This is a genomic window from Exiguobacterium sp. LL15, assembly GCF_024436095.1.
GTDB classification, from domain to species: Bacteria; Bacillota; Bacilli; order Exiguobacteriales; family Exiguobacteriaceae; genus Exiguobacterium_A; species Exiguobacterium_A indicum.
Genome location: NZ_JANFNX010000001.1, coordinates 836,066 through 951,408, shown reverse-complemented (window position 1 = coordinate 951,408; position 115,343 = coordinate 836,066). Strand labels below are relative to the sequence as shown.

The following is a 115,343-nucleotide window of genomic DNA, read 5'->3' as shown; positions in this document are numbered from 1 at the left end:
TGTCCAATTAACTTTTCTGCATCATGGAGTGGCATCAAAAAAAGCAAGGTCGCTCGAATATCACCTGAAAACCGTAACAATGCGCCAGCCGTGTAAGCTTCTGCACCGCCCACACGATCTATGATCGTTGTAAACGATTCTAATTCGGCAGAAGGCACTTCGATTTCAATTGGTTTCCCTAAAAGTGTAGACAATGCTGTAGCAGCATGACCTGCTCCGATATTTCCAATTTCTCTGAAAATATCTTTTTGATCTGAATTAAGCATGAACGATATCCTCAAATAATCGATTTGGTTCGATTAAAGAAAACAGTTGGTCTTCTCCTTTTGCGACTGCCGTTAGGTAAGATGCATCTTCCTGTTTTTGTTCGCCCAAAGGCTCGATTCTAACTTCAGAAGATTCTACGACTTCATTCGCTCGATCAACGATGAATCCAGCGTCTCCGTGCTCAAGTGTTGCAATGATGATCCGTGTTTCTTCTGTTTCTTCGATTACGTCAAAACCTAAACGTGAACGTAAATCAATCACAGGTGTTACGACTCCACGCAAATTAATTACACCTTTAACGTAAGAAGCAGCATTTGGAATTCGTGTGATGGGAATGAGACGTTCAATTGAACGAACAGATTGTACGTCAATCCCATATGAATTCTCTTCTAGTTGAAAAACAACCCACTTTTGTTCCATCTTCAATTCCCTCACTTTCGTAATAGAGCGTTACTGTCAATGATTAATGCCACTTGCCCATCGCCAAGTATAGTTGCTCCGGAAATAGCCCGAATACCTTCGAGATAACTACCTAGCGGCTTCATGACAATTTCTTGTTGTCCAATCAATTCAGAAACGATTAAACCTGCCAGCTTTTCACCACTACGAACAACAACAACGGAGTAAGCCTCCGCCTCATGTTGCGGCAATCCATAGACTTCATTTAACGAAATCAATGGAACCAATTGTCCACGGAAATCGAATACTTTCTCGCGATGCGCCTGTAAGATCGAAGAGCTTCTTAATGATGTTGTCTCGATGATTGCCGTCAACGGAATAGCATACGTTTCTTTACCAAGTTCAACCAACATTGCTGAAATGATAGATAACGTAAGTGGTAGACTAATTCGGAAAATAGTACCTTCACCACGACGTGTTTCTACAAATACTTCCCCACCAAGAGATTCAATCTTGGATTTCACAACATCGAGTCCTACACCTCGCCCGGACAAATCTGTCACCGTTTCTGCTGTCGAAAAACCTGGAGCGAATAATAACATCGATGCTTCTTCAATTGTTAATAGTGCCGCCTCTTCTTCCGTAATTAGCCCCTTTTCAATCGCGATTCGTGTGACGCGCTCGTGGTTAATTCCAGCACCATCATCTTCGATTTCAATGAAGACTCGATTTCCCGAATGATAGGCGCGTAATGATAAATTCCCTTCAACAGGTTTTCCAGCAAGAATTCGGTCCGCTTTGTTTTCGATTCCATGATCGATTGCATTACGAATCAAGTGAACTAATGGATCTCCGATCTCATCGATGACTGTTCGATCCAACTCTGTCTCAGCACCAGTGATATGAAGTTTTATGTGTTTTCCGACATCTTTCGATACAGAACGTACCATTCGTGGGAAACGATTAAATACTTGTTCAATTGGCATCATACGTAAAGTCAATACGAGAGACTGTAATTCGTTCGTCCCACGCTTAATTCGCTCAACAGTATCCGTCAATTCAGGAGAGCCTACTTCTGCCGCAATTCGTTCTAAGCGACCTCGATCGATGATGAACTCCTCAAATAAGTTCATGAGGCGGTCAATCCGTTCAAGATTGACACGGATCGTTTTTGAAGCGACTGGTGCAGTGACATCCATTGGTTCACTCGTCGTAGAAGTCGCCTCTTTTTGAATCTCTTCAGTAACAGGTTCTTGTTGCAACGTAGAAGTGGCAACTTCTGCTTCTGACGTCGTCTCAAAAGGGACGATGGAAACATTCGCCACTTCTGATACGGCTTCAACTGCTTCTCGAATCGTCTCTTTTTCACTTTGTGTTACGAATAAAATCTCAAATGATGTATCAAAATGTTCTTGCTCTAAGTCATCTGAAGTCGGATTTGATAAAATGACGTCCCCCAGTGATTGAAGACGATCAAACACCATATAAACACGAGCAGCTTTTAAGATGACATCAGCTGATAGTTCGACTGATAACACGTATGCTTGATAGCCTGCTGCAATCGATTGTTGGACAACCGCTTTTGAATAGACATCACATTCAAAATTCTGTTGCGTAGTAGGTAGAACATTCGTTTCAACTTGTACATCATTCGGTTGAATGAATCGCTTCAATCGATTAACCGTCTCCGTTACATCTAACTTTCCTTTTCCGCCTCGACTAATATCTTCAACCATCGTTTCAAGTTGTTCTGCCGCGACGAATAATACATCAATCAGTTCGGAAGTAGCTGGTTGTTTTTTAGAGCGAACTAAATCGAGAGCACTCTCCATTTCATGCGTTAAGTCAGCGATAGCATCATACCCCATCGTTCCTGCCATTCCTTTGAGTGTGTGAGCTGACCGGAAAATTTGATCAATGACAGCTTCGTCATCCATACGTTGTTCGAAATCCAATAAGCTTGTATTGATTGCTTGAAGGTGCTCCATTGATTCATCAAGGAACAATCCTACATATTCATTTAAGTCCATGAATGATTTCCTCCTTTATTTCCAACTTAATGGACATGATCTTTCCCATGCTTTAGCCGACTTAATAATCGATCTAAAAACTTTCGTTCTTTTACGCGAACACCCGTCAATGAAGTAGTAATGTGATCCATTCGCCAACTGACATGACTTTTTCGATCCATGATATAAAATGGCATTTGGGCTTTGACCGCTTTCACTACTGTTTGATCTTCAGGTAGAAAACCAATGAAACGTAGTGATTTTCTTAAAAATTGAGAGCTGACTAATTCGAGCCGATCAAATGTTTCAAGAGCTTCTTCACCATTCGTAGCTCGATTAACAATCACGGAAACAGGCAATTCATTCGCATGATGATGGGCTAATTTTACAAACGCGTACCCATCCATGATGGAAGTAGGTTCTGGTGTAACAACTAGCCATGCTTCATCTGCACTACCAATGAAATCAAACGTTTGATGATTAGCACCGGCACCTAGATCAAGTAATACATAATCATATTCATAGAAGAATCGAAATTCACGTAATAAAAAGGTAATGTCATCACTCGTGAAATTCGTCAATTCAGCAAATCCACTTCCCCCATGAATGAACTGAAGGGTTGGTGAATATTCTACAATTGACTGTTGTAGTGATTCTCTTTTCTTCACACATTCCATCAGTGATAACTTAGAAGATTTACCGAGTAAAATACCAATGTTGGCCATACCGATATCTAAATCGATAATAAGTACCTTCTTGTTTTGAAGAGATAGAGCAACACCTAAGTTGACAGCGACGTTCGTTTTCCCAACGCCACCTTTACCACTAACAATAGCAATCGTTTTAGTTTCATTTACGGATAACTTAGAGCGTAGGACTCGAGCTTGATCTTCTTGCATCATCCCATTCCTCTCTCGACGATCATCTGGGATATCTCTTCTACAGAACTAAACAAGATATCTTCAGGTACTTCTTGACCAGTGGTTATACAATAGATGGGTACATCACTTTCTTCCGCGAGACCAACGATTGACCATAATTCACTTGTCTCGTCCGCTTTTGAGAAAATAATTCCAGATACAGGTACGGATTGAAAGCGATCATACATACGAAGTAGATCTTGATATTTCGCAGTCAGACTGAGTACGAGAAATACATCCGTCTCTTCAAAAGTATGCCGACTTTTTAATTGTTCAACATACCCGACATCAAGGAAATTCCTACCCGCTGTGTCAATCAGAACGATATCGCATGATTGTAATGCTTCTTTCGCTTGTTCAAAGTCATTCAGATCGTATGCAACATGAATCGGGATACCTAGTATATCTGCATATGTGTTTAATTGTTCAATGGCAGATATCCGATATGTATCCGTCGTAATAAGACCGACTCGTTTTTTTTCTGTTAATGTAAAATGTGCTGCTAGTTTTGCAATCGTAGTCGTCTTTCCGACACCTGTAGGACCTGTTAACATAATGAATTTCGAATGCGTCGTTTTCGTCCGAATCTTCGCTTGAACCTCTTCGAGTAATACCGTGTTCAATTCAGCTTGCTGCGTTTGATAATAAGTTGACACAAGTTTCTCGTGTAGGTGTTCTGCCAACTGATTCAACGCTGGCTCCGCAAGTAACTTAGCGTACTGTCTTAGTTCTCTTGGTAATGGTCTTTCCCCTGTCGTAATAATTGTAGGGCGTTCTACGATTGATCGCTGTTCTATTTGGTTTACATGAAGGTTCACTCTATTCGGCTGTTCTACTTTAACAGTCCTTTTATCCTCTACATGTTCATCCACCGAACCGACCAATTCTACTTTTCGTTTTGCAAAAACCCCGAAAATACCACCGACTTTTATATGCCGTGTATTCAAGATGATAGCTTCTTCGCCTAACTCCTGTTTAACTCGCTCCATTGCTTCAGCCACCGTATCTGCTACGATTTTTTTCACTATCATTGCTTATATCACCCCAATACTCTTCACTTCGATTGTCGGCATCAATTCGTTATACGATAAGACCGGAATATCCGGGAAGTATCGTTCCGTCAACTGACGAACGAACATTCGAATACTTGGAGAAGTCAGAATGATTGGATGTGCGCCATAGCGTTCAAACTCCATCGTCCGTTCTTGCAGCGTTTCGATGAAGCGACTCGCTTTTTCGGGATCAAGCGCTAAATAATTACCAAACTCTGTCTTCTGGATCGCCGACTGGATATCGAGTTCCATCTCACTTGAGACTGTTACGACGTGTAACACCTCTCCTTGCATGACTTGTTCAGTGATTTGACGTGATAAGGATTGGCGAACATACTCTGCTAGTAATTCACTATCCTTGGTTACTGCGGCATAATCAGCAAGCGTTTCAAAAATTAAAGGTAAATTTCGAATCGATATTTTCTCTTTTAGTAATTGAACGAACACTTTTTGCAAATCCCCAATCGAAAGTAGTTGCGGCGTAACTTCTTCCACTAAAATCGGATGAGATTCTTTTAAATGATCGACCAATTGTTTCGTTTCTTCTCGACCAAGTAATTCAGCAGCATGTTTCTTTAAGAGTTCTGTTAAGTGCGTAGCAACGACAGATGGTGGATCAACGACCGTATAGCCTGACATTTCTGCTCGGCTCCGTGTCTGTTCATCAATCCAGAGTGCCGGCATACCAAATGCCGGTTCAACTGTCTCGATCCCTCGAATCTCTGGATCGTCGACACCCGGACTCATCGCTAAGTAATGATCAAGTAACAGTTCGCCGGTTGCCATCTCACTTCCGCGAATCTTAATCCGGTACTGATTCGGTGATAACTGTAAGTGATCCCGAATCCGAACGGTCGGAAGAACGAATCCGAGTTCAAGAGCTAGTTGCCTACGAATCATGACGACACGATCGAGTAAATCGCCACCTTGCGCTTCATCAGCAAGCGGAATCAAACCATAACCGAATTCGAATTCAATCGTATCAACATTCAGTAAGGAAATAACTGATTCGCTTGATCGTAAATTTTCGCTTGGTGCTTCTTCGACAGCAACTTCTTCTTGCATCGTCTTCGTCGCCTGCTTCATTCGCCAAGCAAAGAATCCAAACAGTGCAGCGATCGGCATCGTGACGTAATCCGGAATCGCCGTGAACAGTCCAAGTAAGAAGATCGCTCCTGCTGCAATTCCAACGAGGAGTGGTGTCCGTGTCAATTGACCGATGACATCCTCTCCAAGATTTCCATCAGACGTTGAACGTGTGACGATAATACCGGTCGCAACCGATATCAAAAGGGCTGGAATCTGACTGACAAGACCGTCACCAACTGTTAGCAACGTATACAAATTGACGGATTCCATCATCGGTAAACCCTGCTGGACAACACCGATGATCATCCCGAAAATCAAGTTGATGATGACGATGATGATGCCTGCGATTGCATCTCCTTTAACGAACTTCGACGCCCCATCCATCGCACCATAAAAATCCGCTTCCGACTGAATTTTTTGGCGACGAGTCCGGGCTTGCAATTCGTCAATCATGCCGGAGTTCAAATCAGCATCGATCGCCATTTGTTTCCCTGGCATCGCATCGAGCGTAAAACGTGCCGAGACTTCCGAGACTCGTTCTGAACCCTTTGTGATGACAAGAAACTGGATTAAGACGAGAATCAAGAAGACGACGAAGCCGACAAGCGCGTTACCTCCGACAACAAAACTACCGAAAGCCTCGATGACTTCGCCACCGTTTCCGTTTGATAAAATCGCCCGTGTCGTTGAGACATTGAGCGCAAGACGAAACAGCGTAACGATCAGTAACAATGTCGGAAATACAGAAAACTCAAGTGCCTCTTTGGCATTCATCGCAACGAGTAGTACCATCAAGGCAATTAAAATATTGATGATGATTAAAAAATCGAGCATGATAGCGGGCAGTGGAATGACGAGCATGAAGACGATCATGATGACGCCTAGCAGAACCGTTAAATCTCGTGTTGATATACTCATGATGCTTCATCCTTTCATTTTGCTTGTTTCAGTTGATAGACAAAGGCGAGTGTTTCAGCGAGCGCCTGATAGAACGTTTCATCCACTGCCATACCAATTTCTGATTGAGCGAATAACGCCCGCGCCAGCGGACGATTTTCAACAATCGGGACATCAGCTGCTGTCGCCTTCTCCCGAATCCGGAACGCGACAGCATCTACGCCTTTAGCAACGACAATCGGTGCCATATGTTTTCCGTCATCGTATTGAATCGCTACCGCATAATGGGTTGGGTTCGTGATGACGACGTCGGCATTTGGTATTTCTTGCATCATCCGCCGCATCGCCATCTCCCGTTGTTGTTGTTTGATTTTCCCTTTGATTTGAGGGTCACCCTCTGTGTTTTTATGCTCATCTTTTAAATCCTGTTTACTCATTCGGATCGACTTCTCGAAATCAAATTTTTGATAAGCGAAGTCCAAAATGGCTAATGCAATCAAAGCGATACTAACAGATAAACCGAGTAAAAATGTTAAATGACCAATGATAGCTAATGCATCACCGATTGGTTCCGAAGTCAACCGTGAAATTTCGACCTTGTTATTCCATAAGACCGTGCCGCTCGTCACACCGATGACAAGCAGTTTAAAGACCGATTTTAAAAATTCGACGAGCGCTTTGACACTAACAATTCGTTTGACGCCTTGTAGTGGATTAATCCGATCCAGTTTCGGTTGGATCGCCTCGCCACTCAAAAGTACACCAATTTGAACAAAATTCCCGAGAACACCGATGACGACCGCTGTTAAAAAGAACGGTGCGACGAGAATTCCCATTTGAATCAGCATCTCGACTAAAATCTGTTCAATTCGTCCCTCCTCAACAGCCTGCAACACTTGACTTGCACTTAGACCATCTTGTAGAACGAGGACGAATCGTCGTCCTAGAAATGGACCAAAAAAATAGAGGACGAGGAACATCGCGAATAACATAAAACTACTTGTCAGATCCGCTGATTTTGCGACTTGCCCCTTCTTGCGGGAATCATCCCGCTTTCGAGGTGTCGCCTTCTCCGTCTTCTCACCAGCGAAGTACTGAAGGTCAAGGCGTAATCGATATGAATGCATGTCCTCAACCTCCTAGTAATCGAATGGCATCTGCAAGTACATCTTGTAGTAATGGAACGAATCGACCGATTCCTGTGATCGTCGCTCCTGCTAATAAAAACAGAATCGCGTATCCCATCAATAGTTTGACGGAAAAACCAATCGCAAAAATGTTGAATTGGGGAGCCGTTTTCGCTAGGAAACCGAGCGCGAGATCCACTAAAAAGAGTGAAACGACAAGTGGCATCGCCATTTGTAAGGCAGTCAACATCGCAAGCCCAACGACACGGATGACAAGGCTCATTCCTGCGTCGCCCGATACCTCAATCAGGCTACCTGGTGGAAAGATTTGAAAACTCGTGTAGATGCCGTCAAGTAAAATCAGGTGCATATCAGAAGCGAGCAAGACGAGTAATGTCAGCATGTAATAAAAACGACCAACGATAGGTGACTGTCCACCAAACATCGGGTCATAAGCGGAAGCCATTGCAAGCCCCATTTGCAAATCAATGATGGAACCGGCAATTTGTGGCGCATACAATAAAAAACTGGCAAGTAACCCAAGTGCTAGACCGACTAAAACTTCCGTTCCCATTCGAAAGAAAAAATCGAAATCTTCTACGCGGACATCTGTTTTGACGGCATAACTTGCAAAGTAAGCTAGGCCTGCCGCCAATGCTAATTTATGTTGTGCTGGTAGTTGCTTTGAAGAAAACAACGGAGCTGCAACGAGAAATCCGACGATCCGACCAAAGATGAGTAAAAAAACACTCAAGAAAGAAAGTAACGTCATTTGCGGGAAACCTCAGCGATTTGTTTGAATAGATCAATCGTAAAGGTCTGTAGCTCCTGCATGATCCAAGGACCAAAAAAGACGAGTGCTAAAAATACGGCAACGATCTTTGGAACGAACGATAACGTCTGTTCCTGAATTTGCGTCGTCGCCTGCAAAATACTAACGAGCAGACCTACGACGAGCGAGACGAGTAGCAAGGGAGCCGATACCTTGAGTAATGTCCAGACGGCAGAACTTGCAAGCTGTATGATCATTTCTTGAGTCATTCGGATCCCTCCCTAACGCATACTGACGAGCAACGATTCAACGATCAGGTGCCAGCCGTCAACTAAAATAAATAACAATAATTTAAACGGTAACGCAATCATGACCGGCGGCAACATCATCATTCCCATCGACATCAGGACACTTGAGACGACCATATCGATGACAAGAAAAGGTATGAAGATCATGAACCCGATTTGAAAGGCCGTTTTTAATTCACTGATCGCATAAGCTGGAACAAGTGCGACAAGTGGAATATCTTCAATTTTTTCTGGTTTTTCATAATTACCGTACTTTAAAAACAACTCTAAATCGTTTGTTCGCGTGTGTTTCGACATGAACCGTTTCATCGTATCTCCCGCTTTATCAAACGCTTCATCTTGACTGATTTTATCTGCCATATATGGTTTTAAGGCCGTCGTGTTTAATTCAGATAAGACAGGCGACATAACGAATAATGTAATGAACAAAGCGAGTCCAACGAGGAGCTGGTTTGGTGGCGTCTGTTGTGTTCCAAGAGCAGAACGGACAAAAGACAACACAACGACAACACGCGTAAAGCAGGTCATCAAAATGAGCAGTGACGGCGCAAGTGATAACAACGTCAGTAACACAAGTAGCTTAATCGATGTCGCTGTTCCTGACGGAGTATCAAGTGATATCAGATTCTCAATCGTATTCATGAGCGACCTCGATTCTTTTGCAGTTGTTCGAGTTGTTGTTTAAACGTCTCAAGAAACGGCGAAGGTGAGGATTTCGGGGAAGACTCTTCAAAATCCGTTGGTTCATATCCTTCCAGATCATCCAATGTATCTAATAATTGTACGTTTTCACCGACACCGACGACGTAAATCTTATCTTGTATCTTGACTAACTGAACCGATCGATCTTTCCCGAGTGGTACTCCACCTAAATGGGTCAATCGTCCGGAATGTCTGACACCTCGCGTTCGTTCGTGAATGAATCGTGTCACAAGGATGAATCCGCCGATCAAGACGATAAGAACGACGACTCCTTTAAAAATAGTCAACGCCATGGAAGGACTCTCATCGACTTGCTGAGTCGCCGGTGCATCGTTCTGAGTTGGATTTAATTTTTCTTCGACTGTTTCTGCACTTACGGGAACCGAAAGCAAAAACAGCAGACAAATCAGCAAAGTCACTTTTTTCATGACGAGACAGTTTTCGAAACCGCTTCTAGTACACGATCTGCTTGGAACGGTTTAACGATGAAATCTTTAGCACCTGCTTGAATAGCATCGATAACCATTGACTGTTGTCCCATTGCTGAACACATGATGACTTTAGCAGCCGGATTAATTGCTTTAATTTCCTTTAAAGCAGAGATTCCGTCCATTTCTGGCATCGTGATATCGAGTGTGACGAGATCTGGTGTTAATTCCTTATACTTTGAAACAGCCTCTAATCCATTCTCCGCTTCGCCAACGACATCGTAGCCATTCTTCGATAAAATTTCCTTGATCATCATTCGCATGAAAGCAGCGTCATCTACGATTAATACTTTTGCACTCATTTTATAGTTCCTCCTTAGAACATCCGAAGACGTTCTTTTGTATTTACGATTTCTGTAATGCGTACTCCGAAGTTTTCTTCAATGACTACAACTTCTCCGGTTGCAATCAACGTGTTGTTTACAAATACATCTACTGGTTCACCTGCTAATTTATCAAGTTCAATGATGGAACCTTGCGTCAGTTCTAGGATATCTCTAACCGATCGTCGTGTACGTCCTAGTTCAACCGTGACGTTCAACGGTACGTCATACAACATACCAATATTAGCCGGCGTACCGTCTACTTGTGCATCACTTAATTGACCGAATTGGACAGGACTGACAGCAACACTTTCTTTCACTACTTGTTCCTGAACTGGAGCAGGTTTTGCTGGCGGTGGAGAAGCTTCAACGGCTGGTGACGGTTTAGGTTGAGTTTGTGCTGCAGGTTGAGCCGGTGAAGGCTCATTTGATACTTCAGTACTCGCTAAGAACAACTTTTGAATGAGTTGTTTAGAAAACTCGAGCGGTGCCAACTGTACGATTTTCGAATCAATCAATGTCCCGATTTTCAAATCGAACTCAATGATGACCATACTGTCCCAAAGAGAGAAACTATCTACGATACTTTTCTCTTGCGAAAAATCAAAAATTTCAACAGCTGGAGGTGAGATATCAATTCTCATGGAGAATACCGTGGACATCGATGTAGCGGCAGCTCCCATCATTTGGTTCATTGCTTCTTGTACAGCTGAAAGCGCAATCGGCTCCATCTCAGCAGTTTCATCAATGACACCATCTCCGCCCATCATTAAGTTCGCAATAATGGAGGCATCCCGTTGTGTTAAGATGAGGACATTTTCACCTTTAAAACCTTCTGTATATCCAACGCGTAAGGCAACATGCGGAATGGGATAACGACTTCTTAATTCATCCATCGTAATCATTCGAACATGTGGCGTCGTAATTTCTACTTTTTGATTCAACAATGCGGATAAAGCGGTAGCTGAATTTCCTAATGAAATATTCCCTACTTCTCCAAGCGCATCGATTTCCATCTCATCTAAAACTTCTTCATCCGATTGGGTATCGCTTGCATCATCAGAATCAGATGGTGTTCCTCTTAATAAAGCATCGATCTCATCTTGCGAAAGCATATCGCTCATGTTATTCCTCCTCAATTCGTTGTATGACTTGTAAAGCGAGATGCTTCCCATTTAGACCTGGTCGCGCCTTGAACATTTTACGATCATCGACGAACAGTTCAACCGGATCAGATGTACGTGTCTTCAGGGATAGACAGTCGCCAACTTCGAGGTGTAACAACTCACCAAACGACAGATCCGTCTGGCCAAGCACTGCTTTCAAATCGACGACAGAACTCATTAATTGAGTCTGCATATGTTCAGACGCTTGATCATTGATTGACTTACGCTTATCTTGTTGCATCCAAAAATGACTGGATAGTTTAGGTAAAATCGGTTCTAATGTGACGAAAGGTAAACATACATTTAATGTGCCACTCACTTCACCGACCGTTACATAAATGGACACAAGAATAACCGTTTCGTTTGGAGAGACGAGCTGGAGAAACTGTGGATTGATCTCAAGATCATCGTATTCAGCTTCTAATTCTGTAATCGATTCCCAAGCCGCTCCATATTGCACAAATGCTCGTTTAAACAGCTGCGTCAAAATACGTGTTTCAATTTCGGTTAAGTTCTCAATTTTGTTCATTCCTTCGCCCGGTCCACCAAGCAGACGATCTAACATTGCATACGCAATATTTGGATTCACTTCGAAAATGACTTTCCCGTCCAATGGTTGAAGGTTGACCAAATTGATTAATGTCATATTTGGAATAGAATGAATGAATTCGTCATAAGGCAATTGTTCCACTGTATTCACTGTAAACTGGACATATGTTCTTAACTGAGCTGAAAAATGAGTCGTTAGCACTCGAGCAAATTGCTCATGAATGCGCGTTAAGTTTCGTAATTGGTCTTTAGAGAAACGAAGGGCACGTTTGAAATCATATACTTTAACGCGCCGCTCTTCTTCTTGACTCCTGATTTCCTCAACTTCCATATCTCCACTTGAAATAGCTGATAGCAAGGCGTCAATTTCATGTTGTGATAATACTTCGCTCATGCTGCCACCTCACTGGATGATTTTTTTCGTAGTGTAGACACGTTGGACATCACCCTCTTGGATGAGTTTTTTGAACTGGACACGTAATTTTTCTTCCAGTTTCTCCATGTCGGCTTTCGAATCCAAATCCGATTTTTTCATGGTAGATAAATCCCCAAGAATGATGTTGTTAATTTGGAATTTACGCAATTCTAAATCATCTCGTGTTTTTTGATCATCGGTTACGATCGTAAATTGTACATTCAAGAAACGTTCGTCTGAAATGTTCGTCGTCAAATCATCAGTCTGAAGACTACGTGCATCAAGCTCTTCTCCAGTCGGCTGTTCTACTTTTGCTTTCGTTTCATCTGGAGCAATCAAATATTTCATTACCATGTACCCAGCTCCAACCATCATGAGAGCAACGATGACCATGATCAATGGTAATTTAAGCTTACTTTTCTTTTTCTCTTCTTCCGCCATCATCGATCCTCCTTACACTCGTCAAACCGGTCAATCCGATTTGACGATAAAATTGAATTGCTGCCTCCGTCACTTCCTCCATCGATTCTTGTACGACATACGTTTGTCCACCAATGAGGTGAATCGTCGTATCAGGAGTCGAACGAATGGATTCAATCAAGCTGGCATTAATGACTAAAGGTGTTTTCCGTAACGTCGTTAACTGAATCATCGTTTCAGATTGACGAGTTCTTCTAACACTTGGTCACTCGTTGTAATGATTCGTGTGTTTGCCTGGAAACCGCGCTGTGCAATGATCATTTCCGTAAATTCTTCTGATAAGTCGACGTTTGACATCTCGAGTGTTCCAGATGTCAATTGACCGAGACCGTTTGTACTAGGGGTTCCGGTTGCTGCTGCACCAGAGTTTTGAGAAGAAGCAAATAAATTTACACCAGACTTTTCAAGACCACCTGGGTTAGGGAAGTTTGCTAATGTAATATACCCTACCGTAGTTAGCGCACCCGTATTATTTACATAAGTGACTAATCCATCTTTCCCAATCGATAAGTTTCGTGCATCAGTAGGGATTTTTAATTTTTGATAACCTGGAGTCGGCGCTGCAGGTGGAACAGAACCATTCGGTAAGTTATTAGGAACAGGACCTGTTGGAACAGCAGCTGTTCCAGTACCAACAACGTAGTTTCCATCACCAGTAACGATGTTACCGTCTAAATCCGTATAAAAGTTTCCTGAACGAGAATAGCGAACACCTTCCGCTGTCATGACTTGATAGAATCCTTCACCAGAAATACCAACGTCAAGCGTCCGACCGGTATTTTGAAGTGCTCCTTGGTTGTAGACGTTATCGACTGTTGACATCGATGCCCCAAGACCGACTTGTTTCGGGTTTGTTCCCCCGACTCCGCCACCCGCACCAGAAGCAGATCCGACAGATTGGTTAACTAAATCCTTGAACGTAACACGCCCTTTTTTGTAACCGAATGTATTGACGTTTGCGATGTTGTTACCGACGACATCCAATTTCGTTTGGAAGTTTTTCAACCCACTGATTCCTGAATACATTGAACGTAACATTATTTTTCCTCCTTAGATTTGATTTGCGTCAGGTCATACACACTGACCCGTTTACCGTTCGATAATTCAGCGATGACATCCACACCATCTCGTTTGACACTTAGTACAGTAGCTGACTCTTCCGTCGAAGACGTTTCATCCTCAGCGTTAGCAGACGGTGTATAACTGACTTCTTTTCCAATCAGGTTACTGTACGTCATCAACGCACCCGCATGCTGATTTAGGATCATCGTTTCCATTCCTTTTCCAATCGATTGCATCTGTTCTAACGAAGAAAACTGAGCCATTTGGGCAATGAACTCTTTATCTTCCATCGGAGCTGTTGGATCTTGGTTCGATAACTGGGCGATTAAAATCTTCATGAACATATCTTTATCCATCGAATTGTTGGATACGGTTTGCTTTTTTTCAGGTAACTGAAACGAAGAACCGTCATTTTTAATCCCTTCCGTCATCTTCTTCCTCCTCTCGCTCTTCTTCTTGCTGATGTGAAGAAGATTCCTGTTTTTCCTGTTCACGTCGTTCTGAAGAGAATCCTTGTTCAAATTCTCTTGCAGCAGTCGCAATGATACCTGTTTCGATTTTCACAACCGGACTCTGTTGATGTAGTGTCGTATGTAGTTTTCCGAGTTGTTGTTCGATCAATTGCTTCGTTTGCTCATTCGCCATGAAAAGCTTAATCGTAAGTTCATTTCCTTTTCGATCTACTTGAACGACTAGTTCACCTAACTGTTCAGGATATAAACGAATAGAGATTTTTGAAGAACCATCTTTACCGTTTATAAAAGGTGCTTGCTTTAACGCCGTTTCGATTCGATTCATGATTTGCTCATCGACCGGTAAAAATGGAACTGTGCGATTCACGCTATTGAAAAGGAGCGCATGATTCATTCGATTTACACTTACTGCCGGTGCTGCTGTATTCGCTTTAATATCTTGTTCCAGTGCTGAGGAGGGCTCTTGACTTTGTTTCTGAATAACATTCACTATTTTATTCTGACCCGTTTCCATGAACTTTTCTTTTGACGACATCAGTTCATTTTTGACGGGTAAAATCAACTTCTCCATGTTTTCTTCTACTGGAGCCGTTCCAATACTTTGCACGGAATTTACTTCTGGCTTCAATTGCTGATTCTGTTTCTGCAATACATTTCCTACCAACGTATTAATTTGAGCGGGAGTGATGGATGATTGATCGAGTAGCTGAACAGCAGATTCGATATTTCCTTCTTGAATCGCCTTTAAAATCTGAACAATCTCTCGATGCTTCACCGAATGAATTGGAAGGCTACTGACCTCAGGTTGCTCCAGCACTTCTAAAATCATTTCTGGATGATCCATAAGAGACTGGATATTTTGAAGCAATACAGCCTTTTCAGATTTTCCATCTACATCTACACGTTCCGAATCTTTTAGTGATACATCCGGTATTCCTTGATTTAAAGTCAACTCATTGTTCGTTAGAAATTGTAAAAGTGTCGCAAACTTACCTGTTGCATCTGTTGCGTTCCCCATCTCATCGGTACCTATCGCTGTTCCTTGTACCGGATTCATTTGAAGATCTGAAATATTCATGATCTCACCTCTATTCCGAAGCTAATAATTGAGTTAATGCTGCTGCTTTTTTGGCATCCATTTTGGCAATGATTGCAGCTTGCTGTTCTGCATCGATGTTTTCAATGATCGAAACCACTTCAGTTGGGCTGAGTTCATTAAAGATTAACGCCGCTTCTTTAGGTGACATTTCTGCATATACATCAGATACTGGTGTTTTCTTAGTTTTCTTCTCACTCGTAGAAGTAGTTGAAGCAGCAGGAGTTGATGCTTTTTTTAACTGATCCCGTTCTGAGATTAGTTTCGTGATTTCTTGTTCTTTCACTTGCAACGTTTGCTTTTGTTCTTCTTTTTCATTGCGTAATTTCTTAATTTCGTTGTTTGCTACTTTTAAACGTTTGACCAACTCTTGGTCATTAGAGGTAGCAGTAGATTTTGCTGTTTTTTCTGTATCGAACGGTAAAGATAATAATGGTCTTCCGTTCGCATAATTCAACACGAAGTATGCTGTCAGCAAGATGATGATAAACGGGATGATCACTAATGGTAATATCCACTGCTTTGACGTCTTTTGTTCACTCATATCGTTTGACCTCTTTTAAAATGTAGAAGAGATAGCTCATCTAGTTGATTTTGTTCTACTATTGCAAGTTCTCGTCGTACTTCAATAAAATGATTTTCTTGTAGTTTGGTGAATTTTTTCTCTTCGATCATGGCTTCTTTTAATGCCAATTGCGCTTTTTCATAAACGTTCTTAGCTTGCGTGACGAACAACTGTTGTCTCTCGATTTGTTGCTTCACTACATCCCTGGCTCTTTCACGATATTGTGAATCAACCAACTCAATCCGTCCGATTTGATCCTGTTCTTTCAAAAACGTTTCGTACCGGACCAACAGTTGATACAGCTTCTGCATTTCCTCTTCATAACGCATCTTTTTTTCAGCTGTTTCTTTTGAGACTCGATCCTTTTCCGCTTCAGCGAGCGGAATGATTCGTTCATATATCGTTCGCATGTCCGCTCCCCTTATGGAATAATCTGAAATAGTCTTTCAATTGCGGCATCTAAGTCACTCACTTCATGGACAGACTGTTTTAGAAATTCGATGAGTTGTGGATAGATTTGAATGGCCCGATCGATTTCTGGATTTGTTCCGCTTTTATACGCTCCAATGTTAATCAAATCTTCCGCATCTAAATAAGTAGAGAGAAGCTGACGAAAAACGATGGCCTTTTGTTTATGCTCTTCTGAAGTGATTTGATTCATGACACGACTGATGGAGCGTAATACATGAATCGCAGGATATTGTCCTTTGTTCGCCAAATTCCGATCCAGTACAAAGTGACCATCCAAAATTCCGCGTACAGCATCTGCAATCGGTTCATTCATATCATCCCCATCAACCAAGACGGTATAGAATGCTGTGATCGAGCCTTTTTCAGTCTTACCGCTTCGCTCCAAAAGTTGTGGGAGTAGCGCAAAGACACTTGGTGTATATCCTTTTGAAGCGGGAGGTTCACCTGTCGCTAGTCCGATTTCACGTTGTGCCATTGCAAATCGTGTAACGGAGTCCATCATCAGGACGACATTTTTCCCTTGATCCCGAAAGTACTCAGCAATCGCTGTTGCAGTGTAAGCACCTTTAAGTCGTACAAGGGGCGATTGATCACTCGTTGCTACAACGATGATCGACCGACTCATTCCTTCCTCACCTAACTCCGCTTCGATAAACTCTTTGACTTCACGTCCACGCTCTCCAATTAAAGCAATCACGTTGATATCCGCTGTTGACCGTTTCGCAATCATTCCTAAAAGTGTGGACTTTCCGACGCCTGATCCTGCAAATAACCCAACACGCTGTCCTTCACCTACTGTTAATAACGTATCAATTGCTCGTATCCCAGTTGAGAGTACTTCGCTAATACGTGGGCGACTAAGCGGACTTGGTGGCTTTCTAACAATGGATGTTGTTTTTAAATACTCTAGGTTTTCACCGTCTAATGGTCTGCCTAGTCCATCTAACACTTGACCTATCAACTCTTCGCCTACAGGAACGTGTAACGGTTTACCTGAAGCAACAACGATGGACCCTGGAGCGATTGCTGTCGTTTCACCATAAGGCATAAGTAGAACATGCCCCTCTTTAAAGCCAACGACCTCTGCTTCAATTTCGTGGTGTGCGTTCAATTGAATAAAACAGCGCTCTCCAATTGATACAGCAGTGGGTCCTCTCGATTCGATCATCAAACCAATAACTTGGACCACTTTACCTGAATGTCGAAGCAGATCATCAAATTTAATGTCTTGAATCGCTTCTTGCAAATGTTGAACTTTATACATCCGTCAACACCTCAAAAATCTTTTTCTCAAGATGTTTAAAACTGGAGTGTAACCCACCCGTAATCGCTCCATTTTCAGAATCGATTCTAAAATCACGTGGTGACAATTCTGGATCTAACCGGAGTTGGACACTGACTGTCGCTCCGAGAATAGATTGGATCTTATCTTCCATCATGACTAAGCGTTCAAAATCTTGAGGCGATGCATAGACAAATAATTTCTCGCGATCTCTAAACTGGATCAATAGTTTATGAATCATCTTATACAATGTCTCTTCATCGGAATCTAATAGATTTTCTAGAAATAAATGCGTCGTTTGAAGAGCAGCTACACATAGATCATGTTCCATCATCATAAGTTTCTCTTGAAAACGTTGCTCTAATTTCTCACTTAACGCATTTAAGTCAGACATTGCCTTATCATATGTTGCGAAGCCGCTTGATTGTCCTTCAACAAACCCTGCTTCATACCCTTGCAGCGTTGCCGCCTCGAGGGTTCTTAACTTTTCTTCTTCCAATTGCGCTAGTCTTGATTCGTGTTCTTCCATCAAACGCTTTTCTAAAAGTGTCAATTGATTCTGACGTTCTAACCATTCTTCTTCATAGGAAATCGTAACGAGATTACTGTCATGATCAACGTTTTCAGACGATGCTACTGGCTGATGAATCAAACGCTGCGATTTAGACAAGACACTCTGCCGTTTAATGACGTTAGACAACGATATCATCTCCTCCACCGCGTGCGACGACGATCTCACCCATATCTTCTAAACGACGAATGATACCGACAATTCGACTTTGTGCTTCTTCGACATCGCGTAATCGAACAGGACCCATGAACTCCATATCTTCTTTGAACGACTCGACCATCCGCTGAGACATATTTCGATACACCATGTCTTTGACGTCATCAGATGATACTTTCAATGCTAAAAGAAGATCCTCATTTGAAACTTCACGAATGATACGTTGAATTGCACGTGCATCCAATGTGACAATATCCTCAAATACGAACATCCGCTTTTTAATTTCCTCAGCGAGTTCAGGATCTTGAATTTCAAGCGTATCCAAAATCGTTCGTTCTGTCGTTCGGTCAACACCATTCAACACTTGAACCACTGCTTCAATCCCGCCTGACTGAGCATAGTCTTGCATTCCTGCTTGAGACAGGTTACGTTCTAAAATCAACTCAACTTCACTAATGATTTCCGGATTCATTCGATCCATCGTAGCAATTCGTCTCGCTACATCCGACTGTGCCTCTGCCGGAAGCTCAGAAAGGATTTGTCCTGACTTCGCTGGATCCAAATGAGCAAGGACTAGAGCAATCGTTTGCGGATGTTCATTTTGAATAAAATTCAATAATTGTTTTGAATCTGCTTTTCGTGCAAACTCGAAAGGACGTACTTGAAGTGTTGATGTGAGGCGATGAATCAATTCCATCGCCTTTTCTTCACCAACAGCTTTTTCTAATACGGATTTCGCAAAACCGATACCACCTTGCGTGATATAGTTCTGTGCCATTGCTAAATCATGAAATTCATCCAGAACACCTGCTTTATCTTCAGGGTCAATTCGTTTCATGCTTGAGATTTGTAACGTCAACCATTCCATCTCTTCTTCACTTAGATGCTTATATACGTTCGCCGCGACTTCTGGACCTAATGAAATCATTAGGACGGCAGCCTTTTCACGACTATTCATCTCTAATTTCTTCATAGGATCAATCCTCCGCTAACCAAGTTCTAAGCAGTTTTGCAAATTCGTCTGGATTTGACGCTGCTAATTTTTCTAGTTGTTTTCGTTTTTGTGCTTCATTGCTATTATCTTCAGTCGATAACTCAGGGATTTCTGTTTCGATCGGTGTCCATTCCTCTAAGCTTTCCTCTTCTTCTTTTTTACGTTTACGAACCATGAAGAAAATCATGCCTATGATGACTAAAGCTGCTGCACCTAATGCAAACCAAACCCACATCGGAATTGTTTCTGAAGTAGCGGTCTGTTTAGTTGTCGTGTTAGCAAATGGTCGAGACATGACAACTACTTTATTTGTCAGTTCCGCATCTGTTAACGTCGTTTTAGCATCTTGTTTTGTAATGGACGTACGAATGATAGAATACATCATCGTCTGTAAGTCCGTTTGTAACTGCGGATCAATTTGTGTCTGACCCTTTGGTGGTTCTACAATGATTTGAATACCTAAGTCACGAATTTCATATGGTGCCCCAGAAATCTGTTTCGTGATTCGATTTACTTCATAGTTAATAATATCGTGTGTTTTTTCACTCGTATCTCCAGCTTCACCATTTCCTGTCGGGAAATTGATTGTTTCATTTTCGCCAGTCCCAGCAGTTCCTTGATTCGCTGCACCAGTGTATGCTTCAGCTACTTTTTCAGCAGATGTGACGATTCCTTCGATTTTATCTGGATCTACTGGTTCTACTAATTTTTGTTCTTCCTGACGTTTCGTAACATCTACGTCCGCTGTGACCGATACGAGTGCTTTTTGCGGTCCAAGAACAACGGAAAGCATTTGTTGGATCTGTTTCCGTAAATCGTTCTCTGTTGCTTTTTTAAGCGCCATCGGATCTGTTCCACCTGCTGTCTGCGTCGCATTGCCCGGTTCATAGTACGTGAAGTACTGATCCATGATCGTAATGTTTTCTTCTTTAAGATTTGGAATACTTTTAGCGATCAAATGATACAGACCTTGAACCGTTTGATTATTCAAGTTACTACCTGCGCTAGAGGTCAATACGACCGATACTGTTGAAGATTCTTTCTCATCCGATAAAAAGACACTCTTTTCTGGGAGCGTAATCATGACTTTAGCTGACTCGATTCCATTGACTTGTGTAATCAAGTTTTCGAGTTCCGTCTGCATCGTGTCGCGTTCCAAGATGTTCATTTCTTTATCCGTCGTTCCGAAACCCGCGTTTTCACTAAAGAAGGAATAATCAATTTGACCAGACTTTGGAATACCAGCTGTTGCTAATTCGACTTTCAAATTCTCAACATTCGCCTCTGGAACAAGAATGGTCACGCCATTAGCTTCACTAACAACTTCAGACTGAATACCGTCCTCGTTTAGTTTTTCCGTCACTTGTCCGGCTTCTTGTGGTGATAATTTTGAATAAAGGGGTGTCATCGTTGGTTTAGATAACCAGAGAATAGCGACGATCAACGCTGCTAAAACGACGATAATACTTCCAAGAATCATCGCCTTTTTAGCGAGTGACCATGATTTCCACGTTGTATTAATGGTGTTCCATCTTGCTTTTAATCCTTCGTTCATTCAACATCTCCCACGCTTTCCTTAACATTCACAGTTGCATACGCATCATTTCTTGGTATGCTTCGATGCCCTTATTACGGACCTCAATGGCGAGTTGCATAGAGAGAGATGCTTCTTCTGTTTTAATCATAATATTATGTAGATCTGTTGACTTTCCCGTCGCCAAATCTACTCGTGCTTGAGATGAAGCGCTTTGTGTCGCATTTAATCCATTCATTGCTTGACTTAACACTTCGCTAAAGTCACTTGGTGTTGTTTTAGGAGTCATTTGATTTTGAAGAATGGGTTGTAATCCCTGAATTGCTTGAATTGCCATGGTCATTCATCATCCCTTCATTCTTACTTACCGATCTCCATCGCTTTAACAAGCATTGCTTTCGTCGCGTTAAGAGCTGTCACGTTTGCTTCATAAGATCGTGTCGCGCCCATCATATCGACCATTTCTTTTAAAATGTCGACATTCGGCATTTTGACGTATCCAAGCTCGTCTGCATCCGGATGACTTGGGTTGTATTCTAATTTAAAAGGCTCTTCATCTTTTCGAAGTTCGCTAACCGTTACACCGTTAGCCGTTTCCTTAAGTACTGCTAATTTACGAGCGTAGGGTTGCCATTGACCATCTACAAGTTCTCCCCGTGTCGTTTGAGCATTTGCAATATTTGCTGAAACCGTATCAAGCCGGAGACGTTGTGCAGTTAACCCTGATGCAGAAGTATGAAATCCACCGAACATACTCACTTTTATCTGCCTCCTCTAATTACTGATTGGATTCCTGAAAATTTCCGATTCAGCTGTTCTACTAATGCCTCATACTCGATTTGATTGCGTGATAATTCAGACATCTCAAAATCAATATCGACACCATTTCCATCGTTACGCATAGAAGTCGATTGCTCAACGATCGAACCTTGCGCATCAATTTGAGCATGACGCTTTAGACTCATTTTCATTTGAGAGTCTAGTACATCCGAAAACACTAAACGTTGTGCTTTGTATCCAGGTGTATCAACATTCGCAATATTTTTAGATATTACTTTTTGAGAATCTACAGTACGATTGACTGCTTTAGTGAGTAAAGAATAATCGGAACCTAACCAATCCATTTATCCGCCCTCCATCTATGAATAGTTTGGAATTGAAGAATATTAAAACTAGTAAGTCATTAGTAACATATCTGAAATAATTGAAACAAATAGGTCAATGTTTGAAAAGGATAAATTTTAAAAAAAGGGTAATGAGATGTTCATTTTTCACCTTTAATTACCATTTTGTTCAAAAATGATAAATATTACCTATGCATCTACGAATAGAAAAAAGTTTAATTAATAAAAATGGACTAATTTATGATTTACAGAAAATGTCTAAACTAAGATTTAAAATATTTCATTCATGAGCAACAGAATTGATTATACATCTAATACAGAATGAAAAAAACACCAAATTGTAATTTCTTTGAATAAATATAAAAATAGTTCCTTCTCTTTTAACTTTTTTATCCACCCCTTTTCTTGGTATTTTTCATTGATACTCTACGATAACCATTTAAAGAAGAGTGGATCTGCATTGCTTCTTCTATCACCTGATGGATGTTTGTAAGAAATCGTCTTTAACAAAAAAAGCGATTCTTCTCACATTGAAGAAGAATCGCTTATCTAATACAGACGTTAAAAACGATTAACGAAAAATACGCTGTATCTCATTATTTTTTTAGTTCGATTTAATACGCTCTAACTCATAAAGGAAATTGTCGTTCAAAATTTTAATGTAAGTTCCTTTCATTCCAAGTGAACGCGACTCGATGACGCCTGCACTTTCGAGTTTACGCAGTGCGTTGACAATGACAGAACGCGTGATACCGACGCGATCGGCAATCTTGGAAGCGACGAGTAGTCCTTCATTTCCTTCCAGCTCTTCGAAGATATGTTCAATCGCTTCAAGTTCTGAATAAGACAACGAATTGATCGCCATCTGAACGACCGCTTTCTTCCGTGCTTTATCTTCCGCCTCATGTGCCTTCTCACGAAGGATTTCCATCCCGACGACTGTCGCACCATACTCTGCAAGCACGAGGTCTTCTTCGTTGAAGTCTTCCACCATACGACCGAGAACCAGTGTACCAAGGCGTTCGCCACCACCGATGATCGGTACGATCGTCGTTTTCGACGTTTCGAACGTATCACGGTTGTCGACTGGGAATGCCGTATGTTCACTATCGATGGCAATGTTTGCTGTCGTTTCCGTGACGTTAAATAATTTTTTCGTGTAATCTTCCGGGAATTGACGTTCTTCTAAGAAACCACGGACTCGGTCATTTTCGATTTGTTGCTTGATTGCGATACCTAGTAACTTACCGCGCCGACTTACGATGAATGTGTTCGATTCCATGACTTCGCTGAGTCGATCAGCCATGACCTTGAAATCAACATGTGTGCTCGCTTCTTGTTGTAACATCGTATTCAGCTTCCGCGTTTTCGCCAATAAATTCATTTTTTCTTCCTCCACTTTATAAGATGAACTGACTTAAGTCTCGATCATCTGCTACTTTTCCAACTCGTTCCGTCACGTATTGTGGCGTGATCGTCACATCCGTCTCCGGCATGTCTGCTGCTTCGAAGGATAATTCTTCAAGGACGCGCTCCATGATCGTATACAAGCGTCGTGCTCCAATATTATCCGTCTCATCGTTTACCTGTGCAGCAATCCGCGCGATTTCACGAATGGCTTCTTCTGTAAAGGTGACATGAACGTGCTCTGCCCCTAATAATGCTTTATATTGTTTGAGTAATGCTTGATTCGGTTCAGTTAAAATCTTAACAAAGTCATCTTCTGTCAAACTATCGAGTTCGACACGAATTGGGAAACGACCTTGGAGTTCAGGAATCAGATCAGATGGTTTCGCCATATGGAATGCACCCGCAGCGATGAACAAGATGTGATCCGTCTTGACTGGACCATATTTCGTAACGATCGTCGATCCTTCAACGATCGGTAAGATGTCTCGTTGAACACCCTCTCGTGAAACACCAGCTGAATCATGTCCTTTTGTCGCGATCTTATCGATCTCATCGACGAAGATGATCCCCATCTGTTCTGCGCGACGAACCGCTTCGTCATGGACTTCGTTCAAGTCGAGCAACCGCTCCGCTTCTTCCGCCGTCAGGATTGGTCGTGCTTCCTTGACTGTGAGCTGACGCTTCTTCGTTTTCTTCGGCATGACTTGTCCGAGCATATCCTGAAGATTCGCGAGTCCCTCCATGCCTTGTTGCCCAGAGAATAAATCCACTTGGCGTTCTTCAACATCGACCTCAATCATGCGATCCTCAAGTTGCCCTGTCAGTAATTGCTGACGAAGTAACGAACGGTCGGCTGTCGCTTCCGATGTATCCGGCTCTTGTTGCTTCTGGTTCCCTCCAAACAACATCTCAAACGGATTCGTTCCACCACCGAGACCAGATGACGCTTTTTTACCAGATAACGCATCGACGATTCGTTCGTTCGCCACTGCTTCCGCTCGATCTTTGAGCGCTTCTTTTTTCTCATCTTTGACAAGACGTAGAGACGCTTCCACGAGATCCCGCACCATTGACTCCACATCACGACCGACGTACCCTACTTCCGTGAACTTCGTCGCTTCAATCTTGACGAACGGCGCACGGACGAGTTTCGCGAGGCGTCGCGCAATTTCAGTCTTTCCGACTCCGGTCGGTCCGATCATCAGGATATTCTTCGGTGTGACTTCATCCCGCATCGATGCATCGAGTAATTGTCGACGGTACCGATTACGTAAAGCAATCGCCACCGCACGTTTAGCATCCGCTTGTCCGATGACATGTTCATTTAACTTCTCGACGATTTGTCTTGGCGTCAATTCATGCATGGTCATTGCCTCCGATCGTTTCTAGGATGATTTGATCGTTCGTAAAGACACAGAGTTCACCAGCCGTCTCAAGCGCTGCGCGGGCGATCTCCTCTGCTGTGAGATGACTTGCATGTCGAGCTAACGCGCGACCTGCTGCAAGCGCATAATTACCACCTGAACCGATTGCGAGAATGCCGTCATCCGGTTCGATGACTTCCCCGTTTCCGGATACAAGTAAGAGATGTGTTCCATCCATGACAAGTAAGAGTGCTTCAAGTTGACGCAACATCTTATCGCCTCGCCATTCCTTCGCCAGCTCAACTGCTGCCCGTTGTAAGTTCCCGTTATACATTTCAAGCTTCGCTTCGAATTTTTCAAAGAGTGTGAACGCGTCCGCGACACTTCCAGCAAATCCGGCAATGACTTTGCCACCATAGAGGCGCCGTACTTTTTTCGCACTTTTCTTCATGATGACTTGGTTTCCGAAAGTCACCTGTCCGTCTCCGCTCATCGCGGATTGTCCGTTATGTTGAATCGCAAAAATCGTCGTTGCATGAAACATCAATGTTTCCTCCCTTAGGCACGAGGATGTGCTTGTTGATAAACATGTCGTAATCGTTCCGTCGTTACGTGTGTATACTGACCGGTCGTCGACAGCGATGCGTGTCCAAGTAACTCCTGGACCGCTCGCAAATCGGCGCCTCTTTCCAGTAAATCTGTCGCGAAACTATGACGAAGCGCATGTGGTGTCACATGTTTCCCAACGAGTTGTTCCCCTTTTTTCATGATTTTCCGAATCGCATCCGTCGTCAATCGACGCCCTGAATGAGACAAGAACAACGCTTGCTCATGACCTGCGACTGGATCTCGTGATGGTAAGTACAGTTCTAATGCATCTTTAGCAAAGGTTCCGATTGGTGCGATGCGTTCCTTCCCACCTTTTCCATACACATGGACGTAGGAGTGATCAGTCGCGAGATCACGAAGATCCAGTTGAACGACCTCGCTGACCCGCATACCCGTCGCATATAAAAGTTCTACTAACGCCACATTCCGGTTGCCAAGCGTATCACTCGATCGAAAGGCATCGAGGAAACGTTCATATTCCGTTGGGACGAGGAATGTCGGAAGTCCTTGTTGTCGTTTTGGTGCTTTTAATCCATCGAAGGGATTAGGCTCATCGGTGTCACGTGTCAAAAAACGACCAAATTGTTTGAGGCAGGAAACTTTTTGTGCAATCGTCGCCCGCGCCAGCTCCTGATCGTAAAGAGCATACAAATAACGCCGTGCACTTGCCAATTCAATCGATCGTAACTGATGATCGCGGCAAAAAGCGGCGTATTGTCGAAGTGTTTGATCATAAGAGCGACCTGTATTCGGAGATAATTGACGTTCAATATGAACATACCGCATGAAATCTTCTAGCAGTCGCTCAAAAGCAGTGTCTATCCCCATGAATGCGCCCCCTTCTGACCATTTCATTCTCGAATCGCCCTTAGCATAGCACAGACCAAGTAGTCTGACAATAGACCAAAAACCGAAAAATTAACGAAATTATCACGCTTTTATGACAAATTAAGAAATGGGGAGAAAGAGCGCTAAATCACGCCTTTCTCCCCATCAAAAATCACATATCCGTGAAATCTTTGATTGCTTCAAGTGCTCGCTCTGCGTAGAGCGCATACTTCTCAGGTTTTTTCATCCGAACCGGATGACCGACGAGTGCTGGTACCAATCCGAAGTTGGCATTCATTGGCTGGAAGTTCTTCCCTTCCGTCGTCGTGATATAGTGCGACATCGCACCCATCATCGTTTCCTGCGGGAACGTAACCGGTTCCGCCTCATTGACGAGACGTGCCGCATTGATTCCTGCCGTCAAACCGGACGCTGCTGACTCGACGTACCCTTCGACACCTGTCATTTGACCAGCAAAGAACAAGTCGTCACGTGTACGTGTCTGATACGTTGGTTTCAATAAATTCGGTGAGTTGACGAACGTGTTACGGTGCATGACACCATAACGGACGATTTCTGCATTCTCAAGACCAGGAATCAAGCGAATGATCCGCTTTTGTTCGCCCCATTTCAAATGTGTCTGGAAGCCGACAAGGTTGAACAATGTTCCAGCTGAGTTATCCTGACGCAATTGAACGACAGCATATGGTCGTTTGCCTGTCTTCGGATCTTCAAGTCCAACTGGCTTCATCGGTCCAAACAAGAGTGTTTTCGGTCCGCGTGAAGCGAGAACTTCAAATGGCATACAGCCCTCGAAGTAAATCTCTTTTTCAAATTCCTTCAATGGAACGACTTCCGCATTGATCAGCTCATCATAGAAGAGCTGGAATTCTTCTTCCGTCATTGGACAATTCAAGTAGGCAGCTTCGCCTTTATCATATCGTGATTTCAGGTAAACCTTCTCACGATCGATCGTGTCTCCATCGAGAATCGGTGCCGCTGCATCGAAGAAGTATAGGTAATCTTCACCTGTGAATTGTTTAAGTGATTCCGATAATGCCGCACTCGTCAACGGACCCGTCGCGACGATCGTCGGACCATCTGGAATCGCTTCGATTTCTTCATGATGGACGGTAACGTTCGGGTGGTTTTTCAACGTTTCCGTCACATATCCTGCGAAGTCGTGCCGATCGACAGCAAGTGCTCCACCTGCTGGAACGCTCGCTAAGTCTGCTGCTTTCATGATCAAGGAATCGAGCTGACGCATCTCTTCCTTTAAGACACCAACTGCGTTCGTTAACTGGTTCGCTCGAAGTGAGTTCGAACAGACGAGTTCAGCGAATTGGTCTGTATGGTGCGCGGGTGTCTGTTTGACAGGCCGCATTTCATATAAATCTACTTGTACGCCGCGTTTTGCAAGTTGCCATGCTGCTTCAGAACCTGCAAGTCCCGCGCCGATTACCGTTACACGTTTCAACGGTCATTCCTCCTCTTGCTCCTGATCGATGCGTGTTTCATGATGTCCACAAGATGTACATTCTACTTTCACACCGTTCTTGATTTTCTTTTGTACCATCATACTACTACATACCGGACATGGTTCTTCGACCGGTTTATCCCATGAGACGAACTCACACTCCGGATAGTTCGAACAACCGTAGAACAAACGTCCTTTTTTACTACGACGTTCGACGATGTCGCCCGTTCCACATGTCGGACACTTCACACCGATCTCGACTTGGATCGGTTTCGTATTACGACACTCTGGGAAGTTCGAGCACGCCATGAACTTGCCATAACGTCCCATCTTGATGACCATCGGGTGACCACAGACTTCACAATCTTCTCCAGCCGGTTCATCTTTGATTTCAATCTTCTCGATTTCTGCTTCTGCTCGTGTCAGACGCTTTGCAAAGGACTTATAGATTGGATCGACGACTTCCGTCCACTGCATGTCACCTTTTTCGATCGCATCGAGTAAAGCTTCCATGTCTGCCGTGAACTGGACAGTGATGAACTCTTGGAAATAGTCGCTGATCATATCGATGACGAGTTCACCGAGTTCCGTTGGTAAGAATTTCTTCTCTTCAAGCGTCACGTAACCCCGCTTTTGAATCGTATCGAGCGTCGGCGCATACGTCGACGGACGACCGATACCGAGCTCTTCCATCGCCCGGACAAGACGTGCTTCCGTATAACGTGGTGGTGGTTGTGTGAAGTGTTGTTTCGGTTCGATTGCTGATTGTTTCAACTCTTCCCCTTCATCGAGTGGAGGAAGTAGTCCTTCCTTGACGTCTGAAACCGCCTCATCGTCCGTATCTTCGATGTAGACCTTCATGAAGCCCGGGAATTTAACGGTCGACCCGTTCGCACGGAACGTGACGTCGTTCGAGACGAGATCGATTTTGACAGTATCGAGAATCGCTGGCGCCATCTGGCTTGCGACGAACCGTTCCCAAATTAGTTTATATAAGCGGAACTGATCACGCGATAAATACGATTTGACGAGTTGCGGCTCGCGCATCGTCGAAGTTGGACGAACCGCTTCGTGTGCGTCTTGTGAGTTCGCTGATTTCTTTTCTTTACGTTTCTCGCTTGCGATGTATTCTTTTCCGTACGCCTGCTCAATGAACCCGTGTGCTTCGAGGTTCGCCGAATCTGACGTCCGTGTCGAATCGGTACGCATATACGTGATCAAACCGACTGTACCTTCTTTTCCAATTTCGATTCCTTCGTATAGCTGTTGTGCGATCATCATCGTCTTCTTCGCTCGGAAGTTCAGCTTACGTGCTGCTTCCTGTTGCAAAGAACTCGTCGTAAACGGTAACGCCGGATTCCGTTTCCGCTCTTTTTTCGTGACGGAATCAACTGTAAAGTCTTCTGAGAGTTGATTCAAGATTTGATCGACTTCTTCTTGCGAATGAAGTTCACGCTTCTTGCCATCGACTCCGTAGAAGTTCGCTTCGAGCTTTTCACCGTTTGCATCGAGTTCGAGTTTGATCGTCCAGTATTCTTCAGGCATGAACGCATTGATTTCTTGTTCACGATCGATGATCATCTTGACGGCAACGGATTGAACGCGTCCCGCAGATAACCCTTTTTTAATCTTTTTCCATAATAACGGACTCATGCTGTAACCAACAAGGCGGTCCAAGATACGACGGGCTTGCTGCGCATCGACAAGATCATAGTTGAGCTTGCGTGGTCGCTTGAACGAATCCTTGATGGCATCTTTCGTGATTTCATTGAAGACGACGCGGCACTCCGTTGATTCATCAACGCCTAATGCTTTAGCTAAATGCCATGCGATCGCTTCCCCTTCACGGTCGGGGTCGGCTGCGAGATAGATTTTTTGTGCTTTTTTCGCAGCTGTCTTGAGTTCTTTTAAGACCGGACCTTTACCACGGATCGTGATATATTTCGGTTCATAGTCATGTTCGACGTCGACTCCCATTTGGCTTTTCGGCAAGTCAATGACGTGCCCCATCGACGCTTTCACGGTATAGTTGGATCCGAGATAACGTTTAATGGTTTTTGCCTTAGCGGGTGACTCGACGATTACTAGATATTTTGCCATTGCAATCGCTCCCTATTAGAGGCGTACTCGTATTTTAATCTCACTTATCATAGTAGTCTCGATTCCCATTTGTCAACGTTCAGCCGAATACTTTTTGAAACTTCTTCCGGATCAAGGAGTGGAATCGCTCCTTCTGCGATCAATTGATTCGTTCCGGTAAAGAACGATTCCGTGGGACAACCCGGCAAACAATAGACATCTTTTCCTTGGTCAAGCGCATGACTGGCAGTATTCATCGTACCGCTTCGTTTCGCCGCTTCGACGATGATCAATGATGAAGATAATCCAGCAATGATCCGATTCCGTTCTAGAAATTGAAAATTTTGAATAGGAGTTCCGGGTGGATATTCAGAGAGAAGAAGACCGTTCGAGAGGATGCGTTCAAAAAGAGAAGCATGGGAAGTAGGATATAGACGATCAAGTCCGCCAGCAAGAACCGCAATCGTTGTCTGCTGATGTTTTAAGGATAGACGATGGACGAGGGCATCGATACCATAGGCACCTCCGGAAACGGTGGCGAGATCTGGATGAAAGAAGGGTTGCAAGAAACGCATACGGGAAAGATGGTGCGGTGAGGGGGTTCGACTACCGATGATACTGACGCGTGGAAGTGTTAAGCGGGACGGATCACCGCGGTAAAAGAGGGCATAGACCGGTTGAGGGATCGTCAGTAACACAGTCGGAAACAGTGGATCTCCTTTGACTAGAATCGACTCTTCGATCCAATCAAGCTGTAATGCTTGTTCATACCGTTTTCGAAGACGCGTCGAAACGGGTAATTCATGACTGGGAACGATTCCGAATTGCTCAATCAATCGGACGATCGTGTACGGTACCTGACACATGGCGAAGCGGACATACAGTTCACGTTTCATGAGATCAGCGCTCCTTATTTAAGCTTCTTATTTATATAATAGAAGAAAGCCGTCCTGATTTGATCAGGACAGCTTCTTTTTTTGATTTATTTGACTGTGCTGTTCGTCACGCACTCGTCATAGATCCCTGCTTCTTTGATGACACGGATTAACGTCTCACCAATGACAGCTGGTGTTTCTGCCACTTCAATTCCGTTTGCACGGAGTGTCTTGATTTTTTCAGCAGCTGTTCCTTTACCGCCAGAGATGATCGCACCTGCGTGACCCATCCGTTTGCCGGCAGGAGCTGTTTGACCACCGATGAAACCAATGACTGGTTTCGTCATGTTCGCTTTGACCCACTCAGCCGCTTCTTCTTCAGCTGTTCCACCGATTTCCCCTAACATGATGACGGCTTTTGTTTCTGGATCTTCATTGAATGCTTTGAGCGTATCGATGAAGTCCGTTCCATTGACCGGGTCACCCCCGATACCAACAGCTGTCGATTGACCGATACCAGCAGTCGTCAATTGATGGACAGCTTCATATGTCAAAGTCCCAGAACGTGAGACGATACCGACATGACCTGGTGTATGGATGTATCCTGGCATGATACCAAGTTTCGCGACACCTGGAGTGATGACGCCCGGGCAGTTCGGTCCGATGAGACGAACTGGTTTGCCTTCGAGGTAACGTTTTACTTTGACCATATCAAGAACTGGAATACCTTCCGTGATACAGATGATCAACGCGATGTTCGCATCTGCTGCTTCCATGATTGCATCCGCTGCGAATGCTGGTGGTACGTAGATGATCGATGCGTTCGCACCCGTTTTTTCGACCGCTTGCGCGACAGTATCAAAGACAGGAACACCACCGAGTACTTCCGTACCGCCTTTTCCTGGTGTGACACCGCCTACGAGGTTTGTGCCGTAGTCGATCATCTGTTCACCATGGAACATCCCTTGGTTACCAGTAATCCCTTGAATAATGACTTTCGTCGATTCGTTCACCCAAATACTCATCTTTAGCTCCCCCTTACTTCACGAGCGCAGCGATTTTTTCTGCGCCGTCTGCCATTGATGTAGCTGCTGTAATCGCTAGACCTGAATCTTTGAGAATTTGTTTCCCTGCATCAACGTTCGTACCTTCAAGACGAACGACGAGTGGCAATTCGAGACCGACTTCTTTTGTCGCCGCAACGATACCTTCTGCGATAACGTCACATTTCATGATTCCACCGAAGATGTTGACGAAAATCCCTTTGACGTTCTCATCCGATAAGATCAGTTTGAAGGCTTCTGTTACTTTTTCCTTCGTCGCACCACCACCGACATCGAGGAAGTTCGCAGGATCACCACTGAAGTGTTTGATGATATCCATCGTTGCCATGGCAAGACCAGCACCATTGACGAGGCAACCGATGTTTCCATCGAGCGCGATGTAGTTCAAATCACTCTTTGATGCTTCGACTTCGCGTGGATCTTCTTCTGTTTCATCACGTAACGCCACGATGTCCGCATGACGATACAATGCATTTGAGTCGAAGTTCAACTTCGCATCCAGTGCGAGGACTTCGCCATCCTTCGTCGTAACGAGTGGGTTGATTTCTGCGATCGAACAATCCTTGTCGACGAAGAAGTTGTAGAGTTTCGTGACCATGCCGACGAACTTGTTGACGAGCTTCACAGGAACACCCATTGCGAACGCAAGTTTACGCGCTTGGAATCCTTGAAGACCAACTGCAGGATCGACGACTTCCTTGATGATTTTTTCTGGTGTCGCTTCCGCTACCTCTTCGATGTCCATACCACCTTCGCTTGATCCCATGATGACGACACGTCCTGTCACACGATCAAGTACGATTCCAAGATAGTATTCTTTGTCAATCGCACACCCTTCTTCGACGAGAAGACGTTGAACGACTTTTCCTTCTGGACCTGTTTGGTGCGTGACGAGCGTTTTGCCGAGTAACTCCGTCGCATATTCTTTCACTTCTTCTTGCGATTTCGCAAGCTTGACGCCACCTGCTTTACCGCGTCCCCCCGCGTGAATTTGAGCTTTGACGACTTTAATCGGGCCTGACAATTGTTCTGATGCATCGACCGCCTCTTCGACGGTGAAGGCTGCGATTCCGTTTGGTACGGGTACACCGTACGAACGAAGTAATTCTTTTGCCTGATACTCATGTACATTCATGAAAAAATCCCCCTTAACCCCTTTAGTTTCGGCTCTTTCATTGTAGTTAAAATTGGAAGCGCTGTCTATCGTTATCGACCGAAAGCTTTATTTTTTCAGAATTTCATCTTGATCGAGACGATATAAAAAGGCAAATAACTCGGCAATGACACCGTATAATTCTTCCGGAATCTGTTCTGATACTTGAACAGCATCTAGTAACGTCATCAACGTTTCGTCCTGCCGGATCGGAATATCATGTTTTAATGCCTCTTCTAAAATCCGTTCTGCGATGTGTTCCGATCCCTTAGCAACGACTTTTGGGGCATGCATCTGTTCTTCGTATGATAGAGCTATTGCTTTTTTCATATATGAAGATCCACCCTTCCGTTACGCGTTGAGATATCATGCGGTACGCGCTCTTTCGTCTGTTCGACCCAATCGAATCGCGTCAATGCATAGCCTTGTTCCTCAAGACGAGTCTGAATTTGCGGTGTGTAGGCTTGCATGAACGTATTGACGTGCGCATTCGGATGAAAGACGGAAATCGAAACATTCCGGTCTGCAATCAAGACATCAACAGCGACCTCACCGAGCGTCGGTAATTGAAGATATAAGACGACACGGGCATGATTTGGATCAAACGTCCGTTCGAACGGTGCTTCCATCATGAGATCCACATCTTCGAACGGTCCAAATTGAGGTAATTGAAATAAATAGACTCCTTTCCCCGCTTCGTTCGTTGCTTGAACGAGTTGTTGCGCTAAAATCTGATCACTCGTCTTTCGATCAAGCGTTCGACCTGTCTCATCACCCTTTGCCAGTTGAACGAGTTCGGTAAGGGCGTGTTTTAACTGCTTCGCTTCTCCTTCCGTCACCGGTTGACCAATTTGCCTTAGGAGTTCCCGTGTTTCCGCAGTCGGTACCGTCTGGCGTTGTAAAAAGGAGTCGAGTAACTGGGGGAGAGCCGACTTTTGCGGAACAGACTCGGTCGAGATGATTTTTAAAACCGGTTGTCCCTCTGCTGAAACGACTTGAAAGCGATACATGTTCCCTTCTTTTAGTTCAGCTGTCGTCCCTGCCGTTAAGACGCGTTGACCGACTTGGAGTTCCATTAATCCGTCCGGCAACAGCTTTAAAACTTTACCGACGATGTTTGCGCCTTCCCGTAACGGTAGGTTCGCATGATCGATGATTTTAAATGGAAGTAAGGCGCGATGTTCGATTTGCATGCTCGATTCCTCCTAAAGACGTTCTTTGACAGGACGGAATGTTTTCCGGTGAATCGGTGTGACGCCCAGTGTATCGAGCGCTTGTAAATGTAAGGGTGTTCCGTAACCTGCGTGTGTTTCAAATCCATATCCCGGATACTCGATCGCGTATTGTTCCATCATCGCATCTCGTGTCTCTTTCGCAACGACACTTGCAGCAGCAATGGAGACACTCCGCGCATCTCCTTTGATAAGAGAGAGTTGTGGTGTATCGTCGTCGAGTGTCATCGCATCGACAAGTAAGGCATCTGGTTTGAGTTGACGAACTGCGTCTTGCATTGCCCGTTTCGATGCTTGATAGATATTAATTTCGTCGATTTCAGCCGGTTCGATGATGCCGATCGCAATCTCAGCAACTTCTTGCAAATACTTCAGTGCCGCTTGCCGCTGTACTTTACTCATCTGTTTGGAATCCGTTAGTCCTGGATGATAGAATCCGTCTGGTAAGATGACCGCTGCTGCGACGACTGGACCAGCTAGTGGACCTCGCCCGACTTCGTCCACTCCTGCAATTCGAACGTATCCTTGCTGACGATACTCGTCTTCAAATGCGAGTCGTTTCTTGAAATCGATCCGTTGCTGCTCTTCGAGTGCAAATCGTCGTTCTGTCTGACGAAACAGCGTATGCACCCCTTTTCGCGTATCTGAAGCCAGTTCCTGCTTCAATTGAATAAATTCTTCTAGTGTTGCTTTTTGCAATCGTTCTTTTACTTCTGCTATCTTCATACATCCTGCTCCTTTGAAAAAAACTTGGACATCAAAGGATGTCCAAGTCCGTTATGCATGCGTTTCCCATTCTTCGACTGTTTCAAGCGTCACCCGACCGAGCTTTTCCGTTCGTAGCTCATGCAGGAGCATTTCGCTCGTCCGCTCGAAATCGACATAGCCACCTGAGACGAAACCACGTTTTTTACCGATTGCTTCAAGTACATCAACCGCTTCTCCCGATACTTCGTCGAGTCGATAGCGCTCACGTAACTGCTCCGGATACCGTGTCTTTAGCTCACGAAGGGCAAATAGCGCGATATCGTCGATGTTTAAGATGTCATCCTTGATCGCTCCTGTCGCTGCTAACCGATATCCGACGACTTGATCGTCGAACTTCGGCCAGAGGATACCTGGTGTATCAAGTAATTCCATCTCACCTGTCTTCATCTTGATCCACTGCTGGCGTTTCGTCACACCCGGACGGTCACCCGTGATAGCGATATTTCGGCCAGCAAGTCGATTGATGAGCGTCGATTTCCCGACGTTCGGAATGCCGATGATCAAGGCACGGATCGCACTCGGATTCCGCCCTTTCTCCCGCATCCGTGCGTGTTTTTCTTTCATTAGTCGTAAAGCACCCTCATGGATTTGATTCAATCCTTTATTGTGCTTCGCGTCAACCGCAACGACATCAACACCATCTGCTCGTAATGCCTGCATCCATTGCTCCGTCACTCGTTTATCCGCCATATCCGCCTTGTTGAGGACAATCAGTCGCGGCTTACCTGCCGTGATCTGTTCGACCATCGGGTTACGGCTCGACATCGGAAGACGGGCATCGACGAGTTCGATCACCACATCGATCAACTTTAGTTTTTCTGTGACTTCCCGACGTGCTTTGGCCATGTGACCGGGGAACCATTGAATCGTCATATCCTTCACCTCGTTCATATATTCCTGGACTTCTTGCTGATCATACGATACATGAAAAAACATCCACTCCCTAGTATACGCAACTTCAGACAAGAAAAGAAGATGAGCTGCTTACTTTTAACGGCAAGCGTCTCATCTTCGTTCGTTTTAATCGACAGAGCGTACATCATTGAATGGATAGAAGACGAAGTTCGTCGTTCCGACGATTTGATCTTCATCCACAAAACCGATATCACGACTATCTTTTGAATTTTGACGATTATCTCCCATGACGAATACTTTTCCTTTTGGAACAGTCGTCTCTCCTGTTCGCTCTTCAAGCGTGAAGTCTTCCGTCAATGGCACACCACTCATCTGGGCTTTGTATTCTTTCAAATACGGTTCGGCGACTTTCTTATCGTTGACATACAATGTATCATCTTTGTAATACATCGTATCTCCCGGAACAGCGATGACCCGTTTGATGTAGTCTCGTGTTTCCGTTGCATGGAAGACGACGATATCGCCTCTTTCTGGTTCATTAAAATAGTATGGGATCTTATTGACGATCATTCGATCCGCATTGTGTAAGGTTGGCATCATCGATTCCCCATCAACGATGACGGGTACGAACAGAAACGTTCGAATGATGAACGCGATGACGAGCGCTACGACGAGCGCCTTTACCCAACTGAATAACTCCTTCACGAATTCCACTCCCTTGATAAACGCAATTTCTTCCTAAGGACTAGTATACGCATAAACAGCAAAAAAAAGAAGCTTGTCCGGAGACAAGCCACTTTTTCACATGATTAACGACGAATTTCTTTAATACGCGCCGCTTTACCACGAAGGTTACGGAGGTAGTAAAGTTTCGCACGACGGACTTTACCGTAGCGAACGACTTCGATTTGTGCAACACGTGGTGAGTGGAGCGGGAAAGCACGCTCAACGCCAACTCCGTAAGAAATTTTACGGACTGTGAATGTTTCACTGATGCCGCCACCGTGACGTTTGATGACTACGCCTTCGAAGAGCTGAATACGCTCACGCGTACCCTCGACGACTTTAACGTGTACACGGACTGTATCCCCAGGACGGAACGCAGGGACGTCTGACTTGATTTGTTCTTGTGTAAGTTCACGGAACAATTGTTGTGTGTTCATGAATGATTTCTCCTTTTTTCACCAATGTTCTTATCTTCATTTGCTTCAAGCATCCGACAGCGGAACATCGTTAATGGGTGGCTTTTGCCACATGTTTTAACTTATCATAGATTCAGTCGTTTGACAATCCTGAAATCGAGTCTAAATAACGCTGATCTTCATCCGTTAACGATGCATCCACGAGAAGATCAGGGCGCCGCTCATATGTCCGCTTCAGCGACTGTTCCCGTCGCCACTTTTCAATCCGGGCATGGTTGCCTGATAACAAAACATCGGGTACTCGGTACCCTTTATATTCTGCCGGACGTGTATAGTGCGGGTATTCGAGAAGTCCTGTTGAGAAGGAATCATCTTCGTGACTCGCAGACGCACCGAGGACGTCCGGTAAGAGGCGGACGACGGCGTCAATCATCGTCATCGCAGCGAGTTCTCCTCCCGTCAAGACGAAATCTCCGAGCGAGACCTCATCCGTCACCAACTGATCATGGATTCGCTGATCAAACCCCTCATAGTGACCACATAAGAAGACCAATTCTTCTTCGTTTGCCCACTCTTCCGCCATTCGTTGCGAAAACCGTTTACCGGTCGGTGTCATGACGATGATTCGTCGTTTTCGTTCCGGTAGACTTGCCATCGCATCGAAGACGGGTTGAGGTGTCAACAGCATGCCCGCTCCTCCACCATACGGATAATCATCGACCTTACCATGTCGATTCGTTGAAAAATCTCGAAAATTGATGGTTTCAAGTATGACGTGTTGATCGTCTTGCGCTCGCTTGACAATCGAATGGTCAAGCGCTGAAAACATTTCTGGAAACAACGTCAATACACGGATGTTCATTCTTCGATCAGTCCCGGAAGCGGCGTGATCTGAATGCGTTTCTGTTCGACGTCGACGGAAGCGACGACTTGTTCGATATACGGAATCAGGACGTCTTTTTTTCCGTCACGTTTGATCGTCCAGACGTCATTTGCGCCCGTTTCGAGAATGTCGGATACGACTCCGATTTTCGTCTCACCGTCATAAACCGTACAACCGATGATCTCATGATAGTAAAATTCATGCTCGTCTAAGTCCTGTAAGTCTTCTGCATGGACATAGAGTTTCAATCCTTTGTACTTCTCGACGTCATTGATATGATGCATGCCTTTGAACGTCACCATGATGAATTGTTTATGCTTCCGGTAGCCACTGATCGTTACCGGTGTATACGTGCCTTCAGAGCCGAGAAAGACTTCTTTTCCGACCTTAAAGCGTTCTTCCGGGAAATCCGTGCTTGCAAGTAACTTCAATTCCCCTTTTAGACCGTGCGTGTTGGCGATTTTCGCAATTTCCAACCATTCCATTCGTTTCACTTCCTTTCTTGAATTAAAAAAAGGAGGTAAGCTTTCGCTCACCTCCTAACGTCTTACTTCGCGAGTTTCGCGTTGTGGAATTTCTCCATGATACCAGCTTGTGAGAAGAGGTTACGAACTGTGTCCGAAGGTTTAGCACCTTCAGAGAGCCATTTAAGAGCTAGCTCTTCGTTGATTTTAACTTCTGCTTCTGGTTTAGCAACTGGATTGTAGTATCCGATTTGCTCGATGAAACGACCATCACGTGGTGCACGTGAGTCTGCTACTACCACACGGTAGAAAGGTGATTTTTTTGCGCCCATGCGCTTAAGACGAATTTTAACTGCCATTCGTAAGTCCCTCCAAATAATAAATGATTTTTTCGTTTAGTCAAATTGACAACTTCATTAGTATACAACGTTACAGCAAAAGAGAAAAGACTTTTAAAAGAATGGAAGACCAAAGCCTTTCTTTTTCCCTTTGCCCATCTGTCCGGAAAATTGTTTCATCATTTTCCGCATGTCTTCGAACTGTTTAATGAGGCGGTTGACTTCTTGGATACTGCGTCCGCTACCACGGGCAATCCGCTTCCGACGGCTCGCATTCAAGATTTCAGGTTCAGTCCGCTCTCGTTTCGTCATCGATTGGATGATCGCTTCGACATACACGAGTTGCTTCTCATCGATTTGGGCGTTTTTCAACCCCTTCATCTTCCCTTTACCTGCCCCAGGGATCATTCCCAACAGTTCGTCGAGTGGACCCATCTGTTTCACTTGCTGCAACTGCTCGATGAAATCATCGAATGTAAACGATGCATCGCGCATTTTGCTTTCTAACTCTTTGGCACGCGTAGCGTCCATTTGTGACTCTGCTTTTTCAATCAGTGTCAGCATGTCTCCCATGCCTAGAATCCGAGACGCCATCCGCTCGGGATAGAATGGTTCGATGGCATCGAGCTTCTCTCCAAGACCGACGAACTTAATCGGTGCTCCGGTGACTGCCTTGATGGAGAGTGCTGCACCACCTCGCGTATCTCCGTCGAGCTTCGTCAGAACGACTCCCGTTACGCCAAGCTTCTCGTTGAAGCTCTCTGCGACGTTGACGGCATCCTGACCCGTCATCGAATCGACGACAAGGAAGATTTCATGCGGTTTGGCGATCTCCTTAACATCAACGAGTTCCTGCATCAGTTCCTCATCGACGTGTAAGCGACCTGCCGTATCGATCAACACGATATCGTGATGATGCTCTTTTGCATAATCGAGTGCACCGGTAACGATTTCTTGTGGACTAACCTGATCTCCCATCGAGAAGACCGGTAACTCCAATTGTTTTCCGAGTGTCTCTAATTGTTTGATTGCTGCCGGACGATAAATATCCGCCGCAACAAGCAAAGGACTACGATTATGTTTTTTACGTAAATGATTGGCAAGTTTACCCGTTGTCGTTGTTTTACCTGCCCCTTGCAGACCGGTCATCATGATGACGGTCGGAGGACGGTTCGCAAGCGTCAATGGTGACACTTCTGCACCCATCAGATTCGTCAATTCATCGTGGACGATTTTGACGACTTGTTGTCCTGGCGTCAAAGACGTCATGACATCCTGTCCGACGGCGCGTTCCTTTACATCATTTACGAATTGTTTGACGACCTTGAAGTTGACGTCGGCTTCGAGTAGCGCTAAGCGAACTTCGCGCATCATCTCTTTGACGTCTGCTTCAGAAATCTTACCTTTACCTCGCATTTTAGCGAGACTGGCTTGAAGCCGTTCCGATAATCCTTCGAATGCCATTAAGAATGCCTCCTACTCTAATTGCTCCAATGTCTCAATGATCACTAGGGCTTCACCCGGAAGGTCGCATTGCTTCAGCTGATCGAGTAACTGCTTTCGCCGTTCGTGTTTCTTGAACAGCGATAGTCGTTCTTCATACTGCTCGAGCATGGCTTCCGTGCGTTTTATGTTGTCGTAGACTGCTTGTCGGCTGACTTCAAACTCATCGGCGATCTCACCTAAGGAAAAGTCATCTAAGTAATAGAGTGACATGTAATTCCGTTGTTTTGGCGTCAAAAGCTCCTGATAAAAGTCAATCAGATAATTCATCCGGTTCGTTTTATCAAGTGTCATTTGAGCACCTCCGCAATGTTAAGTGAAATTCCTTTACAGATAGTATAGTACAGCCCTCACAGTGTGTTGTCAAGTTTTTTTCTTTACATGAAACGTCGCTTATTCCGCGCTTTCTTCCGTGTCGACGTTTTCTTTTTCTTCAAAGACATCGCCGAACAGTCCATATACGAATTGTTCTGCGTCAAATGGTTGTAAATCATCGATCTTTTCACCGAGACCCACGAACTTCACCGGTAGATTCAGCTCGTTCTTGATCGCAAGAACAATCCCGCCTTTTGCTGTGCCATCAAGCTTCGTCAAGACGATTCCGCTGACGTTCGTCGCTTGTTTGAAGGCTTTTGCCTGCACCATCGCGTTTTGCCCTGTTGTCGCGTCAAGCGCCAACAATACTTCATGGGGTGCACCAGGAATTTCACGTTCGATGACGCGTTTGACCTTTTCGAGCTCGTTCATCAAATTGACCTTGTTTTGTAGGCGTCCTGCCGTATCACAAATCAGGACGTCGACCTTACGTGCTTTCGCTGCTTGGACGGCGTCATAAACGACAGCAGCCGGATCGGAGCCTTCGCCTTGACGAATGACCGGTACACCGGAGCGTTCGCCCCAGACTTGCAGTTGATCGATCGCACCAGCCCGGAACGTATCCCCCGCTGCTAACATGACGCTCTTGCCTTCTTGTTTTAAGCGGTTCGCAAGTTTTCCGATCGTCGTCGTCTTACCGACCCCGTTGACACCAACGAAGAGGATGACATTCAGCTCATGATCAAGATCAAGGGCTGTCTCTTCTTCTTCGACTAACATGTTCGCGACGACTTCAACGAGGACATCCCGGACTTGTTTTGGATCCTTGACGTTACGTCGTTTGACTTCTGTCTTTAGTTCCTCGACCAAATCCATCGTCGTCGTCACACCGACGTCGGCTTGGATCAACACTTCTTCTAACTCTTCGAAAAAGTCTTCATCGACTTCACGGAAGCGGTAGACGAGATCATTGACGGCACTCGCTAATCCGTCGCGTGTCTTCGTCAAGCCTTCCGTAAATTTAGTCGTGACTTCTTGTGTCGAAGTCGTCAAGCGGTCTTTCAGTTTTTTAAAGAAACTCATCGTTTAATCTCCTTTGGTTCTTCACTTAATGTACGTCGTGCCTCTTCTAGTTTAACGGATAACACTTCAGATATCCCGTTTTGCTGCATCGTGACGCCGTAAAGGACATCTGCCGCCTCCATCGTTCCTTTCCGATGGGTGATGATGACGAACTGTGTCTCGCGTGCTAGCTGATGTACGAACTCGCCGAATCGCGCGACGTTCGCTTCGTCAAGCGCCGCCTCGACCTCATCGAGGACACAGAACGGGACAGGACGTGTCTTTAGAATCGCAAATAATAAGGCGATTGCTGTCAAGGCACGCTCTCCACCGGACAAGAGCGACAAATTCTGCAGCTTCTTACCAGGCGGTTTCGCAACGATATCAATTCCACTCGTCAACAGATCACTCGGGTCAACGAGGACTAGATCGGCTTCACCGCCCCCGAATAACTCGCGGAATGTTTCCCGGAAGTGTTCTCGGACAGCATCATACGTTTGACGGAACAATCGAATGACTTCTCGGTCCATCTCTTCGATGACGCCATAGAGATCGGTTTTAGCAGCGACGAGATCATCCCGTTGCGCGGATAGGAACGTAAACCGTTCATCTACCTCTGCGAATTCCTCAATCGCACCGATGTTGACGATGCCGATTTCTTCGAGTTGGCGTTTGAGCAGATGAATTTCCTCTTTTGCCTCTTCATACGATAGATCAAGTGGTGCAATCAGTTCGAGCAGTAATCCCATCTCTTCCAGCATTTCTTGTCTTGTCTCAAGACGCGTGCTCGTTTTCCCTTGCGAGAGTCGTAGTTGCTCGAGTGCCTGTTTCGTCGTTTGTTGATCGTCCTTCGTTTTCGCTTCGCGGATCCGGATCAAGCGCAGGGATTCTGCTTGTACTTGAATCAGTTGTCCGATCGCGGCGAGTTCGGTCTCGACCCGTTGTTGTTCCTGTTCCTGTTCACGCTGTTCCGCGTGCAAGGCATCAATCTTCGCTTCGTCGAATCCTTCAAGGACATGACGCAAGTCACGGCGTTTATGACCACGTTCAAGCTTCGCGTGACTGACCTGTTCCGTCAGGCGTTCGATCTCTTGCGAAAGCTGCGCTTGTTTCATTTGGATCGTCCGCTCTTCGAGAACTGCTTCCGCTTGTTCCTTCTTCAGTTCGTCCATCGTGACGGCACCACGGGCTTGCGCATCCTTAAGACGATCTAAGGCTTGTCTGAGCTCTGTTTGACGCTCCGTCCATTTTGCGATCTCGACTTCCGACGTCTCGATGATCCGACGTGCTTCCTGTTCTTGTTCGAGTACACGTGCCATCTGTCGATCTTCAACCGACAATTCAGACGTCATGACAGCGAGATGACGGTTCGCATCTGCTAACGTATCGCGCGATTGTTCGAGTTGCCCATGTAATGCTTGAATCGTTTCTGTCCGTGTCCGAGCCGTAGCATCAAGAGTCTGGATCGCCGCTCTCAGATCTTCCAAGCGGCGCATCTGCTCCCGAATGACCGCTTGCCCGCGCGTCAATCCCTCTTTTAACTCGTCAAGTTCACGCGATTGACTGAACAATGGTGTACCTTTTTTCCGACTTCCGCCGGTCATCGTACCGCCGACGTTGACGACATCTCCTTCGAGCGTGACGAGACGATAGCGATGTCCTGTCGAACGGGCGATTTGGTTCGCCTGTTCAAGTGACTCGACGACGAGTGTCGTACCGAGCAAGTTCATCTTTAATTTCGTCAGCGTTTCGTCTGTCGTCACGAGATCACTTGCGATCCCGACGAATCCAGACATCCCTCCGACTTGTTCTCGCACTGAACGATTGACTTCGCGTGCTTGCAGTGAGGCGAGCGGCATGAACGTCGCTCGACCGGCATTTAATCGTCGAAGCTCCTGGATCAGACGACGTCCTGTTGCATCGGTATCAACGACGATGTTTTGCATCGCACCACCAAGCGCTGTCTCGATTGCCGCTTCAAACCGCGCCGGAACCGAAATCAACTCCGCGACCGCTCCGTGAATACCTGGGTGCTGATCTCGTTGTTTTAAAATCGTCTTCACAGCACCGAAATAACCGCTATAGTCGGCTTTGACGGATTCAAGGAATTCAATTCGGTCTTCCGTCTTATGCCGACGTCGCTCTAAATCCGCAACGGACTGTTCGACTTGGCGTAACGCATGTTGTTGTTCATTTCGTGCTGCAAGTGCCGTCGTCTCTTCTTCCGTTGCTTGGTCCAACTTCGTCCGGATTGAAGCGACATCCGCTTCTAATCGAGCGACGTCTTCCTCGAGTTGACGACGCGTCGATTGTTTCGTACCGCTGTCCGCCGTAAATGAACGTTGTTGTTCTTCTGCCTGCATGAGATCTTGCTTCGCCCGATTATAGGCATTATTCGTCGCAGCTAATCGACTCGCCACTTCAAAGGCTTCCGAACGTAATACTTCGGCTTCCTTATCAAAATCACGATCGGTTTGTGTCAGCGCTTGATCGGCTCTTTCCCGTTCAGCCGTGATCCGTTTTGCTTCCTGATCGACTTCTGCTTGGCGTTCCTGTAAAGCGGTCAGTTCGAGTTCCAGTTCCTTGACGCGTTCTTCGACGACGGCAACCTCTTGTTCGAGTCGCTCTTTCGTCTCGGTCCCGTGTTTTTCACGCTCTTTCGCTAAGTTAAGGGCACCTTGGATTTCAACCAGTCGCGTCGAGACATGTCGAAGTTGCTCCTGCAACGCGTTTTCTTGTTGTCGTTCTTCTTCGAGCGTCGATTCTTGATTCTCTCGGGACAAGACGGTCTCTTCGTAAGTCGTCTTTTGAGACGCAAGGCGTTCTTCACATTGTGCGATGTCACGCGCTAGTGTTTCGAGCTCCGTCTGATACGTCGTGATTTCATGCGCTAAGATACCACGCTCGAGGACATCATGCCGTTCTCGAGCGACGAGATACTCCTTCGCGAGCGCCGCTTGTTCACGTAACGGCTCGATTCGTCCGCCAAGTTCATATAAAATATCATCGACACGCGATAGATTCGCTTCCGTATCACTTAATTTCCGCTCGGCTTGCTTCTTGCGATGACGATACTTCAAGACGCCTGCTGCTTCCTCGATGACAGCACGACGTTCTTCCGGTTTTCCGGAGATGACTTGTTCAACTCGCCCTTGTCCGATGATCGCAAAAGCATCACGCGACAAGCCTGTGTCCATGAACAGATCGAGGACATCCTTCAGGCGACATGGTTTCTTATTTAAAAAATAATCGCTATCTCCGTTGCGGCTGACACGCCGCGTGACACTGATCTCCTGATACGGTAACGCGACCGTTCCCGACTCGTTGTCTAAGACGAGCGTCACCTCGGCAAATTGTTTCCGGTGTTCAGACAGACTGCCGGCAAAAATGACGTCTTCCATCTTCGCCCCACGCAGTGACTTCGCAGATTGTTCTCCGAGCACCCAACGGACAGCGTCCGATATATTTGATTTCCCACTTCCGTTCGGTCCAACGACTGCCGTGACACCCGGAAGGAATTCTAGTTCAGTTCGACTGGCAAATGATTTGAAGCCATTGATTTCAATTCGTTTTAAGTACATCTTGATCACCCGTATGTTTAAATTTCTTTTGAATTTCTTTCAGTTTACCATAGCCGAAACGCGAGCAACATGATAGGTTTTAAGGTAGTATCACGCGAAACGAGAAGAAGAGGAGCGAATAACACGATGACGATTGAACAAATGATTGAAGCGATCTTAGATAAATTGAACATCATCAACAAAGGGGTCATTAAAGCAGAACAATTCGACGGTTCAAAAAATGAGGACTTAAAAGAGATTTATGAGTTCGTCATGATGCGCGACTCGTTATCACTGGCAGAGGTCGACGCGATCGTCGACGAACTGAAATCCCTTAAGACTGTCTAATCAAGCGAACTTCACACGATAAAGGCCGATCATCTCTCACGCATTCGAGAGATGGTCGGCCTTTTGTTGCTTAAAACTGTTTCTTTAATTCAAGTAAGGCTTGTTTTGCTGCCTGTTGCTCTGCCTCTTTTTTCGATCGGCCTGTCCCGATCCCTTCCAGCTCATCCGCGACTTGGACACGCGAGATGAATTCCCGACTATGCGCCGGACCGCGCTCCTCGATGATTTCATACTCGATGACACCTAAGCCGACACGTTGAATCGCTTCCTGTAATTGACTCTTGAAATCTGTCTGTTCTTCAAAAAAGCCTGTCGCCACTTTCGGAAAAACCGCTTCGGCGAGGAATCGTTCGGCTGCTTCGATGCCTTGGTCAAGATACAAGGCGCCAATGAAGGATTCGAAGACATCCGCAAGTAAGGCTGGACGATTCCGACCACCGGTCAGTTCTTCCCCCTTACCTAACAGAATCATATCGGAAAACTGATAGTGATTCGCAAATTGGACGAGTGACGGTTCACAGACGATTGCCGCTCGCAATTTCGTTAATTCCCCCTCGGAACGTTCCGGGTAGTGTTCGAATAGATAGCGTGACACCGTCAACTCTAAGACAGCGTCCCCTAAAAATTCTAGACGTTCGTTATCCCCTTCCGACTCGCGTTGTTCATTGACGAACGAAGAGTGCGTGAAGGCCTGTTTTAATAGCTCGACATTAGAAAACGTGATATTCAGGCGCTCTTGTAACGCTTCGAATTTCTGCTCGATTTGAGCGAGCGTCCGAGCATCCTTGCGTCGTTTTACATAGGGTCCTTTTCGGACACGACGTCCTTTTTGATTCGTCATAGTTCCTCCTAAACAGCTAAAGCCCACCGCAAATTGCGGTGGGTCAGCTTCAATGATCAGACTTGTGTTTCGATGTAGTTGACGACATCGCCGACAGTCTTCAAGTTTTCTGCTTGCTCATCTTCGATCGTGATTTCGAACTTGTCTTCTAAGTCCATGACGAGTTCCATGACTTCGAGAGAGTCAGCACCGAGGTCGTCTTTGAACGATTTATCAAGTGTGATTTCACTTTGTTCTTTTCCTAATTTTTCTGCGATTGCTTCTTGTACGTCTACTAAGATTTGTTCTTTTGTCATTTTAAAATCCCTCCATGAGTTGAGTATATAAGATGATTGCCGATTTGGCAAAGTACTACCGTTAGTTGTGTTACATCGTCATGCCGCCATCGACGGCAAGAGTTTGTCCTGTGATGTATCGCGCTTCATCTGAAGCGATGAAACTGACGAGTGAAGCGATATCGTCCGTTTGACCGAAGCGTTTCAACGGAATTTGCCCGAGTGACAGGTTCCGCTGTTCTTCCGTCAATTCATCCGTCATGTCCGTCTCGATGAAGCCTGGACAGATGGCATTGACTGTGACACCTTTACTCGCGAGTTCACGTGCGACGGATTTCGTCAGCCCGATCAGACCCGCTTTCGCTGCGACATAGTTCGCTTGCCCTGGATTTCCGGAAATACCGACGACTGATGCGATGTTGATGATACGACCGCTTGTTTTTAACAATGGACGTGTCGCAGCTTGCGTGACGAGAAACGCACCTTTCAGATTCGTATCGATGACAGCATCGAAATCCGCTTCCTTCATGCGCATCAGCAAACCATCACGCGTGATGCCGGCATTATTGACGACACAATCCAGTTGACCGAACGTGTCGATCGTCTGTTTGATCATCTGTTTGACAGCATCTGCTTCAGCGACATTCGCTTGAATCGCGAATGCCTCTCCGCCTGCTTCCTTGATTTCACGGACGACTGCTTCCGCCTTGTCCGTGCTTCCTGCATAGTTGACGACGACACGGAAACCATCTGTTGCCAATCGCTTCGCGATGGCAGCTCCGATGCCGCGTGACGCGCCAGTGACGAGTGCTACTTTACTCAACGAATTCCCTCCGCTTCCAATTGCTCAAGTGTCGTGATGCTGATGATCTTCGCATCTTTTTTGATTCGTTTCACGAGACCGCTAAGCGGAGACGATGGACCAAACTCAATGAATGTATCCGCACCTTCTTCGATCAGACGCTCAACGCATGATTCGAATCGAACCGGTGAGTAGAGCTGCTGAACGAGCAAACGAATCAATTCGTCTGGTTGATCGTGGAACGCACTGTCGACGTTCGAGATAAATTTCGTCTTCGCCGCTTCAAACGGTGACGAGACGAGAATATCTTCGAATCGTGGTGCGAATGGTGTCATGAGCGACGAATGGAACGCACCTGAGACATCAAGCGGTAAGACACGTTTTGCTCCGAGCTCTTTTAACTTCGCTGTAGCGGATTCGACCGCTGCGATTTGTCCAGAGATGACGAATTGCCCAGGACAGTTGTAGTTGGCGATCTGTACGATCTCTCCCGTTGCCGCAATCGATTCGACCGCGTGATGAGCTGCCTCGACATCATTCATGCCGATGACCGCCGCCATCGTTCCACCCGTGACTTGATTCATGAGTTTTCCGCGTTCGCGGACGAGATAGACGGCTTCAGACGGTGTGATGACAGAAGCTGCGACGAGCGCGCTATATTCTCCAACACTGTGTCCGAGTACGAAATCAGGTGTATGTCCTTGTGCTGCGTACTGCTGTGCGAGTAATGCACTGTGTGCGACGATGGCTGGTTGAGCGATATCTGTTGCTTTCAATTCATCCTTCGTCCCTGTCGTCATCAGCGTCGTCAGATCCAGACCAATTCGCGTTCCGAGGTCAGCGAGTGATTGGCGTGTCTCGTCTTGCGTGATGAGCGTCTGTCCCATTCCAGGCGTCTGTGACCCTTGTCCCGGAAACATCCAAACTGTTTTCCCCATCTCGTCTCACTCCTTCTTAACGTGCTTCTGTTGCCTTCGCTTGAACGATTTTAGCAACGACTTCTTGTTCGACCATCTTCTCAGCTTGAACGAGCGCTCGGCTGAAGGCGTAGGCATTACTTGAACCATGCGCCTTAATGACCGGAGCCGCAATCCCGAATAGTCCGGCACCGCCATATTCTTCATAAGCGAGCAACTGCTTCATTTTTTTTAACTTCGGTTTTAGTACGAGAGCGGCGAGCTTTGATGTCCAAGAGCTCATGAATTGTTCTTTCATGACACCCATGATCATACTGGCTGCCCCTTCAGTACTTTTAAGTAACGTATTGCCGGCAAAACCTTCCGTGACGATGACATCGACGTCACCGCTCATCGCTTCTCTCGCCTCGACGTTCCCAACGAAATGAATCGGTGCTGTCTCAAGTAGCGGATACGTTTCCTTCGTCAGTGCATTCCCTTTACCGGCTTCTGATCCGATATTCAAGAGTCCGACTTTTGGACGTGTGATGCCGCGAACTTGTTCTGCGTAGACAGACCCCATGATGGCATAATCGAGCAAATGCTCTGCCTTCGCATCCGGGTTGGCGCCAACATCTAAGATGACGACACCTTTCCCATTACGTGTCGGGAAAGTCGGGGCCAGTGCAGGACGGTCAACTCCTTCGATTCGACCGATGACGAACAATCCGGCAGTCATGAGCGCTCCCGTGTTGCCTGCTGAAATCAAGGCATCTGCCTCTCCTGATTTCACCAGGTTTGCAGCCACAACGAGTGAGCTATCTTTCTTGCGGCGAATCGCACGTACCGGTTCATCTTCTCCGGTGATGACGGATGCCGCGTGGACGATCGTCACGCGCGGATCCTCGATTGTGTATGAGCGTAATTTCAACTCATCTCCGACTAGTCGGATATCGATGTCTTCGTTTGGACGTTCTGCCAAATAGGCAACGACCCCTTCTACGATGGCACGGGGTGCGTGATCGCCCCCCATAGCGTCAACTGCTAAAATCATTTCGATTCCTCCTTACTACTTCGATACACTGTGAACTCACCGATAAAGACACATTCTTCACCGACATAACTCTCCACCGTGATGTCAGAACGCCCATCTTGACGATGGGAACTGACGAACGCCTTCGCAACGACGCGTTCTCCGACGTGAACGGAGCGTGTGAACTGAACGTTCGCACGTGTCGTCAACGCGAGTTCGTCGTCGATGAGCGCAATCGCAAGCGAGTTTGCCTGCGCGAACAAAATATGTCCGCGGGCGATCGCATTCCGACTAAACGCATGTTCCGGCAAAATCTCAAGGATCGAGATCGCAGATGTATCGAGTTTCAGGTCAATCATATCACCAATGACTTCATTTTCAGTCAACGTACGCACATCATCCAGCCGTTCGGTCGCGACGTGTTTAATTCGCTCCCGCAATTCCGGAATTTTTAATTCCATCCGGTCGAGACGAATCGTCTGGATACTGACACGGAATCGTGTCGCCAGCGCTTCATCCGTGATGAACGGATTTTGCTCGATCGTCTGTAATAATTCTTGTTGTCTCTCTTTTTTAGGTACCCGCATGTATGTTCCTCCCACAAGAAGGATGACCACTATTATTACCTGGTACTAACAGTAGTATATATCCCTTGTTGTTCACTTTCAAGTATTATTCGATTCTTTCTCCTTCAAGTAGCCCTTGTCGTTCGATATAGTCACGTAAGACATCGTATTCCGGTGCCTGCCAAAAGGCGTCCGATCGCAGTAAGCGGACTGCATCTTGTCGCGCGGTTTCCATGACTTGTATATCGAGCGCCGGATCAGTCAAGACGAATCGCGGTAATCCACTTTGTTCGGTACCAAAGAAATTTCCGGCTCCGCGCAGTTTCAAATCCTTTTCCGCTAGCTTGAAGCCATCGTTCGTCTCCGTCATCGTCTTAATCCGTTCTTTTCCCGTATCGGAAGAGGGATCGGCGATTAGAATACAGTAAGACTGGGCATCGCCTCGACCGACGCGTCCTCTTAATTGGTGTAACTGCGCAAGACCGAAGCGTTCTGCATCATGAATGACGATGATCGACGCGTTCGGAACGTTCACGCCGACCTCGACGACCGTCGTTGAAACAAGGATTTGAACAGTATTCTCCTTAAACGCCTGCATGACCTCGTCTTTTTCAGAAGAAGTCAAGCGCCCATGCATCAAACCGACATGATAAGGCTTGAACCGCTCGGTCAATGTCGCATGTAATTCGATCGCATTTTGAACTTCGAGTGATTCGGATTCCTCGATCAATGGCGTGATGACGTAGGCTTGTCGACCTTGCGACAATTCTTTCTCGACGAACCCGAAAACGCGTTCCATCTGTTGCGGTTTCGCCCAGTAGGTCTCGATTTCCTTTCGTCCCGCCGGCATCTCATCGATGATCGAAACATCCATATCTCCAAAGACCGATATCGCAAGCGTACGCGGAATCGGTGTCGCTGTCATATATAATACATCTGCCTGTTCAGCTTTCGCACGCAATCGTTTCCGTTGTTCGACACCGAAGCGATGTTGTTCATCGGTGATGACGAGGTGTAATGCCTTGAACTGGACGGTGTCTTGAATCAGCGCATGTGTTCCGACCAAGACGTCGATCTCTCCTGTTGCGAGGGCTTCGAGCAAGTGTGCGCGCGCTTTCCCTTTAACGGAACTCGTCAGTAGACCGACTCGGATCCCAAGTGGTTCAAGCAATGGGGCCAGCGACGCTGCATGCTGTTCCGCTAAAATTTCGGTCGGCACCATTAAGGCGCCTTGTCTTCCGGCACGAACCGTCGAGAACAAGGCGATGGCTGCGATGACGGTCTTTCCGCTTCCGACATCTCCTTGCAGCAACCGATTCATTCGTTCACCGCGACCGATGTCGTCTAGAATCTCTTTTGTCACACGTTGCTGTGCACCTGTCAGCGGAAACGGCAGGCTCTTGATGAAATTGGCAATATCCGTTTCATGTAAAGGCAAGGCAATCCCTTGACCTTTCCGTCGTCCAAGACGTAACGCCTGTAATTTCAGTTGGAAATAGAGGCACTCCTCGTAGACATAACTGCGACGAGCAGCCGTTAACTCTTGTCGATTCGTTGGGAAATGAAGCGACTTCAACATCGTCATCCGGTCTTGTAACCGATACGTCTTCCGGATGCTATCCGGGATTCGTTCAGCTAATGCCTCAGTCTCCTTGAACGCCAAGTCGACGACGCGTCGGAATGTCTTCATCCGCATGTCACCCCGGAGCGAGTAAACGGGTGTCAATTCGCCTTCGATTGCCCCGAATTGCAATTCCGTCGCAGAGATCGTCATCCGGTGTAAATCCCACTTGCCACTGACCGTCACTTCTGCTCCAAGTTGCAATTGGTCTTTGTAGAATGCCCGGTTGAACATCGTTACGGTCACACTATACCGTTCTTCAACGAGCAAACGGAACGTTAAACGATTTTTTCCTTTGCCGTAATAGCGCACAAGTGGTTCAGACTGGACTTGACCCGTGAACTTGACTTTATCCTCATGGATTGCTTCCGTTAGACTTCCCGTCACGAAGTCGTCATAACGAAACGGGACGTGCTCGAGCACGTCCGCAACGGTGAGAATATTCATCTCTTCTAGTTTTTTCGCTAAATCCCGTCCGACACCTTTTAATGTCTTGACGTCACGTGATGGATTCATTCGATAACTCTCCGAAGATTTTCGCTTCGAGCCAGCGACCCGTCGGCGTATTCGCGAGTCCACCTTTTGCTGTCTCGCGAAGCGCAGACGGCATCATCTGACCAATCTCATGCATGGCTGAGATGACTTCATCACACGGAATCCGTGACGTGATTCCAGCGAGTGCCATGTCGGCAGCGACAACAGCATTCGCCCCACCCATCGCATTGCGTTTCACGCATGGCACTTCGACGAGTCCTGCAACAGGATCACAGACGAGTCCGAGCATGTTTTTCAGCGCGATCGCAAAAGCATGCGCTGACTGATCCGGTGTTCCGCCCGCCATCTCAACGATGGCAGCAGCTGCCATCGCTGTTGCTGAACCAACTTCTGCTTGACAGCCACCAGCCGCTCCGGAAATCGACGCATTGTTCGCGACGACGAAACCAAACGCACCGGATGTGAACAAGAAGCGTAACATCTGCTCACGTGTTGGGTTTAACCGATCTTTGACCGCAAATAGTGTACCAGGCACGACGCCGGCACTCCCTGCCGTTGGTGTCGCACAAATTTTTCCCATCGCAGCATTGACTTCATTCGTCCCAATCGCTTTACTGACGGCATCAAGTAGCAGATCTCCTGACAAACCTTTACCTGAAGCACGGTATCGTTGAAGTAAGACAGCGTCCCCGCCGGTTAGTCCTGTCACCGACTGAACACCATCACCATCAAGTGAACGAGCGACTGCTTCTTCCATCACTTGTAGGTTTCGTTCCATCATCGCATAGACTTCATCTCGCTCTAAATGACGAACCGTCATCTCTTGCTCGATCATGACTTCCGAAATCGGAATATTTCGTTCCGTCGCGATGGCGACGAGTTCTTTCACGGATTTAAACATTTCTTCACTCTCCCATCATGATGGCACGCTCGACTTGAGGTAACCGATCGATTTCTTCCAACACTTCTGCCGTTATCCGGTCATCAATCTCAATTGCCATGAGTGCTTGTTTTCCTTTTTCATGCCGTGACACTTCCATATGCCCGATGTTGATTTCGTAATCAGCCAAAATGCTCGTTACGGCTGCGATTGCTCCGAATCGGTCATGGTGTAAAACGACGAGTGCCGGCCCCCCACCGGACAAACGAAGCGGTACACCATTTAATTCCGTGATTTCAATCGTTCCCCCACCAATTGAAATACCAACCAATTCAAACTCTTCTACTCCATTCGTCAAATGGACACGAGCCGTATTCGGATGATCCGTCAACGCTTCACTCGTCTCGAAATGAATCTCAATCCCTTTCGACTTCGCGATATCGATCGATTGTGGAATCCGGTCGTCGAACGTATCGTATCCGAGAACACCGCCGATGATGGCGACATCCGTTCCATGTCCACGATACGTATCCGCGAATGAACCGTAAAACGTGATGTGGATGACAGTAGGCGTTTCCCCGAATAATTTACCCGCCATCAATCCGATCCGTGCAGCCCCTGCTGTATGCGAGCTCGATGGACCAACCATGACTGGTCCGATGATGTCAAAGACGCTACGATATTTCATTTCTTTTCCCCTCTCTATGAAACAAACGAAATCCCACCTCTATTATCGCAGATGGTGGGATTCGTGAAAAGGCTAGTCGCCCTTTTTCAGTATGATGGTTTTATTCGACGCTTAAAATGTACGAATAAAGTGGTTGTTTGCCGTCGTGGACTTCCACTTCAGCATCCGGATTGACCGATTCGATGTACGCGACGAGTGCATCAACTTCTTCTGTCGAGACGCCTTCACCGTAAAGAACCGTGATGATTTCGTCGTCCTCAGTGACGAGTGTATCGACGAGTTTCTTGACTGCACCAAGACTTGAAGCGTCCGTAGCGACGATTTGTTTTTCAGCAATCGCCATATGGTCGTCCTTCTTGATTTCTACACCATCGATGTTCGTATCACGTACGGCATATGTGACTTGTCCCGACTTAACGGCTGCAATCGCATCTGCCATGTGCGCTTCGTTCTCTTCGACAGTCGCTTCTGGATTATAGACGATTGTTGCTGCTAAACCTTGTGGAACTGTTTTTGATTTCACGACCGTCACACCACAATTCGCAACAGATGCTGCTTGTTCAGCGGCCATGATGATGTTTGAGTTGTTTGGATAGACATAAACGTGTTCAGCGTGTGCATCCTCGATCGCCTTAACGATATCTTCCGTCGACGGGTTCATCGTTTGTCCGCCTTCGATGACGACACTGACACCGAGTGATTTAAAGAGTTCGCTGATTCCTTCACCCATTGCGACTGTCACGAGGGCTGCTTTCGCTTTTGCCTTCGGTGCAGCGACTGGAGTGACTTGGTTCGCACCTTCTTCTTCAAGGATCGTCGAGTGTTGTTGACGCATGTTTTCAATCTTAACAGCGACGAGTTCACCGAAACGTTGTCCTTTTGTGATGACTTCTCCTGGTGTTTCAACGTGGACGTGAACTTTAAGGAGTTCTTCATCCGCTACGACGAGCAACGAATCACCGAATTCCGCTAATTCGTTCCGGAAGTCTTCTTCGCTGAACGGTGCATTCGCAAGCTTGTCATCTTGGAAACGAACCATGATTTCCGTGCAGTAACCGTAATGGATTTCTTCTGTCGACATGAAGCTTTGAGCCGTTTTATGATGCTCTGCTTCGACGAGTGCTTCCATGACAGGTGCATGCGGCTTGTCGAGTTCTTTTCCTTCGAGTGTTGCGAGGAATCCTTCATAGATACAGACGAGACCTTGACCACCAGAGTCAACGACGCCTACTTCTTTTAATACCGGAAGAAGTTCTGGTGTACCGTCGAGCGATACTTTCGAAGCTTCGACGAGTTGACGCATCAACTCTAAGAAATCCGTCGTCGTCTCAGATTGTGCGATAGCAGCGACAGCTGTTTCACGGGCAACCGTCAAGATTGTTCCTTCAACGGGTTTCATGACTGCTTTGTATGCAGTATCGACACCTTTTTGTAACGCATCTGCGAATTCCTTCGTATCAATCGTTGTTTTGCCTTCGATTGATTTCGAGAATCCACGGAACAATTGGCTTAAGATGACGCCAGAGTTTCCGCGCGCCCCCATCAATAATCCACGTGCGAAGACGTTTGCGACTTCCGATACAGAATCCGAAGTTGATTTACCTGCTTCTTTTGCACCTGAAGTCATCGTCAAATTCATGTTCGTTCCCGTATCACCATCTGGCACAGGGAAGACGTTCAATGAATCGACGAAATCTGCATTTTGATAGAGATTCGCCGCGCCATTTTGAATCATCTTGACTAACTGCGCTCCTGTTAAACGATCTACACTCACTAAAGTTTCCTCCTCTATTCCCGCCTTAGACATTCGTCAAGCGGACTCCTTGGACAAAGATGTTCACAGATGTCACGTCAAGACCTAGTGCCTGACTGAGCGTGTATTTCACGCGACTCTGTACGTTATTCGCCACCTCTGAGATTTTCGTTCCATAACTTACGATGATATGCATATCGATATGGACCTGCTCTGAAGCCTGTCGAACGATGACACCGCGTGCAAAGTTCTCACGTTTTAAGAGTTCAGCAAGACCATCCTTGATTTGAGACTGGGATGCCATACCAACGACACCAAAACATTCCATTGCCGCGCCGCCCGCAAGTTGCGCGACGACATCATTATCTACATCAATCTTTCCATAGGTCGTTTTCATCTCGATCGCCACCTGAGTAGCCCCCTTTGAATATTGTATTCTTCTCATAATTCTACTATAAGGACCTACTATTGAAAAGTCGCCGTACTGACTATACAATGAATAAGTGAAAAATAGTAGCGGTCAAATGAACTTTTACCATCATCCTCATCCATTATTTTAAATTTCGAGGTTGTCTGTCAAGTTTTTTTCTTGTCAGCTACTTTTTTTATGTTGCAACCGCCCTGACACCATGCTAAGATAGCAAAGTGTCTATTAGGACGAACGCAAAACAACATAAAAGGAGGCGGAACGCATGGCACGTAAATGCTACGTTACTGGGAAATCGCCAAAGTCGGGTAACAACCGTTCACACGCATTGAACAAAACAAAACGTACTTGGGGAGTCAACGTACAAAAAGTACGTATCCTCGTCGACGGTAAGCCGAAAAAGGTTTGGGTTTCAGCTCGAGCTCTTAAATCAGGTAAAGTCGAACGCGTATAAGGCGCAACCACCGGATGGGAATCTTCCCTTCCGGTTTTTTTATGCCCTCATTTATTTTTCTCATAAACTAATTGTCGCTTTTATTGAAAACGCTTACAATAGGAACGTACTTTATTTTGTCAGAATTGGGGGAAGTCATCATGCAACTCAAACGAGAGATGACGAGTCGACATCTGTTCATGATTTCACTTGGCGGAATCATCGGAACAGGCTTATTTTTAGGGTCAGGATTAACGATTTCACAAGCAGGACCTCTCGGGGCGGTCCTCAGTTACATCGTGGGTGGGACCATCATGTATCTGACAATGTTATGTCTAGGGGAATTAGCGGTCTATCTGCCGGTCTCGGGGTCATTTCAGACCTATACGACCCGCTTCATCGGACCAGGGATCGGCTTTGCCGTCGGTTGGATTTATTGGCTCGGCTGGGCCGTGACGGTGGCACTCGAAATCACAGCTGCCGGCAGTTTAATGGACCGCTGGTTTCCGAATGTACCCGTCGTCGTCTGGTGTACCGCCTTTACGGTCTTGCTGTTCGGTCTGAATGCCGTCTCCGCCAAAGCATTCGGTGAAGCTGAATTCTGGTTCTCGAGTTTGAAGGTCCTCGCGATCCTATTCTTCATCATTTTAGGTGGCGCTGCTTGGTTCGGCTGGTTACCGATGGAAGCAGATCGCCCAACATCGTTATTCGCTAACTTTACGGCAAGCGGTTGGTTTCCAAACGGGATTCTTGGTGTCTTGACGACGATGATCGCCGTCAACTTCGCCTTCCAAGGAACGGAATTGATCGGTGTTGCGGCTGGGGAGTCCGACACGCCAGAAAAATCGATTCCAAAAGCGATCCGCAATACAGTCTGGCGGACGTTCATCTTCTTCGTCTTATCGATTACGATCGTTGGTGCATTAATTCCGTATGAGACGGCTGGCGGAGTCAGCAGTCCGTTCATCATGGTCTTTGATGCGATCGGCATTCCGTACGCTGCTGATTTGATGAATATCGTCGTCTTGACGGCACTATTATCCGTCGGAAACTCCGGATTATATGCGGCGACTCGGATGTTATGGGCAATGGCGCAAGAAGGGATGATTTCAAAGAAATTATCTTACGTCAATGCACGTGGTGTGCCAATGCGTGCTTTACTCTTTACGATGATGTTCGCGATGTTATCGCTTCTGACCGCATTTTTCGCAGAAGATACCGTCTTCATTTGGCTCTTGTCCTTAGCCGGACTCGGGGCTCAAGTCGGCTGGATTTCGATCTCTGCTTCTCAGCTTGCATTTCGTCGTCAGTTCGTCCGAAACGGACACGATGTATCCGAACTGAAATTCAAGACACCACTCTATCCGGTGTTACCACTGATTTCGTTGACACTTAACGTCGTCGTCCTCGTCAGTCTTGCGTTTCAAGCGGATCAACGAATCGCTCTATACATCGGTGTTCCTTTCTTCCTTGTCATGTGGGGAAGTTATCATCTCTTCGTCAAAGGAAAACATCTATCCGCTCAAAGCGACATCCGTGTCGCCCCTTCTCAACTCGAAGAATAATTTCACACAAAAAGAGGTCGCGGAGTCATCCACGGCCTCTTTCCTATGATTGTGCTATTCCTTAAGCGTCCGCATCATCAATAGTTCTCCTTGATGGAGCTCTACCTTCGCTTCTGACGCACACCATTCATTACTGACGGTCAAGGAACCTCCGACCGGTACTGGATGTGCATCAAGTGGATATTTGACTCCGGATAAGCTTAAAGTCGATGGTACGAGTGGAATGAACGAAAGATAATAATAGCTCCCTGCTTCGACTGCATACGTTCCCTCAGCCAAGTATCGTACCTCTTCTCGTTTCGTCACGAGTCGTGCCTCTGGGTATCGCTTCAATAAATATACATTTTGGACGGTCATGTCGAGCCGCCCACCTGTCGCCCCGATAATGAAGGTATCCTCAAACTGTTTCTTCTCTGAGACTGTACGAAGTGCCAGTTCGAGATCCGTTTCATCTTTCTCGGCCGGATGAACGATTGCCCCTTCTGGTACATAACCAAGCGAATCAAAATCACCAATCGTCAGGTCGCATGTCAGCCCAAACGATTCAATCGTCTGAACACCACCGTCAACACCGACGATAAAATCACCTGGCTGACAAAACGTCCGTAAATCCGGCGCTTCTTCTCGCGGACCGGCACAGACGAGAATCGCCCGCATCTCAGACGCCTCGTGCCGAATAACGTAGTAAGCGTGGCGCAGTCGTGAATAAAAGACCCGCAACGACACCACAAAGAACGTAAGACGGTACCATGTATGTCGCGTTATAAATCAATGAATACGGTACGACTGGACCTTCGGCATACTCGGCAAAAAAGACGATTCCACTGATGACATGACAGATATAACGGAGTCCTGCGCCTAATAACGTCGCCAGGAGAACGAACGCCATCAAGCTTTTCTTTTGTCCATTGCGCGCGGCTAGTCTGACTTGACGCGCGAACAGACCACTTAATCCGACGACACCATACGCAATCGTATAGTCAAGCATCGGTTGAACGATCGTCAAGACTTGTGGAGCGAACATCAATTGAATCGTACCGACAAGCGCTCCCGTAACGACCCCTCCAACGACACCGTGGCGAAATGCCATGACGAAGATCGGTAACATCGCTAAGCTGATTGAGCCTCCTTGTGGCATTTTGAATGGAATCAGTAAATCAAAGACGACTCCGAGACTGGCGAAGATGGCAATTTCCATCATCATTTGTAACCGTTTCATGCTATTTTTCCTCCTTCATTGTACGAGAGGACGCAAAAAGGCAGTACGACGAACGCCGTACTGCCTGCGTGCGCCACATCCCTACGTCCGTTTGAACGGAACAGGTTCGAAGGGTTAAAGTCTAAAAGACTCCTCTCAGCCGCTTTTCAAGCGACACCCCTTGCGGTCATCATATTTCGTTTTCTCGTTCTTATTATACGGCAGCCCCTTGACGAATGCTAGTGATCGCTTCCGCATAATCTGGTGCATTGTAGATTGCTGACCCTGCGACGAGAACGTTCGCACCGTTATCGATGCAAAGCTTTGCCGTTTCCGGATTGACGCCACCGTCAATCTCAATTTCAAATGTCAGACCACGATCTGCTTTCATTTGCGCAAGTGCTGCGAGTTTCGGCATGACACGCTCGATGAAGGCTTGTCCACCGAAGCCCGGATTGACCGTCATCAATAAAACCATATCGACATCCTCAAGGACGTGTTCAATCGTTGATAATGGCGTATGGGGATTCAAGACGACTCCTGCCTTTGCGCCCGCTGCTTTGATTTGTTGCAAGACACGATGGACATGATTCGTCGCTTCGACGTGGAACGTCACGATGTCAGCCCCTGCCTTGACGAAATCTTCAACGAAACGTTCTGGCTGGTCAATCATCAAATGGACATCGAGAATCATATCCGTCTTTTGACGTAAGCTGCTAAGCACAGGTAATCCAAATGAGATGTTCGGTACGAACTGACCGTCCATGACATCAAAATGGATATAGTCCGCGCCTGCTGCTTCGACTGCTTTGACATCACGCTCAAGATTCGCAAAATCTGCTGATAAGATCGATGGTGCAATTTTAATCATCTTCAATACCTCCGGGCTCGATTCTTGATTTCGTCTATAAACATACCATAGTTCTCATAACGAGAGGACATGATTTCTTGGGCTTCGACGGCTTCCTTGACGGCACAACCGGGTTCATTCAAATGCAAGCAACCTCGGTATTTACAATCATCTTGTACAGCGACGAATTCAGGAAAACTCCACCGTACATCCTCGATTTCCATATCATACGGAAAATCGAGGTTCGAGAAACCTGGCGTATCGGCAATCAATCCTTCGGCAAGCGGCATTAATGTGACGTGGCGCGTCGTATGACGTCCGCGTCCGAGTGATTTCGAGATCGCACTTGTTTCTAAATCAAGAGAGGGCTCCAGTGCATTGAGCAATGAACTTTTCCCGACACCGGATTGTCCGGCGAGAACGCTCGTTTTTCCAGCAAGTAACGGACGGACTTGCTCAACACCCGTCAACGTCTCACTTGATGTCTCGATGACCGTATACCCAATCTTCCGGTAAGCGGCAATCGCCTCTCGGACAGCCGGTCCTTTGACTTCGTCAAGTAAATCCATCTTCGTTAACAGGATGACGGGTTGGATTTCCTTCGCTTCGATCAAGACGAGAAATCGGTCGAGTAGATGCGCTGAAAAATCAGGTTCTGCCGCTGAGACGACAAGCAACGCTTGATCGATATTCGCGACAGGCGGGCGTACTAAAAAGTTGTCCCGCTCCTTCACTTCGAGAATGTACCCGGTCTCACTTTCGATATGAAGCACGACTTCATCTCCGACGACTGGACTGATGCCGCGTTTTCGGAAATTTCCTCTTGCTCGTGAACGAACTTCTCCTTCTGGTGTCATGACATCATAAAAGCCGCCCTGCAGGCGTATGATCGTTCCTTCTCGATTCTCTTCGATGCGTTGTTCCGTCATCCTATGCACTCCTTTTTTATCACATTCATTGTGCGTCTTTTGCTTGATTGTACGTGATGGTTTTTGAACGATACACCGTATCGTCTTTATAGATCGTAATTTTGCCTTCTTCACCCGGATCAATCGTTAATGGCACGTCGAATGTCTCATCTTGATCAATTGATTCCTCGATGACGGTCCGCTTCCCTTTCGCGTCTTCCGTCTCGATTCGGATGACTTGTTTCGGCGGAGCCTCTTCTTCATCTTCACTAACAGCATCATAGACGACCTTTTCAGGGAACGTCGCCGTCACTGTTTTTTCTTCCTCACCTTTAGAGATGAAGACCGTCACGGAGTCGTTCGGCTCGACTTGTGCGCCAGCTTGCGGGAACTGACGGATGACTTGATCGAGTTTGACATCGCTAGAAAATTCTTGTTCGAACGTTCCGTCTAATCCTACTTTATCGAGATAAGCTTTTGCTTCATCACTCGATAAATTCGTCAAATCCTTCAACTCGAAAGAAGACGTCCCCTCAGATACAGTAATCGTAATCGTTTGTTCTTTCGCAATGACCTCCGTTCCAGCAGAAATTGACTGTCGAATCACATTTCCTCGATCGATCTCATCCGACTTCTCTCGCTCGACTTCGACTTTTGCGAATCCTGCTTCTTTTAGCGTTGCAATTGCTTCTTTTTCAGCTTCATCCGTCACATCCGGTACCTCAACCGGAGCACTACCAGTAGAAACGACCAAATTGACTGTCGAGCCCTTCTTGACCTGTGCTTTTTCACGAGGCGTTTGACTGATGACATCGCCTTCTTCGACCGTATCGCTACTCCGTTCCGTTGTCTCGACGACAAATCCAAGTTTCTCAAGCTTCGTTTCCGCATCGTCTCCATCCGTCTTGACGACAGATGGTACGGTGACCGTTGGATCCGGCCACATCGCGAACGTCGTAGCCGCCCCACCCAGTAAAAGGAGTAACAAGAGGATGATCCACCAGCGTTTTTTCTTTTTCTTTTCCGGTGTTTTCGGTTGAACAGTTGCGACGGCGGGTGATTCTAGTTCCGCTTTTGATTCTTCTGGCACTTGGACAGGTGATAAAACCATTGTCTTTTCCATCTCATCCTCTTCTGCGCCACGGATGCTTTCATTTGCCCGTTCGTCAGACAACGCCGTCACCATATCTGCCTTAAACGCTGCGACGGACTGTTGACGGTCATGCGGTGCTTTTGCAAGCGCCTGCATGATACAGTTCTCGAGTGCTTGCGGCACTTTCGGATTCAAGACGGATGGGCGACGCGGTGTATCTTGCAGATGCTTTAAAGCGATCGCAACCGGTGAATCACCTTCGAACGGGACTTGTCCTGTTACGAGTTCGTATAAGACAGCACCAAGCGAATAGATATCCGACTTCTCATCCGCAAATTTACCTTTTGCTTGTTCCGGTGAAAAGTAATGGACGGACCCAAGAACGGACATCGTATGCGTCAGCGTCGCATTCGACATCGCCACAGCGATTCCGAAATCCGTTACTTTGACGGTACCATCTTCTCGAATCAACATGTTTTGCGGTTTGATATCGCGATGGATGATCCGGTGTGCATGGGCGTGATCAATCGCATCACAAATTTGAGCGATGATATCGACGGCCTGCGGCACAGGTAATGCTTGATTTTCACAAAATGTTTTTAATGTCATACCATCGATATACTCCATGACGATGTAATAGATGGCATCTTCTTCGCCTACATCATAGACGGCAACGATGTTTGGATGATTCAAGCTGGTAGCAGCATGCGCTTCACGTTCGAATCGACGAATGAACTGTTCGTCATGCGAAAATTCAGTCCGTAAAATCTTAATGGCAACATGACGCTTTAAAATCTCATCATAGGCTTGATAGACATTCGCCATCCCGCCACTTCCAACTAGCCGTTCTATGCGGTAGCGGTCATTTAATCGATCTCCGTATCGCATATTCAGACCCTCTTTCTTTCTTTGAACCGGATGGCGGCAATCGTAATGTTATCCGCGCCTCCTCGAGCATTCGCTTCTTTCACCAATCGTCCAACGATCTCATCAAGCGGCTCATCCTGTAAGATGATCTGTTCGATGACATCATCTGGCACTTCATCGGTCAACCCGTCACTACAGACGAGGACGAGGTCATAGTCTGGAGCATCTCTGACTTGAATGTCGACTTCGACTGTTTCGTTCGAGCCGACCGACCGTGTGATGACATTCTTACGTGGATGATTTTCGACTTCCTCATCCGAAAGTTCCCCCATTTGTCGTAACATGTTGACGTAAGAATGATCATCCGTCAATTGTTTTAACGCCGTACCTTCAAGGGCATAGACTCTGCTATCCCCAACATGACCGATGACGAGCAACTCCTCGACCCAGCATACGCAGGCAATGGTCGTTCCGACGATGGCAAGTTGCTCTTCTTTTGAAAACTGAAGAATCCGGGCATTTGCCTCGGCTACACGTTGTTCTATCCATTCAGACAATTCCATCGGACGATTGGGCATGAGTGAAAAGGATGCTTCAAATACCTCGCGAACAATTGCACTTGCGATATCGCCAGCAGCATGACCTCCCATACCGTCCGCAACGACGGCAAGACCACGTTCAGCGTTCCCGACGAGTAATACCGTATCCTCATTTTTAGTCCTGACTTTCCCAGTAGTCGAAAGGTGAGCTAACTCCATGACAGTCCTCCGTTCGTGTCAATCTTCTCGTTTTTTAAACGCGGCAATATAGAAGCCGTCCGTTCCGACTGTCGTCGGTAACAACTTGAGTTCTGCTCGATCCCCAATCAGATGTCGCACGGATTCCGGCATCCGTGCCGCAAAGGATGTATCAAATTCAAATCCTTGATCGAGAATGAACGCTGTCTGATCCTCGTTCTCGGTCGGATCAATCGTACAAGTCGAATAGACAAAGGTTCCACCCTTTTTAACGAGTGGTAAGACAGATGTCAGAATATCTCGTTGAATTTTCGGGAGTTGCTCGAGTTGTTCCGGGCGTTTCGTCCATTTGATATCTGGTTTTCTTCGAATGACACCGAGTCCTGAACAAGGTGCGTCGACAAGAATCCGATCAAACGATTCTACTTCAAAGCGGTCTCCTGCTTTACGAGCATCTAACGCTTCTGCTTGAACAGTCGTAAGACCTAATCGTGTCGCTTGCTGTTCAATCAATTTAATCTTATGTGGATGAAGATCAAGTGCCTGTAGTGTTCCCGTCGTCAAACCTTCAGCAATATGCATCGCTTTCCCACCAGGTGCGGCACAGCTGTCAAGTACATGATCAGATGTTTCTGCACCGAGTGCACGGGCGACGAGCATTGAGCTCTCATCCTGCAGAGAAAGATACCCACGGTCAATCAGGTCCGTTTTTTGAACGCTTCCTCGTTCGATTTCGAGACCATCTGGCGCGACCGTAGATGGTTTTGCCGTCACACCTTGGTCGAGTAGAAGCTCGATCGCTTCCTCTCGCGTCGTCTTCGTCCGATTGATGCGAACCGTGACCGGTGCAGGTGTGTTATTCAATTGACAGATTTGAAGCGTTTCTTCCGGACCAAACAGTTCAATCCAGCGTTCGACGAGCCACTGCGGATGACTCGTTTCGATGCTGATTCGTTTTGCAACAGGCTCAATCTCAGCGAAATGGGGCATTCCCGCCCGTAATACATTCCGGAGCACTCCGTTGACGACTTTCGAGACGTGGACTTTCCCACGTTTTTTAGCAATCTCGACAGCTTCATGGATGACGGCATGATCCGGTACACGATCAAGATAAAACAATTGATACACACTCATCCGTAATAATGGACGCATGAACGGATCAAGTTTTTTCTGTTTCGCTAGATACGGCTCCAAAATATAATCCAGTGTCAATTCACGACTGAGCGTCCCGTAGACGAGTTCTGTGAACAAGCCGACATCCGTTGCTGAGATAGCACGCTTTTCAAGCATCTGGTGAACTGTGATTGTCGAGAAGGCACCACCTTGACCAATTTTCATTAGTGTCGCTACTGCTGCGTCACGTACGTTCATGCGTTCTCACCTACTTGTTGTCCGAGTTCAAGCGATTGACCGATCCCGCGCATGAACGTGGCACCATCCATCCGTTTTTTTCCGGACGGCTGTAAGTCGATCAGCTTCAACGCTGTTTCCGAACCTGTCGCGATGACGGGACCATCCGCCTCTAAAGCAATGATTTCACCTGGTCGTCCCGTTCCTTTGACTTTCGTCGCGAAAAAGACTTTCAATCGATCATCACCAAGCATCGTGTACGTACTTGGGAAAGGATTCATTCCTCGGATTTGATCATAGAGTGTCTCACCCGGTAACGTAAAATCAAGCCGTTCCCGTTCACGTGAGATATTCGGTGCAAACGTCGCTTCTGCCTCGACTTGTGCTTCCGGTGTCAATTCACCTGCGAACAAACGCGGTAACGTCTCAAGCAACAGACGCGCTCCTGCGTCCGCTAATTTTTCAAACATCGTTCCAACTGTATCGTTCTCTTCAATCGGAACGATGATTTTTGACAACATATCACCGGCATCCAATCGATCGACCATGTACATGATCGTCACGCCTGTCTCTTTTTCACCATCGATGATTGCTTGATGAATCGGTGCACCGCCACGATATTTCGGTAAGAGTGACGCATGGACATTGATCGCCCCAAAACGTGGTGCTTCCAAAATCACCGTCGGTACGATCTGACCGTAAGCTGCCGTGATGATGAGATCTGGTTTTAAATCGAGAACATCTTGATAATCCTCGCGAATCCGTTTCGGTTGCAACACAGGAATATCGTGCTCCATCGCGACGAGTTTCACTGGTGTCGGTTTGACTTCCCGTTTTCGTCCGACCGGCTTATCGGGTTGTGAGACGACACCGACGACGTCATATCCGGCATCGATCACTTCACGCAGTGTTCCTGCCGCAAACTCAGGCGTCCCCATGAAGACGACGCGCGGTTTTTCTTGCTCGACGAGTTTATCCGTGAACAGGACACCGTCTAAATGATCCATCTCATGCTGGATGGCACGTGCAAAAAAGCCGTTTGCTTTGATTTTGACCGTTCGTCCGAGTCGATCCTGCGACTTGACGACGATGCGGTCGAACCGTTCGACAGGACCAAAGATGCCGGGCATGCTGAGGCATCCTTCGTCATCGATTTGTGAACCGTCGGCTTCGATGATTTCCGGATTGATCAGCTCGATCGGTCCGGTCTCATCATCCGTATGGACGACCGCAACACGGATCGGTTGATTGATTTGCGGTGCCGCTAAGCCGACACCATCATATTCATACATCGTATCGAACATCCGGTCGATCATCTTACCAAGTTTTTTATCGAACTTCGTGACAGGTTCACACACCTGTCGTAATACATCGTTGGGTACTTCTACTACTTTATACATACAGACACCTCACATGAATACAAATGGATTCAAGTCGATCGCGACTTGTGTTTTTGACTTTTGACGACGGGCTAAGATATCACGAAGATGTGTCCGGACATCTTCCTGCCCTTTATGTTTAATTAAGACCTGTTGTCGGTACATATTCTTCAGTCGAGCAAGTGGCGCATCGAACGGTCCATTGACGACTAAATCCTCCGATTCGAAAGCCCGCAGCTCGGAAGCGATTTGTTGCGCTTCTGCTTGTGCTTCAAGTGGATGTGCCGCCGAGACCGTGATCAGACCAAGGAACCAGAATGGAGGGTGTCCCCCGAGTTTGCGCAACTGCATCTCCCGCTTATAGAACGTTTCGAAATCATGCTGTTTTGCCGTCTGAATGACGTAGTGTTCCGGATTATAGGTCTGGATGATCGACTGTCCGGCGAGTTGCCCCCGCCCGGCACGACCCGACACTTGCGTGATCAACTGAAATGTTCGCTCACTTGCCCGAAAATCCGGAATACCGAGCGTCGCATCGGCAGCGAGCACCCCAACGAGCGTGACATTTGGAAAGTCGAGACCTTTTGCGATCATCTGTGTCCCGAGAAGAATGTTTCCTTCCTTACGCTCGAAGGCATCGAGTAACTTCTCGTGTGCGCCTTTACGAGACGTCGTATCTTGATCCATCCGGATAATGCGCGCTTCCGGAATCAAATGCGCCAACTCTTCCTCGATCTTTTGTGTCCCCGTTCCGAACTGACGAATCTTCGTCGATTCACAGGACGGACAAGTTTTCGGCATCGCTGCCTCAAATCCACAATAGTGGCACTTTAAGCGATTTTCATGTTGATGATACGTTAAATTGACGGCACAATGCGGACATTGAAGCGTCTCCCCGCAATCCCGACATAAGACGAAGGTCGTGTATCCACGACGGTTCAAAAGTAATACCGTCTGTTCCCCACGCTCGATTCGTTCTTTGATGCCTTCGATGAGCGCGAGGCTGAACGGAGTCCGATTGCCCCGTTCAAGTTCCTTACGCATATCAACGATGTCGACTGGAGGCAGTTCTCCACCGAATCGTTCACGAAGCGGTAAGTAGCGATAGACCCCTTTTTGTGCCCGCGCATATGTCTCGAGTAACGGCGTCGCGCTTCCGAGCACGACAGGACATCGATGATAGGCCGCTCGCCATTTTGCAACATCACGCGTATGATAGCGCGGATTCTCTTCTTGTTTATAGGTTGTTTCATGTTCTTCATCGAGAATGATGATTCCGATATTCGTCAGCGGTGCGAACACGGCGGATCGTGCACCGACGACGACATCAACCTCACCTTGTGCGATTTTGCGCCACTCATCATACTTTTCTCCGAGCGATAGACCGCTATGCAAGACAGCGACCCGTTCTCCGAAACGACGTTTGAACCGTTTGACCATCATCGGTGTCAGACTGATTTCAGGGACGAGCAAGATCGCTTGTCTACCGCGTTCGAGTTGTGCATGAATCGATTCAAGATAGACTTCTGTCTTACCGCTTCCTGTTACGCCATGTAACAAAAACGTTCCGGTCTCCGCTTCAGCTGTTATCGCCGAGACGGCTTCCTGTTGCTTTTCCGTCAAAGAAGACGGCACAAAGATGTCTTGGACGAGATGCTCGTAAGGATTTCGCCGTACATCAATCGTCTCGACTTCAATGATGCCCTTTTTCTCGAGGGCGTTCAATGTTGCGCTCGTTGCGCCTGTCGCCTGCTTTATTTCACTCCAAAGCGCATTCGGAAATTCTTGGATATACGAGTAAAGTGCCACTTGTTGGCTCGCTTGTTTCGTAAAAGTTGCCTGTTCCTCGAGGAGACGAATCCGTTTATCCGTCTTAGACGTCTTTTTCTCACGAATGACCGGTTGAAGCGTCACGTCAGCTTGTTTCGCCGCTGTTAAGATGATTTGTTGGACTTCCGTTGGTAATTGACTCATTTTCTTACCATGATATGCCCGAAGTGGGCCCGACTCGACTATGACCAGTTTATCATAACTCACCTTCAAGGCAGCCGGCAGCATCGCAAGCAGTGCCGTCGCCTGAAAACACAATGTCGTTTCTGATAGATAAGCCGACAGCTCGAGTAATTCCTGCGTATAGGTCGGCGTCTCATCTAAGACACGAACGATCGATTTGACGTTCGTCAGATCAGATGTGGCTTTCGTCCCGACGACGATCCCAAGCAACGCACGTGGACCGAACGGAACCTCGACGCGCATCCCGGGAACGATCAGCTCCTGCCAAAGTTCCGGCACGGCATAATCAAATGGACGATCGACAGTGGCCGCTGCGACATCGACGATGACTTCAGCTATCATGCCAATGCCTCCGCAAATTGGCGCATGAGCGCTTTAGCGAGCGTCGATTTCAATTGTTGATCGTATCGCGTGACGGAATCATTCTTCCCGAAGACGACGACCTCATTTTCGTCGCTGACAAATCCGATGTCAGAACGAGAGACATCATTCGCGACAATGAAATCCGCCTTCTTTCGGACGAGTTTCTGTTTCGCGAACGTCTCGACGTCCGTCGTCTCCGCTGCAAATCCAACTAATACCTGATGTTCTTTCTGCTCACCGAGCGTCTTCAGAATATCCGTCGTCTCCTCGAGTTCAATCCGCAATGGTCCGTGAATTTTCTTCTGCTTCTGATCGTACTGGACAGACGGTCGATAGTCAGCTACGGCAGCGGACATGATGACGATGTCTTGCGTCTCATAGTCACGTAACATGGCTTCAAGCATCTCTTCCCCTGATTCAACAGCAATCGTCGCCATCCCGGTCGGTAATCCGATCCGAAGGGGACCATGGACGAGCGTGACATCTGCTCCTGCGTCTCGTGCCGCCTCTGCTAGCGCAATTCCAGTTTTCCCTGAAGAATCATTCGTCAAATAACGAACCGGGTCAATCCGTTCAACGGTCGGACCTGCACTGATCAAAACTTTTCGCCCAGCTAGATATTTTTCTTCAAAGAACGTTGAGAGTGTTGCGACCAAATCTTCTGGTTCCGGTAAACGACCTTTTCCGACCCAACCACATGCGAGATTTCCGACTCCCGGTGCAATCACCTGGACACCATCCTGCTTGAGTTGTTCGATATTGCGGACAGTCGCCGGATGTTCGAGCATGTTGACATTCATCGCCGGTGCGACGATGACGGGACACGTTGCTGCAAGGATCGTCGTCGTAATGAAGTCATCTGCGATCCCGTGCGCGAGTTTTGCAATCAAGTTCGCGGTCGCTGGTGCGACGACGATCAAGTCCGCTTCGTCCGCTAAATCGATATGGGCGATTTTTGACGGATCATGCTCGATGAAGACGTCATCATAGACCGCTTTTCGCGTCAGTGCTTCAAACGTCGTCTTACCGACGAATTGTTGCGCATTACGCGTCATCGCGACTTGAACGTGTGCGCCTGCTTGGACGAGTTTTGAAGCGAGTGCTGCTGATTTATAGGAAGCGATTCCACCGCCGACACACAGTAGAATGTTTCGGTTGGTTAACATGTAGGTGTCCTCCTTATTGAAAAAAACAGCCACGATGACAAGTGGCTGCTTCAAAATTAGTCTTGCGGTTGGTTCGTGACGGATACTTCTTCGAAATAAAGCTCTTCTAAAGCTTTCCCGACCGGTTTATGCGATTTTGGGTTCGTGACTCTCACGCGTTTCCCGTCTTGGATTTGACGCGCACGCTTAGCGGCAACTGTAACGATCGTATATTTCGATGGCACTTTCTTTTGAAGCTTATCAACTGATGGATATAACATATCACTTAACCTCCATGGCTTTTTTATATAGGGACGCGACACGTTCCCGACTGCAATGTTCCGCTGTGACGATCGCTTGAATTCGATCACAGGCTTTATGAATTTCGTCGTTCGTCACGACATAGTCATACGCATCCATCATCTCGATCTCTTCCTTAGCGACGAGAAGACGTTGCTTGATGACTTCCTCCGATTCCGTTCCACGCCCTACGAGGCGGTTCCGCAATTCTTGGAGGCTTGGAGGTGCAAGGAATAAGAAGACAGCTTCCGGAAAATGTTCTTTGACCTGCATGGCCCCTTGAACTTCGATTTCGAGAATGACGTCTTTTCCTTCATCTAGGATCTGGTTTACCCATTCGACAGGCGTTCCATAATAATTCCCTACGAATTCAGCATATTCCAAGAGTTGATTGTTCGCAATCATCTCTTCGAATTCTTCACGCGATTTAAAGAAATAGTGGACACCATCTACTTCTCCTTCACGCGGTTGGCGCGTCGTACAGGATACCGAGTAATGCAGATCGTTATCCTGATCTTCGCGCAAGGCACGACAGACCGTTCCCTTTCCGACACCACTTGGACCTGATAATACGAGTAATAAGCCACGCTCTTTGAAAATCACTTCAAAACCCCTCCATCTCACAAACTTCACATTGTTTCATATTAGCAGTAGAGACGGGAAGTTCGCAAGTCATCTTTTTTAGCTCGACTGCTTTATCATACCATAACGATGCTATTTCTGTTACCTTTAGAAAGTGAGAACGAAATCAAGAAAGAAGGTAATCGTATGGCTTTTGACGGATTGATGACGACACGCGTCGTCGAAGAACTCCAACCGCTCGTCGGAGGACGGATCAATAAGGTATACCAACCGTATACATTGGATTTAGTATTCCAGGTCCGGGCCGAGCGAAAAAACGTATTATTGCTCGCCTCTGCGAATGCCATGTATGCACGAATGCACATTACGTCGGAAGCGGTCAGCAACCCGAGTGAACCCCCACTCTTCTGTATGATGCTCCGTAAACATGTCGAAGGCGGGTTCATCGAGTCAATCGAACAACTCGAACGCGACCGGATCATCGTCTTGCGCGTCCGCTCCCGGAACGAACTTGGCGATGAGGAAGCGAAAAAAATCTATATCGAATTGATGGGACGTCACTCGAACATCATTTTGACCGATGGACAAGATAAGATCCTCGATGCGATCAAACACTTACCACTCAGTCAAAATACCTTCCGGACGATCATGCCAGGGATGACATACCAGCTTCCGCCGGCACAGGATAAAGTTGATCCGCTCACAGGAGATATCGAAAAGGCGCTTCACCGGATTGACTGGAACGCTGGGAAGCTCGATCGTCAGTTACTTGGTCTCTTCAGTGGTCTGTCCCCGCAAATCGCAAAAGAAATCGTCTCGCGAGCAGGTCTAGCCAACCGGACGACTCTCGCGTCTGCCTTTCAAGAAGTCCTGAAGGAACTCGATGGTCCTTATGTGTTGCAACGGATGGATGGCGGGAAGGAACGTTTCGCCCCTATCCGCTTGACGGAAGGATCCATCATCGATGAGAAGACGTTCGAGACGAGTGGTCAAGTCCTCGACGCCTTCTTCCATCAAAAGGCGAACCGCGATCGCGTCAAACAACAAGCAGCCGATCTCGAACGGTTCATCAAAAGTGAATATGATAAAAATATTCTAAAACGCTCGAAACTCGAAAAAGATTTAGAAGCGACGTTACGGATGGATGAGTGGAAACATAAAGGGGAATTACTGACGACCTATCTGTATCAGCTCGAACGCGGGATGAAGGAAGCGACAGTCGTCGATTACTATGACCCAGACGGCGCTGAGATAACGATTTCGCTCGATCCTCGCTTTTCACCGAATGAGAACGCGCAGCGCTACTACAAACGGTACAACAAATTAAAAACCGCCAAAGTCGAAGTCGCGCGTCAGCTCGAGAAGAACCAAGCTGAGATTGCGTACTTCGAAGGCTTACTTGCGCAACTCGATGTCGCATCCCCAGAAGACATCCGGGAAATGCGCGAGGAACTCGTCGAAGAAGGTTATCTGCGCGAACGACAAAAGAAGAAAAAGAAACCGCAGCTCCCACAACTCGAAGCATACCGTTCTTCGACTGGTCTTCCATTCTTCGTAGGAAAGAACAATAAACAAAATGATTACGCGACGTTCAAGTTCGGACGCAGGTCCGATACGTGGTTACACACGAAGGATATCCCGGGATCGCACGTCATCATTCAAAGTGATGCACCGGACGAGACGACGTTGAAGGAAGCAGCGATCGTCGCGGCTTATTTCTCGAAAGCACGTGAGTCGAGCCAAGTCCCGGTCGACTTCACGGAACTACGTTATGTCAAAAAACCGAGTGGTGCAAAGCCCGGATTCGTCATCTACACGGATCAAACAACTCTTTACGTCACACCTGATCCAGATGTCGTCCAATCCTTACGTCAATGACGCTACACAAAAAAGCGCTGTTTTTCCTAAATGTTACTTAGGAGAAACAGCGCTTTTTCATCTTCACTTCATTTTTTCTAACTGTTCCCGGTAATCAAGCAAATGCCCATGGATGATATCCTTCGCTTCGCTTAATTCTTGATCGAATGAGAACATCGCCTGTTTTCGTTCGTGGGAGAAGATGACATCGTAATGATGGCTGAGTAAGAAATCAATTTCCTGACCGAGCGTCTTTTCCTGTTCTTCTGTCATCGGGATATCCCGGTGACTAGCAATGCTTTCAAGCAAGACGAGCAACTTGTCTTCAAGATCGACAAGCTCCTTCAGTCGAATGAACGCTTCACTTTGACCGCTTGCCACCAATGGATATTTTTGATCCTCTTGAAGCATCAGCATCATTTCCTCATGTTTGAGGATTTGTTTACGGACGGCAAGCAAGCGTCCATCATCTTGCACAAGGGTTCGCCAATCTTCCATCAACTGTTGCGTCGTTTTTTTGACGAGTAATAGCAAGCGGTCTTCATAATGTGGTGGGAAGACGATGTAGTTGACGAGAACGGCAGATAACACACCGACGACAGTCAGCAACGATCGTGATAAGGCATAGTGGACATAGTCGGCGGTCGGGCTCTCGAACATCAAGACGATCGCAAAGGCAGCGAACGTCGACATATCCGTTCGTCCAATCATCGAATTGAGGACGAGTGAGACGACGACGGCGAGTCCGATCGTCAGCGGATTGGCACCAAGTGTCGCAACGATGGCGAGTCCACACATTAGTCCGAGTACCGTTCCGAAAATTCGATTGAAGACGATTTTAAATGAACGATGGATTGTCGGTTGCATCGCAACGATGGCTGCGACAGCCCCCATTCCTGAATAAATATCAAATACATACCAAGAGATGCTGAGTGCAAGAGCTACCGCGATGCCAGTCTTAATCGTTCGAAGTCCAATCCGAAACTTTAATTTCACTCGAGCGTCACCTGCCCGACTTCACTATTGACTGTCACTTCCGGTTTTTCTTGTTTCGACAGTTCATAAATCGTCTCATCCTTATTCTTTTGTTTCGTATATCGATCAGAGGCTTTAATATCGCCTCCCGTGTCGATCGTAATCGTACCGGCTGATTTATCTGGCTTCAATTTCGCCGCGCCGTCAATCGTCGTGACGTCAAGACTCAACTTCGCCATATAGTCTGCCAGCGAGACACTCTCGCCTGTCACCTGCGCATGTACGGCGTCCATTTCCTTGACGGAAATCGCACGTGTTGCATTCAGTGTAATCTCATCACCTTTTACTTTATCGAGACTCATCGCTTCTCCATCCATCTCGATCGTTTTTGCGTAGATGCCCATCCCTTTCAGTGTACCGGCATCGACATCAACACGGTTCATATAACTTGGTAATCCTACTTGAATCGTATAGTCTGCTGTTTTCTCGCTCGGACGATTGCCAAGTCGAGACAGCCAACCATCTCGTCCTGTCACCGTCACCGTATTCGTCGATGTACTGATTTTCAGTCGCTTCCCACTCGACGCACTATCGACGAGTTTGATTTGGACGTTTCCGTCTGTGCTTCGAACGAATTGTACCGTTGCGTGCGGCGCCTCGATGGCGAGAGATTTATAGCGATTCGTCGTCTTAAATGACTCGCCGCGCGATAACAATTCCGTTGAGACGAGCAATGTGATCGAATAGATGACGACAAGTCCGAGAATGACACCACCGTATAAGTAGATTGGCCGTTTCACTGGTCCTTTTTCTCCAATCCGGTTCAATCGTGCATCCATCTTTTGTTTTTGTTTATTTTTTAAGCGTGTGAACGACGATTGTTTTCGTTTTCGCACACTCCTACTATTATGTTCTTCCATGTCAGCCCCTCCATCTCATGTCTTCCATTATTCCGAATATCCGAATCGGCTGTCAACAGCCCCTTTCTTATCATAGAAGAAGTTCACCGTTTCGCCATCGGGCGGAAGAAGGAAGGAGGTCAGAAAAACGGCAACAAAAAGGAGAGGAACCATGACGTTTCCTCTCCTTTACTTAAGAACGGATTATAATTCGAGTGACTCGCCAATCGCGAGTGGATGGCCCGTTTGACCTTGTGCTTCAATCTTTTCACAGAAGGCGTTCGCATCTTGTTTGATTAAATCAAATGTATCGTAGTGGATCGGTACGACGGCTTTCGCTTGCAACATATCTGCAGCAATCAACGCGTCGTCCGGACCCATCGTGAAGTTATCACCGATTGGTAAGAAAGCTAAATCGATTTCGTGATGGGCACCATAAAGAGCTAAATCCCCGAACAGTGCCGTATCACCTGCATGATAGATTTCCTTTCCTTCGATCGTCAGCAAGAATCCAGCCGGCATCCCCATGTACGTAATTGTCTGTTTTTCCTCATCGATGATACTTGATGAATGGAATGCCTGTGTCATCTTCACTTTACCGAACGGAAACTCAAACTGTCCGCCGAGGTTCATCGGGTGAACGTTGAGCCCTTTGAAACTCAGATACGTCGCCAGTTCATGAGTAGCAATGATTGTAGCTCCCGTCGCTTTCGCGATTCGCTCTGCATCAAGCATATGATCGGCATGCGCATGCGTCAAAAGGATGAAATCCGCTTTGACGTCATCGGGATTCGTCGTCGCTTTTTCGTTACCGCTAAAGAATGGATCGATGACGAGATGATGCCCGTTCGTCTCGATTGTTACTGTCGATTGTCCGTGATAAGTCAATTTCATGAGTGTCACTGCCTCTCGTTTAGGATTCGGATAATTGATTCCCTTCCCCCCACGCGCATAAACCTTTCATGGCCGGTTGCAGTGTAAATGCCGCCTCTGTCAATTTGTATTCGACGTGTAAGACGGCTTCATCATACTCAATCCGCTCGATCATTCCGAGTCGTTCAAGTTCTTTTAACTGATCGGTCAAGACTTTCCGAGAAATCCCGGGAATGGCACGTTGTAACTCTAAAAAACGTTTCGGACCGTTCTCTAACGTGCAATATAATTGTGGACGCCATTTTCCGCCGATGATGGCGAGCGCCCGATTGACCGGAAATTGTTCTGTCGACATGTTGTTCTCTCCTCCAGAGTAGTTACTTCAAAGTGCGTACTATGCAATCGAGTGTAGCGTAAGTTAGAGTATGCGTAAATCATTTTGCAAAAGGAGTGTTAAGCATGACGTATCCACGTAATTTTTCGCACATCGGTCTTTCCGTGCCGAATCTCGACGAAGCCGTCCGTTTTTATCAAGAGGTGATGGGCTGGTATATCATCATGGAACCGTCTGATGTCCTCGAAGATGATTCTGCCATCGGTGTCATGTGTACGGATGTCTTTGGTGCAGGGTGGAACAAGTTCCGGATTGCTCACATGGCGACAGGTGACCGCATCGGAATCGAGTTGTTCGAATTCCCGAACAATGAACAACCCGAAAACAACTTCGAATTCTGGAAAACAGGCATCTTCCATTATGCGATTCAAGATCCAGACGTCGAAGGACTCGTCGAAAAAATCGTTGCCCATGGTGGCAAACAACGGATGCCAATCCGCGAATACTATCCGGGAGACAAGCCGTATCGAATGGTCTACTGTGAGGATCCATTCGGTAACCTCGTCGAAATCTACTCTCACTCGTATGAACTCACGTATTCGGAAGGAGCGTATTAAACATGAAAGCATGGTTAAATCACTCAGGTACAGCCATTGATCAATGGACATTTGAAGAGGTCGAGACGCCGACGCCAGGAGAAGGTCAAGCTTTGATTCGCGTCAAGACCGTCGCACTGAATCCCGTCGACTATAAGGCGACTAACAATCCAGCTTGGACGTTCCCGCATATTCCAGGCGTCGATCTAGCTGGTGTCGTCGAACAAATCGGACCCGGCGCAGAAGTGAAAATCGGCGATCGCGTAGCGATTCATACGAACCTGCAACGCGATGGTGCTTTTGCTGAATATGCACTCGTCGATACACGTGCCCTCGCCCTGATTCCGGAAGACATCTCATTCGCTGAAGCCGCTGCGATTCTTTGCGCAGGCATGACGGCCTATGAAGCCATCATTCAGAAGATGAACACGACAGGAAAAGAGACGATCCTCATTCATGCTGGTGCAGGTGGTGTTGGTGGCATCGGCATTCAACTCGCAAAACGCCTTGGTCTTTCAGTCGCAACGACTGCTTCGACGGAAAACCACGAGTGGGTCAAGCGACTCGGTGCCGATCTTGCAATCGACTACAAAAAAGAAAATGTCACGGATGTCATCCGCGATTGGACGAATGGTCGCGGCGCTGACTTGATTTTTAATACGGTCGGTCGAGATGAAGCAACAGCGGATCTCGGACGTCTTGCCTTCTCGGGGCAACTTGCCTTCATCGCCGGTGGTCCCGATCAGTCGGTCGTCAAGCCGTTCACGCTCTCCCCTTCGATCCATGAAGTAGCACTCGCGGCTGCTTATGCAAGCGAAGATGACCGTGCCATCCGAAACCTCGGTCATATGGCAAGCGAGTTATTAAAACTCGTCGCAGCAAAAGAACTAGATCCACTCGTCACAGAAGAGATTCCGGCAGCGGACATCGTCAAAGGATTGCAACGTCTATCTGAACGCCATGTCCGTGGTAAAATCATCGCTACATTCAATTGATTTCTCAGTTTGACATGAAACAGCCGATCGTCCTTAGATAACAGGATGATCGGCTGTTGTTGTACATATCAATGTCTAGACATGTCCAAGAAACAAGTGGCTCGATATTCATCGATAGCGCTCTTGTTTCTTGATATGTAAGGATCGCCCGACTAACTCGAAACCGACATGCTGATAGATCTTATTCGCTGTCTGGTTCGACCAATCGGTGTAGAGCGTCACGACCGGATAAGACTTTAGTAGATGTTCAGATAGTTTGGCGACGAGATAAGAGGCATACCCATTTCCACGCAGTTCTTTCGGCGTATAGACGTAAGAAATCGTAATCCCAGTTTGCGTCGGACGCGTTGCTGCCGCCATCGCGACAAGCATATCTCCACGAAACAGTCCGAACAAGCTTCCTTGCTGGATGTGGCGCGTCATCGACTGATGGAGTTGAGTAAGCTGTCGCTCAGAAGGTCGCGTTTCAACTTCATGTAAAAATCCGGACGCAAATGCTAAGGCTTGTTGTCTTTCATCGTCCGAAATCGGTCGGAAGACGACGTTTTCCGGAACAAGCGGCATCTCGACCTCTGTCAGTGCATACATCCCTTGTTCCATATGTACCTCATACATGGAATGTGGGAGTAAAAGCGGCGCTAAGATGGCCTGTTCTCCGACGAATCCTGGACTATCAAGAATTCGCGCGAGCTTTCGGATTCCTTCTTGCGAGAACACATCACCTGCGACGATGGCTTGCTCCGGTATCGTTTGCAATATGACGAGACGATGATCGTCTTCTTGTGCCGTTGCCATCAAGAGCGGTTCATCCCCACGTTCTAATATGCCAAGAATCAACTGATGGGTATCCGGACGTTCAAGCAAAAACGGGAGGACGACCTTTTTGAACTGTTCATAATCACGATAATGCGTCACCATAGTCGACGACCTCCTTTATTTTTCTAGTGTACCAAAACATTCACTAGAAATCGTAGGTCGTCCGACGGAATCTATCGATTTTAGACATTCGCTGTAAAACGTTCGCTCCAAGCGACTGGATCTTTCGACCAATCCGCCAACTGTTTTTGCTCTTCTATAGTAATATCACCTTGTTGTTGTGCGGTTTCGAGTAACGCTTCGAACGTCAGTAATGCATCCGCTTCGATCTTTGCGTCGCGGAGATTGTTTGACAAGCGCTCCATCCCGTACGAGAAGATCGCTTGAATGCGAATGACATTTGCTCCCTTCGCTTGCAGAGCTTGCGCCGCTTCGATTGCAGACATCCCCGTCGATAATAAGTCTTCGATGACGACGACACGTTGTCCAGGTTGAATGACACCTTCGATTTGATTCCCTTTACCGTGTTTCTTGTTGCCACTACGTACGTAGACCATCGGTAATCCTAGTCGTTCCGCGACGAATGCTGCGTGTGGAATACCTGCCGTCGCAGTTCCAGCAATCACATCGACTGCAAGTCCCTTCACTTTCTCAGCGAGTGCATCTGCAATCAAGGAACGAACTTCTGGGTACGAGAGCGTCAAACGATTATCACAATAAATCGGTGAACGAAGTCCACTTGCCCATGTGTATGGATCGTTTGGCGATAAGGTGACGGCTTCAATACGGAGTAACGCACTAGCGATTGGATTTACCATGAGAATTGCCCCTTCCATTGTTCAAGTAACATCAGATAGACCTGTTCTGGATGTTCTGCACGCGTAATCGGACGACCGATCACTAAATCCGTCGCTCCATTTTGACGAGCGTCAAGAACGGTCGCGACCCGCTTTTGATCATCCGCTTGACTGTTCGTCGGACGAATGCCGGGTGTGACGAATCGAAAATCTGTCCGACAAGCTGAAACTAGTTCCGGAAGATCGAGTGCTGAACAGACGATACCATCTAGTCCTGCTGCTTCTGCGAGTTGCGCATATTCACGAACGACTGCCGGCATCACTCCTTCAATTTTTAAATCGCGTAACATCGCTTCATCCGTCGATGTCAACTGAGTCACGCCAATCAGTTGTGTCTCAGCGTTCGTCTCACGCAGTCCTTCTCGGGCTGCGATCATCATCTCTTTCCCACCAGCAACATGGACGTTCGTCAGTTCGACGTCTAATTGTCCGATGATACGCATCGTCCGACGTGCCGTTTCTGGAATGTCGTGGACTTTGACATCGAGGAACACCGCATGTCCGCGCTCGACGAGTTTTCGGACGAAGGTTCCGCCTGCTGCATAAAACAATTCCATCCCGACTTTCACAGCTGGTCTTGTCGCTTCGAACCGTTCGAGAAACGAAAAGACTTCTGCTTCGGTCGGAAAATCAAGCGCGATGTAAAGTTGATTCATATGCTTTCCCCCTGATGTCTAAAATATGATCAATACCAAGTTCGTCCATGCGTTCCGGTAACTGCTGAATCAATTCTTGACAGATGTATGGATTGACGAAGTTTGCGGTACCGACGGCAACAGCCGAAGCTCCAGCGTAAATCATTTCGAGGACATCATCGACCTCCATCACGCCACCCATGCCAATGATCGGGATCGAAACGGCTTGCGCGACATCATGAATCATCCGAATCGCAACCGGTTTGATCGATGGACCGGATAATCCACCAATCCGATTGGCAAGGATCGGCTGCCCCGTCCGGACATCGATTCGCATCCCAACGAGTGTATTGATCATCGTCAGACCATCTGCACCAGCTGCTTCGACGGCACGTGCCATCTCAACGATCGAGGTGACATTCGGTGATAGTTTGACGTAGACTGGTTTAGTCGAGACCCGTTTGACACGTCGTGTCAATTCAGCAGCAAGCGACGGATCCGTTCCGAATTGAATTCCACCCGATTTGACGTTCGGACAAGAAATATTTAATTCCAGTGCATGAATGCCAGGATGCTGACTCATTTTCTCTGCGACGAGCTCATATTCTTCCGGTGTCGAACCCGCGACATTGGCGATGATCGCCGTATCGAACGTCTCGAGGAAAGGCATCTTATTCGTTAGGATGCCATCGACACCCGGGTTTTGGAGACCGATTGCATTCAACATCCCCATCCCACTCTCTGCGACACGCGGCGTCGGGTTTCCGTAGCGTTCTTCACCCGTCGCTGCTTTAATCATGATCGCCCCAAGCTCTGATAAATCATACAACTTCGCATATTTCTCACCGAACCCAAAACATCCGGATGCCGGCATGATCGGATTTTTTAAAGAGAGTCCCGGCAACTCGACACGCAATCGTTCCGTCATAGTACGACCTCCTCTGCCCGAAAGACTGGACCATCGGAACACGTCTTGACGTACCCGCCCGTCGGTGTTTGACAGACACAGGCAAAGCATGCTCCGATCCCGCACCCCATTCGGTTTTCGATCGACAGATACTTATGTTCAATCGGTTGTTGCTGTAGTGACTTCAGCATCGGTTCCGGTCCGCAGGCGAGTAGGACATCGTAGCTTTCCGGATGTAAGGCAGCCGTGACGAATCCTGCTATACCATGCGTCCCATCGACGGTCGTGACCGTCGTCTTACCGAGCGCTTGGAATTCCGCTTCGTAAAAAACACTTGTTGCCGTATCGAATCCTAGAATCGCTTCACATGTCACACCCCGGGCGACAAGTTGGCGCATCGTCTCATACAGCGGTGGTACACCGATCCCCCCACCAACGAGGACGACGCGTTGAGTTGGATGGATAGCAGCAATCGGAAACCCGTTTCCAAGCGGTCCGAGGGCATCGATCGTATCATCCGGACGCAAAGAAGCCAGTTCTGCTGTTCCTTGTCCGATTTCTTTAAAGAGAAACGTGATCAAATCATGGTCGACCCGGGCAATCGAGATCGGTCGGCGTAAGAGTGGCCCGACGCGAAGATGCATGAATCGCCCTGGCGCGATGACCTGAGGTTGCTCAAGGCGACAGACGAGTTCTGTCGCACCTTGAGCTACCGTTCGTCGAGAGACGACCGTCAAGAGTTGCTTCATTGGATCACCACTTTCTTTTCATGTGTGAAGGCTTGGATCGCACTGGCTTCAAATGAGCGACTTTCGATGACACGTAGAATTGCTTCCGCCGTATCGAGTGATGTCAGACAGACGACTTGATTTTCGGCTGCTGCCCGGCGAATGATGAAGCCATCTTTCGTGACTTGCGAGTCCCGACTCATCGTATTGATGACGTATTCGATTTCCCCTTTTTCAATCACGTCGAGCATCGATTCGGAAGACGAGTCGATTTTGCCGACCGTCTGGACCGGTAATCCTTGCTCCGTCAAGTACGCTGCCGTTCCTTCCGTTGCAAGTAACGTGAATCCAAGTGAGGCAAAGCGTCGTGCGAGATCCGTCATTTCTGCTTTATCTGGATCTGCGACTGTCAAGAGGACACGACCGTGCTCTGGAATCGCCATCCCTGATGCGAGCAACCCTTTATAGAGCGCTTTTTCGAGCGTCCGGTCCGTTCCGATGACTTCACCGGTTGATTTCATTTCCGGTCCGAGTGTCGGATCAACTTCTTTAAGCTTCGCAAATGAGAAGACCGGTACTTTGACCGAGACGAGTGGTTCTTCCGGTAGGACACCACTTGTTAATCCATAAGAAGCGAGTGTCTCACCGAGAATGATGTCCGTTGCGAGACGCGCGACCGGAAGTCCCGTCACTTTCGAGATGAATGGCACCGTCCGGCTAGCACGCGGATTGACTTCAAGGACATAGAGAGCGCCGTCCGCGTAGACGAACTGGATGTTGAGTAAGCCTTTGATGCCGAATGCTTTCGCAATCCGTGTCGTGTAGTCGACGATCCGGTCCTTGATGTCCTGGGAGACACGTTGTGGCGGATAGACACCAATCGAGTCACCCGAGTGAACACCGGCACGTTCGATGTGCTCCATGATGCCTGGAATGACGACATCCGTTCCGTCGCAGATTGCGTCGACCTCGAGTTCGATTCCTGTCAGATAGCGGTCAACGAGGACCGGTCGTTCCGGTGAGGCGATGACCGCGTGTTTCATATAATGTTCCAGTTCTTCTTGAGCATAGACGATTTCCATTGCCCGACCGCCGAGGACGTACGATGGACGAACGAGAACCGGGTAACCGAGTGACGCTGCTGCCGTGACCGCTTCTTCGACTGTCACGGCCGTTTTACCTGGTGGCTGTGGAATGTCGAGCGCCGTCAATGCTGCTTCGAACTGTTTCCGGTCCTCAGCCCGGTCGAGATCCTCAAGCGATGTCCCGAGGATTTTTACACCTTCTGCTGCTAATGACTCGGCTAAGTTGATCGCTGTCTGTCCACCGAACTGGACGATGACACCGAGTGGACGTTCGTTTCGGATGACTTCCAGTACATCCTCCGTCGTCAGTGGTTCAAAGTAGAGCCGATCGGAAATCGAGAAGTCGGTCGACACCGTTTCTGGATTGTTGTTGACGATGATTGCTTCGTAGCCGGCTTGTCGAATCGCTTGAATCGAATGGACTGTCGCGTAATCGAACTCGACTCCTTGACCAATCCGGATCGGTCCCGATCCTAGGACGAGAATCGAAGAACGGTTCGTCGCGATTGCTTCATTTTCGCGTTCGTATGTTCCGTAATAGTATGGCGTGTCGGACGCGAACTCTGCCGCACACGTATCGACCATCTTATAGACCGGGTGAATCGCTTGTGCTTCACGCATCCGGCGAATCTCCGTTTCCGTTTGTCCGGTGATCCGAGCGAGCATCGGGTCACTGAATCCATATCGCTTCACATGCAGGAGTAGCTCAGGTGTCAAACCAGTTGCGACTGATTGCTCGAGCTGCCAAATATGGTGCAACTTTTCAAGGAACAGGCGATCAATCGCTGTCCAGTCATGAATCTGTTCGACGCTGTAACCGCGGACGAAGCCCGCGTACAAGGCGAAGAGTCGATCGTCCGTCGCTTGGCGAATCGCTTGTTGTAACGCATCATCTGCCATTTCGATGAAGCGTGGCATATACAGATCCGCTGTACCGATTTCAAGCGAACGGACCGCTTTCAGTAATGCCTCTTCCATCGTCCGTCCCATTGCCATGACCTCACCAGTTGCTTTCATCTGTGTGCCGAGTGTCCGGTCCGCCGTTTCGAATTTATCGAACGGCCAGCGCGGAATCTTGGCGACGACGTAATCGAGTGCCGGTTCGAACGAAGCAAAACTTGTCTCGGTGATCGGGTTCTTTAATTCGGACAAGGCATACCCGACGGCAATTTTCGCAGCCAGTTTTGCGATTGGGTAACCCGTTGCTTTTGACGCGAGTGCAGACGAGCGTGAGACACGTGGGTTGACTTCGATGACATAGTAGTCGAAGCTCGTCGGATCCAGTGCGAACTGGATGTTACATCCGCCCTCGATTCCAAGTGCACGAATGATATCGAGCGAGACGTTTCGCAACAATTGATAATCGCGATCCGATAGCGTTTGCGTCGGAGCGAAGACGATCGAGTCTCCGGTATGAACGCCGACGGGATCGAAGTTTTCCATCGCACAGACGATGATCGCTTGGTTCGTCGCATCGCGCATGACTTCGAACTCGACTTCCTTCATCCCGGCAATTGATTTTTCAAGAAGTACCTGTGTTGCCGGACTTGCCTTGAGTCCCCCTTCGACGATTCGCGTGAACTCTTCTGGTGTGTTGGCGATTCCGCCGCCCGTTCCCCCAAGCGTATACGCCGGACGGATGATGATCGGTAGACCGATCTGTTGCCGGAATTGTTGTGCCTCTTCGAGCGTATGCACGATTTCACTGTCCGGCACACCATGCCCGCGTTTAAACATCAGTTGACGGAACAAATCACGATCTTCTGCCTCTTCGATTGCTGACAATTTCGTACCGAGTAACTCGACACCATACTCAGCAAGGACACCGAGACGATCCAGTTCGACAGCCAAGTTCAGACCCGTTTGACCTCCGAGTGTCGCAAGCAAAGCATCCGGACGTTCCTTGCGGATGATCCGTGAGACGAACTCTGCTTGGAGGGGTTCGATGTAGACACGATCAGCGACCGTTGGATCCGTCATGATCGTTGCTGGGTTCGAGTTGACGAGGATGACTTCATATCCTTCTTCCTTCAAGGCTTGACACGCTTGTGTTCCAGCGTAGTCGAATTCAGCTGCTTGTCCGATCACGATAGGACCGGACCCGATAACGAGAATTTTCTGGATATCTTGACGTTTAGGCATGAGAGACCTCCTGTTGTTTCGTGATTTCTTCTAAAAACTGTTGGAATAGACCGTTCGCATCCATCGGACCAGGTGATGCTTCCGGATGGTACTGGACGGAGAAGACCGCTGCTGTCGTATGACGGATTCCTTCGACCGTTCCGTCGTTGATCGCAAGATGCGTCACTTCAAGCACGGTATCGCGTAATGACTGTTCGTCGACGGCATACCCGTGGTTTTGCGACGTGATATCGACGCGACCAGTCCGGATATCTTGGACTGGATGATTCGCCCCTCGGTGACCGAATGGGAGCTTGAACGTATCCGCCCCGTGCGCTAGTGCGATCAACTGATGACCGAGACAGATGCCGAAGATGACGACTTTTCCCGTCAATTCTTGAATCATCGGAATCGCTGTCGGGACATCCTTTGGATTCCCTGGTCCGTTCGATAGCATTACACCGTCCGGACGATAGCGTAAGACTTCCGTTGCACTGACGTCGTAGGGCACGACGACGACTTCACAGCCGCGTTTGACGAGTTCGCGGACGATTCCGAGCTTCGCACCGAAATCGACGAGAACGATCCGCGGTCCAGCACCCGGAATGATGTACGCTCGTTCCGTTGAAGCCCGCTTGACTTGATCCGTCTCGATAGGTGCATTTTGAAGATGAACCAGTTCTGCTGCTAAATCGAACTCACCGTCAACGAGTCGTCCACGCATGACACCTTTCGAACGGATATGCCGTGTCAGTTGACGCGTATCGATTCCACTTAATCCTGGAATATCAAGATCTTGAAGTGCTGCATCGAGCGACATCTCACTTCGGAAATTCGACGGCGTCTGACAATGTTCACGTACGATCAGTGCTTTAGCGAGCGGACGCGTCGTCTCATAATCTTCTCGGTTAATCCCGTAGTTTCCGATCAACGGGTTCGTCAACACGATCATCTGATCGCAGTAAGATGGATCCGATAACATTTCCTGATATCCTGTCATTCCGGTCTGGAAGACGACCTCTCCTGTTGTTGTCGTATCTGATCCAAACGCCGTTCCTTCAAACGTCATCCCATCTTCTAGTATCAGTGTCCGTTTACGCATGTGCTGTGTCCTCCTTGAATACGATTTCTCCCTTGACGAGCGTCATGACCGGGAATCCTTTTAACCGTTCTCCTGCGAACGGTGTGTTCTTGCCTTTTGAGCGGAATCGTTCCGGTGATACGGTACGCTCCGTTTCTAGATCAAGCAAAACTAGATCTGCTTCCGCCCCCACTTCGAGTTTCCCGTAAGGAAGTTCAAAGATGGCTGCTGCCTTATCCGTCAAATTCCGAATCAGTGTCTCAAGTGTCATCTCTCCTTCAGCGACGAGCTTCGTATAGAGGAGTGGGAAGGCCGTCTCGAACCCTGTGATGCCGAACGGGGCGCGTTCGATACCGAGTGCCTTCTCTTCTGCCGCATGGGGAGCATGATCGGTCGCGATGCAATCAATCGTTCCGTCCGCTAACCCCTCGAGCAATGCTTGGCGATCTGCTTCACTTCGTAAGGGAGGATTCATTTTAAAGTTCGGGTCCTGATTCGGTATGTCTTCATCGATCAACACCAGATGGTGCGGTGTGACTTCTGCCGTCACCCGAATCCCTGCTCGTTTCGCGTCACGGATGACACGGACCGATTCTTTCGTCGAGACATGACAGACGTGATAATGACAGCCGGTTTCTTCTGCGATCAGAACATCACGTGCGATGTGGATACTCTCAGCAAGCGACGGAATACCTTGTAGTCCTTCCCGTCGACTGTAGTTCCCCTCGTGCACACATCCTGCTTTTAACGAATCATCTTCGCAGTGAGCAACGATCGTTTTCCCGAGCCGTGCCGCCTGTTGCATCGCTGTCCGCATGACTGCTGCCGTCTGGACGCCGACACCATCATCCGTAAAGGCGACAGCATCTGTTAATTGGTCGAACGCGACGAGTTCTTGTCCGAGTTGATTTTTTGAAATCGCCGCGTAAGGCAAAACCCGAACGGACGCTGTCTCTTCAATCTTTTGGAACAACGCATCAAGTGTTTGACGATCGTCTGGTACGGGGCGCGTGTTCGGCATCGGACAAATCGTCGTGAATCCACCCGCTGCCGCCGCTGCCGTGCCGGTCGCAATCGTCTCCTTATGTTCGCCACCCGGTTCCCGCAGGTGGACATGGATGTCAACGAATCCTGGTGCGACGAATAAGCCGGACGCATCAATGACCGTTTCATTCGCTTGCGGTGTTGCTGCTAAATCCGTGATTTTCCCGGCTTCAATCCGAATATCTCCCGTTCGAACTTGTCCCGCCTCGTACCATCTCGCATTCTCAATTCGTGTTGTCATCTGCATCGTCTCCTTTGATTGATTTCGTTGAAAAGCACCATTCCAGAATCGCCATCCGTGCAAAGACACCGTTTTTCATCTGTTCAAAAATCCGCGATCGCGGATGTTCGACCAGTTCGTCGGCAATCTCGACTCCCCGATTGACCGGTGCCGGATGAAGCACGATCGCGGAATGCTTCAGACGGTTCATCCGCTCATCTGTCAATCCGTGCGTTGTGTGGTAGACTGCTGGATCAAATCGCGTCGTCCCGTCATGCCGTTCGTGCTGGACACGCAGTAACATCAAGATGTCGCACTGCTCGACGGCTTCATCCATCGGAAGATACGGTATGCCCATCGCAGGGTCGTACCACTCAATAGGTCCTGATCCATAGACGATGGCACCGAGTCGTTTTAAGATGTCAGCGTTCGATCGGGCGACACGACTATGTTGTAAGTCCCCACAGATGACGACGACTTTTCCTTCGACCGTTCCATACGTTTCGACCATCGTCATCAAATCGAGTAAGGACTGAGACGGATGTTGACCGCTCCCATCTCCCGCATTGATGATCGGAATATTGAGCGTCTGCATCAGTTCTTCGTAATATCCGGTTGCTCCGTGACGAATGACCAAAGCATCTGCGCCGATTGCTTCGAGTGTCTTGCATGTATCGCGTAACGTTTCTCCTTTTTGCACGGAGGAAGTCGCCGTTTCGAACGGCAGTAGATGCATATTCAGACGATGCTCTGCCATCTCAAAGGAAGAGCGTGTCCGCGTCGAGTTTTCAAAGAACAGATTGACGAGTGTCTTACCGGAAAAATCTGGTGCTGGCTCGCCTCGTTTAAAAGCGAGACTGCGTTCAATCAAAGAATTGATTTCTGTCGTGGATAAACTTTCTAGGTTGACGAAATGCCGGGTTTTTAGGATCGTCTTCATATCATTCACTCCTCTTCAGGTCATGAAAAAGGCGCACCTTCTAAGTGAAGGTGCGCCGAAAGAAGGCAGAGTGATTCCCTGCATCTTTTCATGGCCTTCACTTTATCGTTCTCTCGGAACGTCTTAAAAGTTGTTAGCTACCGATTGAGTTGTAGAGGTTTCCGTTGTTTCTTCGACCTGCTCTGTCGTTTTCGGAAGAACTAGATTCAGGATGATTCCAAGAATCGTCGCTAGTGCCATTCCTTCGAGAGAGAAGTTGCCGATTTTGAGCGCCGCGCCTCCGATACCTGTGACGAGAATGACGGCTGTAATCGTCAGATTTCGTTTATCGGCAAGATCGATCTTACTTTCCGTCAGCGTCCGGAGACCATTCGACGCGATGACTCCGAACAAGAGGATACTGATTCCACCCATGACCGGTGTCGGAATCGTCTTGATGAATCCTTCGACATATCCGAGGAATCCGAAGCTGATCGCAAGAACCGCCGCACCACCGAGGACGTAGACACTGTAGACACGAGTGATCGACATGACACCGTTGTTCTCACCATACGTCGTAACCGGTGGTCCGCCAAGCATCGAAGCGACTGTCTTCGCGATCCCGTCACCCAGTACGGTCCGGTGCATCCCTGGATCGAGGAGCGTCTCGCGCCCGATGATCCGTGATGTCACTTTTTGTTCGCCAATGTGCTCCGTCAGTGTGACGAGCGTCACGGGAACAATCAGAAGCAACGCGGCTGTATTCCACGATGGTGTGTAATTCAAGAACGGAATCGTGAAGTCCGGCACGTGGAAGAACGTTGCTTGTTGGAGTGGTGTGAAATCAATGATTCCGACCGATGCCGCAACGAGATAACCAACCGTGATCCCGAACAGGATCGGAATCGTGCTCCACATTCCTTTTAAGTACGTCATCGCAAGGAGTGTGACGCCAAGCGTGACCATCGCAACGAGGAAGTACAGTCCGTTGTACTTGCCGTCCGCTCCGTTCATCGCCATGTTGACAGCGGTAGGGGCGAGCGATAAACCGATGACCATGATGACCGGTCCGATGACGACCGGTGGGAGTAAGCGAAGCAACCAAGAAGCTCCCGTGTAGCGGATGAGGAGTGAGACAAGTCCATAGACGAGTCCAGCGACCATTCCGCCGATTAACGCATCCTCGACACCCCACCGTTCACTGACGGCAATGATCGGGGCAATGTAGGCAAAACTCGAACCAAGATATGTGGGTACTTTGAAGCGGGTAACGGCGAGGAAAATCAGTGTGCCGACTCCGCTTGCGACGAGCGCGACCGATGTGTTGAGTCCCGTTAAGAGCGGGACGAGCACGGTCGCACCAAACATCGCGAAGACGTGTTGTAGGCTGAGCATCAGCCAGTTTAGAGGGTGAGTAGGTACTTCTTGTACATCAAGTACTGCGGCATGTTTTGCCATATGGATGACTCCCTTTCTGGTCTCTCTGGACCACCTTAAAGGTTTTGAATTTTAGCGTTTAATGAATACTTGATCGGCTTCATCGACTTCGGCGAGCGCAACGACGACTTGTTCCTCACGGGATGTCGGGACGTTCTTACCGATGAAATCTGGTCGAATCGGTAACTCCCGATGTCCGCGGTCGACGAGTACAGCGAGTTGAATCATACTCGGTCTTCCATGGTCGACGAGCGCGTCCATCGCGGCGCGAACGGTGCGACCTGTGTAGAGCACGTCGTCAACGAGGACGACGATTTTCCCGGTGATGTCTTCCGGTAAATCAGAACCTTTGATTTCTGGTTCTAAACTTCGTTTCGACAAGTCATCCCGGTACATTGAGATGTCGACGACACCGAGTAAGACCGGTTTTCCTTCGATTTGTTCGATGCGCTTCGCAAGTCGACGAGCGAGTGTCTCGCCTCGCGTCTTGATTCCGACAATCATCAAATCATGAATTCCTTTGTTACGTTCGATGATTTCATGGGCGATCCGTGTCAGTGCACGTCCGATCGCGGCTTCATCTAAGATGACGGCTGGTTTCATGTTTTCTCCTTTCATACAAAAGACCTTCTGCGGAAATCCGCAGAAGGTCATCGAAGACAGAATCATGGCATACGTCATGTATGCATGCCTACACACAATCGTGGTAGGTTCTCCCTTTCGCAGCCTCTCCGGACTCGATTAAAGGTGATACTAGTTAGGTAGGATCGTCACTCGGACGACCGAAGTGTCAGTAGAGGATGTCTCGCATCGCTCTCTAGGTGATACTCTACCGTTTTATTAGAAAAACGTCAAGACTCTAATTCAAGTTTTTTCAATTGACCGATTTCAAATGTCATCTCTTCTGGGAGCGGTGCTTCAAACCGCATCCACTCACCTGTCCGTGGGTGTTCGAAACCGAGAACCGCAGCATGCAAGGCTTGACCGTTCATTTTCATCGTCTTGCGTGGACCATATTTCGGGTCACCAGCAAGCGGGAAACCGATATAACGCATGTGGACACGGATTTGGTGCGTCCGTCCTGTTTCAAGTTTACATTCAACGACCGTAAAGCCCTCGTACCGATCAAGAACACGGAAATGGGTCACGGCAGACTTTGAATTCTTATCCGTTACCGTCATCCGTTGACGGTCGTTCTTATCGCGTCCGATTGGCGCTTCAATCGTTCCGAGTTCGTGCGGGATTTCACCGTGTACGAGCGCGATATAAAGACGCTCCGTCGTCTTCTCTTTCAATTGATGTGCAAGTGATTCATGCGCTAAGTCGTTCTTAGCGACCATCAACAGACCTGACGTATCCTTATCGATTCGGTGAACGATTCCTGGACGTTTGACGCCATTGATGCCTGAGAGATCTTGACAGTGGTGTAATAAGGCGTTGACGAGCGTTCCTGAGACATGCCCTGCCGCCGGGTGGACGACCATCCCTTTTGGTTTGTTGACGACGATGACGTCCGAATCTTCATAGACGACATCAAGTGGGATGTCTTCCGGCAAGATTTCGAGTTCCACTGCTTCCGGGATATGGACCTCAATCGATTCCGTTCCCGATAATTTATAGTTCGGTTTGACGACACGACCGTCGACTTCGACGCGCCCCGCTTTCAACCATTCCTGTACTTGCGAACGCGACCAATCGTTTTGTTCTGCGAGCCATTTATCAATGCGCCCTGTCGCTCCATCCGCTTGCACGGACCATGTTTCTACTTCATTCATTTATCCATCGTTCCTTTCTTAGTCAACCGTTCTTCGAACATGACGCTAATTAGCATCGTGATGACACCAAACGTCAAACAGACGTCTGCGACATTAAAGATCGGAAAATTATAGCCGAACGGGAAGAAGTGGAAGAAATCAACGACTTCTCCTCGTGCCATTCGATCAATGAAATTTCCGATCGCACCACTGAGTAATAACGCGATGCTCCAAGCAAATACCTTATTTTTCGTGCCTTCCTTGTAGAGGAAGTAAATCAATCCAATGACGACGACGACCGTAACGATGAAGAAAAAGCCGAATTTACCTTCGAGCATGCCCCACGCAGCGCCTCGATTCCGATACGAGTTGAGATAAAAGAAATCCGGAATGACCGTGATGGCTTGACCGATCGTCATATTTTGAACGACAATCCATTTCGTCAACTGGTCGATTCCAACGAGTAAAGCAGCAATCCCTAAGTAAAGCCACATCCTATTGTCCTCCGCATCCAAAAATAATGAGGGGCGTCCTGCGAAGTCGCAGTCGCCCCTCCCTTTGTATCATTATAAAGAATTGACGACTTCAGTACAACGTGGGCAAAGAGTCGGATGAGCCGGATCTTGTCCGAGTTCCGTCGAATATGTCCAACAACGTTCACATTTTTCACCGTCAGCTTTTTGAACCGTGATGCCGGTCGTCTCATACATCTTATCCGCCGTTTCAACGAATTCGAGTTGTGAGACTTGGAGTAACTGCTCAAGATGATCGATTGTTCCGAGCAAGGCTTTCGTCTCTTCCTTCGGTGCAAGCAAGAGTTTCGCTTCGAGTGTCTTACCGACGAGTTTCTCAACGCGCGCTTCCTCGAGTGCTTTTAAGACATCATCGCGGAATGTCAGGAACGCGTTCCATTTCTCGATGAGGGCAAGTCCTTCTTCTGAGACTTCGACCGTTTTCGGAAGGTCTGTCAGGAAGATACTCTTCGTTTCAACAGCTGGTACGAATTCCCATGCTTCGTCTGCTGTGTGTGGCAAGACAGGTGCCATCAATTGCAACAAGGCAACGACTGTATCATACATGACCGTCTGAACCGCACGACGCGATGTCGCGTCTGCTTTTTCGATATACAGGATATCTTTCGTGTAATCGAGGTAGAACGACGACAAATCAAGGACACAGAAGTTATGGAGCAATTGATAGACCGACATGAAGTCGTACGCATCATAAGCCGCTTTTACTTTTCCAACAAGTTGGTCCAGTTTCGTACGCATGAAACGATCTGACTCTGGTAAGTCTTCAAATGCGACGCGGTGCGTCGCAGGATCGAATTGATCCAAGTTTCCGAGGAGGAAACGAACCGTGTTCCGGATTTTACGATATGATTCTGAGACTTGTTTGAAGTTATCCATCGATGCTCGGACATCAGCTTGATAATCGACTGATGCCACCCACAAGCGAAGGATCTCTGCTCCAAATTGTTGCATGACTTGAATCGGTGCAATCGTGTTACCGATCGATTTCGACATCTTGCGACCTTGACCATCCAGAACGAATCCGTGACTGACGACCGCTTTGTATGGTGCTTTTCCTGTCGTTGCGACGGCTGTCGATAGCGACGAGTTGAACCAACCACGATATTGGTCAGATCCTTCAAGATAGAGATCCGCTGGACGTGTCAATTCAGGACGTGTCGCAAGGACACCGGCATGTGATGAACCAGAATCGAACCAGACATCCATGATGTCCGTTTCTTTTTTGAAGATACCGTTCGGGCTTGCTGGATGTGTGAATCCTTCAGGAAGCAAGTCGACTGCTTCGCGCTCATACCAGACATTTGATCCGTGAGCTGCAAATAGATTCGCGATATGATCAATCGTTTCTGGTGTGACGATTTCCGTTCCATCTTCAGCGTAGAAGATTGGAAGTGGAACGCCCCAAGCACGTTGACGTGAGATGACCCAGTCGCCGCGGTCTTTGAACATGTTGTGGAGACGTGTTTCCCCCCACTCTGGTACCCACTGGACGCCTTTGATCTCATCAAGGATTTCCGCACGGAAGTCTTTGATTGAAGCGAACCACTGTGGTGTTGCCCGGAAAATGACCGGTTTTTTCGTCCGCCAGTCATGTGGATACGAGTGTTTGATGAACGATAGTTTCAAGAGTGCACCGGCTTCTTCGAGGGCAAGACCGATCTCTTTATTCGCATCTTCATAGAACATGCCTTCGAATCCAGGTGCTTCTGCTGTCATGATCCCTTTATCGTCGACTGGGCAAAGGACGTCAAGACCGTAAGCTTGACCGATGCGGAAGTCATCTTCCCCGTGACCTGGAGCCGTATGAACGACACCTGTCGCTTCCGCTGTAACGTGGTCGCCAAGCATGACGAGTGATTCACGGTCGTACAGTGGATGTTTTGCTTTCATGTATTCGAAATCCGCACCATTAAAGACACGTCCGACTGTTGCATCTTCCCATCCGAGTGCTTCGATGACTTCAGGAACAAGTGTTTCCGCTACGATATAGCCTTTTCCTTGATACTCGATCCGCGCATACGTTAATTCCGCACTGACAGAGATTCCGAGGTTCGCTGGAATCGTCCATGGTGTCGTCGTCCAGATGACGAAATGATCCGTCGGCTCTAAGATGTTTTTCCCGTCCATGACTTGGAACGCGACATAGATGGCAGCTGACCGTTTATCTTGATATTCGATTTCTGCTTCAGCGAGTGCTGATTCAGAAGACGGTGACCAATAGACCGGTTTCTTCCCTTTGTAGATATAGCCTTTGTTCGCCATATCCCCGAATAAACGAATTTGAGCTGCTTCAAATTCTGGTTGCAGGGTGATGTATGGGTTGTCATAGTCACCGAGAACGCCGAGGCGTTTGAATTGTTCGCGTTGGTGATCGACTTGTTCGAGCGCATATTTCGCACATAATTCACGGAATTCTGCGACCGTCATCGATTTACGATCAACACCGGCTTTTTGAAGTGCTGTTTCAATCGGTAATCCGTGTGTGTCCCAACCAGGCACGTACGGAGACTGGAAGCCGTTCATCGATTTGTAGCGGACGATGATGTCTTTTAAGACTTTGTTTAATCCGTGACCCATGTGGATGTCACCATTCGCATATGGAGGACCATCGTGGAGGATGAACGTCGGCTTTCCAGCGTTCTTTTCCTGGACCGCAGCGTAGAGATTCATCTCTTCCCATCGTGCTTGCATATCTGGTTCACGTTTTGGCAAGTTGCCTCGCATTAAAAACTCCGTTTTCATCATCAATAAGGTTTCTTTGTAATCCATCTGACCATCTCTCACCTTTCGCTTTAAAAGTACAAAAAAAGCCAAGCTCATCCCTGAGATAGGGACGAGCTTGGCTGAACTCGCGGTACCACCCTACTAATCCCGCTCGCCAGTTTGACGACGCAGGACCGCTTAAGAACTCGATAACGGGAGTGAGCCGGCATGACTTACTGTTCAGCGAACGTTCAGTCATGCACTCCAAGGGGATACCCCATCTTTTTCGTTGCTCGGGCTTCCACCATTCCCCCGATTCGCTGTCAACCGTCCAAGATACGACGTGTCCTTGTCATTGATTTTATTTATACGACATCGTCGTCATTATACGCAACTGCTGGAACATCGTCAAGCGCTCCACGAGAAGAGAAATCAAACGCATCCCAGTCATGGCTCGTCAATAATTCCATCTGCGCATCGATCAATACTTTGAATCGATTACGATAGAGTTCGATTTTTTTGCGCATTTGCTCGACTTCGAAGTCTGTCCGTTGTGCCCGGCGTTGCGCCGCATCTTGCAACTGCTCTGCTTCACGTTCTGCTTGCTTTAGGATCAAGCTCGCTTCTTTTGAAGCATTGGCTTTGACTTCTTCAGCCGCTTCCTGTGCAACGATGATCGATTTATTCAACGTTTCTTCCATCGAACTGAAGTAGTCGACACGCGCTTGCATGTTTTGGATGACTTCTTGTTGTTGACGGTTCTCACGTAACAACAATTCAAAATCCTTGATGACTTGATCTAGGAATTCGTTCACTTCATCTTCGTCATAGCCGCGAAACTTTCGTGTGAACTCCTTATTATGAATATCGAGTGGCGTTAATGGCATGATGAATTCCTCCTCCGCATTTATCTTATCCTTTTAAAATACCGTATTGTAGTTTGATTCGATCACGTTTCGTTGATCCGAGGATTGCAATCAACTTGACGCGTCCTGTTCCACGCAAGGAAAGTAAGTCGCCTTCTTCTAGCATGAAGCTCGAATCATCCACTACTTTATAATTCACTTTACTCTCACCCTGTTTAATGAGCGCCTGTGCTTTTTGACGTGAGAAGCCTAGAATTTCACTCACGACCGTATCGAACCGAAGTGAGCTGACAAACCCAAGTGTCTCTTCCCACTCTTGATCCTTCACTTTCAAGCGATCTTCTGCGTCTACGCGCGAAAGACGAATCTTCGTCTTCCCTGCTCGTTCGACGTTTGCTTCGATATAGGTCGCGACTTCGTCCGCGACGGCAAACTGTACTTGATCCTGAATGATGACGTCGCCGAATTTGGCTCGTTTCAATCCGACGTTCAATAATGTACCGGTGACTTGACGATGAGAAAGTTCAACGAATTTAGTAGGATAATGAATGCGATAGATGGAAATGTCAAAGTCATCCGCGTTGTATTCATAATAATCTGGTGCGAGGATTGCCCGTTTACGTTCAGCGCCTTCGAAACCGCCCTCAAAAAAGAGGGCGCATTTCGAACCGACGAGTTCTTGTGTGATTTGTTGTTCACGTGGATCTAGGAAATCCGTTAATTTGAACGTATAGGTCGCTTCCACATGATCGATCCAGTTCAAGACTGAGTCGACGAATTCCCGCTCGCTTCCACGATAATGATCATATACGCTCATACTAAAAAGATTGCTCGGATACCCGATTGAGCCAAGTTCAAGACGAGGAAGGCTACAATCGGCGAGATATCCAGCATGCCCCCGATAGGCGGGATGATACGACGGAAGGGCGCTAGGAATGGCTCGACCAACATCGCGAGCACTTGTCCGAATTTAGAATCACGGGCATTCGGGAACCACGAAAGCAGGATATAAACGATCATGACGTAACTGTAATACTGTAACAACGTACTCAATGTACGACCAATTGCGTACATCACTTGAGAATCCATACTTACCACCCCTTATGATTAATATCATCTTCTCCAAGAAGATTCGAGATGCTACCAGCTAACTCGACGTTGTTCGGAACACAGAGGAGGGTATTCTGACTGATCGTCGTAATCGTTCCATCGAGAGCGAAGACGACACCAGATAAGAAATTAATCATCTGTCGTGATTGATCTTTTGACATACGCTGCATATTGACGATGACAGCACGGTTCTGACGAAGATGTTCCCCGATTTCCTGGGCTTCGTTGAAGACACGTGGTTCACTCAAGATGACTTGCGATTTCGTTTTTTTCGTCGCATGAAGCGGCACGATATTCGATTGTCTCACGCTGTCCTCCTTTTGAGTAACACTTGGGGTAGATTCCTCGTAATACTCTTCATACTCTTGTTGTGAAGCACCTCTACCTTTATTTATTGTAGCATCATTTTCATATTCAAGTTCATCTAAATCGTCGCTGTTGCCGAGAAATAGATTTTGCATTTTTGATTTAAAACCCATATCCATTCTCCCTTCTTCTCGTTTAGGTGTGAACGAGCGTCGTCCCGATTCGGACGAACGTCGCCCCTTCTTCGATGGCGATTTCAAAATCCGATGACATTCCCATAGATAACTCCGTACATGGAGCATACGACAATTTTTTCGCCTTGACCTTTTCTTGCAATGTTTTTAATGACCGGAATACCTCACGGATACGCGCCGTATCTTCCGTCAACGGTGCCATCGTCATTAGTCCGATGACACGAATCGCGGGATATTGACCGATTTCGTGTAAGAACGATGGTACATCCTCAGGCGCGATGCCCTGCTTCGATTCTTCCCCAGAAACGTTGACTTGGATGAAACAATCAATGATTCGGTCTGTTCGTTTATTGATCTCTTCCGCCAAATGAAGACGGTCAAGGGAATGCAACACGTCAATGGCATCGATGATTTGACGAACTTTACGCGTTTGTAGTGTACCAATGAAGTGCCACGTACAAGCAGTTCGTCCGAGCTCTGCCTGTTTTTCAAGCAATCCGTCCGGACGATTTTCTCCGAGATGGGTCACGCCAGCTGCTAATAATTCAGAAGCAACTTGACTTGAGACTGATTTCGTCACACCAATCAACTGTACCTGCTTTTCAGAAGAACTCTTTTCACTCGCTTGTTCCATTCGTTTTGTAACTTCTTGTACATTATCAAGAATTGACATCCAATGACTCCTTTACGATCAAACTTGCAAAGCGCCCACCGTGGTCACCGTGGCGATAAGAGAAGTAATCTTCCGCCTGACAGTGTGTACATAGACCTGAGTCAAGGACATCACCGACTCCACAACGCTCAGCTAGCGCAGCATTCGTTTTTTGTAGCGATAACATCGCTTTTCCATCTTCCTTGCGTATGTAAGGAGACTCATCGAGTTCAAGCGCATCGATTGCATCGATGACCGGTTGATCGACTTCGTAACAACAATCACGGATCGATGGACCAATGACCATTTGAATCGATGAACGACTCGCACCCGCACGTTCCATTTGCTTGACTGTTTCCTCGACGATATTGCCAACGGTTCCGCGCCAGCCGGCATGCGTATTCGCGATGATTCCTGTCGTCGGATCACAGAAGACAAGCGGCACACAGTCAGCGAAGAGCATCATCAATAAGACATTCGAATCGGTCGTCACCAATCCATCTGTACCCGGAATCGCTGTTTCGTAATCCAAAGCACCGCGCCCGGAGTCAAGTGTCGTCACCTGTTCGACGTGATTTCCGTGAACTTGCTGTGCCCAAATCGAGTTCTCGAGGGAGAGATCAAGCTGACGTGCGATGACTTGTCGATTCTGGATGACACCGTCGCGATCATCGTTGACATGTAACCCTAAATTTCCGTTTTCATGAGGGGCAGCGAACTTCGTAGTAAAGGCGGCACGTACGGTACCTGTTGGTGTATCCCATTTGATCCATTGTCCAAACATGTTCATGCCTCCTTTGATTTTAAAAAAAGAGGCGCCGCTTTCGCGACACCTCATCGTTTAGCAGTCGTGTCACTGGAACATCGATCAACGATTATTCCGGCGAAGGAAAGATGGGATGTCCATCGTTTCTTCGACATCTGGCTCTTTAGCCGGTTCGGGATTCGAGCTGACAGGTGTCTCTTCGACTTGTGGTTTTGACTCCTCTGTTGGTGGTGGAGTCGCTTGTTTTTTCTTCAATAAATTCTTCATCATTTCTTGAGCGGATGGAATTTCGAAATCGAGTGGTTCGTTTTCGAATTCCGTCGCGATGACTGTAACGATGATTTCATCTTCTAGGTTATCGTTGATGACAGAACCAAAGATCAAGTTGACTTCCTCATCAGCTGCACTCTGAACGATTTGTGCGGCTTCCGTCACTTCGTACAAGCTAAGGTTCGCACTACCTGTGATGTTCATCAGAACACCTTTCGCGCCTTCGATCGAGGTTTCAAGCAACGGACTCGAAATCGCTTTTTTCGCTGCTTCCGTCGCGCGGTGTTCGCCTGTCGCGACACCGACACCCATTAAAGCAGAACCTTTTTCCGTCATGATCGTCTTCACATCGGCGAAGTCGAGGTTGATCAGACCAGGTACGGCGATCAAGTCAGTGATACCTTGTACACCTTGACGCAAGACGTTATCTGCTTCTTTGAACGCTTCAAGCATTGGTGTGTTCCGATCAACGATTTCAAGTAACTTATCGTTCGGAATGACGATCAACGTATCGACTTTTTCTTTGAAGTTCTGGACACCTGAAACAGCATGTTGCATCCGTTTACGTCCTTCGAACATAAATGGTTTTGTGACGACGCCGACTGTCAATGCACCGATTTCTTTTGAAATCTCCGCGATGACAGGAGCAGCTCCTGTACCAGTTCCGCCACCCATCCCAGCTGTGACGAAGACCATGTCAGCGCCTGAAAGGATTTCTGTTAATTGCTCACGGCTCTCTTCCGCCGCTTTTTTACCGATTTCCGGATTGGCACCCGCACCGAGACCACGTGTCAATTTAGCACCGAGTTGTAGTTTTACGTCAGCTTGTGACATGTTCAATGCCTGCGCGTCCGTGTTTACTGCGATGAATTCTACGCCTTGGACACCGTGTTCAATCATTCGGTTGACGGCGTTCGAACCGCCACCACCTACACCGATGACCTTGATTTTTGCTACTTGGTCCATCATTTCATCAAAATGCAACATAAAAAGGGCCCCCTAATATTTTTTACTCATTGGATTTTTTGTAGGCATTAACCAAAGAATTTCTCAAAGAAACTACTGAATGACTTTTTCTCTTTCGGAGGCTGTTCACGTGTTGGCCGTTCGTTTCGCGTAGGTGACGTCTGTTCGTTCATGAGCAGTGCATCCTGTTCATGTCCGTGCGCTACGGCTTCCTTCTCTTCCGCCCGGTCGAAACCTGATTTCGATACGGCGCTTCTTGAGAGCACATAACGTAACATACCGGCTGCGACGGCATACTTCGGATGACGAATACCAAGACTAGCAGGTTGATAGACATTGACGCTCTGCTTGAAGATTCGTTTTCCGAGCTGATCGATTCCCGGTAATGAAGAACTTCCCCCACATAAGATTAAGCCACTATTCATGTGAGCGTATCCTGCTTGCGTCATTCGTTTTTGAATCATCTCGAAGATTTCCTCAAGTCGTGCTTCTAAAACGAATCCAATCTCTGATTGTGGTTCGAAACGATGTTCGCCGTTGATCGTGACGTAGGAAACTTTCTCTTCCGGATCCCCGAGTGCTTCAAGCGCAACACCATATTCTTCTTTAGCAAGTTTCGCGTCTTGATATTTACAATTCATCTTGTACGTCAAATCACGTGTCAGATGATCACCACCGTATGGCAACGTCGTCGAGTAGACGAGATCATTCTTTTCGTAGATGGAAAGTGTCGTCGTCTCATGACCGATATCGATGATTCCGACACCGAGTTCGAGTTCATCAATCGATGCTGCGATTCTAGATACCGCTAAACTCTCCAGCACATATCCAGCAAGCTCTAAACCAGCCCGTTCAATGGAACGTTTAATGCTATGTAGGATCGTCTTCGCTCCGATGATGAGCTTCCCTGTTACTTCGAGACGATAACCGATCATTCCTCTCGGATCAGTGATTTCTGTTTGCTGATCGACCGTAAAGGTCTTCGGCAAGACATCGACGACACTGAGTTCGTTCGGAATTCGCATGACCATCGCAGAATGCAGAACGTCTTTCACGTCATCATCCGTGATTTCATTGTCCTCACCTTTGATCGATGTCATCCCTTGGCAATCCTTCACTTGAATGTGTTCACCGGAAATAGCGACATATACTTCACCAATTGGTTCACCAAGTGTACGTTCCACTTCCGTAACCGCTTGTTTAATGGCTTGTACCGTTTGATCGATGTCAACGATGACACCTCGTTTAACACCCGCGGATGGTGCAGAACCTTCAGCAAGAACGTTCAGCGTTCCACCAAGTAGTTCACCGACGATGAGTTTCACCTCCGATGTCCCAATGTCGAGCGCGGCAATCGTACCTTTCGTTTCCATGGGAGTGACACCTCCACTTTCATAATACTAATCCTTTTTATTCCTAATTATATTCTAGGAATGAGTCAGGCTTCTTCTCGTTTAAGTCTACACTATATAAATACTTACGAAAAGAAGTTATTGCCCGTCTTAGCGTTCGAATAGATTACGATTTGATGACGATTCGAACAAAGGTCGACGAATGAAAACACACGTTTGTTTTTTTATTCGTCAGCCCTTTACGAATCTTCTATTTTTTTCCTTTATATGGCTTGAAATAGATACCGCCATCAATTGTAATCGTTCCCGTCTTTCCTTTTGGTAAGGCAGAAATGACCTTTACGTATTCATTCAAGGAATTTGAAAAGGATGATGTACTGAGTAACACCGTATTCCCATCCGTCATGAATAATTTCAGACCACCCTTGTCCGTCTTATCGTTTGCGACGATTTCAGAGATCCGACTACGTACTTTCGGCTCGATCTTAACGAGTTCCTTCGTCAACCGATTTAATGATTGATCCGTAAATCCAGTCAGAATTGGTGCATCGAACAATTCTTCCTTCGACTTTCCGGGAATGATCGTTCCGTCCGCCAGTACGATCCGGTCTCCTGGTTTATCCTTTGCGTAAGCGATCTCTTTCTCTTCCGTCACCGTCACGCGATATTGATGCAAAAACTGTTTTTGCATCGTTGCTTCCTGAATGCCTGGAACCCTCTCGATTCGTTCAAGAATGTCTTCCTCTGATAGATTAAAGGCGTGTGTCTCATTCACCTTAACTCCTGATGCCTTCAAGATATCTGATGTTTTGACATTAAGATTACCATCAATATCAAATCGAGCGACCCGAGAATAACTCGACTGTAGATAAAAAACGACACCGACCAATAGACCAATCAGAATCAGGACATAGATGAGCCTCCGGTTGGCTTTTTTGCGACGTTGTTCACGGATATAAGGTATCTTATCCTCGAGGCTGCGGACGTTCTCGTCCTCTTGTGGTCGTCCAACCGCTCTCCGTTCCCTCACGTCTCATTCCCCCTCTATAACGTAACAATTCATTTCCCTATCGGTCTTTTCCTGCAATAGTTTAGTTTTTTTGTCCTGTCAGTCGTAACAATTCATCGACTAAGTCCCGTGAAGCGTTCGGCATACCGAGCGCAAGCGCCGCTTCAGACATCATTTGTTGTTGTGCTAATGCTTTTTCGCATGCCTCAAACAACCGATCACCCGTTAGCTCTTGTTCACGAATCAATAGACTCGCACCTGTCTCGACGAGCGATGAGGCATTGACCTCTTGGTGATTTTCCGTCACGTAAGGACTCGGGATGAGCACACTCGGTAAGCCGAGTGTCGTCAGCTCTGCCAATGTGCTTGCTCCCGAACGTGAAATGACGAGTTGACTTGCTTTTAAGATGTTCGGTAAATCATATACGAATGGGCGAAGTTGAATGCGTTCTGGTACGGAACCAACGCGTGACATAATCGTATCGTAATGAATTTGACCAGTAACGAAGAGGAGCGACCAGCCTGCTTGCTCGACCTTTGGCATCATATCGACGACTGCTTCGTTGATTGCAGGTGCGCCACGACTACCGCCATAGATGACGACGAGAGGACGTCCTTCCTCAAAACCGAAACGTTGTCGCTCTTCAAGCGGATTGATGTTGAGCTCTGCCACTTCAGAAGCACGCGGATTTCCGATTAAAACCGTCTTCGCTTCATTCTTACCAAAGTGATGTCCAGACCCTTTAAAAGAGAGTGCAACACGATCCACATACCGAGCTAAAAATTTATTCGTGATACCAGGTAGACTGTTTTGTTCATGAACGAGTGTCTTGAAACCCATTTTTGCAGCCGTATACAATACCGGTCCACAAACGAACCCACCTGTACCGACGACGATATCCGGTTGGAACTGACGCAGTAGTCGACGAACACGCCGGACGCTCTTGACGAACTGGATACCAGTCTTGACGTTTTCGAACGACAAGGAACGACGGATGCCAGAAATCTCAATCGATTCAAATGGAATTCCCGCACGACGAACGATATCCGCCTCGAGACCATTTTCTGTTCCGATATAGAGGACCTCACACGGCATGCGTTGTTCGAGCTCCCGGATCATAGCGAGTGCCGGATAGATGTGACCGCCTGTACCGCCTCCAGAGACGACGATTTTCATACTGTTGTTCCTCCTACTTCATGTACGGCACGAACGAAATGATCGCCGCGCTCTTCATATGTCTTGTATTGATCCCAACTTGCAGATGCTGGTGACAGAAGAATGATGTCGCCGGGTCGTGACACTTCAAACGCTACTTTCACGGCTTCATCCATCGCCTCAACGACGGTTGACGCATAGCCATTTTCTGACGCAAGCGTTCCGAATCGATGACCCGTCTCACCAAGTCCGATGACATGTTTGACATGCTTCATTGCATCGAGTAACGGTGTCAAATCCGCTCCACGCTCGAGTCCGCCACACAACCAGATGATGGGTGCCGTAAATCCGGACAACGCCGCTTCTGTTGCAACATTATTCGTTGCTTTTGAGTCGTTGTAAACTTTTCGACCAGCAATTTCACCGACGAACTGTGTCCGGTGCTCTACACCACCAAACGTCCGTAGAACATGTTGAACGTCAGAGAATGCTAAGTTAAACGGTTCGACGAGTGTTAAGGCTGCGAGAACGTTCTCGACATTATGCCCACCACCGAGAGCTAGTTCACTAACAGGTAAGATACTCGTCCCATTGATTGTCAACGTCTCGTTCATGATTTCTGCATACGCCGATTGACGACGAGAGAACAAGAGTGGCGTTACTTCAGCTGTCTTTCCGAGTGCATTGACGGACGCATCATCGGCATTCAAGACAAGACGATCCGTTTCTTTCATGTTCTTAAAGATCCGGGCTTTCGCTTCGCCATACGATTCAAAATCACCATGATAATCCAGATGTGCTGGTGATAAATTCAAAAATGCTGCCGTATATGGTCGGAACTGCTCGATCCCCATCAATTGAAAACTTGATAATTCAATGACGATGATATCGTCCTGTTTCGCCTGACATGCGATTTCAATTGCCGGGAATCCAATGTTTCCTGCCAAATGTACACGCCGCGTACCGGTTTTCAACAACTCATGGACAAGCGTTGTCGTCGTCGTTTTCCCGTTCGATCCTGTGATGGCAATCCACGTCGCATCGGTTGCTTGATACGCTAGTTCTACTTCTGTCCAAACCGGAATGTCGCGTCGTAAGGCTTCTTGTAGCAGATCGATGTGATACGGAATTCCTGGATTCTTGACGATCAAATCGATGTCATCGAGTAGTGTGAGCGGGTGCTCACCGTAGACCGTCTTAACATCGAGTGATGCAAGCGTCGCTTGATCACTCTCGGACGGCGTTTTCCCGTCATTGACCGTTACTTCTGCACCAACACTCGCTAAATACCGAGCTGCTGCGATTCCACTTTTCGCCGTTCCGAGAACGAGCACTTTTTGATCATTCCATTGTCGTTGTTCCATTGTTGAATCGCTCACTTTCTCTCTTCTTTTTTATTACACGAATAGATAGGCGATGAATGCCATCAAACAGCTGATTCCTGCGAATGTACCGACGATCCGCCATTCGCTCCAACCGACCATTTCGAAGTGGTGGTGAATTGGGCTCATTTTGAAAATTCGTTTTCCTGTCGTCTTAAAGGAGATGACTTGTAGAATGACTGATAATGTCTCGACAACGAAAACGATACCGATTAAGACGAGTAGTAATTCCAGTTTTAAGACAATCGATAGACCTGCTAATGCAGCTCCAAGTGCAAGTGACCCTGTATCTCCCATGAAGATCTTCGCTGGGTGCGCATTGAATAATAGGAATCCGATCAAGGCACCGACCGCTGAGAAAGCAAAACAAGCAGCGCCTACTTCATCTGCGATAAACCAACTGTATAATCCGAAGAACAAGAATGTTGGAATCGCTGTAAATGATACGAGACCGTCCAATCCATCCGTCAAGTTGACTGCATTTGAGAAACCAACTAACCAGAACAAGGCAACAAACGGATAGACGATACCGAAATCAAGCTCAAAATCGGTAAATGGAATCGATAGATACGTCGCGTCACTTGTAAATCCACCACTCAACCAGACAAATAACAATCCGACGACGATTTGTCCAAGTAATTTTTGTTTTGAATTCAGACCAAGGTTACGTTTCTTGACGACTTTGATGTAATCATCAATGAAGCCGATAACGCCATACGCAAGTGTTAAAAACAGTAACGATAATTGTGTCGTCGATAGATCGCCCATGACGACTGCACCGAGAACGCTGACGATCATCGCGACAAGAATGACGATTCCACCCATCGTCGGTGTTCCGGATTTGACCTGATGCCATTGCGGTCCTTCTTCCCGAATTTCCTGACCGAACTTCAATTGGTGTAGAAACGGAATCGCTTTTGGCATGACGAGTAATACAACAAGAAATGCAAGAATAAGACTGATGAATAATGTGATCATAGCAGACACCCTTTTTCAAAAATTAGTTTTCGTTCAGATAGGTTAATATCCGTTCAAGCGCCATCCCACGTGACGCTTTCAATAAGACGATTGTTCGTTCTCCGAGCAATGGGCGCAATCGTTTTGCAGCATCCTCGACGGTTGTCGCGGATTGGATTTGAACAGACGGGTCGCTGATTCCTTCAGCAATCCACGCGCCTTTCTCCCCTACTAGGATAGCATGCGAGACAGGTAACGCAATCCGCTTTCCGACCGAGGCATGTAATAAGCGTTCTTGGTCCCCTAATTCATACATATCGCCGAGGACGAGAACGCGTGTCGTATACCCTTCCAGCGCAGTGACCGTCTCAATCGCTGCATTCATTGATGTCGGACTCGCGTTATACGCATCATTGATGACCGCAGTCTCTTCAAAGAGTAATCGTTCCATCCGCATCGGTGTCAATTCAACCGCATCGAACCCTTCTTGAATCCGGGCGTCCGTCACGCCAAGTGCACGTGCTGTCGCAATCGCGTATGCTGCATTTCGGACTTGGTGTTTCCCTAGCACTGGTAGGTGAAAAGCGGTGCCATCGTAAGTAAAGGCCGTTCCAAAGAACGTTGCTTCCTTCGTTTCGATCCGGTACGTATTTCCGATTTGATAGCCGATCTTCTCCGCTTCGACTTCTGCGAGAAGTGGTTCGTCACCATCAACGAATAAATGACCACCTGGTTTGAGTCCGGATTGAATCTCAAGCTTCGCTTTGGCGATGCCACTGCGTCCACCGACTTGCTCCGCATGCGATTCGCCGATGTTCGTGACGAGTGCGATATCTGGCTCAGCTAGATTCGATAGGAATTCAATATCGCCAAACCCGTTCATTCCCATCTCAAGCACAGCGACTTCCGTATCAGCTGGCATCATGAGAATCGTTAACGGCATTCCGATATCCGAATTGAAGTTTCCTTGTGTCTTATGTGTCTTAAACGTCGTCTTGAGTACGCTCTCGACCATGTCCTTCGTCGATGTCTTCCCATTTGATCCAGTGATGGCGACGATTTTCGGCGCAATCTGCAGTAAGTATCGTTTTGCGATGTGTTGCAGGGCAACCAATGGTTCATCGACTTCTAAAAAGACGATATCGATGTCTGGTCGATCAATGCCTTTCTTCCATAAGGTGACGATCGCTCCTTGGTTTTTTGCACCTTCAAGGAATCGATGACCATCAACGCGTGCTCCTTGAATCGGAACATAGAGACCGTCTTCAAGTTGTGCGCGTGAATCCGTTGCAAAATGACGAACGATACGATCATCTTTCACATCGAGATGCAACCATTCAGCGAGTTGCGTAATTGTTAACATGATATATACCTCCATTTGATGACAGCAAAAGAGGACGAATGCAAAAGTCAACGAATGACTCCTGTTCGTCCTCGTCTTCCTGTAGAAATCAGGAAATTTGCCCCACCGTTATTCTTTAGGTTCAGCTAGTTCGACCGTTAACTTTCCATTTTCCCTCACTAGTGTACCAGTTCGAGCTGATTGTTTGGTTACAAAACCTTTACCAATGACATCAAGCTTCAAGTCATACAAGCTGACGAGTTTTTTGACGTCTCGCTGCGACCACCCCGTCAAATCCGGCATTTTGAACGTATTTGCTGTCTTCAGCAAGACACGCTCTCCGCTGACGAATTCTTGACCACGAGACGGAATCTGCGAAACGACTTCAGCACCATCGCCTAGGATGATTGGAACAGCCTCTTGTTCTTTTGCTAAATCCGTCGCTTGTCGGGCACTCTTCTTGATGTAGCTTGGCGTAATTTTCGCTTTGACATCCACCGAGTCCTTTTGCGTTTCCGGTTGAATGCTCCGGTATTGCAATGCTGTGTTCATGACACTCTTGAACACCGGACTCATGATGAGTGGTCCTGAAACAGACGATTCACTTTTCGAAGGACGATCGACTGCGATGTACATGATCAATTCCGGATCATCTTTTGGCGCCATACCGATGAACGAGTGAATGAATTGTCCTTGAATGTATTTCCCATTCTCAGAAATTTGAGCTGTACCGGTCTTCCCGATGACACGGTAGTCTTTCAACTTATACATTTGCCCGGTTCCGATTTTACTATTGACGACACCATCAAGTGCATCCCGCGTCGCTTTTGCCGCCTCTGCCGAAATCGGCTTACCGACGACTTCTGTTTTCGCCCGGTACGGTGCTTTATCCGTATGATCCGCTTTTTGGATGATATGCGGTTTGACCATCTCGCCGTCACCAGCAATTGCCGTTGCACCTTGAAGCAGTTGCATTGGTGTGACCGCAGTCGATTGTCCCCATGACGTAATGAGCGCATTCAACGGTTTCGACAAGTCAGATTGACTGTTTACTTCTCCCGAGATGTCTATACCCGTTCGTTGGTCAAAATGAAACTTCTTAAAGTATTCTTTATAACGCTCAATCCCAAGTTTTTCTGCTGTCAACTTCGAGAACATGACGTTCGAGGAGTGATAGACTCCTTCGATCATCGGAATAGTTCCCCAACCGACATCGTTATAATCCTTGATGACCGTTCCTTTGTAGTTATAACTACCCGATTTATACATCTCATTCGGACGGAACACTCCCGCATCAATCGCCGCTGCGAGCGTAAAGATTTTCATCGTCGAACCGGGTTCGAACCGTGACGAGACGGCAAAATTCGTGAAATCTTTCATGTCACGTAAGTTCGGGTTGAACGATGGACGATCCGCCATGGCAAGGATTTCACCGGTTTTCGCATCCATGACGATCCCTGTCGCATTTTTCGGTTTGTACGTGTTGTACATTTTTTGCATTTGTTTCTCTAGCGACTGTTGAATGCGGTGATCGATCGTCAAGTACAGGTTTGACCCGTCCTTCGGTTCATTCGAGACACGCGACGAGCCTTGGATCAACGGATTACCGCTCCGATCTTTCTCGAAGACACGTGCCCCGTAAGATTCGCTTAAGGCATCGTCATACTGTTTTTCGATCCCCATTTGTCCCTGTAACGCGACACGACCATTCTCCTCGGTGATCTTTTGGACGAATCCAAGTGTATCGGACAAGAAGATACCATTCGGGTAATATCGTTTCGGCTCTTCAATCATCCGGATTCCAGGAAGTTTCAACTTATCGATCTTCTCTTTTTGATCGAGCGTCAAATCATTTCCTTTTTTTCCGAATTCGATTTGCGAACGATCTTTGTTCTCAATCAAATAGGTCTCCAGTTCCTTCGTCGTCATCCCAAGAATCGGTGCAAGACCTTCAGCCGTCTTTTTAAAATCGACGATCGTCTCGTCCGGATCTTTGACGCCACCTAGTCGGTAAATACCAATCAAATGATAGGATGGAACATTGATCGCGATCGGTGAACCGAGTCGGTCGAAAATTTCACCGCGTTCTGCCCCGAGCGTCTCCTGAGACTCCCATCGCTTTTTCTCAGCATAGGCGATCATGTCTTCCCCATGGAATTGTTTTGTTGTCGCCAAGTATAAAAATCGACCAATGAACACAAAAAAGAGAGTAGCAAATATCACCATGATAAAGGCTACTCTCCAACGGGATTTTTTCAGTGGATTCATTTAGGAATCACCTTGATGTTCCCTTTACGCATATCAAGACCCTGTTCTTTTGCAATCTTATAAATCCGTTCCGGAGAGCTTAAGTTCGTGACCTCTAGTTGTAAACGTTCGTTTTCTTTTTTGAGTGATTGTGTGACTTGGTTCTCTTTCGCTAAATCACGGCTCACATTATACGCTTCGTTATGCGTACTGATCGTCAAACTCCCAAATAACACAAGACCACCAATCATCGCGCTGTATAAGAATTTTTCAAAGGGATACAAGCGATACTTCGGACGGACGGCGACGCGACGCGCGATATCTTCCGTCTTTCGTGGTTCCTGAACAGGTTGTTGACGAACGGGTTGAACCGTTTGGACCGATTTACGAAGTGGTTCTGCCATTGGAATGCTCCTCTCAAGTTTCTTTCATTTTTTCAGCAACTCGTAATTTTGCCGATCGGGCGCGACGGTTATCATCGAGCTCTTCAACACCCGCCGTAATCGGCTTGCGTGTGACGAGTCGGAGTTCCGGCTCCATTTCGACGGGAATCATCGGTAACCCCGGTGGAAGCTCGGGTAGTGATGATTTTTCTTTGATTGCTTGTTTACACATGCGATCTTCAAGTGAATGGAACGTAATGACACATAGACGTCCACCGACCCGTAATAAATCAATGGCTTGGTGTACCGCACGATCAAAGACGTTCAGTTCATCATTGACAGCGATCCGGATTGCTTGGAAAGTCCGTTTCGCAGGGTGACCACCTTTACGTCGTGCTGGTGCCGGAATCGCATCCTTGATCAATTCGACGAGTTCAAATGTCGTCTCGATCGGTCGCTCTTCCCGCGCTTTTTCGATTTTACGCGCAATCTGTTTCGAGAATTTCTCTTCCCCGTATGTAAAGAAGATACGTACGAGATCATTGTACGACCACTCATTGACGACTTCGTAAGCAGAAAGTGGAGAAGATTGATCCATGCGCATGTCGAGACGTGCGTCGTGATTGTAACTAAATCCCCGTTCCCCTTCGTCTAATTGTGGTGAAGAGACACCGAGATCGAATAAGATGCCGTCCACTTTCTCGACGCCATGTGCTGCTAATTGCTCTTTCAGATAAGCAAAATTACTCTTTATTAAAGTAAAGCGACCTTCATACGCCGCGAGACGTTCTGCTGCATGAGCGAGGGCGACATCATCTTGATCAAATGCGTACAGATGACCTGTCGTCAATTGCTTGACGATCTCTTCGCTGTGTCCTGCTCCACCTAATGTACAATCGACGTAAATACCGTCGGGTTTAATCGCGAGTCCTTCGATCGACTCCCATTTCAATACTGTTTCATGCTCAAACATGTCCTGCCTCACCTTTCACTGTCCTTGAAGGACGTTACTCTTTTTCAATGTATCACATTCTCTCGTGAAAACGTTACGAAAATGAGACAGTTTCCTTGATTTATTTAACTTTTGTGTAATTTTCGCTAAAAAAGAGAAAAAACCTGCTAGTTTCAGCAGGTTTAGAGGAAAATCTTCAGTTGATCACTCGTATTCGCTTCATAGGCTGTTCTTAAGTCCCGAACAAAATCAAGACCATGGTGATTCAACCACGGGAGGACAGAATGAATCCGCTCTTGTGGCGCTCCATCAGGAAGAAGATGATAAGCCGTCTCTTTATATTGCCGTGTCTGTCGGTCAAACTGACGTCGATCTTCTGCCAGTAGACTAGCAATTGCTTGATCGAGCTGTTTCTTGACCTTCTCACTCTTACTCGATGTCCGCAGTAGATTCTGTTCGAGCGAGAGGAATTCCGAGACGAAACTGTCTTTTAGCATCGCTGCCGTCTGCATACGTCCTGTCATCTTCTCTTCTGAATAGAGCGGAATCGGTACGCCTGATCGGACGATTTCTTCGAGCGACACCTCAAGTTTAGCAAGACGCTTTTCATCGCTACGGCGCACGAGTAACCCACCCATGCGGGGAATCAATAACGGCATCGTCCAATTCAGGTGATGAAAGAGCGGTCGTAAGCGTGTCCAGTATGCTAACTCCCCCGGACCCCCGATATAGGCAAGCGTCGGGAACAGGTAATCCTGCATCAATGGACGTGTGACGACACTGTTGGAGAAACGTTCCGGACTGGCGTACAGCAACGCGATCAATTCAAGCTCCGTATATTGCTTTCCTTGTTTTGTCTCGAATCCGTCTGCTGTCGGATACAGTAACTGACGACCGTGATCATCGACGAAAAGATGCGCCGCTTCCTCGTTCAAGAATGTATCCGGTAACTCTTGCGTCTGTGAAATACCATCCGTCAATGCTCGTCTAAATTCCGCATTGTCTTGAATCAACCGTTCAAAGAACGGAATCTCGAGTTCACGGACAGAATGTGTATCCGCATCAAAGAAGACGATATCAAAATCGATCAATTCACCGATCAATTGTGAGAAAAACATCCCATACGATGTACACGCTTCAACGAGTTGCTTCAGGCGCGCAACTAATTGTTTCGTATGAACCGTTTCTGGCATTGCTCGGAATGTCTCTTCGATGATTTCAAGAAGTGCTGCTTGATCAAAAGAGAGCCGACTGACCGAGCGGGCAATCGATTCTGAAGGTGTGACAGCGATTTTACGCGTTTGATAATCCGCTGTCGGAACGTAAACATGGTTAATCTCATCAAAATCGTGATCTTCGGTCGCGAGCCAAAAAATCGGAACGACAGGTCGCCCAAGTGTCGTTTCCGCCTGCTTCGCGACCTTAAGACAGGTCAACAATTTATAGATGGCATATAATGGTCCGCCAAAGATACCCGTTTGTTGCCCTGTAATGACAACTTGAGCTTCACCCGTACGAAGCTTCGCGACACGTTCCCGCAAACGCTCCGTCATGTTCGGATTTTGGCGTTCGAGTTCGTCTGTCAGTGCCGCAAGATGCGGATAGTGACGTTCTTCAAGCAAACGGCTCCTCGACGCTAAACCACTCTCTCCAAGGTGGTCGACATATGTTAAGAATTCTTCTCGTGAAGCACGATGCATCAACGAGTTATCATCGTATAAGGCTTCAAATGGTTGTACCTTCAAACAAAATCCCTTCTTTCTTACCTAACTGGTCAGCTGATGAACAGTTGACGAATACCGAGTACGAACAGTATGAAATGGACGGGTAATGCCAGCAAGATGATGATCCGCCAACTGTGGCGAATCATTTGTCTTAAATCAACATCAAGTTGACGAATTCGTTGCCAGAGTGCATTCAACGCAAACACCAACAATACGACGATGACGATCCACCCTAAGTAATTTGTTCCGGTCAAGGCAATCAATGCAACATGAATCGCATACAGAACGATGAATGTTCCAAAGTCGAGTGCAAATCGAACGGCCTTCCCATGTTTCCGAAATAGAAGTAGAAAGACGAGATACAACGCAATCAGGCTGAATAAAGGAAAAATGATGAAGACTGTCACTGCGGACCCTCCCTCTGTTTGATCTGTTCATAATAAAAAGATAAACGTGGCGTCGCAGTCGTCGCCTGACGTAATGCGTATCCAAGTATCGGTTCTACTTCCGTTCGTCGTCCATACTCAAGATCTCGTAACATGGAAGAACGATTTTTGCTCGTATTCTTCATGATCCGCTCGATTTCGGAATAAGTAATGTCATGGTGCGGGAAAATCGTCCGCATTTCGTCAAATAATTGACGGGCTTCTTCTCGATAAGGCATTTCTAATAAGGATCCATTCTCAACACCGTAATAAGCCGTCACTGGATTGATGACGACGTTGATGAACAGCTTCGTCAATAAAACGGCTTCCATATCTGACTCAAGTTCAAAGCACAGCTGCTTTGACGACAAGTTCACTACCTCTTGATTTCCGTAGCGGATGCGTCCTTTTCCAGTATGCTGGACTTCAAACGGTGCAGTGCGCATGGCACCATGTTCGACGACACCAAATAAGACATGCGGCAATTGCTCTTTCCATTTCAAATGATCCATTCCATTTTGCAGGAACATGACGGGACACGTCAGCCGTTTAAGGAATGGAATCACACTTTTTATATCATACGACTTTGTCGCGACAAACACCAAGTCTTCTGACTCGAGCCGATCAATCTTCCGGATCCGTACGAGACGACTCGCTTGTCCATCGCGAATGATTGGTCGTTCCTCCTCTTGTTCTTGTCGCACATAAAGCGTGACTGCATGATCTTCCGATAAATAAGAGGCAAGCAATAACCCGATGGCACCCGCGCCAATGATTCCAACATTCATCTATTCCTATCCCCTTTCATGAAAAAAGCGACCTTAAAACCGATTTCTCGATTCGAAGGTCGCTTTTATACCGATCAATCAGCTTATTTGCTGACGATTTCTTTACCTTTGTACGAGCCACATGCTTTACAAACGCGGTGTGAAAGTTTCATTTCACCACAGTTTGGGCACTCGACCATACCTGGTACACGGAGTTTGAAATGAGTACGGCGAAGACGTTTGCGTGTTTTCGACGTTCTGCGGAATGGTACTGCCATCGTTGTCCACCTCCTTGAAAAAATACACTCGCCTTTACTTCAGAAATCAGGAATCCTGATCTTTTTTAAAGAACTGAGCGAGACCCGCGAGTCGCGGATCGATTTTTGGTTCGGTTTCCTCTGGATCTTCTTCAGAAAGAATCGTCCAGCCTTCCCCCTCAACCAACTGATTCTCTTCATCATCCCCATGCACTTGCACTGGCACATGAAGTAAAATCAATTCTTGCACGAGCGGTCGAAGATCGACCGTATTCCCGATCGGCACGTTGATGTCATCTGCTTCGTTCGAAACAGCATCGACCTCGAGCAGGAATGGCTCGATGGATTCAATCTCGAATGGATAAGCGACGTCATTTAGCGTCCGGGCATCCGGAAGCGTCATTTCGCCGGTAATCCGAAGATTGAATATTAATTGATTCGATGTAAACGATGCATTTGCACGAACGTGCACAGGTTGCACCGCCCGGATATCCGGATGGAGGGCGACTAGCTCGTTGAGCTCGATCGTCTCGTTAACCTGAAGTTGACCCAGATTGCGCAATTTATTCAATTGCATCAGGGACCATTTCATCCGAATCACCTCAATTGCAACAATATGAATTATAGAGAGGACATCTTGTTTTGTCAATGTTTTTTCTTTACACTGAAATCGCTAGAGAACGAACACTTTTGGACGTCTTTATCCATATTACCGCACTTAATTCGGTTTGCAAAGGAGAAAGTTTTCATGAGGATGACAGCTATCATTTCAGAGTACAATCCGTTTCATAACGGACACTATTATCAAGCGACAACAGCACGACGGGAAACGGATGCCGACGTCATCGTCGCCATCATGAGCGGGACGTTCATGCAGCGTGGTGAGCCCGCCTTTACGGATAAATGGACACGTGCTCAGGCAGCCGTCGCGAGCGGTGCCATCGATCTCGTTCTTGAACTTCCCTTCTATTTTGCTGTCCAGCGTGCTGATCGCTTTGCACTCGGTGGTGTGACGATTGCCGAGACAATCGGCTGTCAGTCGCTTTCGTTTGGAAGCGAGTGTGGAGACATCGAACCTTTTCTGCATGCGGCAGCGGAACAGATCGAAGAGACACCTGCATACAAGCAAGCGTTACACGATGGATTATCAGCGGGCCTCTCTTCTGCTCACGCCGCCAGTCAAGCATTCAGGAGCGTCTCACAGACGCTTGATTTGACACAACCGAACAATACGCTTGGCTATTATTACGCTCGCGCCGCAAATACCCTATCGCTCCACACGACGAAACGGATTGGAAGTGGCTACCACGACTTATCCACCGGGGACATCATGAGCGCCACCGCGATACGCGCCCATCATCAGACACACGGTCAGCTGCTTGCACTTCCTGAACAGACCGAAGACGTCTTAGCAAGTGCCTCTTTCGCCAACTTCTCGCATTATTATCCATGGATTCGACAACGTCTACTAACGACTCCAGTACCCGAGTTGATGCGAATCGCTGGGATCGACGCTTCGTTAGCACCACGACTCATCGAAGGGGCTAAACAAGCAACGACGTTCGACACCTTTCTGAATTACGTCAAAACACGCCGTTATACGCGGACGAGCCTGCAGCGTGCCTTGATCTATCTATTGACCTCAACGACGGCAGAGGAGGTCGCACGGATCGATTACGACCATGTTGATTTCGTTCGTCCCCTCGCCTTTTCAGAACGAGGACAACAGGCACTCAAAACCATCAAAACGCGGACTGCCGTATTCAGCACCTTCACGAGTCATCCTTGGCTAACGAAAGAAAGCCAAGTGACAGCTGCATATGCACTGCCCTTGGCTCGCTACGACGCGTTGCTTGAACACCGTCGCTTTCCTTATTTCGCTGGAAGTTCTTCTAAATAATCAATCGCATCTTCGACTGTCTTGATCGGAACGAGCTTCATGTTCGTTCCGAGTTTTTTGATGGATGGTTTTGCTTCTTTGTAGTTCTCTCCTGCTGGTACGAACATGATTTCTGCTTCTGCCTCGTCTGCAGCGACCACCTTTTGCCACGCTCCACCGATTGGTCCCACCTTGCCACCTTCTTCAATGGTTCCTGTGCCGGCGATTTTATGCCCTTTCGCCAAATCTCCCGGCGTCAATTGATCATAGATTTCAAGAGTGAACATCATTCCTGCAGAAGGTCCCCCGACGTCTTCGACCTGAAACTCGAT

120 protein-coding genes, 1 pseudogene and 1 riboswitch (2 of these 122 running past the window's edge) are annotated in these 115,343 nt (G+C 47.3%); of the genes and pseudogenes, 7 read left to right on the top strand and 114 right to left on the bottom strand.

Features of this window, described 5'->3' with window-relative positions; translation table 11 throughout:
* The 50 genes from NOM72_RS04680 to smc all read right to left on the bottom strand — a co-directional run.
* A protein-coding gene (locus NOM72_RS04680) for a chemotaxis protein CheC (protein WP_023468697.1) crosses the window boundary here: on the bottom strand, positions 1-266 show its 5' portion. The gene continues 343 nt to the left of window position 1, outside the view; 266 of the gene's 609 nt are visible here — the first part of the coding sequence; it begins with the start codon at positions 264-266; the stop codon falls past the left edge of the window.
* Positions 259-687 (bottom strand): chemotaxis protein CheW, encoded by a 429-nt coding sequence (locus tag NOM72_RS04675; protein ID WP_023468698.1) that lies wholly within the window; start codon positions 685-687, stop codon positions 259-261. The genes NOM72_RS04680 and NOM72_RS04675 overlap by 8 nt, the downstream gene beginning before the upstream one ends.
* An 11-nt stretch (positions 688-698) precedes the next feature.
* Entirely contained in the window at positions 699-2,696 is a 1,998-nt protein-coding gene (locus tag NOM72_RS04670; protein ID WP_023468699.1) for a chemotaxis protein CheA, read from the bottom strand.
* 26 nt (positions 2,697-2,722) lie between these two features.
* Positions 2,723-3,577 carry a MinD/ParA family protein gene (locus NOM72_RS04665; RefSeq protein ID WP_035396779.1) on the bottom strand — a complete coding sequence of 285 codons (855 nt, stop codon included), beginning with the start codon at positions 3,575-3,577 and terminating at the stop codon, positions 2,723-2,725.
* The gene (locus NOM72_RS04660; RefSeq protein ID WP_055968635.1) at positions 3,574-4,626 is read right to left on the bottom strand and encodes a flagellar biosynthesis protein FlhF; all 1,053 of its coding nucleotides are present in this window, start codon (positions 4,624-4,626) and stop codon (positions 3,574-3,576) included. The genes NOM72_RS04665 and NOM72_RS04660 overlap by 4 nt, the downstream gene beginning before the upstream one ends.
* Positions 4,627-4,629: 3 nt before the next feature.
* Positions 4,630-6,654 carry a flagellar biosynthesis protein FlhA gene (gene flhA, locus NOM72_RS04655; protein ID WP_023468702.1) on the bottom strand — a complete coding sequence of 675 codons (2,025 nt, stop codon included), beginning with the start codon at positions 6,652-6,654 and terminating at the stop codon, positions 4,630-4,632.
* Between the two features lie 14 nt (positions 6,655-6,668).
* Positions 6,669-7,760 carry a flagellar biosynthesis protein FlhB gene (gene flhB, locus NOM72_RS04650; protein WP_023468703.1) on the bottom strand — a complete coding sequence of 364 codons (1,092 nt, stop codon included), beginning with the start codon at positions 7,758-7,760 and terminating at the stop codon, positions 6,669-6,671.
* Positions 7,761-7,764: 4 nt separating this feature from the next.
* On the bottom strand, positions 7,765-8,532 hold the full coding sequence (gene fliR / locus NOM72_RS04645; protein WP_255997935.1) for a flagellar biosynthetic protein FliR: 768 nt from the start codon (positions 8,530-8,532) through the stop codon (positions 7,765-7,767).
* Positions 8,529-8,801, bottom strand: coding sequence for a flagellar biosynthesis protein FliQ (fliQ, locus tag NOM72_RS04640; RefSeq protein ID WP_023468705.1), 273 nt, complete (start codon positions 8,799-8,801; stop codon positions 8,529-8,531). The genes fliR and fliQ overlap by 4 nt, the downstream gene beginning before the upstream one ends.
* A 12-nt stretch (positions 8,802-8,813) precedes the next feature.
* Positions 8,814-9,482 (bottom strand): flagellar type III secretion system pore protein FliP, encoded by a 669-nt coding sequence (gene fliP / locus NOM72_RS04635; RefSeq protein WP_023468706.1) that lies wholly within the window; start codon positions 9,480-9,482, stop codon positions 8,814-8,816.
* Positions 9,479-9,970, bottom strand: a complete 492-nt coding sequence (locus NOM72_RS04630; RefSeq protein WP_023468707.1) for a flagellar biosynthetic protein FliO — start codon at positions 9,968-9,970, stop codon at positions 9,479-9,481. The genes fliP and NOM72_RS04630 overlap by 4 nt, the downstream gene beginning before the upstream one ends.
* A complete protein-coding gene (locus tag NOM72_RS04625) occupies positions 9,967-10,332 on the bottom strand; it encodes a response regulator (protein ID WP_023468708.1) in 366 nt (121 codons plus the stop codon). Before NOM72_RS04625 ends, NOM72_RS04630 begins: the two co-directional genes overlap by 4 nt.
* 14 nt (positions 10,333-10,346) lie before the next feature.
* Positions 10,347-11,477, bottom strand: a complete 1,131-nt coding sequence (fliY, locus tag NOM72_RS04620; protein ID WP_174316415.1) for a flagellar motor switch phosphatase FliY — start codon at positions 11,475-11,477, stop codon at positions 10,347-10,349.
* Position 11,478: 1 nt separating this feature from the next.
* Entirely contained in the window at positions 11,479-12,462 is a 984-nt protein-coding gene (gene fliM / locus NOM72_RS04615; protein ID WP_023468710.1) for a flagellar motor switch protein FliM, read from the bottom strand.
* A 9-nt stretch (positions 12,463-12,471) separates the two neighbouring features.
* Positions 12,472-12,924, bottom strand: a complete 453-nt coding sequence (locus tag NOM72_RS04610) for a flagellar basal body-associated FliL family protein (protein WP_023468711.1) — start codon at positions 12,922-12,924, stop codon at positions 12,472-12,474.
* A complete protein-coding gene (locus NOM72_RS04605; RefSeq protein ID WP_023468712.1) occupies positions 12,896-13,135 on the bottom strand; it encodes a flagellar FlbD family protein in 240 nt (79 codons plus the stop codon). The genes NOM72_RS04610 and NOM72_RS04605 overlap by 29 nt, the downstream gene beginning before the upstream one ends.
* Positions 13,132-14,001, bottom strand: a complete 870-nt coding sequence (flgG, locus tag NOM72_RS04600; RefSeq protein WP_214746306.1) for a flagellar basal body rod protein FlgG — start codon at positions 13,999-14,001, stop codon at positions 13,132-13,134. Before flgG ends, NOM72_RS04605 begins: the two co-directional genes overlap by 4 nt.
* Positions 14,001-14,456, bottom strand: a complete 456-nt coding sequence (gene flgD, locus NOM72_RS04595) for a flagellar hook assembly protein FlgD (protein WP_255997933.1) — start codon at positions 14,454-14,456, stop codon at positions 14,001-14,003. Before flgD ends, flgG begins: the two co-directional genes overlap by 1 nt.
* Positions 14,440-15,576 (bottom strand): flagellar hook-length control protein FliK, encoded by a 1,137-nt coding sequence (locus NOM72_RS04590; protein WP_058264808.1) that lies wholly within the window; start codon positions 15,574-15,576, stop codon positions 14,440-14,442. Before NOM72_RS04590 ends, flgD begins: the two co-directional genes overlap by 17 nt.
* A gap of 10 nt (positions 15,577-15,586) precedes the next feature.
* Positions 15,587-16,138: a MotE family protein gene (locus NOM72_RS04585; RefSeq protein WP_023468716.1), complete on the bottom strand. Its 552-nt coding sequence runs from the start codon at positions 16,136-16,138 to the stop codon at positions 15,587-15,589.
* The gene (locus NOM72_RS04580) at positions 16,135-16,569 is read right to left on the bottom strand and encodes a flagellar export protein FliJ (RefSeq protein WP_023468717.1); all 435 of its coding nucleotides are present in this window, start codon (positions 16,567-16,569) and stop codon (positions 16,135-16,137) included. The genes NOM72_RS04585 and NOM72_RS04580 overlap by 4 nt, the downstream gene beginning before the upstream one ends.
* 11 nt (positions 16,570-16,580) lie before the next feature.
* Positions 16,581-17,894 carry a flagellar protein export ATPase FliI gene (fliI, locus tag NOM72_RS04575; protein WP_255997932.1) on the bottom strand — a complete coding sequence of 438 codons (1,314 nt, stop codon included), beginning with the start codon at positions 17,892-17,894 and terminating at the stop codon, positions 16,581-16,583.
* Positions 17,887-18,612 carry a FliH/SctL family protein gene (locus NOM72_RS04570; RefSeq protein ID WP_023468719.1) on the bottom strand — a complete coding sequence of 242 codons (726 nt, stop codon included), beginning with the start codon at positions 18,610-18,612 and terminating at the stop codon, positions 17,887-17,889. Before NOM72_RS04570 ends, fliI begins: the two co-directional genes overlap by 8 nt.
* Positions 18,605-19,612, bottom strand: a complete 1,008-nt coding sequence (fliG, locus tag NOM72_RS04565; RefSeq protein ID WP_023468720.1) for a flagellar motor switch protein FliG — start codon at positions 19,610-19,612, stop codon at positions 18,605-18,607. Before fliG ends, NOM72_RS04570 begins: the two co-directional genes overlap by 8 nt.
* 4 nt (positions 19,613-19,616) lie before the next feature.
* Complete coding sequence (fliF, locus tag NOM72_RS04560) at positions 19,617-21,188, bottom strand: flagellar basal-body MS-ring/collar protein FliF (protein WP_023468721.1); 1,572 nt, start codon at positions 21,186-21,188, stop codon at positions 19,617-19,619.
* A gap of 28 nt (positions 21,189-21,216) precedes the next feature.
* On the bottom strand, positions 21,217-21,504 hold the full coding sequence (gene fliE, locus NOM72_RS04555) for a flagellar hook-basal body complex protein FliE (protein ID WP_035396905.1): 288 nt from the start codon (positions 21,502-21,504) through the stop codon (positions 21,217-21,219).
* Between the two features lie 23 nt (positions 21,505-21,527).
* A complete protein-coding gene (gene flgC, locus NOM72_RS04550; protein ID WP_023468723.1) occupies positions 21,528-21,926 on the bottom strand; it encodes a flagellar basal body rod protein FlgC in 399 nt (132 codons plus the stop codon).
* A gap of 2 nt (positions 21,927-21,928) precedes the next feature.
* Positions 21,929-22,291: a flagellar basal body rod protein FlgB gene (gene flgB / locus NOM72_RS04545; protein ID WP_023468724.1), complete on the bottom strand. Its 363-nt coding sequence runs from the start codon at positions 22,289-22,291 to the stop codon at positions 21,929-21,931.
* Positions 22,292-22,895: 604 nt separating this feature from the next.
* Positions 22,896-23,675 (bottom strand): GTP-sensing pleiotropic transcriptional regulator CodY, encoded by a 780-nt coding sequence (codY, locus tag NOM72_RS04540; protein ID WP_023468725.1) that lies wholly within the window; start codon positions 23,673-23,675, stop codon positions 22,896-22,898.
* Between the two features lie 16 nt (positions 23,676-23,691).
* The gene (gene hslU, locus NOM72_RS04535) at positions 23,692-25,065 is read right to left on the bottom strand and encodes an ATP-dependent protease ATPase subunit HslU (protein WP_023468726.1); all 1,374 of its coding nucleotides are present in this window, start codon (positions 25,063-25,065) and stop codon (positions 23,692-23,694) included.
* Positions 25,058-25,609: an ATP-dependent protease subunit HslV gene (gene hslV / locus NOM72_RS04530; protein WP_023468727.1), complete on the bottom strand. Its 552-nt coding sequence runs from the start codon at positions 25,607-25,609 to the stop codon at positions 25,058-25,060. Before hslV ends, hslU begins: the two co-directional genes overlap by 8 nt.
* A 14-nt stretch (positions 25,610-25,623) precedes the next feature.
* On the bottom strand, positions 25,624-26,529 hold the full coding sequence (locus NOM72_RS04525) for a tyrosine recombinase XerC (RefSeq protein ID WP_231496840.1): 906 nt from the start codon (positions 26,527-26,529) through the stop codon (positions 25,624-25,626).
* A 145-nt stretch (positions 26,530-26,674) separates the two neighbouring features.
* On the bottom strand, positions 26,675-27,979 hold the full coding sequence (trmFO, locus tag NOM72_RS04520; RefSeq protein ID WP_023468729.1) for an FADH(2)-oxidizing methylenetetrahydrofolate--tRNA-(uracil(54)-C(5))-methyltransferase TrmFO: 1,305 nt from the start codon (positions 27,977-27,979) through the stop codon (positions 26,675-26,677).
* 3 nt (positions 27,980-27,982) lie between these two features.
* Positions 27,983-30,079 carry a type I DNA topoisomerase gene (gene topA / locus NOM72_RS04515; RefSeq protein ID WP_029342082.1) on the bottom strand — a complete coding sequence of 699 codons (2,097 nt, stop codon included), beginning with the start codon at positions 30,077-30,079 and terminating at the stop codon, positions 27,983-27,985.
* A 47-nt stretch (positions 30,080-30,126) separates the two neighbouring features.
* Entirely contained in the window at positions 30,127-30,954 is an 828-nt protein-coding gene (dprA, locus tag NOM72_RS04510) for a DNA-processing protein DprA (RefSeq protein ID WP_255997929.1), read from the bottom strand.
* Positions 30,955-31,040: 86 nt separating this feature from the next.
* Positions 31,041-31,958: a succinate--CoA ligase subunit alpha gene (gene sucD / locus NOM72_RS04505; protein WP_023468731.1), complete on the bottom strand. Its 918-nt coding sequence runs from the start codon at positions 31,956-31,958 to the stop codon at positions 31,041-31,043.
* 13 nt (positions 31,959-31,971) lie between these two features.
* Positions 31,972-33,132, bottom strand: coding sequence for an ADP-forming succinate--CoA ligase subunit beta (sucC, locus tag NOM72_RS04500; protein WP_023468732.1), 1,161 nt, complete (start codon positions 33,130-33,132; stop codon positions 31,972-31,974).
* Positions 33,133-33,219: 87 nt separating this feature from the next.
* Positions 33,220-33,480 carry an EscU/YscU/HrcU family type III secretion system export apparatus switch protein gene (locus tag NOM72_RS04495; RefSeq protein WP_023468733.1) on the bottom strand — a complete coding sequence of 87 codons (261 nt, stop codon included), beginning with the start codon at positions 33,478-33,480 and terminating at the stop codon, positions 33,220-33,222.
* Positions 33,477-34,343: a flagellar hook-length control protein FliK gene (locus NOM72_RS04490; protein WP_023468734.1), complete on the bottom strand. Its 867-nt coding sequence runs from the start codon at positions 34,341-34,343 to the stop codon at positions 33,477-33,479. Before NOM72_RS04490 ends, NOM72_RS04495 begins: the two co-directional genes overlap by 4 nt.
* Before the next feature lie 12 nt (positions 34,344-34,355).
* Positions 34,356-35,108, bottom strand: coding sequence for a ribonuclease HII (locus tag NOM72_RS04485; RefSeq protein ID WP_255997927.1), 753 nt, complete (start codon positions 35,106-35,108; stop codon positions 34,356-34,358).
* A 51-nt stretch (positions 35,109-35,159) separates the two neighbouring features.
* A complete protein-coding gene (ylqF, locus tag NOM72_RS04480; protein WP_035396901.1) occupies positions 35,160-36,023 on the bottom strand; it encodes a ribosome biogenesis GTPase YlqF in 864 nt (287 codons plus the stop codon).
* A gap of 147 nt (positions 36,024-36,170) precedes the next feature.
* Positions 36,171-36,710, bottom strand: coding sequence for a signal peptidase I (gene lepB, locus NOM72_RS04475; protein ID WP_023468737.1), 540 nt, complete (start codon positions 36,708-36,710; stop codon positions 36,171-36,173).
* A gap of 104 nt (positions 36,711-36,814) precedes the next feature.
* Complete coding sequence (gene rplS, locus NOM72_RS04470) at positions 36,815-37,168, bottom strand: 50S ribosomal protein L19 (protein WP_023468738.1); 354 nt, start codon at positions 37,166-37,168, stop codon at positions 36,815-36,817.
* Between the two features lie 112 nt (positions 37,169-37,280).
* Entirely contained in the window at positions 37,281-38,009 is a 729-nt protein-coding gene (trmD, locus tag NOM72_RS04465; protein WP_023468739.1) for a tRNA (guanosine(37)-N1)-methyltransferase TrmD, read from the bottom strand.
* Entirely contained in the window at positions 38,006-38,515 is a 510-nt protein-coding gene (gene rimM, locus NOM72_RS04460; protein WP_023468740.1) for a ribosome maturation factor RimM, read from the bottom strand. Before rimM ends, trmD begins: the two co-directional genes overlap by 4 nt.
* Before the next feature lie 62 nt (positions 38,516-38,577).
* Positions 38,578-38,853, bottom strand: a complete 276-nt coding sequence (gene rpsP, locus NOM72_RS04455) for a 30S ribosomal protein S16 (protein WP_023468741.1) — start codon at positions 38,851-38,853, stop codon at positions 38,578-38,580.
* Between the two features lie 93 nt (positions 38,854-38,946).
* Positions 38,947-40,296 (bottom strand): signal recognition particle protein, encoded by a 1,350-nt coding sequence (gene ffh, locus NOM72_RS04450; RefSeq protein WP_023468742.1) that lies wholly within the window; start codon positions 40,294-40,296, stop codon positions 38,947-38,949.
* Positions 40,297-40,308: 12 nt separating this feature from the next.
* A complete protein-coding gene (locus NOM72_RS04445; protein ID WP_023468743.1) occupies positions 40,309-40,629 on the bottom strand; it encodes a putative DNA-binding protein in 321 nt (106 codons plus the stop codon).
* Positions 40,630-40,728: 99 nt separating this feature from the next.
* Positions 40,729-41,733, bottom strand: a complete 1,005-nt coding sequence (gene ftsY / locus NOM72_RS04440) for a signal recognition particle-docking protein FtsY (protein ID WP_023468744.1) — start codon at positions 41,731-41,733, stop codon at positions 40,729-40,731.
* Entirely contained in the window at positions 41,730-45,293 is a 3,564-nt protein-coding gene (gene smc / locus NOM72_RS04435) for a chromosome segregation protein SMC (protein WP_255999185.1), read from the bottom strand. The genes ftsY and smc overlap by 4 nt, the downstream gene beginning before the upstream one ends.
* A gap of 126 nt (positions 45,294-45,419) precedes the next feature.
* Between smc and NOM72_RS04430 the strand changes: the two genes are divergently transcribed.
* The gene (locus NOM72_RS04430; protein ID WP_023468746.1) at positions 45,420-45,620 is read left to right on the top strand and encodes a DUF1128 family protein; all 201 of its coding nucleotides are present in this window, start codon (positions 45,420-45,422) and stop codon (positions 45,618-45,620) included.
* Positions 45,621-45,690: 70 nt separating this feature from the next.
* Here the strand turns inward: NOM72_RS04430 and rnc are convergent, their stop codons facing one another.
* The 11 genes from rnc to NOM72_RS04375 form a co-directional block, all read right to left on the bottom strand.
* Entirely contained in the window at positions 45,691-46,461 is a 771-nt protein-coding gene (rnc, locus tag NOM72_RS04425) for a ribonuclease III (protein WP_023468747.1), read from the bottom strand.
* A 56-nt stretch (positions 46,462-46,517) separates the two neighbouring features.
* A complete protein-coding gene (gene acpP, locus NOM72_RS04420) occupies positions 46,518-46,757 on the bottom strand; it encodes an acyl carrier protein (protein WP_029342095.1) in 240 nt (79 codons plus the stop codon).
* Positions 46,758-46,827: 70 nt separating this feature from the next.
* Positions 46,828-47,559: a 3-oxoacyl-[acyl-carrier-protein] reductase gene (gene fabG, locus NOM72_RS04415; RefSeq protein ID WP_023468749.1), complete on the bottom strand. Its 732-nt coding sequence runs from the start codon at positions 47,557-47,559 to the stop codon at positions 46,828-46,830.
* Positions 47,556-48,476: an ACP S-malonyltransferase gene (fabD, locus tag NOM72_RS04410; protein ID WP_023468750.1), complete on the bottom strand. Its 921-nt coding sequence runs from the start codon at positions 48,474-48,476 to the stop codon at positions 47,556-47,558. Before fabD ends, fabG begins: the two co-directional genes overlap by 4 nt.
* A gap of 16 nt (positions 48,477-48,492) precedes the next feature.
* Positions 48,493-49,488 (bottom strand): phosphate acyltransferase PlsX, encoded by a 996-nt coding sequence (plsX, locus tag NOM72_RS04405; RefSeq protein ID WP_029342098.1) that lies wholly within the window; start codon positions 49,486-49,488, stop codon positions 48,493-48,495.
* On the bottom strand, positions 49,485-50,054 hold the full coding sequence (gene fapR / locus NOM72_RS04400) for a transcription factor FapR (protein ID WP_023468752.1): 570 nt from the start codon (positions 50,052-50,054) through the stop codon (positions 49,485-49,487). Before fapR ends, plsX begins: the two co-directional genes overlap by 4 nt.
* 85 nt (positions 50,055-50,139) lie before the next feature.
* Positions 50,140-52,170 (bottom strand): ATP-dependent DNA helicase RecG, encoded by a 2,031-nt coding sequence (gene recG, locus NOM72_RS04395; protein ID WP_255997919.1) that lies wholly within the window; start codon positions 52,168-52,170, stop codon positions 50,140-50,142.
* Positions 52,154-53,050: an L-serine ammonia-lyase, iron-sulfur-dependent, subunit alpha gene (gene sdaAA, locus NOM72_RS04390; protein WP_023468754.1), complete on the bottom strand. Its 897-nt coding sequence runs from the start codon at positions 53,048-53,050 to the stop codon at positions 52,154-52,156. Before sdaAA ends, recG begins: the two co-directional genes overlap by 17 nt.
* A gap of 4 nt (positions 53,051-53,054) precedes the next feature.
* Positions 53,055-53,717, bottom strand: coding sequence for an L-serine ammonia-lyase, iron-sulfur-dependent subunit beta (gene sdaAB, locus NOM72_RS04385; protein WP_255997917.1), 663 nt, complete (start codon positions 53,715-53,717; stop codon positions 53,055-53,057).
* A gap of 100 nt (positions 53,718-53,817) precedes the next feature.
* A complete protein-coding gene (locus NOM72_RS04380; protein WP_369815311.1) occupies positions 53,818-55,491 on the bottom strand; it encodes a DAK2 domain-containing protein in 1,674 nt (557 codons plus the stop codon).
* A gap of 25 nt (positions 55,492-55,516) precedes the next feature.
* The gene (locus NOM72_RS04375; protein WP_023468757.1) at positions 55,517-55,879 is read right to left on the bottom strand and encodes an Asp23/Gls24 family envelope stress response protein; all 363 of its coding nucleotides are present in this window, start codon (positions 55,877-55,879) and stop codon (positions 55,517-55,519) included.
* Between the two features lie 283 nt (positions 55,880-56,162).
* Between NOM72_RS04375 and rpmB the strand changes: the two genes are divergently transcribed.
* Together rpmB and NOM72_RS04365 are read left to right on the top strand one after the other, a co-directional pair.
* Positions 56,163-56,351 carry a 50S ribosomal protein L28 gene (gene rpmB / locus NOM72_RS04370; RefSeq protein WP_023468758.1) on the top strand — a complete coding sequence of 63 codons (189 nt, stop codon included), beginning with the start codon at positions 56,163-56,165 and terminating at the stop codon, positions 56,349-56,351.
* 140 nt (positions 56,352-56,491) lie between these two features.
* A complete protein-coding gene (locus NOM72_RS04365) occupies positions 56,492-57,895 on the top strand; it encodes an amino acid permease (RefSeq protein ID WP_023468759.1) in 1,404 nt (467 codons plus the stop codon).
* A 54-nt stretch (positions 57,896-57,949) separates the two neighbouring features.
* Here the strand turns inward: NOM72_RS04365 and NOM72_RS04360 are convergent, their stop codons facing one another.
* The 13 genes and pseudogenes from NOM72_RS04360 to gmk all read right to left on the bottom strand — a co-directional run bounded on the left by NOM72_RS04360 (position 57,950) and on the right by gmk (position 70,698).
* The gene (locus NOM72_RS04360; RefSeq protein ID WP_035396754.1) at positions 57,950-58,552 is read right to left on the bottom strand and encodes a thiamine diphosphokinase; all 603 of its coding nucleotides are present in this window, start codon (positions 58,550-58,552) and stop codon (positions 57,950-57,952) included.
* 1 nt (position 58,553) lies between these two features.
* Positions 58,554-59,114 (bottom strand): energy-coupled thiamine transporter ThiT, encoded by a 561-nt coding sequence (gene thiT / locus NOM72_RS04355; protein WP_023468761.1) that lies wholly within the window; start codon positions 59,112-59,114, stop codon positions 58,554-58,556.
* A gap of 61 nt (positions 59,115-59,175) precedes the next feature.
* Positions 59,176-59,285, bottom strand: a riboswitch (TPP riboswitch).
* A 22-nt stretch (positions 59,286-59,307) separates the two neighbouring features.
* Positions 59,308-59,964: a ribulose-phosphate 3-epimerase gene (gene rpe / locus NOM72_RS04350; RefSeq protein ID WP_029342106.1), complete on the bottom strand. Its 657-nt coding sequence runs from the start codon at positions 59,962-59,964 to the stop codon at positions 59,308-59,310.
* A gap of 2 nt (positions 59,965-59,966) precedes the next feature.
* Positions 59,967-60,872 (bottom strand): ribosome small subunit-dependent GTPase A, encoded by a 906-nt coding sequence (rsgA, locus tag NOM72_RS04345; RefSeq protein WP_023468763.1) that lies wholly within the window; start codon positions 60,870-60,872, stop codon positions 59,967-59,969.
* A 25-nt stretch (positions 60,873-60,897) separates the two neighbouring features.
* Positions 60,898-62,832, bottom strand: coding sequence for a Stk1 family PASTA domain-containing Ser/Thr kinase (gene pknB, locus NOM72_RS04340; RefSeq protein WP_035396750.1), 1,935 nt, complete (start codon positions 62,830-62,832; stop codon positions 60,898-60,900).
* Positions 62,833-62,834: 2 nt separating this feature from the next.
* Entirely contained in the window at positions 62,835-63,569 is a 735-nt protein-coding gene (locus tag NOM72_RS04335; RefSeq protein ID WP_035396748.1) for a Stp1/IreP family PP2C-type Ser/Thr phosphatase, read from the bottom strand.
* 18 nt (positions 63,570-63,587) lie between these two features.
* Positions 63,588-64,919, bottom strand: a complete 1,332-nt coding sequence (gene rsmB, locus NOM72_RS04330) for a 16S rRNA (cytosine(967)-C(5))-methyltransferase RsmB (RefSeq protein WP_075642546.1) — start codon at positions 64,917-64,919, stop codon at positions 63,588-63,590.
* The gene (gene fmt, locus NOM72_RS04325; RefSeq protein WP_035396898.1) at positions 64,916-65,836 is read right to left on the bottom strand and encodes a methionyl-tRNA formyltransferase; all 921 of its coding nucleotides are present in this window, start codon (positions 65,834-65,836) and stop codon (positions 64,916-64,918) included. The genes rsmB and fmt overlap by 4 nt, the downstream gene beginning before the upstream one ends.
* A gap of 72 nt (positions 65,837-65,908) precedes the next feature.
* Positions 65,909-66,298 (bottom strand): annotated as a pseudogene (gene def, locus NOM72_RS04320) (peptide deformylase); the annotation flags it as partial.
* 9 nt (positions 66,299-66,307) lie between these two features.
* Positions 66,308-68,632 carry a primosomal protein N' gene (priA, locus tag NOM72_RS04315; RefSeq protein ID WP_055968650.1) on the bottom strand — a complete coding sequence of 775 codons (2,325 nt, stop codon included), beginning with the start codon at positions 68,630-68,632 and terminating at the stop codon, positions 66,308-66,310.
* Positions 68,629-69,819 (bottom strand): bifunctional phosphopantothenoylcysteine decarboxylase/phosphopantothenate--cysteine ligase CoaBC, encoded by a 1,191-nt coding sequence (gene coaBC / locus NOM72_RS04310; RefSeq protein ID WP_255997912.1) that lies wholly within the window; start codon positions 69,817-69,819, stop codon positions 68,629-68,631. The genes priA and coaBC overlap by 4 nt, the downstream gene beginning before the upstream one ends.
* 56 nt (positions 69,820-69,875) lie before the next feature.
* On the bottom strand, positions 69,876-70,079 hold the full coding sequence (rpoZ, locus tag NOM72_RS04305) for a DNA-directed RNA polymerase subunit omega (RefSeq protein ID WP_023468770.1): 204 nt from the start codon (positions 70,077-70,079) through the stop codon (positions 69,876-69,878).
* Between the two features lies 1 nt (position 70,080).
* Complete coding sequence (gene gmk, locus NOM72_RS04300) at positions 70,081-70,698, bottom strand: guanylate kinase (RefSeq protein ID WP_174316772.1); 618 nt, start codon at positions 70,696-70,698, stop codon at positions 70,081-70,083.
* 168 nt (positions 70,699-70,866) lie between these two features.
* On the opposite strand from gmk, the gene NOM72_RS04295 reads away from it, so the two are divergent.
* A complete protein-coding gene (locus NOM72_RS04295; protein ID WP_035396742.1) occupies positions 70,867-72,558 on the top strand; it encodes an Rqc2 family fibronectin-binding protein in 1,692 nt (563 codons plus the stop codon).
* Between the two features lie 63 nt (positions 72,559-72,621).
* Here the strand turns inward: NOM72_RS04295 and NOM72_RS04290 are convergent, their stop codons facing one another.
* The 4 genes from NOM72_RS04290 to NOM72_RS04275 all read right to left on the bottom strand — a co-directional run bounded on the left by NOM72_RS04290 (position 72,622) and on the right by NOM72_RS04275 (position 75,639).
* Entirely contained in the window at positions 72,622-73,533 is a 912-nt protein-coding gene (locus NOM72_RS04290; RefSeq protein WP_023468773.1) for an FUSC family protein, read from the bottom strand.
* The gene (locus NOM72_RS04285) at positions 73,530-74,432 is read right to left on the bottom strand and encodes a DUF4097 family beta strand repeat-containing protein (protein WP_255997908.1); all 903 of its coding nucleotides are present in this window, start codon (positions 74,430-74,432) and stop codon (positions 73,530-73,532) included. The genes NOM72_RS04290 and NOM72_RS04285 overlap by 4 nt, the downstream gene beginning before the upstream one ends.
* A 183-nt stretch (positions 74,433-74,615) precedes the next feature.
* Positions 74,616-75,305: a metal-dependent hydrolase gene (locus NOM72_RS04280; protein ID WP_023468776.1), complete on the bottom strand. Its 690-nt coding sequence runs from the start codon at positions 75,303-75,305 to the stop codon at positions 74,616-74,618.
* A 19-nt stretch (positions 75,306-75,324) separates the two neighbouring features.
* Positions 75,325-75,639, bottom strand: coding sequence for a winged helix-turn-helix transcriptional regulator (locus tag NOM72_RS04275; protein WP_023468777.1), 315 nt, complete (start codon positions 75,637-75,639; stop codon positions 75,325-75,327).
* Between the two features lie 104 nt (positions 75,640-75,743).
* On the opposite strand from NOM72_RS04275, the gene NOM72_RS04270 reads away from it, so the two are divergent.
* Both NOM72_RS04270 and NOM72_RS04265 read left to right on the top strand, forming a co-directional pair.
* A complete protein-coding gene (locus tag NOM72_RS04270; protein WP_023468778.1) occupies positions 75,744-76,235 on the top strand; it encodes a lactoylglutathione lyase family protein in 492 nt (163 codons plus the stop codon).
* A 2-nt stretch (positions 76,236-76,237) separates the two neighbouring features.
* Complete coding sequence (locus NOM72_RS04265) at positions 76,238-77,209, top strand: zinc-binding dehydrogenase (protein ID WP_023468779.1); 972 nt, start codon at positions 76,238-76,240, stop codon at positions 77,207-77,209.
* 108 nt (positions 77,210-77,317) lie between these two features.
* Here the strand turns inward: NOM72_RS04265 and NOM72_RS04260 are convergent, their stop codons facing one another.
* From NOM72_RS04260 to NOM72_RS04090, 35 genes are all read right to left on the bottom strand, one after another.
* Positions 77,318-78,127 carry a GNAT family N-acetyltransferase gene (locus NOM72_RS04260; protein ID WP_023468780.1) on the bottom strand — a complete coding sequence of 270 codons (810 nt, stop codon included), beginning with the start codon at positions 78,125-78,127 and terminating at the stop codon, positions 77,318-77,320.
* An 80-nt stretch (positions 78,128-78,207) separates the two neighbouring features.
* Positions 78,208-78,843 carry an orotate phosphoribosyltransferase gene (gene pyrE / locus NOM72_RS04255; RefSeq protein WP_074668419.1) on the bottom strand — a complete coding sequence of 212 codons (636 nt, stop codon included), beginning with the start codon at positions 78,841-78,843 and terminating at the stop codon, positions 78,208-78,210.
* Positions 78,837-79,538 carry an orotidine-5'-phosphate decarboxylase gene (gene pyrF, locus NOM72_RS04250; RefSeq protein ID WP_035396734.1) on the bottom strand — a complete coding sequence of 234 codons (702 nt, stop codon included), beginning with the start codon at positions 79,536-79,538 and terminating at the stop codon, positions 78,837-78,839. Before pyrF ends, pyrE begins: the two co-directional genes overlap by 7 nt.
* On the bottom strand, positions 79,513-80,445 hold the full coding sequence (locus tag NOM72_RS04245) for a dihydroorotate dehydrogenase (protein WP_255997903.1): 933 nt from the start codon (positions 80,443-80,445) through the stop codon (positions 79,513-79,515). Before NOM72_RS04245 ends, pyrF begins: the two co-directional genes overlap by 26 nt.
* Entirely contained in the window at positions 80,442-81,173 is a 732-nt protein-coding gene (locus tag NOM72_RS04240; protein ID WP_023468784.1) for an iron-sulfur cluster-binding protein, read from the bottom strand. The genes NOM72_RS04245 and NOM72_RS04240 overlap by 4 nt, the downstream gene beginning before the upstream one ends.
* Positions 81,170-84,379, bottom strand: coding sequence for a carbamoyl-phosphate synthase large subunit (gene carB, locus NOM72_RS04235; RefSeq protein ID WP_023468785.1), 3,210 nt, complete (start codon positions 84,377-84,379; stop codon positions 81,170-81,172). Before carB ends, NOM72_RS04240 begins: the two co-directional genes overlap by 4 nt.
* A complete protein-coding gene (locus NOM72_RS04230) occupies positions 84,372-85,460 on the bottom strand; it encodes a carbamoyl phosphate synthase small subunit (protein WP_023468786.1) in 1,089 nt (362 codons plus the stop codon). Before NOM72_RS04230 ends, carB begins: the two co-directional genes overlap by 8 nt.
* On the bottom strand, positions 85,453-86,724 hold the full coding sequence (locus tag NOM72_RS04225) for a dihydroorotase (RefSeq protein ID WP_023468787.1): 1,272 nt from the start codon (positions 86,722-86,724) through the stop codon (positions 85,453-85,455). The genes NOM72_RS04230 and NOM72_RS04225 overlap by 8 nt, the downstream gene beginning before the upstream one ends.
* Positions 86,708-87,643 carry an aspartate carbamoyltransferase catalytic subunit gene (locus tag NOM72_RS04220; protein ID WP_023468788.1) on the bottom strand — a complete coding sequence of 312 codons (936 nt, stop codon included), beginning with the start codon at positions 87,641-87,643 and terminating at the stop codon, positions 86,708-86,710. The genes NOM72_RS04225 and NOM72_RS04220 overlap by 17 nt, the downstream gene beginning before the upstream one ends.
* Positions 87,644-87,766: 123 nt before the next feature.
* Positions 87,767-89,080, bottom strand: coding sequence for a uracil-xanthine permease family protein (locus NOM72_RS04215; RefSeq protein WP_035396728.1), 1,314 nt, complete (start codon positions 89,078-89,080; stop codon positions 87,767-87,769).
* A 51-nt stretch (positions 89,081-89,131) separates the two neighbouring features.
* On the bottom strand, positions 89,132-89,662 hold the full coding sequence (gene pyrR / locus NOM72_RS04210) for a bifunctional pyr operon transcriptional regulator/uracil phosphoribosyltransferase PyrR (RefSeq protein WP_035396895.1): 531 nt from the start codon (positions 89,660-89,662) through the stop codon (positions 89,132-89,134).
* 248 nt (positions 89,663-89,910) lie between these two features.
* Positions 89,911-90,834, bottom strand: a complete 924-nt coding sequence (locus NOM72_RS04205) for an RluA family pseudouridine synthase (RefSeq protein ID WP_035396726.1) — start codon at positions 90,832-90,834, stop codon at positions 89,911-89,913.
* Positions 90,831-91,307: a signal peptidase II gene (gene lspA / locus NOM72_RS04200; RefSeq protein ID WP_023468792.1), complete on the bottom strand. Its 477-nt coding sequence runs from the start codon at positions 91,305-91,307 to the stop codon at positions 90,831-90,833. The genes NOM72_RS04205 and lspA overlap by 4 nt, the downstream gene beginning before the upstream one ends.
* 72 nt (positions 91,308-91,379) lie before the next feature.
* Positions 91,380-94,115, bottom strand: coding sequence for an isoleucine--tRNA ligase (gene ileS / locus NOM72_RS04195; protein WP_215083923.1), 2,736 nt, complete (start codon positions 94,113-94,115; stop codon positions 91,380-91,382).
* Positions 94,116-94,414: 299 nt separating this feature from the next.
* The gene (locus NOM72_RS04190) at positions 94,415-94,936 is read right to left on the bottom strand and encodes a DivIVA domain-containing protein (protein WP_023468794.1); all 522 of its coding nucleotides are present in this window, start codon (positions 94,934-94,936) and stop codon (positions 94,415-94,417) included.
* Positions 94,937-94,961: 25 nt separating this feature from the next.
* Positions 94,962-95,732, bottom strand: a complete 771-nt coding sequence (locus tag NOM72_RS04185; protein ID WP_023468795.1) for a YlmH family RNA-binding protein — start codon at positions 95,730-95,732, stop codon at positions 94,962-94,964.
* Positions 95,729-96,004, bottom strand: coding sequence for a YggT family protein (locus tag NOM72_RS04180; protein ID WP_023468796.1), 276 nt, complete (start codon positions 96,002-96,004; stop codon positions 95,729-95,731). Before NOM72_RS04180 ends, NOM72_RS04185 begins: the two co-directional genes overlap by 4 nt.
* 2 nt (positions 96,005-96,006) lie before the next feature.
* Positions 96,007-96,333, bottom strand: a complete 327-nt coding sequence (locus NOM72_RS04175) for a cell division protein SepF (protein ID WP_231496839.1) — start codon at positions 96,331-96,333, stop codon at positions 96,007-96,009.
* 193 nt (positions 96,334-96,526) lie between these two features.
* Entirely contained in the window at positions 96,527-97,198 is a 672-nt protein-coding gene (locus NOM72_RS04170) for a YggS family pyridoxal phosphate-dependent enzyme (RefSeq protein ID WP_255997892.1), read from the bottom strand.
* Positions 97,185-97,961: a peptidoglycan editing factor PgeF gene (pgeF, locus tag NOM72_RS04165; RefSeq protein ID WP_023468799.1), complete on the bottom strand. Its 777-nt coding sequence runs from the start codon at positions 97,959-97,961 to the stop codon at positions 97,185-97,187. Before pgeF ends, NOM72_RS04170 begins: the two co-directional genes overlap by 14 nt.
* Positions 97,962-98,045: 84 nt before the next feature.
* The gene (ftsZ, locus tag NOM72_RS04160) at positions 98,046-99,200 is read right to left on the bottom strand and encodes a cell division protein FtsZ (RefSeq protein ID WP_023468800.1); all 1,155 of its coding nucleotides are present in this window, start codon (positions 99,198-99,200) and stop codon (positions 98,046-98,048) included.
* A gap of 47 nt (positions 99,201-99,247) precedes the next feature.
* Positions 99,248-100,552: a cell division protein FtsA gene (gene ftsA / locus NOM72_RS04155; RefSeq protein WP_023468801.1), complete on the bottom strand. Its 1,305-nt coding sequence runs from the start codon at positions 100,550-100,552 to the stop codon at positions 99,248-99,250.
* Positions 100,553-100,781: 229 nt separating this feature from the next.
* Positions 100,782-101,561, bottom strand: a complete 780-nt coding sequence (locus tag NOM72_RS04150; RefSeq protein ID WP_023468802.1) for a cell division protein FtsQ/DivIB — start codon at positions 101,559-101,561, stop codon at positions 100,782-100,784.
* A 61-nt stretch (positions 101,562-101,622) separates the two neighbouring features.
* Positions 101,623-102,717: an undecaprenyldiphospho-muramoylpentapeptide beta-N-acetylglucosaminyltransferase gene (gene murG / locus NOM72_RS04145; protein ID WP_255997889.1), complete on the bottom strand. Its 1,095-nt coding sequence runs from the start codon at positions 102,715-102,717 to the stop codon at positions 101,623-101,625.
* Positions 102,714-104,060, bottom strand: a complete 1,347-nt coding sequence (gene murD, locus NOM72_RS04140) for a UDP-N-acetylmuramoyl-L-alanine--D-glutamate ligase (RefSeq protein ID WP_255997887.1) — start codon at positions 104,058-104,060, stop codon at positions 102,714-102,716. Before murD ends, murG begins: the two co-directional genes overlap by 4 nt.
* A gap of 33 nt (positions 104,061-104,093) precedes the next feature.
* Entirely contained in the window at positions 104,094-105,056 is a 963-nt protein-coding gene (gene mraY, locus NOM72_RS04135) for a phospho-N-acetylmuramoyl-pentapeptide-transferase (RefSeq protein ID WP_023468805.1), read from the bottom strand.
* Between the two features lie 22 nt (positions 105,057-105,078).
* Positions 105,079-106,398, bottom strand: coding sequence for a UDP-N-acetylmuramoyl-tripeptide--D-alanyl-D-alanine ligase (locus tag NOM72_RS04130; RefSeq protein ID WP_255997885.1), 1,320 nt, complete (start codon positions 106,396-106,398; stop codon positions 105,079-105,081).
* A gap of 108 nt (positions 106,399-106,506) precedes the next feature.
* Entirely contained in the window at positions 106,507-108,645 is a 2,139-nt protein-coding gene (locus NOM72_RS04125) for a penicillin-binding protein (RefSeq protein WP_023468807.1), read from the bottom strand.
* Positions 108,642-109,028: a cell division protein FtsL gene (gene ftsL / locus NOM72_RS04120; RefSeq protein WP_023468808.1), complete on the bottom strand. Its 387-nt coding sequence runs from the start codon at positions 109,026-109,028 to the stop codon at positions 108,642-108,644. The genes NOM72_RS04125 and ftsL overlap by 4 nt, the downstream gene beginning before the upstream one ends.
* A 13-nt stretch (positions 109,029-109,041) precedes the next feature.
* Entirely contained in the window at positions 109,042-109,980 is a 939-nt protein-coding gene (rsmH, locus tag NOM72_RS04115) for a 16S rRNA (cytosine(1402)-N(4))-methyltransferase RsmH (RefSeq protein ID WP_035396712.1), read from the bottom strand.
* Positions 109,981-110,141: 161 nt separating this feature from the next.
* Positions 110,142-111,704, bottom strand: coding sequence for a bacillithiol biosynthesis cysteine-adding enzyme BshC (bshC, locus tag NOM72_RS04110; RefSeq protein ID WP_255997875.1), 1,563 nt, complete (start codon positions 111,702-111,704; stop codon positions 110,142-110,144).
* A 29-nt stretch (positions 111,705-111,733) separates the two neighbouring features.
* Entirely contained in the window at positions 111,734-112,090 is a 357-nt protein-coding gene (locus tag NOM72_RS04105) for a DUF3397 domain-containing protein (protein WP_023468811.1), read from the bottom strand.
* Complete coding sequence (locus tag NOM72_RS04100) at positions 112,087-112,896, bottom strand: ketopantoate reductase family protein (RefSeq protein ID WP_058713757.1); 810 nt, start codon at positions 112,894-112,896, stop codon at positions 112,087-112,089. The genes NOM72_RS04105 and NOM72_RS04100 overlap by 4 nt, the downstream gene beginning before the upstream one ends.
* A gap of 83 nt (positions 112,897-112,979) precedes the next feature.
* The gene (gene rpmF, locus NOM72_RS04095; protein WP_012370841.1) at positions 112,980-113,153 is read right to left on the bottom strand and encodes a 50S ribosomal protein L32; all 174 of its coding nucleotides are present in this window, start codon (positions 113,151-113,153) and stop codon (positions 112,980-112,982) included.
* Between the two features lie 46 nt (positions 113,154-113,199).
* On the bottom strand, positions 113,200-113,724 hold the full coding sequence (locus NOM72_RS04090; RefSeq protein ID WP_023468813.1) for a YceD family protein: 525 nt from the start codon (positions 113,722-113,724) through the stop codon (positions 113,200-113,202).
* A gap of 156 nt (positions 113,725-113,880) precedes the next feature.
* Here NOM72_RS04090 and NOM72_RS04085 point away from each other — a divergent pair, with 156 nt between their 5' ends.
* A complete protein-coding gene (locus tag NOM72_RS04085; protein ID WP_255997873.1) occupies positions 113,881-115,032 on the top strand; it encodes a tRNA(Met) cytidine acetate ligase in 1,152 nt (383 codons plus the stop codon).
* Here the strand turns inward: NOM72_RS04085 and NOM72_RS04080 are convergent.
* On the bottom strand, positions 115,005-115,343 hold the 3' end of the coding sequence (locus NOM72_RS04080; RefSeq protein WP_023468815.1) for a SepM family pheromone-processing serine protease. The gene runs 660 nt beyond the window's last position; 339 of the gene's 999 nt are visible here — the last part of the coding sequence; the start codon falls outside the window, past its right edge; the stop codon is at positions 115,005-115,007. The genes NOM72_RS04085 and NOM72_RS04080 overlap by 28 nt on opposite strands.

Excerpts from the sequence above, each read along its gene's own strand:
- thiT (WP_023468761.1), bottom strand. The coding sequence starts at position 59,114 with ATGAAACGGTTACAAATGATGATGGAAATTGCCATCTTCGCCAGTCTC.
- rpoZ (WP_023468770.1), bottom strand. The coding sequence starts at position 70,079 with ATGTTATATCCATCAGTTGATAAGCTTCAAAAGAAAGTGCCATCGAAA.
- hslU (WP_023468726.1), bottom strand. The coding sequence starts at position 25,065 with ATGCATGAATTGACGCCAAGACAAATCGTCGAGAAGTTAAATGAACAT.
- NOM72_RS04485 (WP_255997927.1), bottom strand. The coding sequence starts at position 35,108 with ATGAAGATAGCAGAAGTAAAAGAACGATTGCAAAAAGCAACACTAGAA.
- NOM72_RS04295 (WP_035396742.1), top strand. The coding sequence starts at position 70,867 with ATGGCTTTTGACGGATTGATGACGACACGCGTCGTCGAAGAACTCCAA.
- murG (WP_255997889.1), bottom strand. The coding sequence starts at position 102,717 with ATGAAAATCGTCGTCTCTGGAGGCGGTACAGGCGGTCACATCTATCCG.
- NOM72_RS04270 (WP_023468778.1), top strand. The coding sequence starts at position 75,744 with ATGACGTATCCACGTAATTTTTCGCACATCGGTCTTTCCGTGCCGAAT.
- NOM72_RS04585 (WP_023468716.1), bottom strand. The coding sequence starts at position 16,138 with ATGAGTGAACAAAAGACGTCAAAGCAGTGGATATTACCATTAGTGATC.
- NOM72_RS04215 (WP_035396728.1), bottom strand. The coding sequence starts at position 89,080 with ATGGCAAAACATGCCGCAGTACTTGATGTACAAGAAGTACCTACTCAC.
- NOM72_RS04590 (WP_058264808.1), bottom strand. The coding sequence starts at position 15,576 with ATGAATATTTCAGATCTTCAAATGAATCCGGTACAAGGAACAGCGATA.
- NOM72_RS04230 (WP_023468786.1), bottom strand. The coding sequence starts at position 85,460 with ATGCGTAAACGGACACTGATACTAGAAGATGGGATGACGTTTGAAGGA.
- NOM72_RS04185 (WP_023468795.1), bottom strand. The coding sequence starts at position 95,732 with ATGAGCGTATATGATCATTATCGTGGAAGCGAGCGGGAATTCGTCGAC.
- NOM72_RS04260 (WP_023468780.1), bottom strand. The coding sequence starts at position 78,127 with ATGGTGACGCATTATCGTGATTATGAACAGTTCAAAAAGGTCGTCCTC.
- NOM72_RS04245 (WP_255997903.1), bottom strand. The coding sequence starts at position 80,445 with ATGACGGAACGATTGCGTGTCGAGTTGCCGGGACTCTCTTTAAAAAAT.
- NOM72_RS04630 (WP_023468707.1), bottom strand. The coding sequence starts at position 9,970 with ATGAAAAAAGTGACTTTGCTGATTTGTCTGCTGTTTTTGCTTTCGGTT.
- ileS (WP_215083923.1), bottom strand. The coding sequence starts at position 94,115 with ATGGATTACAAAGAAACCTTATTGATGATGAAAACGGAGTTTTTAATG.
- fliI (WP_255997932.1), bottom strand. The coding sequence starts at position 17,894 with ATGTATAAAGTTCAACATTTGCAAGAAGCGATTCAAGACATTAAATTT.
- NOM72_RS04265 (WP_023468779.1), top strand. The coding sequence starts at position 76,238 with ATGAAAGCATGGTTAAATCACTCAGGTACAGCCATTGATCAATGGACA.
- NOM72_RS04490 (WP_023468734.1), bottom strand. The coding sequence starts at position 34,343 with ATGCAAATCGAACATCGCGCCTTACTTCCATTTAAAATCATCGATCAT.
- fapR (WP_023468752.1), bottom strand. The coding sequence starts at position 50,054 with ATGCGGGTACCTAAAAAAGAGAGACAACAAGAATTATTACAGACGATC.
- ftsZ (WP_023468800.1), bottom strand. The coding sequence starts at position 99,200 with ATGTTGCATTTTGATGAAATGATGGACCAAGTAGCAAAAATCAAGGTC.
- NOM72_RS04190 (WP_023468794.1), bottom strand. The coding sequence starts at position 94,936 with ATGCCATTAACGCCACTCGATATTCATAATAAGGAGTTCACACGAAAG.
- codY (WP_023468725.1), bottom strand. The coding sequence starts at position 23,675 with ATGAATTTATTGGCGAAAACGCGGAAGCTGAATACGATGTTACAACAA.
- fliM (WP_023468710.1), bottom strand. The coding sequence starts at position 12,462 with ATGAGCGAAGTATTATCACAACATGAAATTGACGCCTTGCTATCAGCT.
- NOM72_RS04275 (WP_023468777.1), bottom strand. The coding sequence starts at position 75,639 with ATGTCGACAGAACAATTTCCGGTCAATCGGGCGCTCGCCATCATCGGC.
- flhA (WP_023468702.1), bottom strand. The coding sequence starts at position 6,654 with ATGAGTATATCAACACGAGATTTAACGGTTCTGCTAGGCGTCATCATG.
- NOM72_RS04675 (WP_023468698.1), bottom strand. The coding sequence starts at position 687 with ATGGAACAAAAGTGGGTTGTTTTTCAACTAGAAGAGAATTCATATGGG.
- NOM72_RS04610 (WP_023468711.1), bottom strand. The coding sequence starts at position 12,924 with ATGGCGGAAGAAGAGAAAAAGAAAAGTAAGCTTAAATTACCATTGATC.
- pknB (WP_035396750.1), bottom strand. The coding sequence starts at position 62,832 with ATGCGATACGGAGATCGATTAAATGACCGCTACCGCATAGAACGGCTA.
- NOM72_RS04525 (WP_231496840.1), bottom strand. The coding sequence starts at position 26,529 with ATGAAATGGTCAGAAGGGGGCGCATTCATGGGGATAGACACTGCTTTT.
- ftsA (WP_023468801.1), bottom strand. The coding sequence starts at position 100,552 with ATGGAAACGAAAGGTACGATTGCCGCGCTCGACATTGGGACATCGGAG.
- rpmB (WP_023468758.1), top strand. The coding sequence starts at position 56,163 with ATGGCACGTAAATGCTACGTTACTGGGAAATCGCCAAAGTCGGGTAAC.
- carB (WP_023468785.1), bottom strand. The coding sequence starts at position 84,379 with ATGCCTAAACGTCAAGATATCCAGAAAATTCTCGTTATCGGGTCCGGT.
- rimM (WP_023468740.1), bottom strand. The coding sequence starts at position 38,515 with ATGGAATGGTTGGAAATTGCGAAAATCGCCAACACGCACGGTCTAAAA.
- NOM72_RS04660 (WP_055968635.1), bottom strand. The coding sequence starts at position 4,626 with ATGATAGTGAAAAAAATCGTAGCAGATACGGTGGCTGAAGCAATGGAG.
- NOM72_RS04670 (WP_023468699.1), bottom strand. The coding sequence starts at position 2,696 with ATGGACTTAAATGAATATGTAGGATTGTTCCTTGATGAATCAATGGAG.
- NOM72_RS04360 (WP_035396754.1), bottom strand. The coding sequence starts at position 58,552 with ATGCGGGCGATTCTCGTCTGTGCCGGTCCGCGAGAAGAAGCGCCGGAT.
- flgG (WP_214746306.1), bottom strand. The coding sequence starts at position 14,001 with ATGTTACGTTCAATGTATTCAGGAATCAGTGGGTTGAAAAACTTCCAA.
- rsmB (WP_075642546.1), bottom strand. The coding sequence starts at position 64,919 with ATGAACGTACGTGACGCAGCAGTAGCGACACTAATGAAAATTGGTCAA.
- fliG (WP_023468720.1), bottom strand. The coding sequence starts at position 19,612 with ATGAAGAAATTAGAGATGAATAGTCGTGAAAAGGCTGCCGTCCTAATG.
- hslV (WP_023468727.1), bottom strand. The coding sequence starts at position 25,609 with ATGTTTCATGCAACGACGATTTTTGCGATTCAACATAACGGACAATCC.
- murD (WP_255997887.1), bottom strand. The coding sequence starts at position 104,060 with ATGGAACAACGACAATGGAATGATCAAAAAGTGCTCGTTCTCGGAACG.
- NOM72_RS04430 (WP_023468746.1), top strand. The coding sequence starts at position 45,420 with ATGACGATTGAACAAATGATTGAAGCGATCTTAGATAAATTGAACATC.
- ylqF (WP_035396901.1), bottom strand. The coding sequence starts at position 36,023 with ATGACGATTCAATGGTTCCCCGGTCACATGGCCAAAGCACGTCGGGAA.
- rsgA (WP_023468763.1), bottom strand. The coding sequence starts at position 60,872 with ATGACGGAACAACGCATCGAAGAGAATCGAGAAGGAACGATCATACGC.
- flgD (WP_255997933.1), bottom strand. The coding sequence starts at position 14,456 with ATGACGGAAGGGATTAAAAATGACGGTTCTTCGTTTCAGTTACCTGAA.
- NOM72_RS04285 (WP_255997908.1), bottom strand. The coding sequence starts at position 74,432 with ATGGAAGAACATAATAGTAGGAGTGTGCGAAAACGAAAACAATCGTCG.
- NOM72_RS04445 (WP_023468743.1), bottom strand. The coding sequence starts at position 40,629 with ATGACACTTGATAAAACGAACCGGATGAATTATCTGATTGACTTTTAT.
- rnc (WP_023468747.1), bottom strand. The coding sequence starts at position 46,461 with ATGACGAATCAAAAAGGACGTCGTGTCCGAAAAGGACCCTATGTAAAA.
- NOM72_RS04090 (WP_023468813.1), bottom strand. The coding sequence starts at position 113,724 with ATGAAATGGTCCCTGATGCAATTGAATAAATTGCGCAATCTGGGTCAA.
- recG (WP_255997919.1), bottom strand. The coding sequence starts at position 52,170 with ATGAATCCATCACGTGACGTCAAGACATTAAAAGGTGTCGGACGGGAT.
- dprA (WP_255997929.1), bottom strand. The coding sequence starts at position 30,954 with ATGAAACGTGAACTGTATGTCCGCTTCGCCATGTGTCAGGTACCGTAC.
- pyrF (WP_035396734.1), bottom strand. The coding sequence starts at position 79,538 with ATGAATCAACTTTACATCGCGCTTGATTTTCCGACCGAAGCAGAAGTC.
- trmD (WP_023468739.1), bottom strand. The coding sequence starts at position 38,009 with ATGAACATCCGTGTATTGACGTTGTTTCCAGAAATGTTTTCAGCGCTT.
- NOM72_RS04220 (WP_023468788.1), bottom strand. The coding sequence starts at position 87,643 with ATGAAGACGATCCTAAAAACCCGGCATTTCGTCAACCTAGAAAGTTTA.
- sdaAB (WP_255997917.1), bottom strand. The coding sequence starts at position 53,717 with ATGAAATATCGTAGCGTCTTTGACATCATCGGACCAGTCATGGTTGGT.
- pyrE (WP_074668419.1), bottom strand. The coding sequence starts at position 78,843 with ATGGTAAATCCAATCGCTAGTGCGTTACTCCGTATTGAAGCCGTCACC.
- NOM72_RS04170 (WP_255997892.1), bottom strand. The coding sequence starts at position 97,198 with ATGTCAATTCTTGATAATGTACAAGAAGTTACAAAACGAATGGAACAA.
- NOM72_RS04495 (WP_023468733.1), bottom strand. The coding sequence starts at position 33,480 with ATGAAAAAAGCAATAGCTCTATCATACGAAGAACAGATGCATGCCCCA.
- NOM72_RS04335 (WP_035396748.1), bottom strand. The coding sequence starts at position 63,569 with ATGGAGTTAGCTCACCTTTCGACTACTGGGAAAGTCAGGACTAAAAAT.
- NOM72_RS04625 (WP_023468708.1), bottom strand. The coding sequence starts at position 10,332 with ATGAGTGCAAAAGTATTAATCGTAGATGACGCTGCTTTCATGCGAATG.
- smc (WP_255999185.1), bottom strand. The coding sequence starts at position 45,293 with ATGTACTTAAAACGAATTGAAATCAATGGCTTCAAATCATTTGCCAGT.
- rpsP (WP_023468741.1), bottom strand. The coding sequence starts at position 38,853 with ATGGCAGTTAAAATTCGTCTTAAGCGCATGGGCGCAAAAAAATCACCT.
- fabD (WP_023468750.1), bottom strand. The coding sequence starts at position 48,476 with ATGGGGAAAACAGTTTGGATGTTTCCGGGACAAGGGTCACAGACGCCT.
- lspA (WP_023468792.1), bottom strand. The coding sequence starts at position 91,307 with ATGTGGCTTTACTTAGGGATTGCTGCTTTACTCGTTGGAATCGACCAG.
- coaBC (WP_255997912.1), bottom strand. The coding sequence starts at position 69,819 with ATGTTAACCAACCGAAACATTCTACTGTGTGTCGGCGGTGGAATCGCT.
- rsmH (WP_035396712.1), bottom strand. The coding sequence starts at position 109,980 with ATGTTTGAGCATGAAACAGTATTGAAATGGGAGTCGATCGAAGGACTC.
- priA (WP_055968650.1), bottom strand. The coding sequence starts at position 68,632 with ATGATAGCTGAAGTCATCGTCGATGTCGCAGCGGCCACTGTCGATCGT.
- plsX (WP_029342098.1), bottom strand. The coding sequence starts at position 49,488 with ATGATTTTAGCAGTTGACGCTATGGGGGGCGATCACGCACCCCGTGCC.
- topA (WP_029342082.1), bottom strand. The coding sequence starts at position 30,079 with ATGGCAAAATATCTAGTAATCGTCGAGTCACCCGCTAAGGCAAAAACC.
- fliP (WP_023468706.1), bottom strand. The coding sequence starts at position 9,482 with ATGAATACGATTGAGAATCTGATATCACTTGATACTCCGTCAGGAACA.
- NOM72_RS04605 (WP_023468712.1), bottom strand. The coding sequence starts at position 13,135 with ATGATTCAGTTAACGACGTTACGGAAAACACCTTTAGTCATTAATGCC.
- NOM72_RS04365 (WP_023468759.1), top strand. The coding sequence starts at position 56,492 with ATGCAACTCAAACGAGAGATGACGAGTCGACATCTGTTCATGATTTCA.
- NOM72_RS04665 (WP_035396779.1), bottom strand. The coding sequence starts at position 3,577 with ATGATGCAAGAAGATCAAGCTCGAGTCCTACGCTCTAAGTTATCCGTA.
- ftsL (WP_023468808.1), bottom strand. The coding sequence starts at position 109,028 with ATGGCAGAACCACTTCGTAAATCGGTCCAAACGGTTCAACCCGTTCGT.
- acpP (WP_029342095.1), bottom strand. The coding sequence starts at position 46,757 with ATGACAAAAGAACAAATCTTAGTAGACGTACAAGAAGCAATCGCAGAA.
- sucC (WP_023468732.1), bottom strand. The coding sequence starts at position 33,132 with ATGAATGTACATGAGTATCAGGCAAAAGAATTACTTCGTTCGTACGGT.
- sucD (WP_023468731.1), bottom strand. The coding sequence starts at position 31,958 with ATGAGTATTTGGGTGAACGAATCGACGAAAGTCATTATTCAAGGGATT.
- fliR (WP_255997935.1), bottom strand. The coding sequence starts at position 8,532 with ATGACGTTACTTTCTTTCTTGAGTGTTTTTTTACTCATCTTTGGTCGG.
- NOM72_RS04085 (WP_255997873.1), top strand. The coding sequence starts at position 113,881 with ATGAGGATGACAGCTATCATTTCAGAGTACAATCCGTTTCATAACGGA.
- fliE (WP_035396905.1), bottom strand. The coding sequence starts at position 21,504 with ATGGCAATTCAAGCAATTCAGGGATTACAACCCATTCTTCAAAATCAA.
- NOM72_RS04100 (WP_058713757.1), bottom strand. The coding sequence starts at position 112,896 with ATGAATGTTGGAATCATTGGCGCGGGTGCCATCGGGTTATTGCTTGCC.
- ffh (WP_023468742.1), bottom strand. The coding sequence starts at position 40,296 with ATGGCATTCGAAGGATTATCGGAACGGCTTCAAGCCAGTCTCGCTAAA.
- flhB (WP_023468703.1), bottom strand. The coding sequence starts at position 7,760 with ATGCATTCATATCGATTACGCCTTGACCTTCAGTACTTCGCTGGTGAG.
- NOM72_RS04580 (WP_023468717.1), bottom strand. The coding sequence starts at position 16,569 with ATGCGAACGATATATGAACGAATCATTCCGCTCGCTGAAGCGGAAAAG.
- flgB (WP_023468724.1), bottom strand. The coding sequence starts at position 22,291 with ATGGATTGGTTAGGTTCCGATTATTCTTTACTCACTAAAGCAGTCAAT.
- fmt (WP_035396898.1), bottom strand. The coding sequence starts at position 65,836 with ATGGGGACGCCTGAGTTTGCGGCAGGAACACTGCGTGAAGTGATCGAT.
- mraY (WP_023468805.1), bottom strand. The coding sequence starts at position 105,056 with ATGATCACATTATTCATCAGTCTTATTCTTGCATTTCTTGTTGTATTA.
- NOM72_RS04180 (WP_023468796.1), bottom strand. The coding sequence starts at position 96,004 with ATGGATTCTCAAGTGATGTACGCAATTGGTCGTACATTGAGTACGTTG.
- NOM72_RS04205 (WP_035396726.1), bottom strand. The coding sequence starts at position 90,834 with ATGAATGAAGTAGAAACATGGTCCGTGCAAGCGGATGGAGCGACAGGG.
- NOM72_RS04225 (WP_023468787.1), bottom strand. The coding sequence starts at position 86,724 with ATGACAACACGAATTGAGAATGCGAGATGGTACGAGGCGGGACAAGTT.
- rpe (WP_029342106.1), bottom strand. The coding sequence starts at position 59,964 with ATGATTAAAATTGCACCATCGATCTTATCAGCAGATTTTGCGAATCTT.
- sdaAA (WP_023468754.1), bottom strand. The coding sequence starts at position 53,050 with ATGTTTAAATCCGTGAAAGAACTCGTCGCCATCGCGACGGAACGAAAT.
- NOM72_RS04280 (WP_023468776.1), bottom strand. The coding sequence starts at position 75,305 with ATGAAATTGACTTATCACGGACAATCGACAGTAACAATCGAGACGAAC.
- NOM72_RS04240 (WP_023468784.1), bottom strand. The coding sequence starts at position 81,173 with ATGAAGCAACTCTTGACGGTCGTCTCTCGACGAACGGTAGCTCAAGGT.
- pyrR (WP_035396895.1), bottom strand. The coding sequence starts at position 89,662 with ATGAAACCAGCCGTCATCTTAGATGAAGCCGCGATCGGACGTGCACTG.
- rplS (WP_023468738.1), bottom strand. The coding sequence starts at position 37,168 with ATGAACACACAACAATTGTTCCGTGAACTTACACAAGAACAAATCAAG.
- rpmF (WP_012370841.1), bottom strand. The coding sequence starts at position 113,153 with ATGGCAGTACCATTCCGCAGAACGTCGAAAACACGCAAACGTCTTCGC.
- ftsY (WP_023468744.1), bottom strand. The coding sequence starts at position 41,733 with ATGAGTTTCTTTAAAAAACTGAAAGACCGCTTGACGACTTCGACACAA.
- fliY (WP_174316415.1), bottom strand. The coding sequence starts at position 11,477 with ATGAGCGATATGCTTTCGCAAGATGAGATCGATGCTTTATTAAGAGGA.
- fliQ (WP_023468705.1), bottom strand. The coding sequence starts at position 8,801 with ATGACTCAAGAAATGATCATACAGCTTGCAAGTTCTGCCGTCTGGACA.
- NOM72_RS04130 (WP_255997885.1), bottom strand. The coding sequence starts at position 106,398 with ATGTTAACAATTACGCAACTCGCTGAATGGTTGCATCTCGATGTGAAA.
- fliF (WP_023468721.1), bottom strand. The coding sequence starts at position 21,188 with ATGAACGAAGGATTAAAAGCAAGATGGAACACCATTAATACAACGTGG.
- pgeF (WP_023468799.1), bottom strand. The coding sequence starts at position 97,961 with ATGTTTGGACAATGGATCAAATGGGATACACCAACAGGTACCGTACGT.
- NOM72_RS04125 (WP_023468807.1), bottom strand. The coding sequence starts at position 108,645 with ATGAATCCACTGAAAAAATCCCGTTGGAGAGTAGCCTTTATCATGGTG.